We start from the raw sequence: 112,907 nt of genomic DNA, 5'->3' as shown, positions 1-112,907 counted from the left end.
GAGATCGATGCCCTTCAGCACCTCCAGATTGGCGTAGCGCTTGGACAGGGAGCGAATGCTTAGGGCTGCCATGACGATCCGATCATTTCACGGCCCCGGCGGTGAGGCCGCGCACGAAATACTTGCCGCCGATCAGATAGATCAGCAGGGTTGGCAGCGCGGCGATCATCACCGCCGCGCTTTGCACGCCATGCTGCGGGATGTCGGCGACCGCGGCGGATAGCGCGATCAGCGCGGCGGTGACCGGCTGCTGCTGACCGGTCGTGAATGTCACGCCGTAGAGAAACTCGTTCCAGATATGCGTGAACTGCCAGATCACGGTGACGACCAGAATAGGCGGCGAGAGCGGCAGGATGATGCGCCAGAAAATACGAAAGAACCCTGCGCCATCGATGCGCGCAGCTCTTATCAGATCCTGCGGGATGGCAGTGTAGTAGTTTCGGCAGAACAAGACGGTAAAGGAGAGCCCCTGGATCGTGTGGATCACGACCAGGCCCGTGAGCGTGTTCATCAGGCCGATATCGCGCAACACGATGGTCCAGGGAAGCAAGCGCATCTGCTGGGGAAGGAAGAGGCCAAGGGTCACGATGCCGTAGATCCAGCTATCGCCGCGAAAACGCCAGAGCGACACGGCGTAACCGGCGACAGCACCGAGTAGGGTCGAGAAAATCGTCGCGGGCATCGTGACCAGCGCGGAGTTCAGCATGTACGGCCGGATGCCGGCGCAGGTCTCGGCGACGCAGAAACCGCTCCAGGCCGCGGCGTAGTTACTCCATGCCCATTGCTTCGGCCAGCCGATCATCGAGGCCTGTGCGATCTCCTCGTTGGTACGGAGCGAATTCAGCACGACAACAGCCAATGGCGCGAGCCAGGCTGCAGCGATCAGCGAGACGACGAGATAGATCAGAATCCGGCTTGGCGCGAAGGTTCGCTCACGCATGGATCGCCCGCCGCCGCTGGACGTAACGCCACGCTGCATAGGGCAGCAAAACCGCGAGAAGAATGAGCAACATGAGCACCGCCGCCGCCGCTCCCCGTCCGAGCAGGCTGCGCTGGAACATCAAATCATAGACGACGAGGGCCGGCAGCTGGGTGGCGATTCCGGGTCCGCCGTTCGTGAGTGCGCGGACGAGGTCGAAAGTCGAAATCGCGAACTGCAGCTGGATGACGATGACGGTGATGGTGATCGGCCAAAGGGTCGGCAGGATGACCCGCCGGTACATTCGGATCGGTCCGGCGCCGTCGATCTGCGCGGCCTTGATCAGGTCGGCGTCGACGGAGCGGAGGCCGGCGAGGAACAGCGCCATGGCAAAACCGGAGGACTGCCAGATCGCAGCGATGACAATGGTCCAAATGGCCATGTCGCGGTCGATCAGCCAGTCGAACCGGAAGGTAGTCCAACCGAGGTCGCGGACCAGCTTCTGGATCCCGAGGCCAGGATTGAGCAGCCAACTCCAGACCGTGCCGGTGACCACGAATGACACCGCTAAGGGATAGAGGAAGATGGACCGCAGCAGGTTCTCGCCGCGAATGCGCTGATCGAGCAGGATCGCAAGGATGAGGCCAGTCGCCAGACTCAGCAACACGAAGGCGCAGCCAAACAGCAGCAGATTGTCCAAGGCAATCTGCCAGTTCCGCGATGCTGCAACCGCAGAATAGTTGCGCAAACCGACCCAGCCCGCGACCGGGACCAGAGTGGACGGCGTGAACGATATCCAGATCGTCCACAGCGTAAACGCAATGAGGTGCGCGGCGGACAACAGCAGCGGCACCCAGATCGTCAGATATTCGGGCAGCCGGCGTACCCAGTCAGGGGCCGCCGGCCGGCCCGGTGTTGTCGAGACGGCGATCGTCAACGTGAGCTCTCGACGGCGTCGGCGAGGCGTACGGCCGCTTGCTCCGGCTTGATCGTCTTGTTCTTCACGTACTCCGTGATCACGTCGATGATCGCTGCGGTCATGCCGTTTTCCTGCGCCATGTTGTGCGCAAGGCTGAGGACGGCCTGATTGCTGGCGATCGCGTCTTTAAGAGCTGCTGCGGTCCGCCGTTGACCGTCCGACCAGCCCTCGCCGGAGAGATCGACGTCGGTGCGCACCGGGATCGATCCCGTGATCTGCGAATACATGGTCTGGATCGCCGGATCCATGACGAGCTGGGCCATCAGCGTCTGGCCGGCTTGCAAATCGGGCTCCTTGCGCTGCCAGAATATGAAGGCATCGGCATTCAACAGGAAGACCGGCTTGCTATTGTCGCTCGGGCCCGGAGCGATGATGAAGTCCTCGAACTTGAAGCCGGCGTTACGCAAGACGCCCTGCGCCCACCCGCCCATGATCATCATGCCCATGTCGCCGTCGACAAAGCGCTTCAGGTTGGTCGAAAAATGCTGGGCGCCGACGTTGGGGTCCATCCAGTCGGCAATCTTGCGCACCTGTACGAAGGCCGCCTTTATCTCGGGGCCTTCCAGGGCCTTCTTGTCGAGGTTCATGATGGCTGCGCGGTATGCGGTGGGACTGATGCCTGCCAAAGCGGCCTCGAATTTTTGGCCGTCGTCCGCGCGGGTGCCACCGTTGGCGATGGGATAGGGGACGCCGCCTGCTTTCATCTTCTCGGCGAGGTCGTTGAACTCAGCCCATGTGACGGGGATCTTGTCGGCCTTGGCCTTGTCCATCGCGCGCTTGGAGAGAAACAGCATGTTGGTGCTGTAGATCTGCAACGGCAGTGCAATCCACTTGCCCTCCGGCTTGTGCAATTTTGCAAGGTCCGGCGCGACAACCTTTTCGTATCCGGCGGCAGCGACGACGGCGTCGAGATCGACCGTTGGGGCAATCTTGGACCAGGCCGCGATCTCGGGACCTTTGAGCTGCGAGCAGGCCGGTGGATCGCCGGCCATGATCTGGGCACGCAGCTTGTTCATCATCTCGGTGGTGAAGCCGGGGACGGGGGAGTGCTGCCAAACCCCGCCTTTCTCCTCGAATTTCTTGCCGAGCGCCGTGATGGCGGCACCATCGCTGCCGGCGGACCATTGCGAGATCGCAGTCAGACGCGGCTTGATCGCGCCTTGCGCGCGGGCAAATGCCGGCAGCGCGAGCGCGGCCGCAGATCCGGCGAGCAGTTGGCGCCTTGTTGTCGTGATCGGCATGGCAAGTTCCTCCCGGTGTGAACTCTTTCGCGCGAGCGCCGCGCGGCATCAGGTATGTCAGGCGGCCTCGCTCGATGCGGCCGGCATGCCGCCGCGGCAAGCGAGGCAGAAAGCCGCAAAAGCCAGCGCCGCCCGCGGATCGTTGCCATTCGACGGCGGTACGAAAGCGAGCGACACTTGCGCGTGCTTGCGGCCGCCCAACAGGCAGGCGTCGATCCCCTCGACGAGCGCGTTGCGATCGTCCTCGGCGAGAAGCGATGGCCAGCCGCTGATCGCGACGCCCTTGCAGGGCTTCACGTTCAGCGTATTGCCGATCGCAAGGCCCAGCCGGAATAGCCGCCGGCGCAATTCCTGCCGCACGCGCGACGAGAGCGACATTGCGGTGACCCATTCGCTGCCGAGTTCAAGCAACTCGGCTTCGGCGACGCCAAGAAGCTCGGCCAGGGCGGGAAGCGACGTATAGGCCTCGACGCAACCATGATGACCGCAGCGGCAAATTGGACCGTCGGCTTCGAACACCATGTGGCCGAGCTCGACCGGCTGGAGGGCATCGTCTTCGACCGGGTCATCCATCCAGGTGCCCGCGACGCCCTGGCCGACGAAGACGAAGAGATGCGCGCCGCTGAACGGATAGTTCTCCGTGCGGCAGCGATGAAAGATGGCGTGCGCGACGACCGAATTGGTGAACTCGACCGGCACGCCGGCAAAGTTCTCGCCGAACATCTCACTGATACGCCCGATGTCGCAGGGAATGATCGGATTCCCTGACGCGCCCAGCCGGCCGAGACCCGGAATGGAGACGCCGATCTGCGCGAGGGGGATGCGTCGGCGCCGCGTCCAGTCGTGCAGCAATGTCATTGCCTCGCGAAACGCCCGGCCGACGGTCGCTGCGGTCGGCGTCTTCGGCAGCGGCACATGCCCGGTATGGTGCAGTTCGCCCGACATGCCCCCGACGCCGACGCTGAGCCGCTGGGTGGTCAGCTCGAAGGCCGCGAGCGCCACCTCGCCATCGAGCGACACGAGGCCCGTCGGGCCACCGACGTAAGGGGCAGGGCGCCGCACTTCCTCGATCAGGCCTTCGGCCTTCAGGTCGAACAGGATGCGCGACAGGCTCGCTTCCGACAGGCGCACGGCCTTGGCCAGCGGCGGGCGAAACGACCCGCCTGACTGAAGCAGATGAGTCAAAATGGCAGCACGCGTCTGCCGCCGACTTCTCGGCTGCTCCGGCATTTCCATCCCTGTCGTCATTCTTACTTAGAGTAAGAATGCGCGCGGACCATTTCGGCTGTCAAGCGATCGCCGACGCATTGCGCCGACTTGTTGTTGTGCGCGGCAGCAAGATTGTATCAGCGCAAAACAAAAACGGCGCCATCTTGTGATGGCGCCGCTTCGAAAGCCGTTATGGCTCGACCTTACTTCCGGTCGTTGATCGCGACGTAGTCGCGCTTGGTGACGCCGGTATAGAGCTGGCGCGGACGGCCGATCTTCTGCTGCGGATCCTCGATCATCTCGCTCCACTGGCTGATCCAGCCGACGGTGCGGGCGACCGCGAACAGCACGGTGAACATCGAGACCGGGAAGCCCATCGCCTTCAGCGTGATGCCCGAATAGAAGTCGACGTTCGGGTAGAGCTTGCGGTCGATGAAGTACTGGTCGCTGAGCGCGATCTTCTCGAGCTCGAGCGCCACCTTCAGCATCGGATCGTCGCCATGGCCGGTCTCCTTGAGCACGGCGTGACACATCTTCTGCATGATCTTGGCGCGCGGATCATAGTTCTTGTAGACGCGGTGACCGAAGCCCATCAGGCGGACTTCAGAGTTCTTGTCCTTCACCTTGGCGATGAATTCGGGGATCTTGTCGACCGAGCCGATCTCGGCGAGCATTGCGAGCGCTGCTTCGTTGGCGCCGCCATGCGCCGGGCCCCACAGGCAGGCGATGCCGGCGGCGATGCAGGCGAACGGGTTGGCGCCGGAGGAGCCGGCGATACGCACCGTCGAGGTCGAGGCATTCTGCTCGTGGTCGGCGTGTAGGATGAAGATCTTGTCCAGCGCGTCAGCCAGCACCGGGTTGATCTTGTAGTCCTCGCACGGCACGGCGAAGCACATATGCAGGAAGTTCTCGGCGAACTTCAGCGAGTTCTTCGGATACACGAAGGGCTGGCCGACCGTGTACTTGTAGGCCATCGCAGCCAGCGTCGGGATCTTGGCGATCATGCGCATGGAGGCGATCATGCGCTGCTTCGGATCGTTGATGTCGGTCGAGTCGTGATAGAACGCGGCGAGCGCGCCGACAGCCGCCACCATGATCGCCATCGGATGGGCGTCGCGGCGGAAGCCCTGGAAGAAGCGGGCCATCTGCTCGTGCACCATCGTGTGATGGATCACGCGGTCGTCGAAATCCTTCTTCTGCGCGGCGGTCGGAAGCTCGCCGAACAGCAGGAGATAGCAGGTCTCCAGGAAGTCGCCGTTCTCGGCGAGCTGCTCGATCGGATAGCCGCGGTATTCCAGCACGCCCGCGTCACCGTCGATATAGGTGATCTTGGACTGGCAGCTCGCGGTCGAGGTGAAGCCCGGGTCGTAGGTGAACAGGCCGGACTGGCCGTAGAGCTTGCCGATATCGATGACGTCGGGCCCGACGCTGCCGCTGTGGATCGGAAGATCGAAATTCTTGTTTCCGACCGTCAGTGTGGCGGTCTTATTGCTTGGTTTTGCGTCCATCAGAGGTCCCCGATGTATGGTGAAACGGGCCGGACCCGGAGGCCCCGATGAGATATCGCGGGGCAGGCCGGATGTTCCAGAAGGTACGGCTGAGATGGGTATATTATTGCTGTGTGCGCTGCAAGATGGCCCCGCGCATGGTCGACTTACGTCGTAGCCTGGTCCTTGGCCCCGGTTCTTAGCGCGTTCCTCGGCCTATTCCGTGGCCTGATCTTTAAGCCGGCCCAGGCTTTCCTGGCGTCCCAGGACGTCCAAAACCTCGAATATGCCGGGCGACGTCGTCCGTCCGGTCAGCGCCGCCCGCAGCGGCTGGGCGACCGCGCCGAGCTTGAGACTATTTTCCTCGGCAAAGGCGCGCAGCGCGGCTTCCGCATTGGCCGCGCTCCACATCTCGACTTTCTCGAGCGCGGAATGAAGCTGGCCGATCAGCTTGCGGTTCTCGGGCGTCAGCAGCGCTGCCGCCTTCGGATCGAGCTCCAGCGGCCGGTCGGCGAAGATGAAATAGGCGCCGTCGATCAGCTCGATCAGCGTTTTGGCGCGCTCCTTCAGGGCCGGCATGGCCTTCAGCAGCTGCGCGCGCGTGGTGTCGTTTAACTTCGCCTTAAGCTCGTCGCGGCTGGGCACGACGTGGTCCAGCACGTCCTCGAACATCTTCACGAGTGATTGATCGTCGGCATTGCGGATGTAGTGGCCGTTGAGGTTTTCCAGCTTGGCGAAATCGAAGCGCGCTGCTGCGCGGCCGACGCTGGCGAGGTCAAAGGCTGCGATCATCTCCTCGGTCGAGAAGATTTCCTGGTCGCCATGGCTCCAACCGAGCCGGACGAGATAGTTGCGGAGCGCGGCCGGGAGGTATCCCATGGCGCGGTAGGCATCGACGCCAAGCGCGCCGTGCCGCTTGGAGAGTTTTGAGCCGTCCGGGCCGTGGATCAGGGGGATGTGGGACATGCTCGGCAGCGTCCAGCCCATAGCGTCGTAGATCTGCTTTTGGCGGGCCGCGTTGATCAAATGGTCGTCGCCGCGGATGACATGGGTGACGCCCATGTCGTGGTCGTCGACCACCACCGCGAGCATGTAGGTCGGGTTGCCATCGCCGCGCAGCAGGACGAGGTCGTCGAGATTCTCGTTCTGCCAGACCACGCGGCCCTGGACCTGATCCTCGATCACGGTCTCGCCGGTCTGGGGCGCGCGGAGCCGGATGGTGGGCTTCACGTCGGTTGGGGCCGTCGCCGGATCGCGGTCGCGCCACAGGCCGTCATAGAGGCGGGTGCGGCCTTCCGCGCGCGCCTTCTCGCGCATCGCGGTGAGCTCCTCGGCGGTGGCGTAGCAGCGATAGGCCTTGCCCTCGGCGAGCAGCAGCTCGGCGACCTCGCGGTGGCGGGCGGCGCGGCTGAACTGATAGATGACGTCGCCGTCCCAGCCGAGCTCCAGCCATTTCAGGCCGTCGAGGATGGCGCCGATCGCCGCCTCCGTGGAGCGCTCCCGGTCGGTGTCCTCGATCCGGAGCAGCATCTTGCCGCCGTGCTTCTTCGCATAGAGCCAGTTGAACAGCGCCGTGCGCGCGCCCCCGATATGGAGGAAGCCGGTCGGCGAGGGAGCGAAGCGGGTGACGACGGGAGAGGTCATTCTTGGCAAGGCCTATGCATTGGAGGCGGTGGTATATAACAGGACCGGTGCATAACTAAAGCCCGGCAGCGGGCCGCCAAGGGTTGCTTGAGACCTTGCTTAAGCCCTTGGCTCAGCCAAGGGAATTTGGCAGAAGGGCCGCTGATTTCCCTACAGGATTTTCGTAATGACAGAACCGGTGGCGACTGAGGTTGGGCGCGATTTCATTCGTGACATCATCCAGGCCGACCTCGATCAGGCCAAATACAAGGAGATCGTGACCCGGTTCCCGCCGGAGCCGAACGGCTACCTGCATATCGGCCACGCCAAGTCGATCGCGCTCAATTTCGGCATCGCCCAGGAGTTTCCGGGCCGGTGCCATCTGCGCTTCGACGACACCAACCCGGTCAAGGAAGAGCAGGAATACATCGATTCCATCCAGGCAGACGTGCGCTGGCTCGGCTTCGACTGGGGCAAGAACCTGTTCTTCGCGTCCGACTATTTCGACCGCCTCTACGAATGGGCGGAGCAGCTGATCCGCGACGGGCTCGCCTATGTCGACGACCAGAGCCAGGAGGAGATCCGCGCTTCGCGCGGCACGCTGACCGAGCCCGGCAAGAACTCGCCGTTCCGCGATCGCACCGTGGATGAAAACCTCGACCTGTTCCGTCGCATGAAGGCGGGCGAATTCCCGAACGGCGCGCGCGTGCTGCGGGCCAAGATCGACATGGGTGCGGGCAACATCAATCTGCGCGACCCCGTGCTGTATCGCATCCTGCATGCGCACCATCCGCGCACCGGGACCAAGTGGAGCATCTATCCGAGCTACGACTATGCCCACGGCCAGTCGGACGCCATCGAAGGCATCACGCACTCGATCTGCACGCTGGAGTTCGAGGATCACCGGCCGCTCTATGACTGGTTCATCGAGAAGCTGCCGGTGCCGTCGAAGCCGCACCAGTACGAATTCGCGCGGCTGAACCTGACCTACACGCTGCTCTCCAAGCGCGTGCTGACCCAGCTCGTGCGCGAGGGCCATGTCGCGGGCTGGGACGATCCGCGCATGCCGACCATGGCGGGGATGCGCCGCCGCGGCGTGCCGCCGGCCGCCCTTCGCGAATTCGTCAAGCGCATCGGCGTGGCGAAGGCCAACAGCGTTGTCGACGTCGGCATGCTCGAGTTCTGCATCCGTGAGGAGCTGAACCGCACGTCGCAGCGGCGGATGGCGGTGCTGAAGCCGCTCAAGGTCGTGATCGAGAACTATCCGGAAGGGCAGACCGAGGAGCTCGAGGCGATCAACCATCCGGACGATCCCTCTGCCGGCACCCGGAAGATCACGTTCGGCCGTGAGCTCTATATCGAGCAGGACGACTTCATGGAGAACCCGCCGAAAAAGTTCTTCCGTCTGTCGCCCGGCAACGAGGTGCGGCTGCGCTACGCCTATTTCGTCAAGTGCACCGGTGTGATCAAGAACCAGGCAGGCGAAGTGGTGGAGCTGCGCTGCACCTACGATCCCGCGACCAAGGGCGGCAACGCGCCCGATGGCCGCAAGGTCAAGGCCACCATGCACTGGCTGTCGGCGGCAACGTCTGTGCCCGCGGAAATCCGCGTCTACAACCAGCTGTTTGCCAATCCGAGCCCGGACGCCTCGAACTTCGCCGCCGACCTCAATCCGCAGTCGCTCGAGATTCTCGCTGATGCCCGCGTCGAGGCATCGGTTGCGGAAAGCAGCTCGACCGAGGTAATGCAGTTCGAGCGTCAGGGCTATTTCGTGCGCGACAAGGACTCGACGTCCGGCAGACCGGTATTTTCCAGGACCATCGGCCTGCGCGACACGTTCGCGAAGGAAGTTGCCAAAGGCTGAGGCACCACAATGAGCGACGAAGCCGACGCGATCGTTTCCGCCATCATCGCGAAATGGTGCGCCGGCTTCGCCACGCTCGATGCGGCCGCGCTGTCGTCGCTTTATGGGAAGAATACGTTCTTCTTCGGCTCGAACCCGAAGCTCTACCGGGGCAGGGACGGCGTTGCCGACTACTTCAACGGCTTGCCGCGCTGGCGCAAGCCAGCTGCGGTCTTTTCCGAGGTGAACGCAGCGCAGGTCGCTCCTGACCTCATCAACATGGCCGCAACCATCTCGTTCGATCTCGCCGGCGAGCGCCCCGATCTCGTGGTCAAGATGAGCTGGGTCATCATGCGCGAGGACGGCGACTGGAAGATCGTCAATCATCATGCTTCGTCGCAGGCGCCGCTGATCTGACCAGCGGGCACACGACTTCGTCATTCTCGTGAGAGAACGAACGTGCACCTCGCGCGTTGGGGTGGGCCCAACAAGGAACCCACCATGCAGAACATCGCAGAGCATATGGAAGTCATCGGCGCCGACGGCGTCCACATCGGCACCGTCGACAAGGTCGAAGGCAATCGCATCAAGCTGACCAAGAAGGACAGCGGCGAGGGCAGCCACAAGGGGCATCATCACTTCATCGACAAGGGCCTCGTCGCCGATATCGAGGGCAACAAGGTCCGGCTGTCGGCCAAGGCCGATGTCGCCGTGACGATGGAAGAGGAAAAGTAGCGGCCGCGCCCTTTCGTTCCTGATCCGTACCGCTATCCGCCCGCCTGCACGTTCCGGTAGCTTCTGACTTCGTTGCGTATCATCGAGTGCAGGGAATGGCGGAGCCGGGCCGGCCGGTACGGTCGCAGGGGATCGCGGGGACGTGGCCCGCGGGCCGCGCCGCGTCCGCGGGCGGCCTCGCGCCTGCAGGCCTCGACCTCTGGACATCGCTGGTCGAGACCCTCCGCGCGTGGCTACGCGCCGAGGCTGGCGCCGGGCGGCTGTTGCCGTGGGTGCCCGTAGCGTTTGGCTGCGGCATCGCGCTTTATTTCTCCGCCGATCATGAGCCGGTGCTGTGGGTCGTTGCCGCGAGCGCCATCGCGCTCCTGCTCGGCGCGGCTCTGTTGCGGCGGAGCCGGCTGTTCGCCCCGGCCATCATGATCGCGGCGGTCGCGGCCGGCTTTGCCGTCGCGACCTGGAAGACGGCGCGCATCGCCCACCCGGTGCTGGCAAAGTCGCTCTATTCGGTGTCGTTGTCGGGCTTCGTTGAGGCCCGCGACATCCGCGAGCGTACCGATCGTTTCGTGCTGCGCGTCACCGCGATGGAGGCGCAACGCAGCGACGTCAGGCTCGAGCGCGTGCGCCTGTCGGTCCGCAAAGGCACCGCGCCGGAGGTCGGTAGCTTCGTTCAGCTGAAGGCACGGCTGATGCCGCCGCTCGCGCCGGTGCGGCCCGGCAGCTACGACTTTTCGCGTGACATGTTCTTCCAGGGCATCGGCGCCTCCGGCTTCGCGATGGGCGCAATCACGGTGGCGCCGCCGCCTGAGACCGCCGGCTTGCGGTTGCGTTACGCGGCCTTCATGCAACGCCTGCGCGATGCGATCGATGCCCGCATCCGGGCGACGCTCGACGGCGACAACCGGGCGATCGCGACCGCGCTGCTTACCGGGCGGCGCGATGCGATTACCACGCCCGTCAATGATGCGATGTTCATCTCCGGTCTCGGCCACGTGCTCTCGATTTCCGGTTATCACATGGCCGTCGTTGCCGGTGTCGTGTTCTTCGCGGTGCGCGCGCTGCTCGCTCTGATCCCAGGACTTGCGGCCGGCTTCGCCATCAAGAAATGGTCGGCGGCCGCCGCGCTGGTCGCTGCTGCGTTCTACCTGCTGCTGTCAGGCGCGGAGGTCGCAACGCAAAGATCGTTCTTCATGACGGCGGTGGTGCTGATCGCGGTGATGGTCGATCGCCGCGCCATCACCTTTCGCACGCTTGCTGTCGCCGCGCTGATCGTGCTGGCGGTCGCGCCGGAAGCACTGGTGCATCCGAGTTTTCAGATGTCGTTTGCGGCAACGCTCGGGCTCGTCGCCTTGGTGCAGATCGGCATGCCCAATTTGTTTGCTTCGCCGGACCATTCGGCGACCGCGCGCATTGCAATGTGGGGTGGCCGCGAGATCGCGATGCTGTTCATGGCCTCGCTGATTGCGGGACTTGCGACCACGCCCTACGCCGCGTTCCATTTCCACCGTGTCACGCCGTTCGGCGTGCTTGCCAATCTCGGCGCGATGCCGGTGGTCTCGGCGCTGGTGATGCCGGCGGGATTGTTGGGACTGCTTGCTGCGCCGTTCGGGCTGGACAGCGTGTTCTGGTGGCTGATGGGGATCGGCATCGACTGGATGGTCGCGGTCTCGCGCTGGGTCGCGGCATTGCCGGGCGCCGTCGGCCGCATCTCGGCGTTCGGGATCGCGCCGCTGATCGCGGCGAGCCTGGGAATCATCCTGCTGGGCTTGTTGCGCACGCCGCTACGCTGGTCCGGCGCCCTGGTGCTGCTGGCAGCGATCCTCTGGGGACTGTCGGCGCGGCAGCCCGACATCCTGATTGCCGGGGATGGCGCGAGCGTTGCGGTGCGGGGCAGGGACGGATATCTGCACCTGATCAGGACGAGCAAGGACAGCTTTCTGCTCAAGGAATGGCTCGCTGCCGACGCCGATCCGCGCGATGCGGGCCGAGCCTCTCTGGCCGATGGCGTGTCCTGTGACGAATCCGGCTGCGTGACGCCACTGGCCGACGGGAGGTTGGTCGCGCTGGCACTGCGCGTCGACGCTCTCGCGGACGATTGCAGTCGGGCCGCGCTGGTGGTGACGACACGCCCCGCGCCACCCGATTGCGCGGCGATGGTGGTCGATCGGCAACGGCTCGCCAGCCAGAGTGCGCTGGCGCTGACGCAACGTGGTGACGGCTTTGTGGTTCACGCGGTGAGGGCGAGAGGCACGAGCCGCCCCTGGTTGCCGGCCGGCGCCGGTGAGGGTGATTTCGACGGCAGCCTTGCGCCGAAGGCGATCGCGCCCCGCATCAAGGACGCAACGCCGGCGGAGACCGACTTGCAGGCCGACGATTGATCGGATCGGTTACAAATACCAGGCCAGTACGGCGTCGAGCCTGGAATTGCCGATGACCGGCAGGGCCACCATTCGGCTCAGTCCGGATGTGCAGGCTTCGAGACCGGCGACCGAGCCGTCATGCACCAGATCGTCGTTGAGCGCGGGCATGCCGGTGGCCCAGGCCCCGCCGATGCTGCCTTCGCCTCTGGCAATGGATTTATCCGCATAGAGCGCTGCAAGGTCGGTCTGCGCGCTGCAATCGCCGGCGCGGAACACCAGTGCCGAGCGGGTCTCGTTCGGGATCCAGATCTCGAAGCGTCGCGCAATCGGCGTGGCCTGCGCGGAGAGGAATGTCAGAACCCAGGTCTGGTCCGCGCCCGTCCGATAGGGCACGCCGACGCCGAAATTGATCCCGACCTTGGCCGCGTCCTCCCAGCGCAGAAAACTCCTGGCGTCGTGCAGGTCCTTTATGATCAGCGGCAGGCCCGCCTTCCAGGTGCGGCCAGGCAGGCCAAAGCCGCGAGGAAATTTGGTGTGGCGGGAGTTGAATTCAAACATGTCGGCGGTGCCGTAATAGCCGTCGACAAGCCCCATCTCGTGGGAGGCATCAGGGTCGTTGTGCCAGAGCTCGATCGCCCCGACATGCGCTTCGTCCTCGCCGCAGAACAGCACCATGACGGCTTGCAGGAATTCACCCGCAAACACCGGCACCGCGACGCCGCAGGTGAGGCCGGCCGCGAGCGCCTGATCGGTCCGTTTGAAATATGAGTTGGCGAATTTGGTGAGGATCACGGGGTGGCCCGCGGCCCAGGCCTTGCCCGGAAGTCCCTCGTCATATCCGAAGTGCAGCTCTTCGCTGACGGCCTTGAACGCGGACAGCCCTTCGCCATAGAGACCGCCACCAAACTCCAGCCGCGTGCGCGTCCGATCGGGCACCCAGAGTTCAACGACGCGAAGGAAGGTTTTCATCGAGCGTGTCCGCCGTCTCAAGCCCTGACAGCATCGGTCATTTGGCTGCGAAGCGGACGTTCAAAATTCAGGCAGGGCGGCTCAAACTTCGTGCGGCGGAGAGGTGCGGGCTTGGTCCATCCGATTGGATTTCGCGGACGCGAGCCATACCATCTCGCCGGCCACGGCCGGCGATGGCAATTCAATCCTAACCCCCCGACCTCGTAGCCGGGGGAGGCTGTGTCAGCCGATCGGCAGGTGCCTGACGGTCGGCTGCCGGTCGGCGATAATCTGCGCCTTGTGCTCTCGCTCGGCGACCGACTGAGTTACCGGCAGCTGCAACACGGTCGCGCGCTGACCTTCGACGAGCTGCGTCACCAGCACGTATTTGCCGTCCGGGAATTCGATCGCGTCATGATGGCGGTCGGGAACGTGCGGGTCGATCTTGCCGAACTTGCCCACGCGGGAATTGATGGTGCGCGTCCAGATCCAGCGATTGTCGTAGCGAACGTCGTCGGCGAAGGCGAGCTCCGTTCCCGGCAGCAGGCAGACGGCAACAGACGGATCGGCTGCCGAGGCGAAGCCGCGCGTCGAGGTGCCGCGGAAGCTTGTCGTGACGATCGTCTCGCCGACTTCGGCGGGGCGCGACGCGACGGCATGCAGGCTGTAGTCACACATCGGGTGCTCCTCATGCTGGGATAGCAACCCGCGTCTCTTAATCGAGGCGCAGGCCTCTATCAGAGTTGAAGCATGAACGCTCTGCTTGGTTGTGGGCAAATCTGCGGCTGCTTTCCGCGAGCCGCGATCACATTATCTTTCCCGAATTCAATAGGAACAAAGCGAGTTGCGATGCATTCGGGAGGCGCGTGCGGGAATATCGCCGGCTTGACTGCAACGGTCGAGCTTGGTCGCCGGCCGCTGTTTCCTCGAACACTTGCGCCGCGAACCAGTGCCGCTTCGTGGGCGTCGCGAGGAGCCAGCGCCGAAGGAGGGGCCGGATAGTCTGTGCAGAACCAGAAAGACTACCCAGCCGGAGCGGACGATGATCCGTTCCAATTTCTGACCGGCGATGCCGATCGGAAGCGCGCGAGGCGCCAAGCACCTCCGGCATGAAGTACTCCCGGTATCAAGGACGCCCGGTATCAGTACTTCCGGTAAAGCCCGATCAGCTTGCCCTGAATCTTCACCCGGTTGGGCGGCAGGATGCGGACCTCATAAGCCGCGTTGGCGGGCTCGAGCGCGATCGAGGCGCCGCGGCGGCGGAAGCGCTTCAGCGTCGCTTCCTCGTCGTCGATCAGCGCCACCACGATGTCGCCGGTATCGGCGCTCTCGTTGCGCTGAATCAGCGCCATGTCGCCGTCAAGGATGCCGGCCTCGACCATGGAATCACCGCGCACTTCGAGCGCGTAATGCTCGCCCGAGCCGAGCATGTCAGGCGGTACGCTGATAGTATGGCTGCGGGTCTGCAACGCCTCGATCGGCGTGCCGGCCGCGATGCGGCCCATCACCGGTACCGCGACGGGACGTTCGCCGTCGTCCGCGGGCAGGCTGGAGCTCGCACGCACCTTGCCGAGATTGCCCTCGATGACGCTCGGCGTGAAGCCGCGGCGGCTGCCGGCGGCTGCCTGGAGCTCCGGCAGCTTGATGACTTCAATCGCACGGGCGCGGTTGGGCAGGCGTCGGATGAAGCCACGCTCCTCGAGCGCCGTGATCAGGCGATGGATGCCCGACTTCGAGCGCAGATCGAGCGCATCCTTCATCTCGTCGAAGGAGGGCGGCACGCCGCTTTCCTTCAGACGTTCACTGATGAACCGCAGAAGCTCGTATTGTTTGCGCGTTAACATCTCGACCAAAGTCCCCCGGTTGATGTCGTCCGATTCCGAGACGCAGAGTTCGGCAATAAGCCGCTACATACTCGAAACAAATCATGAACGGACACTATATGTTCGATACATGTTCCGCAACTGCTTAATTTACCGTGAACAGAGCAAAGTTCGCGGAACGCGCATTGCCGGACGCTCAGACGGGGAGCCGCAACACTTCGCAAGCCGTGCCGGCTTCGGCCTTCGGCGCGAACGGTGCGCGCACGAGAAGTACCTGTGCTGCAGCGAGATTCGCAAGCAGCGAAGAGTCCTGATGGTTGACGGGAAGAACGACGCGCGTGCCATCGTCACGCTCCTCCAGATGCGCGCGCAGATAGTCCTCGCGCTGGTCGTTGGCGCCGACGTCGCGGCCGAGCACGGCGCGTTCACTGCGATGGTGAATCACCGAACGGCCCGACAGGGCGCGAATCAGCGGCACCATGAACAGGAACGCGCACACGTAGGACGACACGGGATTGCCCGGCAGGCCGATCACCTCCATTGCGCCGAGCCGCCCGTGCATCATCGGCTTGCCTGGCCGCATCGCGATCTTCCAGAACGCCATCGCAATGCCTTCGTCCCGCAGCGCCTGCTGGACCAGATCGTGGTCGCCAACCGATGCGCCGCCGGTCGTGATCAGGATGTCGGCGCCGCTCTCGCGGGCGCGGCGGATGCCGGCGGTGGTGGCGTCCAGCGTGTCGGCGGCAATCCCGAGGTCGATGGTCTCGGCGCCCTCGCTGCGGGCGAGCGCGTGCAGGGCGTAGCCGTTGGAGTAGACGATCTGGCCGTGGCCGGGCGTGGTGCCCGGCATCACCAGCTCGTCGCCGGTGGCGAGAATCGCGACTTTCGGACGTCTGAAAACGCCAAGGTGCGGATGGTTCATCCCGGCGGCGAGCGCGAGGTCGCGCTCGGTGAGACGATTTCCCTTGCGCAGGAGCACGTCGCCCTCGCGGAAATCGACGCCTGCGGGGCGGATGTGCCGACCGGCGATCGCGGCTTCCTTGATCGTGATGCGCTTGCCGGCAGCGACCGTGTCCTCCTGGATCACGACGGCGTCCGCGCCACCGGGAACGACGCCGCCGGTGAAGATCCGCACGGCCTCGCCGGCGCCGACCGTCCCCGCGAACGGTCGGCCTGCCGCGACTTCGCCGATGACGGTGAGCTCCGAATCGATCGTCGCGGCATCAGCCGCGCGCACCGCGTAGCCGTCCATCGCCGACATCGCCTGCGGCGGCTGCGTGCGCCGCGCCGCGACGTCACGCGCGAGCACGCGATGGTAGGCCTCGTCGAGGGAGATCATTTCTTCCGGCAGCGGCTCTGCACCCGCCAGCACCGCGGCAAGCGCGTCAGAAACCGGCATCAAGGCCACGGCGAAAACTCCTGCTCGGCACGTTCGGGCGAATGTTCCGCAAATCTTCTAGCCGAGCGCGGGCGCAGAGGCAAAAACGGCTGAGCGCGCGCAGTCATCCCGCCGCTTCACATTGTTCCGAAGGCAGGATCGCGCGCGTCGTGGCATGATCCGAAGAACCCGACAGATCGGCAGGAGAGTGGTCATGGAAGGGCGAGAACGACGAGCGCCCCGGGCCTGGATCGATCAGCTCCCTGGCTGCCCGGGAGTTACGTCGGGCGCCTTGGGTCCCTGATCCTTGTCGGGCAGCGGATCGGCCTGGGATTTCAGGTCGGCCGCCTTGCTCACGAGCTTGGCGGAAAGCTCCGAATCTGAAGTTGTCCTCGCGAATTCAAGAAGAAGAGAGGCCTGCTTGGTGAGGTAGGTCTTGCCCAGCACGATGATGCATCCGTCCGTAGAAGTCCCAACGGACTCTAAGAGTCCGGAAGGTGGTATTCCGTTCCGGGAACTCTGTATAAAAATGCACAAAGTGATTGGGTTCCTCAGTTTTTTCCAAAATTGTTCCCGTTGGGCCGTGGCGCCAAGGGTTTCGCGACGACGCCTCGTCGTCAGATGCCCAATGCCTTCAATGCGTTCCCGACGTCACGCGGCGAGGTCACATGCACCGCCGTCAAGCCGCGCGCCCGCGCTCCCTCGATGTTTTCGGCAAGATCGTCGAAGAACACGATGCGCCCGGCGGGCACGCCGATCGCCGCAACGACGTGGTCGAAGGCATCCGCATCCGGTTTGCGCAAGCCGATGCTGGACGACAAATACAGCTCGCGGAAATGGCCGAGGACGCCGGCATATTCCCTCGAGAAATGGTCCACGTGCGGCCGATTGGTGTTGGAGAAAGCGTAGAGCGGCATCTGCTTCGCTGCGCGCGGCAGCAGCTCGGCGATGTCAGGCATTTCGCCGGCGAAGATCGCGTTCCAGCCTTCCAGGAACTGCGCGTCCGAAATGCCGATTCCGAGCGAGGCTCGCAATGAGGCGAAATAATCCTCATCGCTGATCTTCCCCATCTCGTGCAGCCGATAAGCTTCGCTGTCCCGCACATAGCGCGCGACGATGGCTTCAGGCTTGCAGCCGGCATGTCCCGCCCAACAGGCGATCGCCTTGGAGAAATCGATATCGAGCACCACGCGGCCGAGATCGAACAGAAGCGCATCCGCGCTGTCGGGAGAGAGCGATGTCACCTGCGTCCTTTCACTCAGTATCGATACGGCTCGTGGTCGAACAGCGGAAACGCGCTGAACACACTCGGCGCGTTGGTTGCGGTCGCCTGGTGCAGGCAGGATTTGTTGACCTCGGCGAACGAGGTCGCACCCAAGAGGCCGAGGCAGCGCAGCACTTCGTCCTCGAGCAGCTCCAGCATGCGGGCCACGCCGGCTTCGCCGGCCGCCGCCAGCGCCCAGCATTGCAGCCGGCCGATGCCGACGAGGTCGGCGCCCGCCGCGATCGCCTTGACGATGTCGGTGCCGCGACACATGCCGCCATCGACCATGATCTTGGCGCGGCCGTTCACGGCGTCAACGATCTCGGGCAGCACGTGCATGGCGCCGCGACCGTGATCGAGCTGACGGCCGCCATGGTTGGAGACGTAGATCCATTCGACGCCGTGATCGATCGCGATCAGCGCATCCTCTGGCGTCGCGATGCCCTTGAGGATCAGCGGGATCTTGAACTTGTCCTTGATCATCTTCACCGTCCGCCACTCCAGACCCTTCTGGTAATCGCCGCCGGTGGCGCGCAGGCGGCTCTCGCGAACGTAGCGCTTGGCGATGTCACGTTCGCGACGGCTGTAATGAGCGGTATCGACGGTCAGGCAGAAGGCGGCATAGGCGTGCTTCTCAGCCCGGCTGACGACGTCGGTGACGAAGGCGTCGTCGCCGCGCACGTAGAGCTGGTAGAGGCGCAACGCGTCCGGCGCAGCTTCGGCGGTCTTTTCTAGACCGGGCTCGGACACCGAACTGAGCATGTGCGCCGCACCGAAAGTGCCGCAGGCGCGTGCCACGCTCGCCGCACCATCCGGGTCGAAGATCTCGAGCGCGCCGACGGGGGCGAGCACCACGGGCAGGCGCATCTTGCGGCCGAACTGTTCGACCGAACCTGTGACCTTGCGGACATCGCGCAGCACGCGCGGGCGGAAGGCGATCTCGTCCAGCGCCATGCGGTTGCGACGCATCGTGGTCTCGGTCTCGGCCGCGCCGACGATATAATCCCAGGCATTCTGGTTGAGGTTGGAACGCGCTTTCCGGATGAATTCATGCAGATTCTGGAACGGCTCGGTGCTGGCGCCGAGCTCGACATTCCTGTCCGGTTGGATGCGGGGTGCTTCGTTCATTGTTATCCTCCCGAGAATTTGAAGCCTTCCCTCATCGCCTAACCCGTCTATGGCGCCAAAACCATCCTAAAATGGCATGGCTGCGAGGCGTGGGCCGGCCGGCCGACCCCCGCTGCGCACGAACCGGGTCCTGCAACGTTGCCGAAAGTTTAGTTCCGGACGAAGGATTTTTACGCTGTACCCGCCAGCGTGGCATCCCGGCCTTGAAGAAACCAGAATGGTATTGTGAGAAGCAGGCTGGATCGCCATTTGCATGGCGGCTCTCCAGCCCCACCGAACCGCGAAGCAAAAAGGCCAGCCTATCCATGCGGAAAACCCTGCTGTTTCCACTGGGCGCGCTCACCGGAGCGTGTCTGACCCTTCTGGTAGCCAGTCCGCACGGCGGCGTGTGGGCGGCACGGGCGGCAGCGAGCGCGGATGACGCCTATTCCAAGCTCAATTTGTTCGGCGAAGTGTTCGAGCGGGTGAAGGCGAGCTACGTCGAGAAGCCTGACAATGCCAAGCTGATCGAAGGTGCGATCACCGGCATGGTGACCTCGCTCGATCCGCACTCGCGCTACATGAACGACAAGGCCTGGACCGAGATGCAGGAGACCACCTCCGGCGAGTTCGGCGGGCTCGGCATCGAGGTCACGATGGAGGACGGCCTGGTCAAGGTCGTCTCGCCGATCGACGACACGCCGGCCTCCAAGGCAGGCATCATGTCGGGCGACCTGATCAGCAAGATCGACGGCGATGCCGTGCAGGGCATGACGCTCGAGCAGGCCGTCAACAAGATGAAGGGGCCGGTCGAGACCCAGACCAAGCTCACGATCGTGCGCAAGGGGGCCGACGCCCCGCTCGACGTCGCGATCAAGCGCGAGATCATCCATGTGCGCCCCGTGCGCTTCCACGTCGAGAACGGCGATATCGGCTATATCCGCGTCACCTCGTTCAACGAGCAGACCACCGATGGCCTGAAGAAGGCGATCGCATCGATCTCCAAGGACGTTCCGCCGGAGAAGCTGGTCGGCTACGTTATGGACCTGCGCAACAATCCGGGCGGATTGCTCGACCAGGCCGTGTCGGTGTCGAGCGCGTTCCTGCAGCGTGGCGAGGTCGTCTCGACCCGCGGCCGCAATCCGGAAGAGACCCAGCGCTTCACCGCGCATGGTGGCGACCTCACCAAGGGCAAGCCGCTGGTGGTTCTCGTCAATGGCGGCTCGGCCTCGGCCTCGGAGATTGTGGCCGGCGCGCTGCATGACCACAAGCGCGCCACGCTGATCGGCACGCGCTCGTTCGGCAAGGGCTCGGTGCAGACCATCATTCCGCTCGGCACCGGCAACGGCGCGCTGGCGCTGACCACGGCGCGCTACTACACGCCCTCGGGCCGCTCGATCCAGGCCCAGGGCATCGCGCCCGACATCGAAATCCTCCAGGACGTGCCGCCCGAGCTGAAGGGCCGGATGGACACCATGGCGGAGTCCCAGATGCGCGGCCATCTCCAGGCGGCCGATGGCACCGAGCAGACCGGATCGCAGTCCTATGTTCCGCCGGAAGCCAAAGACGACAAGGCGCTGCATACGGCCTACGACTTCCTGCACGGCCAGACCGCGAATGCGGTCGCCGCCAAGCCGGCGCCGAAGGCTGCGGTGCCGAACTAGCCTTGCGACTTCCAGGCATCGCCCGGGAGCGGATGACCGCTCCCGGGCGAATTCGTTTGGGGACGCGGTCTCACCTCGGGTTCGTGGCCGCAAAGGTGGCCTCGTAGCAGCCATCGCGCTCGGCCCAGCGCCGGGCGCGAAGTCGCAGCGATGCGACTTCAAGGTTCAGTTTGACCGAGCGCTCGGTCTTAACTGTGTCTCGGTCTTAACTGTGTCATGGCGACGCCGGAGATCGCGAGCAGCCCGCCGATCATCAACTTTGAAGTCATGTGTTCGCCAAGGAACATCACGCTCGACATCAAGGCGAACACCGGAAGCAGCAAACCGAAGGGCGCGACGCGGCCCATGGAGCAACGCCCGATCAGCCAGAACCACAGGCCAAACCCGACAATTCCCCCGATAAAAATCGTATAGGCGAGTGCCAGCCAACCACGTCCATCTGCCGTGACGAGGCTCGCGAGTTGTCCATGTTCAAGGAGCAGCGACATCAACATGACCTGCGGCACCGTGAGCAGCGAGGACCATCCCATCAACATCAGGGGGTCAAAAGGGCCGTAGCGTTTCGTCAGGACATTGGACACCGCGAATGCGAAGGCTGCCCCGACCACGAGCAGCAGTGGAAGCGCGTTTGCGGACGGGCCGGGCTCCGCCGCCAACACGACCACGCCGACGAATGCAAGCACCACCCCAGCGGAAGTGGTGAGAGACGGCCTCTCCGCGAGCAGCGGCCACGCCAGCAGGACGGTGAAGGGCGTGGCGAGTTGATAGACGACGGCCGACATGGTTCCCGAGCCGAGCCCAAGGCCGACATAGAAGAGGCCGAAGTTCAGCCCACCGAGGAAGATCGAAATAGCTGCGATGGGGCCGAACTGCTGACGCGCGGGCTTTTTTACGAACGGAACGAGCAGCAGCGCGATGGCCAAAAAGCGTAGCGCGAGGAAGAAGAGGGGCGGAAACTCCGTCACCCCCACTTTGATGGCGACGAACTGGTAACCCCAGAGCAAGGGGACGGCCACCGCACAGACGATCTGGATGGCAGACATGGCATTCTTCCTTTCAAGACCGTTTGGTCTATATATTGGCGCGCCAACGGCGGATGCGGCCGAAACCTGATGAAACGGGTTGTCTACCTGATGAAGCGGTCGAGGAGAGCGTCAACGGTGGCTTGCGACGTGATCCGCGCCGGTGCCGTTTTGCCGACGACGCGCAGCCCCTCGACGAAACAGACGAGAATTTTCGCGGCAGTTGAAGGCTCGACAGCATCGGCCAGCTTGCCCGCCGCCTTCGCTCGGGACAGCGCATCAGCCACCCTGGCTTCCATGGCTTTGAAAAAGCTCCCGATGCGGCGATCAACTTCAGCGTCACGGCCAGCCAGCTCCATGGCCGTGGCCACCAGCAGGCATCCGCGCCGGCCATTGGCGCCGCTCGTTCGGTCGACGTAACCGGCAAGATAGGCCCGCAAGCCGTCGATCGGCTCTCGGCGGGGGTCGAGTTCGACATCCATCCGTGTCAGGGCATCGGCGACGTAGCGATCAAGCGCACGCAAGAACAGCGAGTGCTTGTCTCCGAAAGCGGCATAAAGGCTGCCACGCGAGAGCTTCGTCGCCCGGAGAAGGTCGGGTAGCGCCGTGGCGTGATAACCGTGCGACCAGAACACGCCCATCGCCTGCTCGACCGCAGCTTCCGCGTCGAAACTTCGGGGACGGCCACGGGGTAATTGCACAGGGGTTTGGCGGCGCATTGCCGATATATAGACCGAATGGTCTTTAATTCCTAGGGGGCCCGCCACCGCCGTTTGGCCGTCCGCCGACGTTTCTGCTTGGCCTCCCGAACCGACAATTGCGCCTGTGTGAGACCAGGCTCTAGCCCGCCTCGCGGCGGCGGCCTTCGTCGGCGCCGCGCTGGGCGAGACGGCTGCGATGAGCTGCGAACAGCTCCAGCACCTTTTCGGCCGGCTTCGCCGCACTGAATAGATAGCCCTGCATCTCGGAGCAGCCGAGTGCGCGCAGCAGACGCTGCTGCTCCTCGGTCTCGACACCCTCGGCCGTAGTGGTCATGCGGCGGGCGGCCGCGAGATTGACGACCGCCTGCACGATGCTGGCGGAGCCGTCGGGGCCGGCGATGTCGTTGACGAAGCAGCGGTCGATCTTGATCTTGTCGAACGGGAAGCGGTGCAGATAGCTCAGCGAGGAGTAGCCGGTGCCGAAATCGTCGAGCGCGATGCGGACGCCGATGGCGCGGAGTTGATGCAGGATCGCAAGCGCCGTGTCGTCGTCGCGGATCAGCACCGCCTCGGTGATTTCGAGCTCGAGCCGGCTCGCCGGCAAATTGGAGGCGGCAAGCGCCGCCATGATCTTCAGCGCCAGCGTGCCGCTCTTGAATTGCACCGGCGAGACGTTGACGGCGAGGCGGATGTCGTCGGGCCAGTTCGCCGCGTCCCGGCAGGCGGTCGCCAGCACCCATTCGCCGATCTCGTTGATCAGGCCGGTGTCCTCGGCGATCGGGATGAACTCGGCCGGCGAGACCATGCCGCGCTCGGGATGGCGCCAGCGCACCAGCGCTTCGCAGCCGGTGATGCGGTCGTCCTTCAGGCTGAGGCAGGGCTGGTAATAAACTTCGAGGCCGCCTTCGCGCCCGCCTTGGGCGATGGCGTGGCGCAGGTCGATCTCGAGCTGCCGCCGCTCGTGGATCTTGGCGTCCATCTCCGGCTCGAAAAAGCGGTAGGTGCGGCGCCCTGCGGCTTTGGCGGCGTACATCGCCATATCCGCGTTCTTCAGGATCTGGTCCAGCGCCGTTCCATGTTGCGGCGCCAGCGCGATGCCGATGCTGGCGTCGGTGGCAAGATGATGTCCCATGCAGTCGAACGGCGCGCGGATGGCTTCAAACACCCGCGCGACGAGTTCATTGACCTGATCCAGCGACGTCACCGCGCTCTGGACGATGGCAAATTCGTCGCCGCCGAGGCGCGCCACGAAGTCCGCCGGACCCGCACAACGGTGGAGGCTCTGCGCGACCGACTTCAGGAGCTCGTCGCCGACGAGATGCCCGAGCGCGTCGTTGACGCCCTTGAACTCGTCGATGTCGATGTAGTGCACCGCGAGTTGTTCGCCCCCGGCGACCAGATTGAGCTCCTGACGCAGATGCTCGTGGAACAGGGTACGGTTGGGCAGGTCGGTCAGCGCGTCGTAATGAGCGAGATGGCTGATGCGCTCCTCGATACGCCGGCGCTCCGTGATGTCCTCATGCGTCGCGACCCAGCCGCCGTCCGTGAGCGGTTCGTTGACGATCTGGATCGAGCGACCGTCGGAGGTCTCGACCACCATGGAATTGCGCACATGGATGTCGCGCAGGACCCGGGCGACATATTGGTCCACATCGCCGGTGAACGAGCCGGTGGCTCTGCGGTGCGCGATGATATCGTGAAAGCTGCAGCCGGGTCTCACGACTTCGGCCGACAGCCCGTACATCTCGATGTAGCGCTGATTGCAGACCACGAGCTGCTGCGAGGCGTCGAACAGCAGCAGGCCCTGGGTCATGTTGTTGACGGCGCGGTCGAGACGCTGCTTTTCCAGCGTCAGCCGTTCCCGCGAAAGACGATGCTGCTCCAGGAGCTTGCGAACGATCGCGATCAACACGCCCGCGATGGCGAGCGCCGAAGAGGCCGCGACCGAGATCAGGATGCCGATCTGCTCGCGCCAGTCCGTCAGGGCCGTCGCGCGCGTCGTGGTGGCCATCATCAGGATCGGGAAGTGAGGCAGGGCGTGTGAGGAAATCAGCCGATCCTCGCCGTCGACGGGGCTCATGAAGCGGCCGGTAAAATGGTCGAGCCCGAAAACCCTTTGATGCGCGAACGGACCGTTCTTGAAATTCCGTCCCATCAATTCACTGGAATGGGGATAACGGGCGAGCATCGTGCCGTCCCGGTGCAGCATCGAGATCGTCGTGCCTTCGCCGAGCACGGCTGACTCGAAGAATTTTTCGAAATTTGCCGGTTCGATGCCGCGTCCGACCGCACCCATGAATTCGCCGTTCGGTCCGACGATCTTGCGCACGATCAGGATGGTCCAGGCGCCGGAGATGCGACTGTAAAGTGGTTCGATCAGGACGTCGGGAGCGTCGGGATCGTACCGGAAGGTCTGGAAATAGGCGCGATCGGCAACGTTCACGTTCGGAGCCGGCCATGCCGTCGACGAATTGATCAGATTGCCTTCGGCATCGATGATATTGACGCCGCCTATGTAGGGCAGTGCCTCGATCTTCGAACGCAGCATCCGGTGGAGGTCCTGGCCGGAGAGGCGTTTGCGATAGTCCGCCGCACTGGTGATGCCGCTCGCGCGGACGTAGTCGACGAAATCTTTCTGGATGACCGCGAAATCCTGCAATTGCTGGTCGAAATGATGGGCCAGCATCAGCACGGTGTTTTCCAGCTCGCGGCCGGAGCTGCGCAGCGCACGTTCGCGGAAATTCTGTGCCATCAGCGTCGCGCCGACGGCGATCGCAGCGATCAGCAGCGTGCCGCCCACCACCAGCCAGCGGATCGGTCCGCTGCGCACGAAGGCCTGGTCAAAAAGGCGACTGCCGAATCCCGTCATCATGATCGATCGTTGTCGTGCACACGTCAGGGTCAATTCTTGGCCCCGGAAACATCCGTCGGTTTACGGGAACGGAGTGGAGGCGAAGTTAGCAAGCTGGGTTAATGCGCCGTGAACGGACGCTCACAAAAGCAATCAATATGCGGGCGAATACGGCCTGATCGCCGCCGGCATCGCGCTCGCGATCATCGCCGTGGTGAACGGCCTGGGCAGCAAGCTCAATTCAAAATTCGGGTCGATCAGCGCGTCGTTGAAGTAGCAGCGGCAATCAGACGCGGTAATGGCCGGACTTGCCGCCGAGCTTCTCGACCAGGTGGATGCCTTCGATGCGCACGCCGCGTTCCACGGCCTTGATCATGTCGTAGATGGTGAGACAGGCGACCGAGACGGCAGTGAGCGCTTCCATCTCGACGCCGGTCGGGCCCGTGACCTTCACGCTGGCGCGGACGAGGCAGCCCGGCAGCTTCGCGTCGGGCTCGATCTCGACCGTCACCTTCGACAGCGCGAGCGGATGGCAGAGCGGGATCAGCTCCGCGGTCCGCTTGGCGGCCATGATGCCGGCGATGCGGGCGGTGCCGAGCACGTCGCCCTTCTTGGCGTTGCCGGACACGATCAGGTCAAGCGTCGCCCTGGTCATGACGACGCGTCCTTCCGCGACCGCGAGCCGCTCGCTCGCGGGTTTGTCCGACACGTCAACCATCCGCGCCTCGCCGGAGGCGCCGATGTGGGTGAGGGCAGGGCCGGTCTTGGTCGGTTTGGCCTTTGCGGGCTTGCGCGCCATCAGTTCGTGCCTGTGGCGCGCGCGGTCTCGCGCGCCAGCAGCGTACGGGTCGCAGCGGTTACGTCGGCTTGCCGCATCAGGCTCTCGCCGACCAGGAAGGTCGACATGCCGACGCGCTCGAGCCGGGCGAGATCGGCGGGCGTGAAGATGCCGCTCTCGCCGACCATCAGCCGATCGCGGGGGATCAGCGGCGCCAATGTTTCGCTGGTCGCAAGTGTGGTTTCGAAGGTGCGCAGATTGCGATTGTTGACGCCGATCATCGGCGAACGCAGCTTCAGTGCGCGATCAAGCTCGGCGCGGTCGTGGATCTCGATCAGCACGTCCATGCCATGGGTGATGGCGGCGTCCTCGAGCTCTTTTGCCGTGGCATCATCGAGCGCGGCCATGATGATCAGGATGCAGTCGGCGCCGTGCGCGCGGGCCTCCGCCACCTGATAAGTGTCGAACATGAAATCCTTGCGCAGCACCGGCAGTGACGTTGCCGCGCGTGCCGCCACCATGAAGTCGAGATGGCCCTGGAACGAGGGCGTGTCCGTCAGCACCGACAGGCAGGCAGCGCCGCCGGCTTCATAGGCCCTCGCGAGCAGCGGCGGATCGAAATCGGCGCGGATCAGGCCCTTTGACGGCGAGGCCTTCTTGACCTCCGCGATCAGCGCGTAGTCGCCATTGGTGTGCTTGGCCTTGATGGCGCGCAGGAAGCCGCGGGGTGCTGCTTGCGCCTTGGCCTTCGCTTCCACAGCCGACAGCGGCTGCGCGCGTTTAGCCGCCGCGATTTCCTCGCGCTTGTAGGCTTCGATCTTGGTCAAGATGTCCGACATGTCAGGCTCAGCCGTTCGAGACCGCGATCAAATGTTTCAGCCGCGCGCTCGCCGCGCCGCTGTCGATTGATTTTGCGCCGATCACGACGCCTTCCTTGAGGTCCTTGGCTCGCCCCGCCACGACCAATGCGGCAGCGGCGTTGATCAGCGCGACGTCACGGTAGGGGCTCGGCTTGCCGTCGAGCACGCTCTGCAAGGCGATAGCGTTGGCGTCGGCCTCGCCGCCTTTGAGTGCACCGGCCTCGCAGCGCGGCAGGCCCGCGTCCTCCGGCGTCACCTCGAAATTCCGGATCTCGCCGTTGTGGAGCGCGGAGACGAAGGTCGGGCCGGTGAGGGTGATTTCGTCGAGGCCATCGGAACCGTGCACGACCCAGGCGGATTCAGAGCCGAGGTTCTTGAGCACTTGCGCCAGCGGCTGCACCCATTGCCGGGAGAACACGCCGACCATCTGCCGCTTCACGCCCGCCGGATTGGACAAGGGGCCGAGCAGGTTGAAGATCGTGCGTGTCGCAAGCTCCACCCGGGTCGGGCCGACGTTCTTCATGGCGGGATGATGGGCGGGGGCGAACATGAAGCCGATGCCGCATTCGCGTATGCAGCGGCCGACCTGCTCCGGCCTCAGATCGATCTTCACCCCGAGCGAAGCCAGCACGTCGGCGGCGCCGGAGCGCGACGACAGTGCGCGGTTGCCGTGCTTGGCCACCGGCAGACCGGCGCCCGAAACGATGAAGGAGGCGCAGGTCGAGACATTGACCGAGCCGGAGCCGTCGCCGCCGGTGCCGACAATGTCGACGGCGTCCGCGGGCGCATCGACCGTGAGCATCTTGGAGCGCATTGCCGCGACCGCGCCGGTGATCTCGTCCACGGTCTCGCCGCGCACCCGCAGCGCCATTAGGAGGCCGCCCATTTGCGAGGGCGTGGCCTCGCCGGACATCACGGCGTCGAAGGCGGAAGCCGCTTCGTCACGCGACAGGCTGGCGCCGGTCGCCACTTTTCCAATGATCGATTTCAGGTCGTCCATCGCGTGCTTTCAACTCACTGGTTCGCGCCGGTCACCTGCGCGAAGGCGGCCTGATTAATGGTGGTCCCGATGTCGGTTTCGAGCTTGTTGACGTAGGAAGCGACCTGCTCCTCGGTCTGCGCGCGGTCGAGACTGTCCTTCAGCTTTTTGACCGCCTCGGAAGCGGCATCGACCGTGGGATCGACGATCTCGGTAACGCGGAACACGATCACCTCGGTGCCGCCGGTCACTGCCGTCTGCCCGACGCCGTCCTTGGCGACACGGAAGGCGGCCGACACGACGGCTGCGGGCACGCTGGCGGGCGAGTCGTCGCGCTTGAAGCCGGTGGCGGTCTCGACCTTGGCGCCGATCGCGGCTGCTTCGTCGGCGAGCTTGCCGCCAGATTCGAGCTTCTGCACCACCTCGGTCGCCTTGGCCTTCAGCTTGGTCGCGATCTGGTCCTGGCGCCAGCGCGCCTCGACCTGGTCGCGGACCTCGTCGAGGTTGCGGTCGCGCGAGGGCGTGATGGCAAGCACGTCGTACCAGACATAGCCGCCCTTGAAAGAGATCGAGTCGTTGTCGACGCCCACATCGGTGTTGAAGGCCTGCGACACCACGTCGAGGCCCTGCGGAATGCCGGAGACCGGCTGGCCGCTCGGGGCGCGGCCGGAACGGTCGACGGCGTCGATGGTCACGGCGGTGAGGCCGAGCTTCTGCGCCGCATCGATCACGCTGGCACCGCCGCCGCGCTCGTCTTCCATTTTGTCGCGGAGATCGGCGACCTTGACGCGCGCACGCTCGGTGGCGATCTCGCGCTTGATGTCGGCGGCAACGCTCGCGTAGTTCGCCTCAGTGCCCGGCTCGATCTTGTCGACCTTGACGATCGACGTGCCGAGACGGCCCTGGATCGGCTGGCTGATTTCACCGGCGGGAAGCGCGAAGACGGCGTCTCCAACTGCTGGATCGAGCGAGGATTTGGTCACGAGCCCGAGATCGACGTCGGACGCGCTCAGTCCGCGCTCTTTGCCGAGGTCCTCGAACGAGGTCCCGCTGGTGAGCCGCTCGCGTGCGGTCTGCGCCTCGGCGGCATTGGGAAATACGATCTGCTGGATCTGGCGCTTCTCCGGCGTGCCGAGCCGATCCTTGCGCTGGTCGAACGCCTTCTTGGCATCCTCGTCCGACACCTCGCTCCACTTGCCGATCTCCTCCGGCGAGACCACGACAAATGCGATCTTGCGATATTCGGGCGCGCGGAACTGGACCTTGTGATCCTCGAAATAGGCGGCGAGCGCCTCCGGCGATGGCGCGTCGATGGTGCCTGCCTGGGCTGCGTCGAGCCTGACGAATTCAATGGCACGCTGCTCGTTCTGGAAGCGCGTCAGCACGTCGAGCATCGCCTTCGGCGGCTCGAGGCCGGCACCGATCGTGCCGGTGATCTGCCGACGCAGCGAGACCTTGCGCTGCTCCGAGACGTAGCGCTGCTCGGTATAGCCGAAGTTGCGGATCACGGACTGGAAGCGGTTCGGATCGAAGTTGCCGCCGACGCCCTTGAAGTTCGGGTCGTTCATGATGAGCTGGCGGATCTGGTCGTCGGACTGGCCGAGCCCGAGCCGGCGCGCCTCCTCGTCGAGGGCGGCTTCCGCGATCGTCTGCTGCAGCACCTGACGGTCGAGACCGAAGGCGCGCGCTTGCTCAGGTGACAGCGGCCGGCCGAACTGGCGACTGATCTGCTGGAGGCGGTCGGTATAAATCTGACGGAACTCGTTCAACGAAATCTCGGTGCCGCCGATCTTGGCCACGGTGGATTGCCCGAAGCCCTTGAAGATGTCGGCAATGCCCCAAACGCCGAAGCTGATGATCAGCACGCCCATCACAACGGCCATAATGGTCTTGCCGAGCCAGTTTGATGAGGCCTTGCGCATTCCTCGAAGCATTTGGTCCAACTTGTTTGGCAGGAGGGGAACGGGAGCGCGTCTTAATGCAGATTCCGCAAAAGCGCGTCACCAAATTGATCAATCATCATAAAGTGGTGGCTTTCCCCCCGCAACCTCGGGTCTAGCGGGCTTTCGGTCCCTGCGGTTAAAAGCCCCTGGTCTCTGGAACTGCCACGGGACCTCTGCTAGCGCATGCGCAAACCAAATTTTGCTGGAATTTGACATGACCGATGCCATCCACCCCCTGATCGCCGGCAACTGGAAAATGAACGGCCTGAAGGCCTCGACTGCCGAATTCGACGCCATGCTCAATGGTGCGGCAGAGGTGGCCGGCAAAGCCGATTTGCTGGTTTGCCCGCCAGCGACCTTGATCGCAGCCTTTGCCGAGAAGGCGCGCGGCAAGACGGTCGCGGTGGGGGCCCAGGATTGCCACCCCAAGGCCTCCGGCGCCCATACTGGCGATATCGCCGCCGAAATGCTGGCGGATTCGGGTGCGACCGCGATCATCGTCGGCCATTCCGAGCGCCGCGCCGACCATGGCGAGGGCGATGCTCTGATCCGGCAGAAGGCCGAGGCCGCCTGGCGCGCCAGGGTGACGGCGATCGTCTGCATCGGCGAGACGCAAGCGCAGCGCGATGCGGGCCAGACCCTGGATATTCTGCGCGGCCAGCTCAACGGCTCGCTGCCGGATGGCTCGACCGCCGCCAATCTGGTCGTGGCCTATGAGCCGGTCTGGGCGATCGGCACCGGCTTGACCCCGACGTCTGGGGATGTCGAGCAGATTCATGGCTTTATCCGGGAATTCCTGACCTCCAGGTTCAAGGCCGACGGGGCCGGGATGCGCATCCTCTATGGCGGCTCGGTCAAGCCCTCGAACGCGGCCGAGCTGATGGCCGTGAAGAACGTCAATGGCGCGCTGGTCGGCGGGGCCAGCCTGAAGGCGGCCGATTTCCTTGCGATTGCGCAGGGCTGTCCCTAGCTAACTTCAAACCTTAGGACCCGGCCGATCGGGGGTGGCAATGACCCGTCTGATCGTGTAACACCGCGCAACTTCAGGAAAACCCCGCGAAGCACGATTGGCCGCCGTCTCGGCGCTGTCGGCTTGTGACGGAAGGACACTATGCAGACCGTTGTCATCGTCATTCACCTCATGATCGTTACCGTCATGATCGGCGCCGTCCTGCTCCAGAAGTCGGAAGGCGGCGGCCTGGGCATGGGAGGTGGCGCAGGTTTCATGTCGAGCCGCGGCACCGCGAACCTTCTGACGCGGACCACCGCGATCCTGGCCGTCGGCTTCTTCCTCACCAGCCTGTTCCTGTCTTGGTATGCCGGCTACGACCGCAAGCCGTCGTCAATCATCGGCGCACCGGCGTCGCAGACCCAGCCGGCCGGTGGCGGACCGATCGCGCCACCGACCTCGGGCGGCATCCTGGATTCGCTGAAGAAGGCCGACGAGCAGCAGCAGGCTCCGGCACCGAGCGGCCCGCAGGTACCTCGTTCGCAATAAAGCAGGGGGGCCATGCAGGGCGGCTTCTACCGTCCTGCATCAACAATCCCCATCAAGGCTCTGTCACCACTCTTAGTTCTGGCTCACCCACAGCCCCGCAAAATGTTTGGGGCGGAATACGAATCGCTTTGGCGAATCGAATTCGAGGGATTAGAGGTTAAGCCCCATGGCGCGGTACATATTCATCACCGGCGGCGTGGTTTCTTCGCTCGGCAAGGGTCTGGCTTCAGCGGCACTTGGTGCCCTGTTGCAAGCCCGGGGCTACAAGGTCCGCCTCCGTAAGCTCGATCCCTATCTCAACCTCGATCCCGGAACGATGTCGCCGTATCAGCACGGCGAAGTGTTCGTGACCGATGACGGCGCGGAGACCGACCTCGATCTCGGTCACTATGAGCGCTTCACCGGGCGGCCTGCGACCAAGGCCGACAATATCACGACCGGGCGCATCTACCAGGACATCATCTCCAAGGAGCGGCGCGGCGATTATCTCGGCGCCACCATCCAGGTGGTTCCGCATGTCACCAATGCCATCAAGGACTTCGTCCTCGACGGCAACGACGATTACGACTTCGTGCTGGTCGAGATCGGCGGCACCGTCGGCGACATCGAGGGCCTGCCGTTCTTCGAGGCGATCCGCCAGCTCAAGAACGAATTGCCGCGCGATCACGCCATCTACATTCATCTGACGCTGCTGCCGTACATCCCGAGCGCCGGTGAGCTGAAGACAAAGCCGACGCAGCACTCCGTCAAGGAGCTGCGCTCGATCGGCATCCAGCCGGACATCCTGCTCTGCCGTACCGATCGCGAAATCCCCAAGGAGGAACGGCGCAAGCTCGGACTATTCTGTAACGTGCGCGAGAGCGCCGTCATCGAGGCGCGCGACGCCGACAGCATCTACGCTGTCCCTCAGGCTTACCATGCCGCAGGCCTCGACGACGAAGTGCTTGCCGCCTTCGGCATCGGCTCGCGGATTCCGCCGGAGCTGCGGAGCTGGCAGCAGATCAACGAGCGCATCCGCAATCCCGAGGGCAACGTCACCATCGCCATCGTCGGTAAGTATACCGGCATGAAGGATGCGTATAAGTCGCTGATCGAGGCGCTCTCGCATGGCGGCATCGCCAACAAGGTGAAGGTCAATCTCGACTGGATCGAAAGCGAGATCTTCGAGAAGGAAGATCCCGCGCCGTTCCTCGAACACGTCAACGGCATTCTGGTGCCCGGCGGCTTCGGCCAGCGCGGCGCCGAAGGCAAGATCCGCGCGGCGCAGTTCGCGCGCGAGCGCGACGTGCCGTATTTCGGCATCTGCTTCGGCATGCAGATGGCGGTGATCGAGGCCGCTCGGAATCTCGTCGGGATCGAGGAGGCCAACTCCACCGAGTTTGGCCCGACCAAGGAGCCCCTGGTCGGCCTGATGACGGAATGGCTGCGCGGCAACGAGCTCGAGAAGCGCACCAACGCCGGCGATCTCGGCGGCACGATGCGCTTGGGTGCCTATCCCGCGGCGCTCAATCGCGGCAGCCGCGTCTCGGAGGTCTATGGCGGCGCGACCGAGATTTCAGAGCGCCACCGCCATCGCTACGAGGTCAACACCGCCTACAAGGATCGCCTCGAGCAGCACGGGCTGAAATTCTCCGGCCTGTCGCCCGACGGCGTGCTGCCGGAGATCGTCGAGTACGAGGATCACCCCTGGTTCATCGGCGTCCAGTTCCATCCCGAACTGAAGTCGCGGCCCTTCGAGCCGCATCCCCTGTTTGCGTCGTTCATACGCGCGGCGATGGTGCAGAGCCGACTAGTGTAATCGGCTCAGGGCGTGGCGGTGCAGTCACGTGCGACATGCATCGGCTCCGGCGCGGCCGGCATTGACGTATCGGGCGCAAGCGATCCCGTAACCAGCTTCATCTGCGGCCGTCGCGTCAGCTTGTAGACGGCGGCCGGCGGCACGTTCAGCAGGGCACGATCCACCAGCTTTGCGCGCAAGCCCAGCCGGTCGAGCACGGGCCGCGCGACCGGGCAACTCATGCCGTAGGTGAACTGGTAGAAGGCGCCGCCGGGGCGGACGTGACTGAACGCGCCACCGACGATTGAGACGACCTTGCGCGTCGACATGTTGAGCAGCGGCAGGCCGCTCACGACCGCGCCGACGGGCGCGCCGTCATAGAGGCGTTCCGCTGCCAGCCGCCCCGCATCCATCCACAAGACGCGCGCGTTGGGGAAACGCATCTGTAGCAGCTTCATGAAGTCGGAGCCGTATTCGACCAGCGTGAGGTCCTGCTGGCGCACGCCGCGTTTGAGCAGCTTGTAGGTGAACGCGCCGGTGCCGGGGCCGAGCTCGAGAACAGGGCCGGTCGATGCCGTGATCTCGCGGGTAATGAGATCGGCCAGCGCCGCGCCTGACGGCGCGATCGCGCCGACGCGGCGCGGGGCTGACATCCATGACAGGAAGAACGAGAGGAAATCGTTGGGCATGCGCACTCCGGCATCTTGGTTGCGCCTCGCAGGTCAGAGGCGAGGCGGCCGAACAATCGCTTGAGTGCATTGCGACAGCATTGCGTGCCGCATGCCGATTGCGTCAATTCTCCCGGACGGGCGGCAGTGACATCCTGAAGCACGCGCCGCCGATCGCTGCGTCCGCGACCGAGATGTGGCCGCCATGCAGGAGCACGATCTCGCGTACCATGTTGAGGCCGAGGCCGGCACCGCGATCGAGCGGTGTCAGCCGATAGAACGGCTCGAATATCTGTTCGCGCTGATCGGCCGGAATGCCGGCGCCTTCGTCCGTGACCTCGATGCTCGCGGGCCTGCTGACACGAATGCCGATGGTGCCGCGGCGAGGGCCGTGCTGGATCGCGTTCTGCACGAGGTTGGTCAGCGCGCGCTCCAGCGCCGCCGCATCGCCGATCGTTTCGACCGGCGTAGCGGGGGCGTCGAGCGCCAGCTCGTAGCCGGCGGCAATGGCCAGCGGCGCAAGATCTGCGGCCACGCTTTGCGCGATTGCGACGAGGTCGACGCGCGTGAAGGGATGGCCGCAGCGGTCCAGCCGTTGAATGTCCAGCAATTGCTCGGCAAGTGTCGCCAGCCGCGCGGAATCCTCCAGCAGCCGGGTCTTGTCCGGCCCCGCCGGAAGCGACTCCAGCCGCGTGTTCAGGATTGCGATCGGCGTGCGCAACTCGTGTGCGGCATCGGCGACGAAGCGCTTGTGGCGGGCATAGCCCTGGTCTAGCCGCGCCAGCGCGTCGTTGACCGCGGTCACGAGCGGCACGACCTCCAGCGGAATCCGGTCCAGCGACAGTCGCGCGCCGCGTTGATGGATGTCGATGCGCCGCGCCTGGTCCGCCGTCGCATCGAGCGCCTCGAAGGCGCGCCGCACGATCATCGGCGTCGCGATGAATGTCGCCGTTCCCATGAGGAGCAGGCCGGGCAGGGCGATGCCGAGCAATGCAAGCGACGTCATGAACAACGCCTTGGGGCCGGTGAGCCTGCCTTGCGTCGCCGTGATGATCTGTACATTGCCGGCGTCGGTGTCGACCCGCTTCAGCCGCGCCGAGGGCTTGCGCGGATCGTCCTCGAACAGCTGCCAGCCGAGCCGGGCCTGGCTGATCTGGTCGAGGCCGCTGCCGATGGCGGCGAATTCGGCCGGCACGGCGCCTTCGCTGAGCGAATGTCCCTGCCTGTCGCGGATCAGAAACCAGAGATCGGGGGTCTCGCTGCGCAATTGTTTCAGTTCGGTCGTCGACCGCAGGACCAGGTCGCCTTGCGCGTCGCGTGCGAGCGCGCGCTGGACGATTTCGATCACGCGATCTTCGTCGCGCCCGGCGATCGCGAACCCCGACACGCTCAACGCCCCGACGATGAGGGCAACGAGCGCCGTGAGCAGCACCGCCTGGAGCGACAGCAGGCGCCAGCTCAGCCGCGAGCGCAGGCAATAGGGATCGTGGTGCTTGCTCATGGCAGCTTCTTCAAGAGATAGCCGACGCCGCGGATGCCGTGGATCTCCACGCGCGCATCGGCTTCCGACAGTTTGCGGCGCAGGCGCGACACGTGCGTATCGAGCGCGTTCGACTGGATCTCGTCGTCGAAACTGTAGACGGCTTCTTCCAGCGCGGAGCGCAGCACGGTTCGGCCCATGCGACGGACCAGGGCTTCCAGCACAAGGAGCTCGCGGCGCGGCAGCTCGAGGGGAGCCCCGTCGATGCTTGCCTCGCGATGGCCGAAATCGAAGGCGAGGCGGCCGGCGTGAATGATGTCGGGATGCAGCCCGGCGGGCCGGCGCAGCACGGCGCGCAACCGCGCCAGCAATTCCTCCACCGCGAACGGTTTCGCCAGATAATCATCCGCTCCGCAGTCGAGCCCGGCGACCCGGTCGGCAAGTTCGCCGCGCGCCGTCAACACGATGATCGGTACGCCGTCGGCGCGCGCCCTGAGTTTCGGGATCAGGGCGAGACCGTCGCCATCGGGAAGCTGGCGATCGAGCAGGACGGCGGCGTGAACGTCGGCGGAAATGGCCTCTTCCGCCTCGGCGAGCGTGGGGGCGTGGTCCACGACCATGTCGTAGCGCTTCAGCGCCGACGCCAGCGCGTCGGCCATTTCGGCCTCGTCCTCGACGAGCAAAATCCGCATGATCCGCACCTCAACCTCAATCGTGCCAATCTAGCGGCCGTATCATTGCGGCAGCATTGCGGGAACCGGCTCTCGATGAAGCAGCTTTGAGCGGACCCTAGCCATGCGCGGAACGCCACCGGGGGCGGCCGAGCGGGCCTCAAGACACCGTCAGGGCCAGCCGTTATAACCCCCGGACCTGATCAGGGAGGAACAAGAATGATCTACGAAATGCGCATCTATCGCTGCGTGCCCGGCCGCCTGCCGGCACTGCTCAAGCGGTTCGAGACCGTCACGCTGAAGGTGTGGGAAAAGCACGGCATCAAGCAGGCCGGCTTTTTCACGACGCTGATCGGTGAATCCAACCAGGAGCTGACCTATTTCCTGGCCTGGGAGTCGCTCGCCGAGCGCGAGAAGAAGTGGGCCGCCTTCATGACCGATCCGGACTGGATGAAAGGGCGCGCCGAGAGCGAGGCGGACGGCCAGATCGTCGGCAACATCGTCAGCCAGATCCTGGCGCCGACCGCCTTCTCGGCGGTGAAGTAGGGGCGGCTGGCGCGAGGGCGTCGCGGGGAGCCTGGGCGCAACCCTGATATTCTGGGAGCCCAGGCCGAATGGGGTTGATCCGCCCTTCATCGCGGCTATGGTCGCGCCGCAACGAGGGATTTGCCTTGAGCTCTTCGACGTCAGCGGCGCCGGTCGTCACCATTGGCAAGGTCAAATTCGGCAATGATCTGCCGATCTCGATCATTGCGGGGCCGTGTCAGCTCGAAAGCCGCCAGCATGCGCTGGAGGTGGCCTCCGCGCTGAAGGAGATCGCCGCGCGGCTGCAGATCGGCCTCGTCTACAAGACCTCGTTCGACAAGGCCAATCGCACCAGCGCGTCGGCTGCGCGTGGTCTCGGGCTTGCCCAGTCGCTGCCGATCTTCGCCGAAATCCGATCATCCCTGGGCCTGCCGGTCCTGACCGATGTGCATGACGCCGCGCAATGCGCCGAGGTGGCGCAGGCGGTGGACATCCTGCAAATCCCGGCGTTCCTGTGCCGGCAGACCGATCTGCTGCTGGCCGCCGCCGCGACCGGCAAGGTCGTCAACGTCAAGAAGGGCCAGTTTCTCGCGCCCTGGGACATGGCCAACGTCGTGTCCAAGATCACGAGCGCGAACAATCCCAACGTGCTCGTCACCGAGCGCGGCGCCTCCTTCGGCTACAACACGCTGGTCTCCGACATGCGCGCCTTGCCGATCCTGGCGCGGACCACCGGCGCCCCCGTGATCTTCGACGCGACTCATTCGGTGCAACAGCCGGGCGGGAAGGGGACGTCGTCCGGAGGCGAGCGCGAATTCGTGCCGGTGCTCGCACGCGCAGCCGTTGCCGTCGGTGTTGCCGGTGTCTTCATCGAGACCCATCCCGACCCTGACAGCGCGCCGTCCGACGGACCGAACATGGTGCCGCTGCGCGAGTTCGAGGCGCTGATCCGAAAGCTGATGGCGTTCGACGCGCTCGCCAAAGATTCGACCAAAGCCGATCCGCGCTGATGCAGCAAGGCGCAGCGCGGCCGCACGATCACGGCCTGCCGGCCGCGCTTTACGTCATCTCCGGGGCAAGCTTTGCCGCGGCGCTCTCCGCGCGCGCGCTCGATCCGGTGCTGCCGCACGTCGCCGAGGACTTTGGCGTCAGCATCGCGACCGCTGCCGGCTTTGCCGCGGTGTTCGCCTTCACCTTCTCGATCATCCAGCCGATCGTCGGCGCCGCCGCCGATCTGTTCGGCAAGACGCGGCTGATGATCGGCTGCCTCGCGCTGCTCGGCCTTGCCAACATCCTGGGGGCGCTCTCGAGCTCGTTCTCAGTTCTGTTCGCGACGCGTATCCTCGCCGGCATCGGCTCCGGCGGCGTGTTTCCGGTGGCGCTCAGCCTGACCAGCGATCTCGTCGGTCCAGAGAAACGCCAAGTGGCGATCAGCCGCACGCTCGCCGGCGCGATGACGGGCAATCTCCTCGGTGCCTCGGCCTCCGGCCTGATCGGCGATTTCCTCGGCTGGCGCGGCGTGCTGGCGGTGCTCGGTGTGCTCGTGATCGTTGCATCGATCGCGGTCGCCGCCGGATTTCGCGGCGCCAAGGTCAAGCATCCGCCGAAGACGAGCCTGTCGGCGTTGAAAGCCGGCTATCGCACCATCTTCACCAACCCGAACGCCTATGTCTGCTATTCGGCGGTGTTCATCGAAGGCTGCTGCGTGCTCGGCCTGTTTCCCTACCTCGCTTCGTTCCTGTTCGAGATCGGCCAGACCTCGCTCTCGATCGCGGGTATCGTCATCGCGGGCTTTGCGGTCGGCGGCTTGTTCTACACCTTGACAGTGTCGCGTCTGCTGCCGTGGCTGGGCATGAAGGGAATGATGATCGCGGGCATGACGCTGGTGGCCTCGCAGCTCGTTGTCGTCGCCTTCGGCCCACGCTGGGAAGTGCAGGCGCTCAATCTCATCGTGATGGGATGGGGCTTCTACATCGCCCATGGCTGCCTCCAGATGTTTGCCAGCGAGCTTTCGGTCGAGGCGCGTGCCACCGCGCTGTCGCTGCATTCGTTCTTCTTCTTCATGGGGCAGACGGTGGGGCCGCTCGCCTACGGCCTTGGCCTCCAGCATGGCGGCAAGATGCCGACCCTGTTCGCGAGCGCAGCGATCATGGTCGTGCTCGGCTTCGTCTGTGCGCGGCTGTTGAAGCAGCGGGCGCCGGGAGATGCGCGCTGAGACCGGGCTCATCCCTCCGTTGTTAAGAGGGCGTTGTCGCGTCACCATGACACCGTTGGTCGCCGTATACATGGCACGCGGATTGCTTCGAATTTGGGCAAACTGAGGTGAGAGACCGTGGACGCCCAGCCCGACCGTTTGCCCAGCACAGCAAGGGCGCCCCGATCAACAGGGTATCCCACCAGGCCACCGCTTCGGCGTTTCCTGACTGATTGCCACGAGCAGTTCAGGGCTGATCATTCCGGCGAGCTCGCGGACTACATCCCCGAGCTGAAGCGCGCCAACCCCGATCATTTCGGCATCGCGCTCGTGACGATCGATGGCCATGTCTACGAGGTCGGCGACAGCGCGGTGCCGTTCACGATCCAGTCGGTCTCGAAGGCCTTCGTGTTCGCGCTGGCGCTTGAGACGGTCGGTGAGGAGCGCGTCGCGGCCACCATTGGCGTCGAGCCCAGCGGCGAGGCCTTCAATTCGATCCGTCTCACCAACGACAACCGCCCGTTCAACCCGATGGTCAATGCCGGCGCGATCGCCTGCTCGGGCCTGATCTTTGAGGTGGACGGGAAGGGCGCGTTCGAGCGCGTTCGCGCAAAACTCAGCCAGTTCGCCGGGCGCGAACTTGGCGTCGACGAGGCCGTGCACGCCTCGGAGACCGCGACTGGCAACCGCAACCGCGCCATCGCCTGGCTATTGCGCAATTACGCGGTGCTGCCTGACGACGTCGATGCGGTGCTCGACGTGTATTTCCGGCAATGTGCCATTCTGGTGACTGCGCGCGACCTCGCGGTGATGGCGGCAACGCTCGCCAATCGCGGCATCAATCCGGTGACGGGCGCGCAGGTGATCACGCCGCACATCGTCGCCCGCACGCTATCGGTGATGACGAGCTCGGGCATGTACGATTATGCCGGCGAGTGGACCTATCGCGTCGGCATCCCCGCCAAGAGCGGCGTTGGCGGCGGCATCGTCGCGGCGCTGCCCTCGCAATTGGGGCTCGGCACGTTCTCCCCGCTGCTCGACAACCACTTCAACAGCGTGCGTGGCCTGAAGGTCTGCGAGGCGCTGTCGGCGCGGTTCGACCTGCACATGCTCAACCGCAACGCCGATGTCCGCAGCAGCGTCATGGCTGATTACGACCTCTACGGTATTTCCTCGCGGCGCAGCCGCCCGCCGCACGAGCAGCAGATCCTCGACGAGCGCCACAGCGACATCCGCGTGCTCGAGCTCGTCGGCGCGATGAACTTTGGCACCATCGACTACGTCTCGCGACGGCTTACCAGCGAGCCGCCGAACGCGCCGCTCCTGATCATCGATTTTCGCCGCGTCCCCGACATCACCTCGGCCGGTGCGGAGCTGCTCGGCGAAACGCTCACCGCACTCGCCAATGCCGGAATCACCACGATCCTGTCGGGCTTCGAGGAGACGTCTACGGTCTGGGCCGCGATCTCGGCCCGCACCGAGGAGCCGCGCCGGCTGCGCCGCTTCGCGCTGCTCGACGACGCCATCGAATGGGCAGAGGATCAGGTGATCTATCGCTTCGGCGGCTTCACCGACGTGAAGGAGAGCGCGCATCTCGGCGAGCAGGCCTTGCTTGCCGAGCTCGAGACCGGCGAGATTGCCGCGATCGTCAAACTGTCGACCACGCGGCACTACGCCGCCGGCCAGCGCATCATCGCCGCCGGCGAGCCCGCCAATTCGCTGTTCTTCCTCCAGAGCGGCATGGTCAGCGTAAAACTGCGGAGCGGCGTGCGGCTTGCTTCCCTCGGCCCCGGCATGGCGTTCGGCGAGATGGCGATTCTGGAGGGAAGCCGCAGTGCCGATGTCCTCGCCGACACGCCCGTTACCTGCCTCGAATTGCCGCTCGACAGCTTTGCCGATTATCGCCGGCTGCATCCGGAAACGTCGCTCAAGATCATGCGCAACCTCGCCGCGGTCCTGGCGCGGCGGCTGGTGCTGGCGAATGCGAGGGTGGATCTGCTGAGCGCGTATTAACCCCGTCCGCGATAAGGCGCGACGCCTTGCTCAGGGACCCACAGGCCCTTCGGCGCGCGGCCCGTTTGCCAGAACACGTCGATCGGGATGCCGCCGCGCGGATACCAGTAACCGCCGATGCGCAAGAACTTCGGCTTGATCTCGCTGGCGATGCGCTTGCCGATCATCACGGTGCAGTCCTCGTGGAAGGCGCCGTGATTGCGGAAGCTCGCGATGTAGAGCTTGAGCGATTTCGACTCCAGCAACCATTGGCCGGGCGCGTAGTCGATCATCAGATGTGCGAAATCCGGCTGTCCCGTGACCGGACAGAGCGACGTGAACTCGGGCACGGTGAAACGAACCAGATAATCGGTGCCTCCTTGCGGATTGGGCACGCGGTCGAGTTTCGCCTTCTCGGGCGTATCTGGCCATTCGACGGCGCGGCCGAGTTGCAAAGCAGGGGAGTTGTTCGATTTGCTGGGTTTTTTCGACATCAGGCCGCCTCCGTAGCGGCCCTCTTAGCCAATCGCGACGCGGCCGTCACCCGGCCTTTTCCACTTCGACGCATTGCGGTAGAAGCACCGCCAACTGCCCCCTTTGGTCCCCGAAAAGAGGCTCTCATGACCGCCATCATCGACATCATCGGACGCGAAATCCTGGATAGCCGTGGCAATCCCACCGTCGAGGTCGACGTCGTGCTGGAAGATGGTGCGCTTGGCCGTGCTGCTGTGCCGTCCGGCGCCTCGACCGGTGCCCATGAGGCGGTGGAACTGCGCGACGGCGACAAGGCCCGCTATCTCGGCAAGGGCGTCACCAAGGCGGTCGGCGCCGTCAACGGCGAGATCTTCGAGGCGCTGAGCGGCCTCGATGTCGAGCAGCAGGCCCAGCTCGACCAGATCATGATCGACCTCGACGGCACGCCGAACAAGAGCCGGCTGGGCGCCAACGCCATCCTCGGCGTCTCGCTCGCCTGCGCCAAGGCGGCCGCAAACTCGCTCGACATGCCGCTCTATCGTTACGTCGGCGGCACCTCGGCGCGTCTCTTGCCGGTGCCGATGATGAACATCATCAATGGCGGCATGCACGCCGACAACCCGATCGACTTCCAGGAGTTCATGATCCTCCCCGTGGGCGCGTCCTCCTTTGCCGAGGGCCTGCGCTACGGCGCCGAGGTCTTCCACACCCTGAAGTCGGAATTGAAGAAGGCCGGCCACAACACCAATGTCGGCGACGAGGGCGGCTTCGCCCCGAACCTGCCGTCGGCCGACGCCGCGCTCGAATTCGTCATGAACGCGATCGGCAAGGCCGGCTACAAGGCGGGCTCCGACATCGTCATTGGCCTCGACTGCGCCTCGACCGAGTTCTTCAAGGACGGCAAATACGTCTATGAAGGCGAGGGCAAGACCCGTTCGATCTCCGAGCAGGCCACGTACCTTGCTGACCTCGTCGCGCGCTATCCGATCGTGACCATCGAGGACGGCATGTCGGAAGACGACATGGACGGCTGGAAGGAGTTGACCGACCTCGTCGGCAAGAAGTGCCAGCTGGTCGGCGACGATCTCTTCGTCACGAACGTCAAGCGCCTCGCCGAAGGCATCAAGGCCGGACGGGCCAACTCGATCCTGATCAAGGTCAACCAGATCGGCACCCTGACCGAGACGCTCGCCGCCGTCGAGATGGCGCACAAGGCCGGCTACACCTCGGTGATGTCGCACCGCTCCGGCGAAACCGAGGATTCCACCATCGCCGACCTCGCGGTCGCCACCAATTGCGGACAGATCAAGACCGGCTCCCTTGCGCGGTCCGATCGCACCGCCAAATACAACCAGCTCCTGCGCATCGAACAGCAGCTCGGCAAGCAGGCGCTCTACGGCGGCAAGGCGGCACTGAAGGCGCTGGCATAAGCCAGGGTCTCGATAGAAACAGGGGAGGATCGACATGAGCGACGGCAAGAACGGCCTGCAACTGCGTTCGCTGATCAAAAAGAGCGGTGAGCTCGAGATCTCGCTGCTCGACGTGCCGACCCCCGAACCCGCTGCGGACGAGGTCGTCGTCCGCGTCGAGGCAGCGCCGATCAATCCGTCCGACCTCGGGCTCCTGATCGGCGCGGCCGATATGAGCACGGCAAAGGCTTCCGGCGACAAGAGCGCTCCCGTCATCACCGCGAAGGTGCCGGAAGGCGCGATGCGGGCGATGGCAGGCCGGCTCGACGAGTCCATGCCGGTCGGTAACGAAGGCGCGGGCGTCGTGATCAGGACCGGCTCGTCGGATGCCGCGAAGGCATTGATGGGCAAGACCGTCGCGATGATCGGCGGTGCGATGTATACGCAGTATCGCACGTTGAAAGTACGCGAGTGCCTGCCGCTGCCGGAAGGCACCACGCCGGCCGAAGGCGCCTCCTGCTTCGTCAATCCGCTGACCGCGCTCGGCATGACCGAGACCATGCGGCGCGAGGGTCACAAGGCGCTGGTGCACACTGCGGCCGCATCCAATCTCGGCCAGATGCTGAACAAGATCTGCATCAAGGATGGCATCCCGCTGGTCAACATCGTGCGCAGCAAGGAGCAGGCCGACATCCTGCACAAGATCGGCGCCAAATATGTCGTCGATTCCACCGCGCCGAGCTTCCTCGGCGATCTCACCAACGCGCTGGTCGAGACCGGCGCCACCATCGCCTTCGACGCCATCGGCGGCGGCAAGCTCGCCGGCGACATCCTCAACTGCATGGAAGTCGCGATCAACAAGACCGCGAAGGAATACAGCCGCTACGGCTCCAACGTGCACAAGCAGGTCTACGTCTATGGCGCGCTCGATGTCCGCCCGATCGAGCTGCCGCGCGGCTTCGGCATGGCCTGGGGCGTCGGCGGCTGGCTGCTGTTTCCGTTCCTGATGAAGATCGGGCAGGCGGACGGGGCCAGGCTGCGCCAGCGCGTCGTCGACGAACTTAAGACCACGTTTGCCAGCCACTACACCAAGGTGGTGTCGCTTTCGGAGGCGCTCGATCCCGCCAACATCGCGATCTACGCCAAACGCGCCACTGGCGAAAAATTCCTCATCAACCCAAATAAATAATCGGCACGTGCGACGGCACGTCACCCAAAGAAGGTCTTGCCTTCTGAGCGAAGCGGGAGATTATTCCGCCGCCATTGAAAGCGGAAAAACCGCAAGGCGCGCTCAGAAGGGGACTTCTCCATGACCGATCTCAATCGCCGCCATTTGTTCGCAGGCGCCGCCGCTCTCGGTGCGGCCGCGATGACCAAGCTTGGATCGACCACCGCCAATGCCGCGGTGCCGCAAGCCGGCACGCAGGCGCCTGGCTTCTACCGCTACAAGGTCGGCAGCTACGAGTGCACCTCGATCAACGACGGCGCGCGGACCTTCCCGATGCCGGACAAGTTCGTCGTCAACGCGCCGAAGGAGGAAGCGCTCGCCGCGGGCGAGGCGGCCTACATGCCGAAAGGCATGGTCACGGTGCCGTTCAATCCGCAGCTCATCAACACCGGCTCCAAGCTGGTGCTGATCGATACCGGCAACGGTGTCGCCAATCTCGAGCCCAGCAAGGGCGCGGTCGGCCGCACGCTGCAGAACCTCCAGGCCGCCGGCGTCGACCCCAAGAGCATCGACGTCGTACTGCTCTCGCATCTGCATCCCGACCACACCAACGGCATTCGTCTCGCCGACGGTGCGCTTGCCTTCCCCAATGCGGAGATCATGGTGCCGGGCAAGGATTGGGAGTTCTGGACCAGCGAGGACAACGCCGCCAAGGCCGAGTCCAGCCCGATGATGAAGAACTACTTCGCCAACGTGAAGAAGACCTTTGCCGGCCTCGAATCCAAGGTGACGAAGTACGAGTGGGGCAAGGAGGTCGCGCCGGGCATCACGTCGATCGCGACGCCCGGCCACACCCCCGGGCACACCTCGTTCGCCGTCGCCTCCGGCGATGCCAAGGTGCTGATCCAGTCCGACGTCACCAACATCCCGGAGTTCTTCCTGCGCAATCCGGACTGGCATGTGGTGTTCGACACCGATGCTGCGCTGGCGCAGGAGACCCGCCACAAATTCTACGACATGGCGGCGGCCGAGAAGGCGACCGTGATCGGCTTCCACTTCACCTTCCCCTCGGTCGGCCATGTCGAGAAGGACGGCGCCAAATATCGCCTGATCCCGTCGGCGTGGAATCCGACGATCTGAGCCGATTTGCAGATTTGTCCCGAGGATCAGGCCGCCACTTGGCGGCCTGATTATTTGGGCAACCGTTCAGAAACGCAGCGTTTCCAAATCCGATCGGTCCATGCACTTGCATCCATCGGCCGGGATCGCTTAAGTGCCGACCCGGCACTCCCGCTGAAGATTTCGAGGACACTCCATGGCCTACAATATCGTCACGATCGCCGGCAGCCTGCGCAAGGACAGCTTCTCGCTGAAGATCGCCCATGCGCTCGCCAAGCTCGCGCCGGCTTCGCTCAAGCTCGAGGTCATCACGCCGGCCGGCATCTCGTTCTTCAACCAGGACCTCGAGGGCGCGCCGCCGGCCGACTGGCTGTCTTTCCGCGAAAAGATTCAGAAGTCGGACGGCGTTATTTTCGTCACGCCGGAATACAATCGCGCGATCCCGGGCGTGCTGAAGAACGCTATCGACGTCGCCTCGCGGCCCTATGGCAAGAGCTCGTTCAACGGCAAGCCCGTCGGCATCATCGCGAACTCGCCGGGCCCGCTCGGCGGCGTCAGCGCCGCCAAGACGCTGCAGAACATCTTGCCGGGCATTTCCGGTCCGATCCTGCAGCAGCCGGAGGCTTATCTGAACGGGGTGGGCGACGCCTTCGATGCCGACGGCAACCTGACCAAGGAATCCCTGAAGCCCGTGCTCCAGGCCTATATCGACGCGTTTGCGGTGCACGTGGCGAAGCATCACGGCTGAGGCGCGATTCCCAGGACTTCGTCATGGCCGGGCTTGTCCCGGCCATCCACGTGCTCGCTAAGTTGACGAAGAACGTGGATGCCCGGCACAAGGCCGGGCATGACGGCTAAGTCAGGCACGGGAACGCGATGCGGGCGGGGGCAATTAGCACGTCCTTAACCAACCTGTCCCATCTTCCCAAGATGGTCTCCCGCGCGCGCCTGAAATCGATCCTGACCGGTCTTGCCCTCTATGCGATGGCGGCCGCCATCGTCGGCTATTTCGGCGTCAACGCCTATACCGGCAAATACGGCCTCAACGCCCGTCAGGAGCTCGACCAGGAGATCGTGGCGCTGACTAGCGAGCTGGCCCAGCTCAAGCGCGAGCGCGCCAGGAGCGAGCAGCGCGTCTCGCTGCTGCGCTCCGCGAAGATCGACCCCGACATGCTGGACGAGCGGGCGCGCTTCCAGCTCGACTACGTCAATCCGCGCGATCTCGTCCGGACGATCCCGGCGAACTAACAACTCTTCCTAAAGTTGAAGGCCTGGAACCGGGCTGCCGCCTTGACGGCAGCGCCGCAAACGGCTCATGGCTGCCAGCACCATGGCCAGGGTTGACGCAGATCAACCGGGCCGTGCCGGCACGCTCTAGATTGCCACCCGGAGGAAACAGTGATGAATGGGCAATCCCCCCGGCATCACGCGGCCCGTGTCGAGGCCGCCATTACGTCAGGCCAGGCGGCACGCTCGTCGCTCGTGGCCTCGTGGCGCCGTTCGTCCCGATTGCATCGTCTCGATCCCGCCGGCCGTAGCTTGCCGAACCGGCTGAGCGAAGCCGAGCTGCACCGCGCGCGGGAGCGCGTCGCGCCGCTGCTCGCCGCTGCGCGAGGTGCGATGGACCGGCTCTACCAGGCGGTCGGCGCCAGCGGCTGCTGCGTGCTGCTTGCGGACGGCGAGGGCGTGCCGGTCGATCGCCGCGGCACCCCGGCGGACGATGCGACATTTCAGTCCTGGGGCCTCTGGACCGGCGCGCTCTGGAGCGAGGAGCATGAGGGCACCAACGGCATCGGCACCTGCCTCGTCGAGCAGCGGCCGCTGACGATCGACCGTGACCAGCATTTCTTCACCCGCAACACGCTTCTGAGCTGCACCGCCGTTCCGATCTACGACCATGAGGCTGCGTTCGCGGGCGTGCTCGACGTCTCCTCCTGCCGCGCCGACCGCACCGACGTGTTTTCCGGTCTGATCGCGCTCGCGGCCGGTGAGGCGGCCAAGCGTATCGAGGCCGATCTGTTTCGCAGGACCTTCGCCCATGCCCGCATCGTGCTGACGCAAGCTGCGGACGGCCAGTGCGGCGGCCTCGTTGCGGTCGATGCGGACGATCTCGTGATCGGCGCCACCCGGTCCGCCCGAGCGGGACTCGGGATTGCGCCCGGCCGGGCGTTGCAGCCGATGCCTGCAGCCGATCTCCTCGGCGGCGACACCGCGCGCGACCATCTTGCCGGCGGTCAGCGCGCAGTGTTGCAGCGGGCGCTCTTGCGCGCGGGCGGCAATGTCTCGGCGGCCGCCAAGGCCCTCGGCGTCAGCCGCGCCACGCTGCACAGGAAGCTCAAGCGGTTCGAGCTGAACGCGCATTGAGCTGCTGGTAGATCCTCATCGTGAGGAGACCGCGAAGCGGTCGTCTCGAATCACAATAGGTCCTGCTGTCACCGCCAGCCGTCCTTCGAGACGCGCGCAAGAGCGCGCTCCTCAGGATGAGGTCAGTATGGGCCGCGGCATCATTACGGGCGGCGGCACGACGTGCAGCCTCGTCACCTGTCGCAGAACTGCGACAGGTCGGCTCCGTCATCGCTCCTATCAGGGCTGACAGAAGACGCCTCCCGCGACATCGTCGGTGCAAGTCGCGACCACGCGACGAATTGCGCAAACAGCAAACATCGGGAGTGATCAATGAACAAGGTAGAATTCCTCAGCGTCACCAAAATTCCCTTCGCCGAACGCTACGACAATTTCATCGGCGGCAAATTCGTCGCGCCGATTTCCGGCAGATATTTCGACAATGCCTCGCCGGTGACCGGCCAGATCGTCTGCAAGATTGCGCGCTCCGACGCGCAGGACGTCGAGGCAGCGCTCGACGCAGCGCATGCCGCGAAGGCCGCCTGGGGCCGCACCAGCGTCGCCGAGCGCGCCGCGATGCTGAACCGGATCGCCGACCGCATGGAAGACAATCTCGAGCGTCTCGCCATCGCCGAGACCTGGGACAACGGCAAGCCGATCCGCGAGACCCGCGCAGCGGACATCCCGCTAGCCATCGACCACTTCCGCTATTTCGCCGGCGCCATCCGCGCCCAGGAAGGCTCGATCGGCGAGATCGATCACGACACCGTCGCCTACCATTTCCACGAACCGCTCGGCGTGGTGGGCCAGATCATCCCCTGGAACTTCCCGCTGCTGATGGCTTGCTGGAAGCTCGCGCCCGCGCTCGCCGCCGGCAATTGCGTCGTGCTCAAGCCGGCCGAGCAGACCCCGGCCTCGATCATGGTCTGGGCCGAGATCATCGGCGACATCCTGCCGCCCGGCGTCCTCAACATCGTCAACGGCTTTGGACTTGAAGCCGGCAAGCCGCTCGCGTCCAGCCCGCGCATCGCCAAGATCGCCTTCACCGGCGAGACCACGACGGGCCGGCTGATCATGCAATATGCCAGCCAGAACCTCATTCCCGTCACGCTCGAGCTCGGCGGCAAGTCGCCCAACATCTTCTTCAGCGACGTCACCGCCGAAGACGACGACTTCTTCGACAAGGCGATCGAGGGTTTCGTCATGTTCGCGCTGAACCAGGGCGAGGTCTGCACCTGTCCGAGCCGGGCGCTGGTCCATGCCGACATCTATGACCGCTTCATGGAGCGGGCGCTGAAGCGCGTCGCCGCGATCAAGCAGGGCGACCCGCGCGCGGCCGACACCATGATCGGCGCGCAGGCTTCCGGCGAGCAGCTCGCAAAAATCCTCTCTTACATCGACATCGGCAAGCAGGAGGGGGCAAAGGTGCTGGCCGGCGGCGGACGCGCCGAGCTCGGTGGCGATCTCGCTGGCGGCTTCTACGTCCAGCCGACCGTGTTCGAGGGCCACAACAAGATGCGCGTCTTCCAGGAGGAGATCTTCGGCCCCGTCGTTTCTGTCACGACCTTCAAGAACGACGAGGAGGCGCTCGAGATCGCCAACGACACGCCCTACGGCCTGGGGGCCGGCGTCTGGAGCCGCGACGCCAACCGCTGCTATCGCTTCGGCCGGGCAATCCAGGCCGGCCGGGTCTGGACCAACTGCTACCATGCCTATCCCGCGCATGCGGCCTTCGGCGGCTATAAGCAGTCGGGCGTCGGGCGCGAGACCCACAAGATGATGCTCGATCACTACCAGCAGACCAAGAACCTGCTGGTCAGCTACAGCCCCAAGAAGCTCGGCTTCTTCTGATCGGACGGAAGTGGGCGGCGCCGCTTCGGCGTCGCCCACTCTAAATGGCGGGACTTTATCGGCTCGACGCTTCTTGATGAGGTCACGAATCTGCGCGTGCGGCGACCGTGTCGATTTGTTGCCCGATCCGCGTCAAAGATTTTGCAATATTACGATCACGTTGCAGTGCGGCATAATGAAAGTCGTGCCATGCCGCCGCGGTGCTTTCCAAGGGCGTTTGACTTGGGTTAGAGAGGGCTGAAGTTTTCTCTGACCCGGAATTCCCATGGCCGCACCCAAGAAAGCCGCCGCAAGCACTGCACAGGACAAGACCGACGGCGGTTCGCCCCCGGAATTCACCAGAGAGCAGGAGCTCAAGGCGCTCCGCGACATGCTCCTGATCCGGCGGTTCGAGGAAAAGGCCGGCCAGCTCTACGGCATGGGCGCGATCGGCGGCTTCTGCCACCTTTATATCGGCCAGGAGGCTGTGGTGGTCGGGATGCAGATGGCCCTGAAGCCGGGCGACCAGGTCATCACCGGCTATCGCGATCACGGCCATATGCTCGCCACCGGCATGGAGGCCAACGGCGTCATGGCCGAGCTCACCGGCCGTCGCGGCGGCTATTCCAAGGGCAAGGGCGGCTCCATGCATATGTTCAGCAAGGAGAAGCACTTTTACGGCGGCCACGGCATCGTCGGCGCCCAGGTCTCGCTCGGCACCGGGCTCGCTTTCGCCAACCACTATCGCGACAACGACAATGTCAGCGTCACCTATTTCGGCGACGGCGCGGCCAACCAAGGCCAGGTCTATGAGAGCTTCAACATGGCGGAGCTCTGGAAGCTGCCGGTGATCTACGTCATCGAGAACAACCGCTACGCCATGGGCACTTCGGTCTCGCGCGCTTCGGCGCAGCAGGATTTCTCCAAGCGCGGCGCCTCCTTCAACATTCCCGGCCAGCAGGTCGACGGCATGGACGTCCGCGCCGTCAAGGCTGCCGGCGACGAGGCTGCGGCCTGGTGCCGCGCCGGCAAGGGCCCCTTCATCCTGGAGATGCAGACCTACCGTTATCGCGGACACTCGATGTCGGATCCCGCAAAGTACAGAACGCGCGAGGAGGTCGAAAAAGTCCGCCACGACCAGGATCCGATCGAGCAGGTACGCAACCGCCTGTTGGCTGCCAAGGTCAGCGAGCAGGATCTGAAGGCGATCGACGCCGAGGTGCGCGACATCGTCAACGCGTCCGCCGATTTCGCCCAGCATGATCCCGAGCCGGATGCCGCCGAGCTCTGGACCGATATTTACCGCTGAACGCGCGCAAGCTTTCTCTTGGAGTCGATATGCCAATTCAAGTGCTGATGCCCGCGTTGTCGCCCACGATGGAGAAGGGCAACCTCTCCAAATGGCTGAAAAAAGAGGGTGAGACGATCAAGTCCGGCGACGTCATCGCCGAGATCGAGACCGACAAGGCGACCATGGAGGTCGAGGCGACCGATGAAGGTACGCTCGGCAAGATCCTGATCCCCGAGGGCACCGCCGACGTTGCCGTGAACACGCCGATCGCGACGATTCTGGCCGATGGCGAGAGTGCCGCCGATCTCGCCAAGGCGCCGGCGCCTGCCCAGCAGCAGAAGGCCGCCGAGTCCGCAGCCCCTGCCGCTGCAAAAGCCGAAGCGCCAGCTCCCAAAGCTGCGCCGGCGCCGCAGGCCGTCGCAGAACCGGACCCGGAAGTACCCGCCGGCACCGAGATGGTGACGCAGACCATCCGCGAAGCCTTGCGCGATGCCATGGCCGAAGAGATGCGCCGCGACGCCGACGTCTTCGTGATGGGCGAAGAGGTCGCCGAATACCAAGGCGCCTACAAGGTGACGCAAGGGCTGCTTCAGGAATTCGGCGCCAAGCGCGTCATCGACACGCCGATCACCGAGCACGGCTTTGCCGGCATTGGGGTCGGCGCCGCGATGAGCGGGTTGAAGCCGATCGTCGAGTTCATGACCTTCAACTTCGCCATGCAGGCGATCGACCAGATCATCAACTCCGCGGCCAAGACGCTCTACATGTCCGGCGGCCAGATGGGCTGCTCGATCGTGTTCCGCGGGCCCAACGGCGCCGCTTCCCGCGTGGCCGCTCAGCACAGCCAGGATTATTCGTCCTGGTATTCGAACGTCCCGGGCCTCAAGGTCGTCGCGCCGTTCTCGGCCGCTGATTACAAGGGCCTGCTCAAGGCGGCGATCCGCGATCCCAATCCGGTGATCTTCCTCGAGAACGAGATGCTCTACGGTCACACCGGCGAGGTGCCGAAGCTCGATGACTTCGTGATTCCGATCGGCAAGGCGCGCATCGTGCGTTCCGGCAGCCATGTCACGATCATCTCGTGGTCGAACGGCATGAGCTACGCGCTGAAAGCCGCCGACGAACTCGCCAAGGACGGCATCGAGGCCGAAGTGATCGACCTGCGCACGCTGCGTCCGATGGACACCGAGACGATCATCAACTCGGTCAAGAAGACGGGACGTGCCGTCACGGTGGAAGAGGGCTGGGCCCAGAGCGGCGTCGGTGCCGAGATCGCCGCGCGGATCATGGAGCATGCCTTCGACTATCTGGATGCGCCGGTAACCCGCGTCTCCGGCAAGGACGTGCCGATGCCCTATGCCGCGAACCTGGAAAAGCTCGCGCTCCCCTCGGCGGCAGAGGTGGTCGAGGCCGCCAAAGCCGTCTGCTACAGGTAGACCATGGCGGGCCCGAAGGAGCAGCCATTGCCACCCGACGTCCTCGTCCGCGATGATGCGGTCGAGATCCTGCGCGTGTTCGTGCTGGACGGCGGGCTGTCGATGGCATTCCAGCGGGCCTTCGACGAGCCCGACATGTGGGGCCTGCTGCTCGTCGATCTCGCCCGTCACGCCGCGCGCGCCTATGCGCGCGAGAGCGAATACACCGAAGAGGACGCGCTGAACCGGATCATCGAGATGTTCCAGGCCGAGATCGAGCGTCCTACCGACACCGGCACCACGACGCCGCGCGGGAAGGGGCACTGACCGTGGCGATCGAGTCCCATCATTTCGATTTCATGCTGGAGGCGATCCGCGAGGCGGAAGCCTCAATCGCGCAAGGCGGCCTGCCGATCGGCGCCGTGCTGACCCGCGACAACAAGGTGATCGCCCGCGGCCACAACAATCGCGTGCAGGAGAACAACCCGATCCTGCACGGCGAGATGAGTTGCCTGCGCGAGGCGGGTGCGATTTCGTTCCACGATACCGTCATGTACACCACGCTGTCGCCATGCGCGATGTGTGCCGGTGCGCTCGCGCTGTTCAAGGTCAAGCTCGTGGTGATCGGAGAGTCCGTCACCTTCGAGGGCTCCAAGGACATTCTCGACAAGTTCGCCATCCCGTGGATCGACCTTGCCGACGATCGCTCCATCACCATGATGAAAAATTGGCGTTCTATTCCTGCCAATGAGCGCCTGTGGCAGGGCGACATCGGCAACTAACCTGGTCTGTCCGTCTTCGGTCCGGAGACGGATTTTTGCAAAGTTCTTCTTGAGGTCAGCATGCCCATCAACATCCTGATGCCCGCTCTTTCGCCGACGATGGAGAAGGGCAACCTCGCCAAGTGGCTGAAGAAGGAAGGCGACAAGGTCAAATCCGGCGATGTCATCGCCGAGATCGAGACCGACAAGGCCACCATGGAGGTCGAGGCCATCGATGAGGGCACGATCGCCAAGATCCTCGTGCCCGAGGGCACGCAGGACGTCCCGGTCAATGACGTGATCGCGGTGCTGGCCGGCGAGGGCGAGGACGTGAAGGCGGCAGGTGCCGCCAAGCCCAGTGCTTCGGCCGCACCTCCGAAAGCCGCTGAAGCTGCCGCCGCGGCTCCTGCGCCCAAGGCCGCGCCGGCGCCCGCCGCAGCACCTGCACCGCAGGCCGCAGCACCGGCCGTGCAGAGCAACGGACATGGCGGCCGCGTGTTCTCCTCGCCGCTGGCGCGCCGTCTCGCCAAGGAATCCGGCCTCGACGTGTCGATGGTGACTGGCACCGGCCCGCATGGCCGCGTGGTGGCCCGCGACGTCGAGCAGGCCAAGTCCGGCAAGGGCCTGAAGGCTCCCGCGGCGACGCCGTCAGGCGCGCCCTCGACCGCGCCGACCATGTCGGACAAGCAGATCCTGTCGCTGTTCGAGCCGGGCTCTTACGAGGTCGTCCCGCATGACGGCATGCGCCGCACGATTGCGCAGCGTCTGACCGCGTCGATCCAGAACGTCCCGCACTTCTACCTCACCATCGACTGCGACATCGGCAAGCTGCTTACCGCGCGCGAGGAGATCAATGCGGCTGCTCCCAAGGACAAGGAGAAGAAGCCGCTCTACAAGATCTCGGTCAACGACTTCGTCATCAAGGCGATGGCGGTGGCGCTGCAGAAGATCCCGAATTGCAATGTGAGCTGGACCGAATCCGGCATGGTCAAGCACCACCATTCCGACGTCGGCGTTGCGGTGGCGATGCCCGGCGGCCTGATCACGCCGATCATCCGCAAGGCCGAGACCAAGACGCTGTCGACCATCTCCAACGAGATGAAGGATTTTGCGGCGCGCGCCCGCTCGCGCAAGCTGAAGCCGGAAGAATACCAGGGCGGCACGACGGCCGTCTCCAACCTCGGCATGTTCGGCATCAGCCACTTTACCGCCGTGATCAATCCGCCGCACGCGACCATCCTCGCGGTCGGCACCAGCGATGAGCGGCCGGTCGTCCGCGGCGGCAAGATCGAGATCGCGAACATGATGAGCGTGACCCTGTCCTGCGATCACCGTGCCATCGACGGCGCGCTCGGCGCGGAGCTGATCGGCGCCTTCAAGCAGCTGATCGAAAACCCCGTCATGATGATGGTGTAGCCCGGGGAGGCGCGGGGTGAATGCGAACGCGTTGGCCCTGGATCTCCTTGTTGCTCTCGGCTGTGGTTGCACTCAATCCGGTCGGGCTCGATATTCTGCATTCCGCGTTCTTTGCCGGCGAGCAGCTGGCACGGAGCATCGGCCAGGCGGTCATTATGATCGCGCTGGCTACCATGGCCGGCGCGATCCTGCTCGAATGGCTGGTCAGGGTTTTGATTTCCAGGCGCCGCGCCCGCGGCACCTCTTGAGTTGAACGGGAGCTGCCATGGCCGATACATCCTTCGACATCATCATCATCGGCTCCGGTCCCGGCGGCTATGTCACCGCGATCCGGGCCGCCCAGCTCGGCTTCAAAGTCGCGATCGTCGAGAAATCCTATCTCGGCGGCATCTGCCTGAACTGGGGCTGCATCCCGACCAAGGCGCTGCTGCGCTCGGCCGAGATCTACCACTACATGCAGCACGCCAAGGATTACGGCCTGTCGGCGGACAACGTCTCGTTCGATCCGAAGGCGGTGGTGCAACGCTCGCGCGGCGTCTCGAAGCGGCTGAACGACGGCGTCGGCTTCCTGATGAAGAAGAACAAGGTCAGCGTGATCTGGGGCGCGGCCTCGATCGACGCGCCCGGCAAAGTCACCGTGAAGAAGTCCGACGTCCAGGGCCCAAAGGGCACGCTGGGCGAGGGGACGTATCAGGCCAAACACATCATCGTCGCGACCGGCGCGCGGCCGCGCGTGCTGCCGGGCCTCGAGCCGGACAAGAAGCTGATCTGGACTTATTTCGAAGCGATGGTGCCGGAGCGGATGCCGAAATCGCTGCTGGTCGTCGGCTCCGGCGCGATCGGTATCGAGTTCGCGTCTTTCTTCCACACCATGGGTTCTGACGTCACCGTGGTCGAAGTGCTGCCGCAGATCCTGCCGGTTGAGGACGCCGAGATCGCAGGCCTGGCCCGCAAGCGTTTTGAGAAGCAGGGCATCAAGATCCTGTCCTCGACCAAGGTGACCAAGCTCGAGAAGAAGGCCGATAGCGTCGTCGCCACCATCGACGACGGCAAGGGCAAGCCTGTGACGACCGAGTTCGAGCGTGTGATCTCGGCGGTCGGCGTCGTCGGCAACATCGAGAATCTCGGTCTCGAAAAGCTCGGCGTCAAAACCGATCGCGGCGTCATCGTGATCGACGGCTACGGCAAGACCAACATCCCCGGCATCTACGCCATCGGCGACGTCGCGGGGCCGCCGATGTTGGCTCACAAGGCCGAGCATGAAGGCGTGATCTGCGTCGAGGCGATCAAGGGCCTGCATCCGCACGCCATGGACAAGAACCTGATTCCGGGCTGCACCTATTGCCAGCCGCAAGTGGCCTCCGTCGGCCTGACCGAAGCCAAGGCCAAGGAGAACGGCCGCGAGATCCGCGTCGGCCGCTTCCCCTTCGTCGGCAACGGCAAGGCGATCGCGCTCGGCGAGGACCAGGGCCTGGTCAAGGTGATCTTCGACAAGAAGACCGGTCAGCTGCTCGGCGCCCACATGGTCGGCGCGGAGGTCACCGAGTTGATCCAGGGCTACGTCGTCGCCATGAACTTGGAGACGACGGAAGAGGAGCTGATGCACACGGTATTCCCACATCCGACGCTGTCGGAGATGATGAAGGAAGCCGTGCTGGATGCGTATGGACGGGTGCTGAATATTTGATCGCCGCCGTCATTGCGAGCGAAGCGAAGCAATCCAGAGTCTTTCCGCAGCGGCAGTCTGGATTGCTTCGCTACGCTCGCAATGACGAGCAGTAGGGCCTGCAAAAGAAGAAGGAAATCACCCCATGCACGACAACGACAACCTCACCATCGAGCGGCCGAGCTTCGTCACCCATCTCGAATGCGCGATGGAGGGCGACCATTATCCCGCCGACCAGGTCCACAACCTCTCCAAGGCCGGCAAGCCGCTGCTGGTGCGCTACGACCTTGCGGGTGTGAAGAAGGCGCTGACCAAGGATGCGCTTAGCCAGCGCCCGGCCGACATGTGGCGCTACCGCGAGCTTTTGCCGGTGCGCAAATGCAAGGACATCGTCTCGCTCGGCGAGGTCACGACGCCGCTGATCCGGCTGCCCAAGCTCGGCAAGAAGCTCGGCGGCGGCGAGATCATCGTCAAGGACGAGGGGCGCCTTCCGACCGGCTCGTTCAAGGCGCGCGGTCTCGTCATGGCGGTGTCGATGGGCAAGGCGCTCGGCATCAAGCACATGGCGATGCCCACCAACGGCAATGCCGGCGCGGCGCTCGCGGCCTATGCCACCTCCTGCGGCATCAAGACCACGATCTTCTGTCCGGCCGATACGCCCGAGGTGAACGTCAGCGAGATCGAGCTTCAGGGCGCGACCGTCTACCGCGTCAACGGCTATATCGACGATTGCGGCAAGATCGTCGGCGAGGGCAAGGCGAAAGTCGGCTGGTTCGACACCTCGACCTTGAAGGAGCCGTACCGGATCGAAGGCAAGAAGACGATGGGGCTCGAACTGGCCGAGCAGCTTGGCTGGGACGTGCCCGACGTGATCTTCTATCCGACCGGCGGCGGCACCGGCCTGATCGGCATGTGGAAGGCCTTCGACGAGCTGGAGAAGATCGGCTTCATTGGCTCGAAGCGCCCGCGCATGGTTGCGGTGCAGGCCTCCGGCTGCGCGCCCATGGTGCGTGCGTACGAAGCCGGCACCGAGCATGCCACGCGCTGGGAGGACGCTCACACCATCGCGTCCGGCATTCGCGTGCCGCAGGCGATCGGTGACTTTCTCATTTTGCGCGCGGTACGCGAGAGCAAGGGCTTTGCCATCGCGGTCGACGACGACAAGATCTCTGCCGCGCTGAACGAGGTCGCGCGCGAGGAGGGGCTGTTGCTCTGCCCCGAAGGTGCAGCCACCTACGCCGCCTACAAGGACAGCCTCGCCGACGGTCGCGTCTCGAAGGGTGACCGCGTGATGCTGTTCAATTGCGCCACCGGCCTGAAATACCCGCTGCCGCCGGTCAACCGGACGCTCGATCGCCACAAGCCGATCGACTATTCGCAGTTCTAGCGCGGCATTTCGTCCCTTCACGAGCGATCCCTCTTCCCGTACGCGGGAAGAGACAAAAACAACAATGACATCGTTGGGAGAAGACAATGAAGGCCGCCTGGGCTGCGCTGATTGCTATTCTCGCTGTTGCAGGCGCCGCGTGCGCCGACGACTATCCCTCACGTCCCATCACCATCATCGTTCCCTTCGCCGCGGGCGGTCCGTCGGATGCGATGGCGCGTGTGCTCGCCGAGCGGATGCGCACGGCGCTCGGCCAGCCGCTGGTGATCGAGAACGTCACTGGCGCGGGCGGCTCGATCGGCGTCGGCCGCGCCGTGCATTCGGCCCCCGACGGCTACACGATCTCGTTCGGCCATCTCGGCACCCACGTTGCCAACGGCGCCGTCTACAAGCTCAATTACGACCTGGTCGCGGACCTGGAGCCGGTGGTGCTGCTGCCGAGCAATCCGATGATCGTCGTCAGCAAGAACGCGGTGCCCGCGACCTCGCTGAAGGAGCTGCTGGACTGGTTGAAGTCGCGGCCGTCGCCGCCGACCGCCGGCACCGCAGGCGCGGGCTCGGGCAGCCACATCGCCGGGGTCTATTTCGAGAGCGTCAGCGGCATCAAGCTGCAATACGTGCCGTATCGCGGCACCGCGCCCGCCCTGAACGATCTGATCGCCGGCCAGATCGACGTCATCGTCGACCAGACCTCGAACTCCATCAATCAGGTCCGCGCCGGCACCATCCGCGCCTATGCCGTCACCGATGACAAGCGCCTCGCCTCGGCGCCCGACGTCCCGACGGCGGAGGAGGCGGGGCTGAAGGGTTTCAACATGACGCTGTGGTCCGGGATGTGGGTGCCCAAGGGTACGCCGAAGCAGATCGTTGCGAAGCTCAATGCCGCAGCCGTGGAAGCGCTGAACGATCCCGGCGTGAAGAAGCAGCTCGAAAACCAGGGGCTGGAGATGACGCCACAGGATCAGCTCACGCCCGAAGCCCTCGGCGCGCGCCAGAAGGCGGAGATCGCGAAGTGGTGGCCGATGATCAAGGCGGCGAACATCAAAGTGGATTGAGGCGTTCTGGTAGGGTGGATTAGCCCAGCGCTGCGCGAAGCGCAGTCGCTCGGCGTAATCCACCTCTTCTTGTGCGGCGAAAGAACTGGTGGATTACGCCTCGCTAATCCACCCTACGAAGCCGCGGCTACTCCGTCCCCGTAAACCCCACCGGCGTCGCCACGGCCGCCGCATCCTTCGTCACCACGCGCTGATCGCTCTTGCCGGCGATCATGCCGCTGCCTTCGAACCGGGCGCGGTAGACCAGCACGTTCTCGATCACGCGCTGGACGTAGTTGCGCGTCTCCGACAGCGGGATGCGCTCGACCCAGTCGACCGGATCGACCTTGGGATCCCTGGGGTCGCCGCGCGCCTGCACCCATTCGCGCACGCGGCCCCGGCCCGCATTGTAGCCGGCGAAGGTCATGATCTGATTGCCGCGGTATTCCGACATCAGCGCGCTGAGCTCGGCCGCGCCCATCTGCGTGTTGTAGACGGGATCGGAGACCATCTTGTCCCAGTCGTAGGTCAGGCCGAAGCGCTTTGCGGTGTCGCGGCCCGCTTCCGGCGTCACCTGCATCAGCCCGACTGCGTTGGCGGCCGATTTGTCGCGCTGGTCGAACGAGCTTTCGGTGCGGGCCACCGAATAGATCACGCTGGGTTCAATCGCGGGCGCGACCTGCTTATGTTCAGGGATGCCGATGGTCGGGAAGGCGTAATGGTCGAGCGCGAGCCCGCGCGCCAGCGCCGACTTGCCGACCTCCAGCATCACGCGCGCATCGTTGCGCCGGCCGGCGAGCTCGCCGAGCGCTTCGAGTGCCGCCACGTTGGTACTCTCCTTGGCGAAATCCTCGGCGTAGTAAAACACCATGTCGCGCTCGCCGACGCCGTAGAGCATGTCGGCGGCGCGCACGCGCTCGTCCGCGGGCGGCGTGTCAACTGCTGCGAGCACGGGCGAGGGCGCGCGCAGCTCGATGCGGTCGAGGCCGAGCCTGGCGCGGGCGAGCTGGCCGTAATAGGCGGTCGGATAGCGCGCCGCCGCCTGATAGCTCAGGCGCGCATCGGCCGTTGCGTTCATGGCTTCGGCCGCGCGGCCGCGCCAATAATGCGCGCGCGACAGCGCGATCGGGTTGGCCGAGCCTTCGTCGATCGCGGCGAAGTGCGTCATCGCCGCCTTGGGATCGTCGAGATAGCGCAGCGCGATCCAGCCGCACATGAAGTGATAGTCGACGCGATAGACCTCCATCGCGGGCACGGCCGCCGAGCGCACGACGTCGTAGGCGGTTTTGAACTTGCCCTGGTCGAGCAGTTTTCGCGCGAGCAGGCGGCGCTCGCGCCACCAGGCGTCGGTGTCTTGCGCCGCCATCGTATCGGGCGCGGCGGCCAGGATCACCTCGGCCGCGTCGTCGATGCGGTCATTCTGGAGATGCCATTGCGCGCGGCACAGCACATAGCCGAGGTCGCGCCGCGCCTCGGCCGAGACGTCATCGAGGTAATCCTTGGCCTTGCTGGCCTTGCCGGTGACGGCGGCGCAGGCCTTGACGATCGCGAGCGCATCCTCGCCGAGCCGCTTGGCTGCGCGCCGCGCACCTGCGTAGTCCTTGGCGCCGAGGCGCTTGTCCATGCGGGCACGATGATCCTCAGTGGTCAGGAGATCGCGGAACGCTTCGTAGGAATCTTCCTCGCTGCGTTCGGACAATTCGTCGGTGCGCCAGGCCTCGCGCACCAGACGCGCGGCCCTGTCGCCTTCCCCCTCGGTCATCAGCACGCGGGCGAGTGCGAACTTGCCCTTGGCGCTGGTCGGCCGGTCCATCGTGAATTTGTGCACGGTCGCCGCGTCGGCCTTCTCCTGCCACAGCCGCGCCTCGGCACGGCGGCGGAGCAGCGCGCTGCTCGGCCAGTCCGGATTGGCGGCGAGGAAGGCGGCGTAGCGCTTGAAATTCGCCGTGCTTTCGGAATGCCGCAGCATGAACCAGTCGGCGAGTTTCTGCCCCGCCGGGTCGGCAATGCGGTCGCGCGCCGCGCTCGCGTCCTCGGTCTTGCCCTTCCGCGCGAGATCGATGGCATCCTTCAACGCGGCGAGATCGCCGGTCAGCGGCGGGGCTGCCGGCTTGTCTGAAGGGGTGTCGTCCTGCTTCTTCGACTTGCGCTTGGCCTCGGCATGCTTGCCGTGCCGCGCCTTGCCGGCGGAGGCATGGCGCTGCTTGCCGGCTTTCGCCTCATGCGTCTTCTTCGGCGCGGACGATTTGTGATTGCTCTTCGCTGCCAGCTCGGTAGGGATGAAGGCCAAAGCGGCCACGGCAACGACACATGCGAGCGAGCGTAGGCACTGGTTCATTCCGTGGTCCCCCTGCGAAACCAGTACAAACCAAAGTCCGCGACGAGATGCGGCTCGAGAATCAAAACGACGTCAAAAATGGTGACGCGACGTCGTTTCGCATCCTCAAGCTGTTCCAACAATGCGGCGAAATACGGATGGGGCGGGGGAACCTGTGCAACGGCGGATAGAGGAGGCTCTTAACCTCTGTTAACCATTCGCGCTCGCGCGGTGGTTGCGGGCGGCTCCTTGGCGCGACAGCGGCCTGATTGTGCGTGTTCCCTGGTGCAAATACGGTGTATTGGGTTCCATAGCCGTTCCTGCAGCCCATTTGCCTCACACCCATGCCGCTTTTCAACCAGTCGATCCGGCGCAAAATCGTCGGCATCGCCCTCGGATTGATCGTCCTGATGCTGGTCACCTCGATCCTGTCGATGGTGATGTCGAGCCAGGTCGGCGTCCTGCTTGACGAACTGACCAACCGCTACATTCCGGCCTATAGCCATCTCGCGCGCGCCAATATCCGCTCGCTGGAGCGGGCGCTGGCGCTGCGGCGAATGGTCATGACGAGGATGGGATCGGCGTCGGACGAGGAGGCCTACGCGGCGCGGCTTCGCGACTTCGAGGCATTGGACCGCAAGTTCGAGGAGGAGGCCGAGACCGCGCGCAAGCTCATCAACGCCATCATCGACGACCCCAGGACCTCTTCCGACAACGCCGCACTGGCACGGCTCGACGTTCGTATCGAGAGCGCTGTCACCGAGCTGCGGCGCAATCTGGACGAGGGCAATACGAAACTGCTCAAGCAGATCGAGGCCAAGGACATGGCCGAGGCCCGCGGCACGCTGGAACAGCTCGACTTGCTGCGCGATGCGTTCAACCGGAAGGTCGACGCGATCCGCGGCGACATGCTGACGCAGGTCTTCTTCTCGACGTCGCAGGTGATAAGTCGGCAATACCAGGCGATTATCGTGTCGGGAGTCGTGACCTTGCTGGCAGCGGTCCTCGGATTTGCCTTTGCGCTTCTGGTGTCCAGCGGCATTACGCGCCCGGTGCGGCTGCTGCTCGCCGGCACGCGCGAGGTCGAGGCCGGCCGCTTCGACAAGACCATCACCGTCTCCACCCAGGACGAGATCGGCGAGCTGGCCGCAGCCTTCAACCGCATGACCGAGCAGCTCAGGCACAATGAGCGCGTCCGCGAGACGTTCGGTCGCTACATCGATCCCAAGGTGGTGCAAGGCCTGATCGACCGGCCCGAGGTCGCCATCGACGGCCAGCGCCGGGTGATGACCATCATGTTCTGCGACATGAGCGGCTTCACCGCGATGAGCGAGGGCATGACCCCGCGCGGCCTGGTCAGGGTGATGAACCATTATTTCACGATGATGTCCGGTCCGATCAGGAGCAACCGCGGCATCATCGACAAATATATCGGCGACGCCATCATGGCCTATTGGGGCCCGCCCTTCATCGAGGAGGACGAGCCGGCGCTGCTCGCAGGCCTTGCCGCCATCGACATGGCCGATCAGGTGCCCGCGCTGCAGAAGCAATTGCCGGATCTCCTCGGCATCCGCGCCATGCCGGAGCTTTGCGATCTGCGCATCGGCATCGCCACCGGCGAGGTCCTGACCGGGAGCATCGGCTCCGAGCTGATGATGAGCTTCACCGTGATGGGCGATGCGGTGAATCTCGCCTCGCGGCTGGAGGCCGTCAACAAGACCTATGGCACCCGTATCCTGATCTCGCAGGCGACAGCGGACGCGATCGGCTCGCAGCTCGAATTGCGCGAAGTCGATCGTCTTGCGGTCGCCGGCCAGAGCGCGGCGCAAACGATCTTCGAGGTGATGGGCCGGTCAGGCGCGCTCACGGCCGCGCATGAGAGCCTGCGTTCGCACTACGCCGGAGGCCTCGCCGCCTATCGCGCCGGCCGCTTCGACGAGGCCCGTGTCGCCTTCAACGTGGCACTCGAAGCCGTCCCCGGCGACGGTCCCTCGCGCGCAATGCTCGCCCGCATTGCGCAATTCGAGGCCAATCCGCCGGGCGAGGGCTGGGACGGCGCATGGCGGTTGGAGCAGAAATAGCCGGCCGCGCGGAAAAATTGATTCTACTCGATAACGATGTTCGCCGTGACCTATTTCGCGGGCTTAGGTTTGGTGTCCTTGAGGCGTTTGACGGGGACACGCCGATGACAGAACTTGAGAACAGGCTCGAACGCTTCGAGACGCTCACCGCCGAATGCGAGTTGATCGCCAGGCTCGCCACGGACAGCACCAAGCGCGAGTTTTATCTGAAGCTTTCGGAGCAGTACCGCCAATTGGCTGTGGACATGCGGCAGGCCATCGCAAGCAAAGCTGCGGCCTGACGCCGACAATCCGTTCTTAACACTTGGCGCGCATCCTCAGTGCAGATGCGGGGACGCCTGCGGCGATTTTCCGCTGTGGAAGTGCCGGGCTCGTTGCGGTGCAGCGCGCCTCGCGAGATTGTTTTGTCGTGCCTCACAGGGCGATCCCATGCGCCTCCTTGCGGTCATCATGTTTGGACTCATGACGGCAGCCTGCAATCAGGAGCAGGACATCACCGGCTCGACCCCGGTCTGCGCGATGCGGAACTACACCTCCTTCAATCCCCGCGACATGGCCCAGTGCGTTGCCGCCTGCAAGGCGTGCGACCACGGCAACACGGTCACCTGCAGCACGTCATGCACGCTCAAGGGCGCCCACTGAGCCGCTCAATCTCCTGGTTTGGGGTCGCTACGGTGTCTTGATCCGCCTCGGCGGTGTCTTGGCACCGGAACGATTCACATGGATTAATCATTGAAGGGATGGCAGGACGCGGAGTCCTTGAAATGGGTATGCTCGATCCCGGTCGGTTCCTGGTGTCATGCTCGCATTGCGCGGCCTGGCCGATGGCGGCCAATGTGAAACGTTCGAGCTGGTCGGCTTCGCCAAACGAGGTCCGCTTCGTGTGCCCGCGCTGCCGCCGCGAGGAGACTGCGATCATCTCCGCCTCCGGCGAGTTGACGCCGATCCGGCGCGTCGACGTCCCGCCGCGCGACGTCACCGCGGCTTGGGCTCAAGCCCAGCGCGCAAGAGGACGAGCGTAGCCCGCCCGTTTGAGGAACAAGAGGGTGAGGCGCTGAGGTCAAGTCGCTGAGGTCCAGTCATGGCGATGACCGACCCAGCCCCGCAAGGTGACCGCCGTCCGGACCGTCACGACATACCCGAACGGCGGGGCGGCCTGATGTGACTTTCACGAAGCCGTCGCGGTTGCCCGTCGGGCAAAACACCTGACCATTTCTCGAGACCCCTGTGTCAATGCATACCTACCGAAATTCGGTTTTGACGTATGTGTCGGTCATCCCGGCTCATCCTTGAGGGGCGATCTCGTTGTCGTCTTGATTGCGAGCCGGGCTTGCGGTGGACGCGGCAGCGGCACGAGAGGTGCGGGCAGGGCGGGTAGTCCCTGTGAGCCCGCAACCGCGTGCGGACGAGCGGCGCTGCTAGGCTTCGTCTCGTCTGTAAGTTTTCGGCTTCGTCGACACGGCCGGGAAAACTGCGGCGAAATGGCGGGCCGTGCGTACGGCAAAACCGTGTGGTCCTGGCCGTCGTTGCTACGGTCAAGCTGTCGCGGAGGTGTGTGCGAGCCCAACCGGGCAGACAGCATCATCCAAATTCGCGAGGCGAGGGAGGCCAGAAGGAAAGTTCGGCTCCCGGGAGAGCACGGCATAAGCCGTCCGACCATCGCGCAGGGAAGGCCGAGTGATTGGCTACACCTGTATGCTGCTGTGCGGTTCTTTGCGCTACATCCTCGCGCAGCGGACCGCGGGTGCCAGCCGGCACCCGGCCTTCCCTGCGCCCTCTTGGCTTAGAGGGTGAAGTGACCAGGCAAAGCTCGGGCGAAACGCGCTGCGAGAACGAGAGCTCATGTCCGCTGTTGGAAAGATCAGTCGCATCATTCCCGGAATATGTCGAACGGCGCTCGCGCTACGCGGCCATCTCACGCGGCCCTGCGGCGGGCCTTCGCCTTTGTCTTTGCTTCTAGCTTTGCCTTCAGCTTTGCTTTGGGCTTCTCCGGCGCCGCCGATGCCGGGGTGCGTCGAGCACCAGGGCCGGGGTGGGTATGAACCTCCTTGGCCAAAAGCGGCTCGCCGCATTCGGAGCAAATCATGACCGGATCGAAGTCCTTGCCGCATTTGCGGTGTTGATGCAGCAAAGGGCGCCCGCGTACGTCGACCATATGAGTGTCGCCCCAGTGCACGATCGCCATCATGATCGGATAGAGATCGAGCCCCTTCTGGGTGAGGATGTATTCGTGCCGCTTCGGCGAGTCCTGATAGGGGATACGACGCAACACGCCCTGCCGGACCAGCTTCTTCAGCCGTTCGGCGAGGAGGTGGCGTGTGATTCCGAGCGAAGACTGAAATCCCTCGAAACGGCGTGTGCGCAGGAAGCATTCACGCAGGATCAGGAGGGTCCAGCGGTCGCCGATCACGCCGATGGTTCGGGCCATCGAACACGGCTCGTCCTCCAGCTCACCCCATTTCATTCCATATCTCCACTCCGCCCGCGGCTTCCGTGCGGATATCGTCCAGGAAGTCTTTGGTTCAGATACCATTCTAAATCGGTACTGACTGCGAGGCAATGTCTTGCGAAGGCCTAGTTCAGCAGAAAATATGCCAGAATTGACAGTTCGTTTTTAGAACTATAAGATAATCTGCGGTCTGAATTATGATCCGACGACCGGATCCAGACCTGACCGGGAGAAGTCCCATGCAAAAGAGAAACGCGACCGTGGCCGTGATCGGCGCCGGTGATTTTATCGGCAGCGAGATTGCAAAGAAGTTCGCCTCCGAGGGCTTTACGGTGTTCGCGGGACGCCGCGACGGCGCCAAGCTCGAACCGCTCGTCAAGGAGATCGAGCAGGCCGGCGGCGAAATTCATGCGCGCGCGCTCGATGCGCGCAAGGAAGACCAGATCATCTCGTTTCTCGGCGATGCCGACAAGCATGCCCCGCTTGAGGTTTGCATCTTCAACGTCGGCGCCAACGTCAACTTTCCGATTCTCGACACGACCGAACGGGTGTTCCGCAAGGTCTGGGAAATGGCGTGCTATTCCGGCTTCCTCGCCGGCCGCGAGGCCGCGCGCCTGATGCTGCCCCGCGGCCAGGGCAACATCTTCTTCACCGGTGCGACGGCGAGCCTGCGCGGCGGAAGCGGCTATGCGGCCTTCGCCAGCGCCAAGTTCGGCCTGCGGGCGGTCGCGCAAGCCGCGGCGCGCGAATTGGGCCCGAAGAACATTCACGTGGCGCATCTGATCATCGATTCCGGCGTCGACACGGAATGGGTCCGGCAACGGCGGATCGAGGCGCTCGGTCCGAACGCGCTGGATGATCCCGACCTCCTGATGCCGCCGTCGTCGGTCGCCGAATCCTACTGGATGCTCTATCAGCAACCCAAAAGTGCCTGGACCTTCGAGCTGGAGATTCGTCCCTTCGGCGAGAAATGGTAGCGAAGCCGGTTCACGATGGCCCGTGCAAAGGTTCAGGATGAATTGCCGAAGCGGTGTTCCGGAAGTCCCTGTGCGATGCCATCGATGGCCAGAACATGACCCGCTTGGGGTTCGCGGCCCAATTGCTCACGATCCAGAAACTTTCTCGCCGTCGTCACGAACAGCGTCTTCAGGTCGGCTCCGCCGAAGCAGACGCAAGTCGGATTGGTCGCCGGCACCGGAATGACGGTGTCGATCCGGCCATCCGGCCGATAGCGCACCACCCGGCCGCCGGAGAAGAATGCGGTCCACAGTCCGCCCGCGACGTCGATGCACGCACCGTCGGGCCTCTCGCCGGAGGCGCTGTAATCCGCGAACAGCCGTCTGTTGCAGATCACGCCGTCATCGACATCGAAGTCGAACTGCCAGGTGCGGTATCGCCTCGTATCGGTGAAATAGAGCGTACGATTGTCGGGCGAGAACGCGATGCCGTTCGTCACGATGACGTCGCCGAACATGCGCGCCGTCCGGCCGTCCGAATCCACGCGATACAGCGCCCCGTTCGGCCGATGCAGCTGGTTGTCCATGGTGCCGATCCATAGCCGGCCCCGCGCGTCGACACGCCCGTCGTTCAGGCGGTTGTCGGGGCCGCTTTCGACCTCGCAGAGCTGAGCTGGAGGACCGTCATCGGACGCGCGGCGATAAAGTCCCAGATCCTGCGCGAGCAGGTGGGAGCCGTCCGCCGTCAGAGCCTGGCTGCCGAGGAAGTTGCATGCGTACGGAACAACCTGATGAGCGCCTGTCGCCAGATCGAACGATTGATGTAGCCGCCGGTCGACGTCGACCCACCACAGTCTGCGGGAGCGGTCGCACCACAACGGCGTCTCGCCGAGGATGTCGCCCGCGGCGACCGCGGTCTCGACCCGATGCGCGGGAATCATGTCAGGAGTCATCCCGAAATCCGATTGCAACGACGAGCGCTGTCTCCGAATGACGTCAGGCCGCGGACGATCAATCCTCGTTCCAGGAGGCGAGGGCGTGCGCGACGCATCCGTTGATGTGCTCGGTGAGCACGGCTTTGGCGCTCTTGATGTCGCGCTTGAGCGCGTAGTCCAGCAGCGCCTTGTGCTGGTTGATTGTCTCCGCGCCGCGGTAGCGCAGCGCATAGCGGAAATATTTGTCGAACACGACCGCGTGGGTCTGCATCAGCTCGCGCGAACCGCAGCTCGAGATCAGCGCCTGGTGGAATTCGCCGTCGTAGCGTTTGCGCAGCTCGGGATCGTCACCCTCCTTGAGCACGGTGCGTTCCGTCGCCGCCAGCTTGTGATGCGCCGACACCACGCGGCCCTCCCACTCGACGTCGCCGGCACGAAACGACTCTGCCATCGCATGATGCTCCAGCAGGATGCGCAGACCGGCGAGCTCACGCAAGTTCTGGATGGAGATCGGCGCCACCTCGAAGCCGCGCTGGCCCTCGGCAACCACGAATCCCTCGGACGTCAGACGATTGAGGATCTCACGCAGCGTACTGACGCTGAGGCCGTAATCTTCCTTCATGGCATCGAGCTTGAGGCGTCCGGATGGCGTGAGCACTCCGAAAATGATGTCGGCCCGGATGCGCTGATAGCCGCTGTCGCCCGCCGACAAGGGCCGTTCCTCGAGTGACGTCATGCCTTCTGATCCCGCCTGTCCCGATTGGTCGCCGCTCCGGAGGCGGCCGAACCATCAACGTTGCCAGCACTATAGCAGACTTCGAATGTCTGACGCATGGTAAATCATCCTATGAAATTGATATCGTCATTTGACATGGAAATACATGTGTGATGTCTAAATAGACCGAGGGTACGAAAAATGATGGCTTAAGCCGCCGTTCGCGCCCGTTCGAACAGGGAGGAAACGATGAGCTTGCTGGTACGGGCGCTGTCTGCGACGGCGATTTGCGTGGCGCTGACGGTCGGCGCATCCGCTGAGGACATTCAGGAGCGCACGATCAGGTGGGGACACCTGAACAACACCGATCACCCCGTCAGCGCGGGGGTGCAGAAATTTGCCGAGATCCTGCTGGCGAAGAGCGGGGGCAAGATGAAGGTCCGCGAGTTCGCGGCCTCGCAGCTCGGCAACGAGTTGCAGCAGCAATCCGCACTGCGTGGCGGCACGCAGGAAATGCTGTCGGCCTCGACGACGTCGCTCGCAACCGTCGTGCCGGAGTTCGGCCTCATCGACTTCCCATTCATCGTGAAGACCATCGAGCAGGCCGACGCGCTCGGCACCGGCAAATTCGGCACGTCAATGCTCGATACGTTGCCGCCGAAGGGGCTGATCGGTCTGGGCTATTGGGGCCTCGGCTTCCGCAACGTCACCAACAGCACGCGGCCGATCACCAAGGTCGAGGATTTCAACGGCCTCAAGCTTCGCGTGATTCCGAATCCGGTCTACCTTGAGACCTTCGGATCCTTCAAGGCCAATCCCGTTCCGATGGCCTTCGGCGAACTCTACTCGGCGCTGGAGACCCGCACCGTCGACGGCGAGGAGAACCCCTTCACGGTCATTCTCTCCAACAAGTTCTACGAAGTGCAGAAATACGTCTCCGCCACCAATCACACCTTCACCCTGAACATCATCCTGGTGAGCAAGGCGTTCTGGGACAAGCTGTCGCCGACCGAGCAGCGCCTGATGCGCGAGGCATATGAGGAAAGCCGAGGCTATCAGAAGGAGCAGACGCGCCTTCAGACCGAAAAGGCCCTGTCGGAACTGCAGGCGAAGGGCATGCAATACAACACCGTCGCGCCGGAAGAGCTCGATCGCATGCGCAAGACGGCGCAGCCGGTGGTCGACAAGATTGCCGCCAATCTCAAGCCGGAGGCGGTCAAGCTGTTCAACGACGAGCTCGATCGCATCCGCAAGGACGTGAAATAGTCGACCTCGTCAGCATGCATAAGTAGGAGCCGACCGGTCGGCCGGCTCTTGAACTGACCTTGCCTGGACGGCCCGCATGGCACGAATTCTCGACCTCTATTGCACCCTGCTGAAGGGCATCATTGCCGCATTTCTCGCGGTGATGGTGGTGCTGGTGTTCGGCAACGTGGTGCTGCGCTACGGCTTCAACTCGGGAATTGCGATTTCCGAGGAGCTGTCGCGCTGGCTCCTGGTCTGGCTGACCTTCCTCGGTGCGATCGTGGCAATGCGCGAACACGCCCATCTCGGCGTCGATAGCCTTGTGCGGATGCTGCCGGCTTACGGCAAACGCATCTGCTTCATCGTCAGCTACGTCCTGATGCTGTTCGCCGACTGGCTTCTGCTCTCGGGAAGCTGGCGGCAGACGATCATCAATATCGACGACCGCGCGCCGGCGACCGGCCTGTCGCTCGGCATCTTCTATGGCGTCGGCGTGATCTTCGGCGTTTCGGCCGGAGTGATCCTTCTCTACGACCTGTTCCGTGTCATCTCCGGACAGGCCAGCGAAGCCGACATGGTGGCCGTCAGGGAATCGGAGGAGCACTGATGCTGTCTCCCCGTATCGTGCCGCGCGGCGCTCCAATCCTGAAAATCACCGGGATCACGCCATGACGATTGCCGTCTTCACGTTCTCGCTGCTCGGCGCCATGGCACTGGGCATGCCGATCGCCTTTGCTCTGATCGTCTGCGGCGTGGCGCTGATGAGCACGATCGACATGTTCGACGCCCAGATCGTGGCGCAGAACGTCATCAACGGCGCGGACAGCTTTCCGCTGATGGCCATTCCCTTCTTCATGCTCGCCGGCGAGGTCATGAACAAGGGCGGACTGGCCAAGCGAATCGTCAACGTTGCGCTCGTCGCAGTCGGACATTTTCGCGGCGGACTCGGTTACGTCACGATCCTCGCATCCTGCATCCTTGCGTCGCTCTCGGGCTCCGCAGCAGCCGATGCCGCGGCGCTGGCCGCCCTGCTGGTGCCGATGATGGTGGCGGCGGGCCACAAGAAATCCTATGCGGCGGGTCTGGTGGCGGCCGGCGGCATCATCGCGCCCGTGATTCCGCCCAGCATCGGATTCGTCATCTTCGGTGTCGCGGCGGGCGTGTCGATCTCCAAACTGTTTCTGGCCGGGATCGTCCCCGGGATGTTGCTCGGGGCAGGGCTCTGCCTGGCCTGGTGGTGGGTGGTGCGCCGGGAGAACCTGACGCCCCCGCCACGAGCATCGCTCGCGGAAATGGTGAAAGCGGTGGTCGACGGCTTCTGGGCGTTGATGCTGCCGGTCATCATCATCGTCGGCCTGCGCTTTGGCATCTTCACGCCGACGGAAGCCGCAGTGGTCGTCGCCGTCTATTCGCTGTTCGTCGCGACCTGCATCTATCGGGAATTGAAGCCGTCGCAGCTTTACGAGGTGTTCGTCTCCTCGGCGCTGACGACGAGCATCGTGATGTTTCTCGTGGCAGCGGCGCTGGTGTCGTCCTGGCTGATCACCGTGTCCGAGATTTCGACACAGATCGTCACCCTGCTGAAGCCGTTCATGGGCAACAACACGCTCCTGATGCTTGCGATCATGGTCGTGGTGGTGATCGTGGGGACGGCCCTCGACATGACGCCGACCATCCTCATCCTCACGCCGATCCTGATGCCGATCGTCAAGGCGGCGGGCATCGATCCCGTCTACTTTGGCGTCCTCTTCATCATCAATAATGCGATCGGCCTGATCACGCCACCGGTCGGTATCGTGCTCAATGTGGTTTGCGGTGTCTCCAGGATCAGCATGGAGGACATCATCAAGGGCGTCTGGCCCTTCTTGATTGCGCAACTGATCGTCCTGTTCGCGATGGTGCTATTCCCGGGACTGGTGACGATCCCGGCCAAGTGGTTCAGCGGCTAGAGGCGTCGGCAACAAAAGAAGGACAAGCGAAAATGGCCGCAAGGATCGTGATCCTCAACGGACCCAATCTCAATTTCCTCGGCATCCGCGAGCCCCACATCTACGGCTCGACGACGCTCGATGAGATCGAGGCGAGCTGCAAGGCGCTGGCCGATCAGCTCGGGATTTCGATGTCGTTCCATCAAACGAACATCGAGGGCGAACTCGTCAGCCTGATCCAGTCCGCCCATGGCAACGCGGACGCCATCATCATGAATCCCGCGGCCTATTCATTCACCTCGATCGCGCTGATCGATGCGCTGAAGATTTTCGAAGGCGTGAAGATCGAGGTGCACATCTCGAACATCCACGCGCGGGACGAGCTGCACCGCCACTCGATCACGTCGAGTGCCTGCACGGCGGTCATTTGCGGTCTCGGTCCATATGGCTATCTCGCCGCGATGCTCGCGGCCGTCCAACGGCTGGGGCAATTGCCTGAGACCATCGCACCGGCTCTGCGCGGGCTTCCGGCCAGCGGCAAGGCGTAGGCATGGAGGGCGGAATGCGCGGCACGGGATTTCTCGCCATCTGGAGCGACGTCGAGGCTCACGACCTGACCGACTACCGGCACTGGCTGACGCGTGAGCACACGACCGAGCGCGTGACGACGAAGGGCTTCCTGGCATCGCGTGTCTTCCGCGCGGCAAGGGACGACATCGACCGCTTCTTCATTCTGTACGAGCTGGAGACGCCGGAGGTCCTCGACGGCGAGGCTTATCTGGCGCGCCTCAACGCACCGACGCCGTGGTCCCAGCGCATCATGCCGAAGCTCGGCAATTTCATGCGGGGCGGCGGCGTCATGATCGCGCGGGGAGGGCGGGGCGAGGGTGCATCGATCGTGGCGCTGCGGATCGAGACGTTGCCGAAAGATCCCCAAGGTTTGGCCCGGGCGCTCGTTGCGTGCGACGGGGTTGCCGCGGTGCAGATCGGCGCGACCGACGAGGCGCGGACATCAGTGCGGACGACCGAGAAGGGCATGCGGAAGAACGAGGGCTTCTTCGCGGGGCTTTTGCTGATCGAGGCGCTCGACGTCGCTTCGCTGCAGGCCGCCTTGCATCGGGCGAGCGAGCTTGCGCCCGACGTCATGGCCGGGGCGAGCGAACCGGAAGTTTATCAAAGCACGTTTGCGCTCGACGCCCGTATCGCGGATTTCGGTTGATGACAACGTTCTCGCTCGCCGCGTTGACCGTGCTCGAGCTTGCGCCGCCGGAGATGATCGAATTGGCGGCGCAGTGCGGCTACGAAAAAGTCGGGCTCAGACTGTTGCCCGCCACGCCTGGCGGTGTTGCCTATCGCCTGATGGACGATGCGCCGCTCCTGCGGGAGACGCTCCGGCGGTTGGAGTTGACGGGGGTGACTGTCGCCGATCTCGAGGTCGTTGCGTTCAGACCGGAAACCGAGATGGCCTCGTTCACGCCCTTCTTCGAGGTGGGCGCGCGCCTCGGCGCCAAACACATCCTCGTCGCGGCCTACGATCCGGATCTGGCGCGGTTTTCGGATCGCTACCAGCAATTTTGTGAAGCGGCAGCAAGCTACGGCCTGACCTCCGATCTCGAATTCATGCCATGGACCAGCGTTCCGGACCTGAAGACCGCAATGCGGATCGTCGGTGACGTCGATCGTCCCGGTGCCGGCATTCTGGTCGATGCACTGCATTTCGATCGGTCGCAAAGTTCGCTTGCGGACCTCCGCGCTGTCCCGGCGCACCGCTTTCACTACTGGCAACTTTGCGACGGCCCGGCCGAGCGCCCGGCGACCATCGAGCAGCTCATCCATGCCGCTCGCGAGGAGCGGATGTTTCCGGGCGAGGGCGGAATAGACTTGATGGGGCTTGCAAGCGCGATGCCGCATGACCTGACCATCAGCATCGAGGTTCCGACCGTTCAACTAGCAAGAGCGTCGACGCCGCGTCGCGAGCACGCCGGGCGTTGCTGGCGGGCAGAGCCGTCGTGGAGCGGGCGCGCAGCCAGAGGTGAGAATTCGGGACGGAAGGGTAGTTCGGGATGCCGCAGGCCGATCGCTCCTGGGACGTCGAGACCGATCTCCTGGTCGTCGGGGCGGGTGCCGCCGGCATGACGACATCGCTGGTGGCTGCCCTCGAGGGGCTCGACGTGATCCTTTGCGAGAAGTCGGACACAGTCGGCGGTACGACTGCGACCTCCGCCGGCACCATCTGGATTCCGGGCAATCGGCAGGGACCGCTTGCAGGAAGACCAGACTCGACCGAGGCGGCGCGTGTCTATCTTGAAGCATTGCTAGGCGAACACGCCGCGGACGCGCGTGTGGATGCGTTCCTCCAGACGGGTCCTCTCATGCTTGACTATCTCGAGCAGAGGACGAGCGTACGGTTTGCGGCGCCGCCGGTACATCCCGACTACAAGAATCTTCCTGGGGCAGCGATCGGTGGTCGTGCTCTCGGCGCCGTTCCGTTCGACGGCCGCAAGCTTGGCAAGGACTTCGAGCGCATCAGGGCCCCGCGGCGAGAGTTCATGGTCCTCGGCGGCATGATGGTCGGAAAGGCGGACATCCCGGCGTTGCTGGCGCCAATCCGCAACTGGACGAACTTCAGGCATGTCGTTGGTCTTCTCGGTCGGCATTTGCGCGATCGACTTCGCCACAACCGCGGAACGCGTCTGATCATGGGCAACGCTCTCGTCGCGAGGTTGTTTGACAGCCTCCGTCGTTCCGGCGTGGATCTGCGATATGAGACCGAGCTCGTTGAGCTCATCCGGAGCGGCGACGCAGTCGTCGGGGCCGTTTTGTCATCGTCCTCGAGAGCATTGGCAATACGTGCCCGCAGAGGCGTGGTGCTGGCAACGGGAGGCATCGGCTGGAGCCGCGAACTTCGCGAAAGGTTTTTCCCCGAGGCCGCGCACCGATTTTCACTCGCGCCATCGTGCAATACCGGGGACGGCCTGCTCGCGGCCGAACGTGTCGACGCGGTGATCGAGCGCAGTTTCGATAGCCCCGCCTTGTGGATGCCGAGCTCGGTCATGACGCAGGCGGACGGCTACGTCTCGGTATTTCCGCACATTATGCTGGATCGTGCCAAGCCAGGACTGCTTGCGGTGAACAAATCGGGCCGCCGTTTCGTGAATGAAGCCGACTCCTATCACGACTTCGTGGAAGCGATGTTGCGATCGGACTCGCCTTCCGTATTAGCTACGCCGGCTTTCCTGATTTGCGATCGCGCCTTTATCGGCGACTATGGCATTGGTCTCGTTCATCCCGGGACGAGGGATTTGGATAAATTTCTGAAGGCTAAATATTTGCTGCCAGGCGAAACGATTGAAGCACTGGCCGAAAACATCGGCGTCGATGGCGGCGAGCTTGCTCAAACTATTGAGCGATACAATCGCTATGCCGAGAGCGGGGTGGACGAAGAGTTCGGCCGCGGTTCAAGCGAGTTGAACCGGTTCAATGGTGATCCCCGGAACGTGCCAAACCCGTGCCTGCGCCGGATCGGTCCCGGGCCATACTATGCCGTCGCAGTATGGCCGACGGATCTCGCCAGCAGTGCCGGCTTGTGCACGGATTCAACCGCCCGGGTCCTGTCTAGCCGTGGGACGGCCATACCCGGACTCTACGCCGTCGGTACCGATTCATCCTCGATCTTTCGAGGCACTTATCCGGGCCCGGGCACGATGATCGGGCCTGCGATGGTATTTGGATGGTGCGCGGCGATGCATGCCGCGGGCGCTTCAGCTCAGGAAAAAGATAACTGAAAGCCGGTTCGTCCGCCGCTCCGAACTAGGAACTCTTGCGCACCATCGAGGCTTGACTCGGCGGGCCAGCGTCGCCGCCGATTTGCTGGCCTGCACGGCCCCGCCTCCAAGCCCCCATACCCCCCAGGGTGGGGCCGTGTCTCTTCGCAGGAGATGCAATGCCGGAGCCGACCGATCACGACATCAGAGAACGCGCGCACCGATTGTGGGAACAGGCGGGCAAGCCGGAAGGCCGCGAGGAAGAGTTCTGGCACGCGGCCGAGCAGGAGTTGCGCAACGAGGACAAGTCGAACCCCATGCGGACGCCGGATACGCTGTGACCCACAAGAGATGCCCATTCTGCTGTGGTCTGGGATGGGTCTGCGAAAACCATCCGCTCCGCGCCTGGAGTGAGGAACTGGGCGGCTGCCGCTGCGGTGCAGGCATGCCCTGCACCTGCAACACGACGGAAGACCCCGAAACAAGGGCGGTGATCGTCGAAGCGGACACGACGTGGCATTGAAGGACCTGGCATTGAAGGCGGAACAGAGCCTTCCAGCAGGAATTGAGGTTGTGAGCAGCACGGGCTGCGACGCAGGCCCGTGGCTACGGCGGGGTTTGCGGTGGACGAGCGGCAAAAGATAGAGCACCAGATCGAACTCGCAACGCGAGCGGCTGCGCTCGTCAAAGACGAAACCACCGTCCAACGATTCAGGAACTTTGCCGAGGAGCTGAAGCAGAAGCTGCTTCGCATGATGGGGCGCGGCAAGGTGCGAGCGCGCGCTTACGAACTCTGGGAGCAGGCCGGTCGCCCGGCCGATCGGGATGTGGAGTTCTGGGTCGAAGCGGAACGGCAGATCGAACAAGAACGCGAACAGCGGAAGCTCTCGGATCCCTCAGACAAACGATAGAAAGCGAAGCGATAGGACGAAACGATACACAAAGAAAAAACCGCCGAGTTCTTCACCCTGGCGGCTTCAAAAGTCCGTAGCTGTTGGTCGCCTCTCCAGCCTCGTGCGTACCGCCGTTACCTTGTTTGCGGCCATGCAAGATCATTCTAGGCCAACGCGCTCGATTCTGCTGTGACCTGAAGCACACATTGGAAGGACGACGTGTGGCAACCGACCGCGGGTGCCAGCTGGCACCCGGCCTGCCTACGCGCCGGCCGCGACACCCAGGCGGCCGATGCCTGGAAGCTTCAGCGCGGGGCGGCGGATGTCGAGGCCGAGCACCGCGCCGAGGAAATTGATCTCGAGGCCTTCGACCCAGCCGATGGTCATGCCGAGATAGCCCGACAGCGAGGCGTAGAGCCCGGTGCCGGACGCCGTGATGCCGGCCCAGCGTCCGCTGTAGGGAAAGTCCTTGCCGATGGCGGTCGGCGGCAGCACCGCGCGCAGCTCGGGAACGGCGTCCAGCGCCGCCTGCACGAAGGTGTTGGAATTCGGTCCCGGCCAGGCACTGTAGTCGCCATAGGCGCGGAACTTGTAATTTTCGACGACGGCACGGATCTTGGGAATCAGCGCTTCGGCCCGCGCGCCGTCGACCGCGACGACCGTTTCCGGGAGGGCGCCGAACCAGCGGCCGTCGGGGGCAAAGCCGTTGCTACGAACAGGGTCGCCCCAGGCCGTGTAGTCGTATCGGCTGTAGGTGGCGGCGCCCTTCTCCTTCACAACGATCCAGGTGTGAACGGCAAAAATACTCCGCCAGCGCACGGTGCGCGCGGCGAACACGCGGATCAGCGCCTCGGGATTGGCGGATGCGGGCGGCAGCAGGCCGGCGCTGGAGCGATCCGCCGTCTGCCAATTGCCGCGGCCGTCGCCGCGCAGATAATAGCGGCCGGCCGACACGCCGATCGGCAGGAAGATCAGCAGCAGGAACAGAATCAAGGATTTCCTCAAGGGCAAACGCGGTCAGGCGGGACGATGCCACCAATATAGTTCGCAAGGCACGCCGCGCCAGCGCTCTCCTGCTCTTGCATTCGAGTGGTGCGGCCATATGTTGCGTCCATGAGGAAGTTGTCGCTCGTCGAGGACCAGGCCATCCAGGCGCGAATCGCGTACATCGCGGGCGCCGAGATTTTCGATCGCCTCTTCGCCGGCATCCGGTTCGACGAAATCGACGGCAATCTGCTGTTTGCCATTGCCAGCGACGAGGACAGCGCAGCCGAGATCGAGGACGAGTTCTCGCACCAGCTCGCTGTGGTCGCAACGCACATCCTCGCGCAGAGCGTGGACGTGGTCGTGGTGCTGCCGAAGGTCCTGCAATAGCCGCCTGCCCGTTCAGGCCGCTTGCCTTTACCCCCTGTCTCTGCTTTTCAACGCAATTGCAAAATTGTAATGACGTCATTGGGCGCTCAGGCCCGAGGCGCGTTATCGACGGAGCTCGACGGGAGGGCTCGTCGTCGCTCGCCTCTGTTTGCGAAACAAAGTTGGATACACATTGGCGCCCACCAGGAAAGCCCGGGCCACGACCGGCGCGATAAAGACAAAAAGCAAGAGCTCGAAAAGCAAAGGCTCGATAAGCAAGAGCGCGAAAAGCAAGAGTTCGAAGAGCACGGGATCGACAAGCAAGCGCCCGGACAAGAGCGCCCCGCGTTCCGCGGTCGCCTCCTCATCGCCGCTCGGCATGCTGGCGCTGCATCTGCTCGATCAGTGGGAGAAGTCCGGCCGCGACGGCCTCGTCTTCCTCTGCGACGACGAGAGCAGGGCAGAGCGGCTGGGCGGCGTGATCCACGCCCTCGATCGCTCGGTCGACGTGCTGGTGTTTCCGCGGCTGAATACGCTGCCCTTCGACGGCCTCGAGCCATCCCGCGAGATCGCGGGCCGGCGCAGCTCGGTGCTGCGGCGTCTCGCCAAGGCAAAGAAGCCCGTCTTCCTGGTGTCGACCGCGGAAGCCATCATGGAACGGCTGCCGCTGCCGGCGAGCTGGTCGCGGTCGAGCCTTACACTGAAGGTGGGCGCGCCCTATTCCGGGCCCGAGCTGGAGACGCGGTTGGAAGCTCTCGGTTACGATCTCGACGAAGAGGCGGAATATCCGGGCGGCGTCCTGTTCCACGGCAAGACGTTCGAAGTGTTTCCCGCCGGCGCGCTCGCTCCCTTCCGGATCGAGCATTCCGGAGACACGATCCGCAAGATCGTCGCGGTCGATCCGATCGAGCACGAGGTCGTCTACGAGACCGCCGAATTGATCATCGATCCCATGTCCGAGCGGATCGCGCTGGGAGCTACGCGCGGACAGCGGGCGACGCTGCCTGATTATTGCAGCCGCGCGCGGTGGATCGCGGATGCCGGGGTATCGACCCACGCCGAGAGCTGGCTGGGCACGATCGAGGACGCCGCCGGCCGCAGGGATGCAGAGCGCGAGTATCTGGGGCAGGCGGACTGGAAACAGCTGAAGAAGCGCATCAGCGTGCTGCCGCGCAAGGCCGCCTTCATCTCGACGCCGGAGTTCTCGAAGCTGGCCTCGCCGCGCAAGGCGCTTCGCGCCTTTGTCGCCGACATGCAGCGCGGCGGATCGCGGCTGCTGTTCGTCGCCGCCGTCGAGGATGACCTTCGCGCGATGGAGCGCATGAGCGGCATCAAGGCGGAGCGCCTGGCTGATTGGAGCGAGGTGACGAAGGCGCGAAGCCGCGAAGGCGCGCTGCTGGCCGATTTCGACGCGGGGTTCATTGGCGCCGGCCGCAAGCCGCTTGTCGTCGTGACCGCGTCCGACGTGCTCGGCAGCCGGGCCCATCATCCCCAGCCGATGGCGCGCGCCTGGAACCCAGCGTTCGATCATCCCGACGTGCCCGAAAAGGGCGCCGCCATTGTCCATCTGCAACGCGGGCTCGCCGTGCTCGACGGCTTGCAAACCCTGGACATGGGCAAGGGATCGCGACGCGAGATGATCAGGCTCAAATTCGCGGGCGACAATGCCGTGCTCGTACCGCCGTCCGATCTCGCGGTGATCTGGCCTTATGCCGGCGAGCCCGGCAAGCTGACGCTGGACAAGGCGGACGGCAGCAGCTGGTGGGCGCGGCGCACCGAGGCGGAAGCGGAAATCCAGGTCGCCGCCAAGGCGCTCGCCAAACACATCAGCCAGCGCCTCCGCCGTCGCGCACCCAAACTGGTGCCGCCGGGGCCAGCTTACGAAAAATTCGTCGCACGGTTCCCCTATTTCACGACAGTGGACCAGGGCCAGGCGATTCAAGACGTCCTCGACGATCTTGCGGCGGGCCATCCCATGGACAGGGTGATCTGCGGTGACGTCGGCTTCGGCAAGACCGAGGTCGCGCTGCGGGCGGCGGCGGCCGTGGCGCTGTCGGGCAAGCAGGTGGCGGTCGCGGCGCCGACGACCGTGCTGGCGCGGCAGCATGTCGAAACCTTCCGCAAACGGTTCGGCCCCCTCGGGATCGAGGTGGGAAGCCTGTCGCGGGCCAGTTCAGGCCCGGAGACGCGAGAGACCAAGGAGGGGCTGCGGCGCGGCACGCTGAAAGTCGTGGTCGGCACGCAGGCGCTTGCGGCAAAGGACGTGAAGTTCGCCGACCTTGGCCTCGTCATCATCGACGAAGAGCAGCATTTCGGGGCGGCGGAGAAGGCGAAGCTCTCAGGCCTCGCCAAGGGCGCCCATTCGTTGTGGATGAGCGCCACGCCGATCCCGCGCACGCTCGCGGCGGGACTTGCCGGCTTCAGGGATCTCAGCGTGATCGCCTCGCCGCCGGTTCATCGCCTTCCCATCGTGACCAGGATCGCGCCGCTGTCGGACGCCGCCATCGCCGCTGCGCTGCTCCGCGAGCGCAGGCGGCACGGTCAGAGCTTCCTGATCTGCCCGCGCATCCAGGATCTGGAGCCGATGCTGGCGCGGGTGCAATCGGTGGCACCGGAGCTGCGCATCGTCTGTCTTCACGGCAGACTGCCCGTGGACGAGATCGACGACCGCATGATGAGTTTCGTCGATGGCGAGGCGGACGTGCTGCTGGCGACCAATATCGTGGAAAGCGGTCTCGATATTCCACGCGCGAACACCATCGTGGTGTGCTGGCCCGAAAAGTTCGGGCTTGCACAGCTGCATCAGCTCAGGGGACGGGTGGGACGCGGCGGCACGCGCGCGTTTGCTCATCTGCTGACGGAATCGACCTCGGAGCAGTCCGAGAAACGTCTGGCGGTGCTGGAGGAGTTCAGCAAGCCGGGTGCCGGCTTTGCGATCAGCGAGCGCGACCTCGACCTCAGGGGCGCCGGCGATCTGTTTTCGGAACAGCAGTCCGGCCACGTCCAGGTGTTCGGACCCGTGCTCTACAGTCATCTGCTGAAGCGCGCGTCCGAGCGAGGCAGCGATACCGGCGCCGATCTGTGGGTGCCCGATCTCAATATGCCGTTGGCCGACATGCTGCCCGAAGGCTACGTGCAATCGGAAGCGGTCCGGCTCGAGATCTATGGCCGCGCTGCCAGGTGCCGAAGCGACGACGATCTGGAAGACCTGGAGGAGGAGATCTCGCGTCGTTTCGGCAGGCTGCCGCCGGAGGCCCGCGACTTCTTCGCATCCGCCAGGCTCCGGATCGATTGCAAACGGCGCGGCATCGTCAGGCTCGATGTCGGGCCCGAGGCCGTCGCCGCGACGTTCCTGCCAGGGCGGCTGCGGAAATTCAGGGGAAAGTCCGAGGCGCGAGCGCTGCAGCGCGACGGCGACCGCGTTGTTCACGCCGGCCGCCGCGACGCGGATCCGTTCAGCCGGGTCGAGGAGTTTCTCGACCTGCTGGACGGCTAGGGATCATTCGGTCTGCTCGACCGCCGCGGGCATTTTCGCCACCGACATCAGCGAGCGAGCCACCTGGTTGAGAAGCTGATCGGCGTTCTCCTCCTCGGCGAGCGATTTCGACAGCAGGGCGACAATGGCACTGTGGCGAAGCTGCTGGGCTAGGTTGCGCGCCGTGGTGTAGCCGGCGATCTCGTAATGCTCGACACGCTGTGCTGCGCCGATCAGGGCGAGGTCGGCCGCCGCGTCCTCCTTGTCCTCGCCCTCGGCCATGATCTCCTGGCCTTCCTCAACGAGGCCCATCATGCCCTTGCAGGGCTTGGCGCGGGCAGATTTGCCGAGCATTTCGAAGCATTCGTTGATGCGCTCGACCTGCGCTTCGGTCTCCGCGAGGTGCTGCTCGAACAGCTCGCGCAACTGGTCGAAGCGGGCGGCCTCCGCCATCTTGGGCAGCGCCTTGGTCAATTGCTTCTCGGCATGCAGGATATCGCGCAGCTCGTTGATGAGCAGATCGCCGAGACCCGCTTCGTCCGCCGGGGGCGAGCTCTCGGTGACGATGGCCGAGGCCGGGCCCGGTTCGCCCGCCTGGATCGCCGGCGACTCCGTGAAGACCCAGTCGCCGCCCTCGTTCCAGGGGCCGCGCGTGTCGATCTCGCCATGATCGCCGGCGCCGGTGGAATCGTTGAAGAACTGGTCGACGAGGCCGGGCGTCGGCGCGATGCGGCCGATGCTGAACGCCGGCTTGCCCATGCTCTCGAGCGCCAGTGCGAATGCCTTCATGTGCGTAATCTCGCGGGTCATCAGGAACTGCAGCGCGTCCTTGCTGCCAGCATCGTCGCAGAAATTGATCAACCGCTCGTAGACGATCTTGGCCCGCGCCTCTGCGGCGATGTTGCTGCGCAGATCGACGTCGAGCTCGCCGGTGATCTTCAGATAGTCGGCGGTCCAGGCATTGCCCTGGGAGTTGAAGAGATTGACCCCGCCGCCGCCCGCGATGGCGATGAGGGGATCGGCTTCGGCTGCCTGGCGGTCGAACTTCGACGGCTTGAGATGCATCCGCGCCAGCGTGCCGACCACTTCCAGATGGCTGAGCTCTTCGGTGCCGATGTCCATCAGGAGGTCCTTGCGATCGGGATCCTCGCAGTTCAACCCCTGGATCGAGTACTGCATCGCGGCGGCGAGCTCGCCATTGGCGCCGCCGAACTGCTCCAGCAGCATGTTGCCAAAGCGCGGATCCGGCTCGTCGACGCGAACGGTGAACATCAGCTTCTTGACGTGGTGATACATGGTGGACTCTCGGGTGCAGGAGGGAGTGGAAAGAAGGTGAGTCCCGAACGGGCGGCTTCAGCGTTCGTTCCTCGCGAAACGACCTGCGCCGATAATGTCAGGCGCAGGTCGTTCGAACTCGATGGGTAGGATTGCGGGGGACCGTTCAGCGTTGATCCGGACGCTTGGCAGGCGGCCCGCTCTTGTTGCCCGGTGCGCCCTGAATATGCGCCGGATCCTGCGATTGTACGGCGGTGTTGCCAGTGGAGCTCGTCGAGCTCGATCCGACGGTCTCACCGGGCTTGGCGGCCGGACCGTTTTTGTTGCCGGGCTGTCCGGCAATCCCGGCACCCGAATTCTGCGCGCTCGGCGCGGACGAAACGTCAGGCTTGCTGGCCTGCGCCCATGCTGCTCCGGGCAGCGCGAGAGCGGCGAGGATAACGGCACCTGTGAACTTCATCTCGGTGTTCTCCGACTGATGCCCCATCTACTCGAACGCCGGTGACCTGCGTGCGTTCCCTGTCGTCATCAACTCGAAAAGTCTTCTCGCGTTATCATGGCGAACTATCCGGGCAGTGGCGCCTCCACGACGTCCAGCAGCGCGCCGAGGCCCTGTCGCAGACGGCGGGTGGCGATGCTCTCGGTCGCGAGACCGAACACCACGAGGGATCGCCCGGTCATCGCATAAACATGCCCGAACTCGAACGCGGGCATCTGCCCCTCCGGTTGATTGGTGTCGATCAACCCGATCCAGCTGCGTCCCTCGGCGACGGCGGGCAAGGTGAAATTGACGACGTCGTGATGAGCATTGTAGATCAGCAGCATGGTTGCATCAGAACCGCGGCGCTTGATCCCGGTCTCCTGGGCGCGGCCGTCGAGCAGCAAAGCGAAACATTTGGCGTTTCCGTCCTGCCACTGCTCCGTCGTCATTTCCTCGCCGGACGGCGCGAGCCACGTCACGTCCTTGACGTCCAGCTCTTCGTTGTGGGAGCCGACCAGGAAGCGGCTGCGGTAGAGAATGGGAAAGGCCTTACGCGTCGCGATCAGCTTGCGGGTGAATTCGCGAAGGCTGCGGCCGTTCGCGGTGATTCCCATCCAGTCGAGCCATGTGGTCTCGTTGTCCTGGGCGTACGCGTTGTTGTTGCCGTGCTGGGTGTGTCCGAATTCGTCGCCGGCAAGCAGCATGGGCGTGCCGTGAGACAACAGCATGGTCGCCAGCAGATTGCGCTTCTGGCGCTCGCGCAGCGCAATGATCTCCGGATCGTCCGTCGGTCCCTCGGTGCCGCAATTCCAGGAGTGATTGTTGCTGTGGCCGTCGCGATTGTCCTCGCCATTGGCCTCGTTGTGCTTGTCGTTGTACGAAACGAGATCATTGAGATTGAAACCGTCATGGGCGGTGACGAAGTTGACGCTGGCCCATGGCCGGCGGCCGCGCTTGTTGAAGAGATCGCCGGAGCCAGACACGCGCTTGGCGAAGTCCGCGATCGACCCCTCGTCGCCCTTCCAGAAAGCGCGCACGGTGTCTCTGAACTTGTCATTCCACTCCGCCCATCCCGGCGGAAACTGACCGACCTGATAGCCACCCGGACCGATGTCCCAGGGCTCGGCGATCAGCTTGACGCTGGAAAGCACGGGGTCCTGCCGGCAGGCATCGAGGAACCCGCCGCCCTCGTCAAAACCGTAAGGCTCTCGTGCCAGGATGGTGGCGAGGTCAAAACGGAAGCCGTCGACCCGCATCTCGGTTGCCCAGTAGCGCAGGGAATCCGCGACCAGTTGCAGCACACGCGGATGCGACAGGTTCACCGTATTACCGGTACCGGTATCGTTGATGTAATAGCGCTGCTGGTCCGGCAGCAGGCGGTAATAACTGGCGTTGTCGATGCCCTTGAACGACAGGGTCGGGCCGAGCTCGTTTCCTTCCGCGGTGTGATTGTAGACGACATCGAGAATGACCTCGATGCCATGGGCGTGGAACTGGTTGACCATGGTCTTGAATTCGTTCGCGAACGGCGTCTTGAGGTAACGCGGCTCCGGCGCGAAGAAGGCGAGAGAGTTGTAGCCCCAGTAATTGCGCAGGCCTTTCTCGACCAGGTAGCTGTCGTCGACGAAGGCGTGGATCGGCAGCAATTCTGCACTGGTGATGCCGAGCGATCGCAGATAGGCCGGAACTTCCGAATGCGCGAGACCGGAGAACGTGCCGCGGTCTGCGTCGGGCACCAGCGGATGTAGCTGGGTAAAGCCCTTGACGTGCATCTCGTAGACGATCGTCCGCTCCCACGGCACTTCCGGCTTGCGCGCGGCGCCCCAGGTGAAGGCCGGGTCGATGACGCGGCATTTCTGCATCAAGGGCGCGCTGTCGCGTTCGTCGTAGGAGAGATCCTTGTCGGCATGGTCGAGCTGGTAGCCGAACAGCTCCGGTCCCCAGCGCAACCGGCCGACCAGCTGCTTGGCGTAGGGATCGAGCACGAGCTTGTTGGGATTGAAACGGTGTCCCGCGTCGGGTTCGTAGGGGCCATGGACGCGGTAGCCGTAGACGGTGCCGGGACGGGCCGCGGGCAAATAGCCGTGCCAGACTTCGTCGGTGTATTCCGGGAGCTCGATCCGCTCCAGTTCGGTTTCGCCGTCGTCGTCGAACAGGCAGAGTTCGACCTTGGTGGCATGGGCCGAAAACAGCGCGAAATTGACGCCGAGCCCGTCCCAGGTGGCGCCGAGCGGAAACGGCTTGCCCTCGCTGATGCGGGAGCGGCGCAGGCTCGAGGCCGCCCGCGTCAGGGCGTCATCCGAATGTACTGTTTGATCCATCGTTGCCCCAGAACAGCCCTTCAAGAATTTGGTGCAATTGCCGTCACTTCCGCGTCGCCGGCTCGCCAACCGCCGCAGAGGCGATGACTGCGACAGGAGGCACATCGTCCGGCTTTGGCAGCGTGGTTGCCCTTTGCAGCGCCGCCTCCTTGCTGATGGCCGCAATCGAGTTGCCGGTCCGCTCGACGATGCTGGTCAGCTCCGCGTCGGACAATCCGAGACGCTTTCTGACAAGGCGCACCTGAGTACGGTCGGCAAGGTCGAGCTTGTTACGGATTGGTTGTGGCTTCGGGCGGCGCATGGCGAAAACTCCTGTGTAGAGTTGCAACCGTCCCCCAAGTGATTCCGTTCCCTGCTTGCCTTGCAGTCGCCCGTCTAGATCGAAGATTTGTAGATCGCCGCGTAGGACTTGGCCGACTGGGTCCAACTGAAGGCCTGTGCCATGGCCGCGCGGCGCATGTGATCGAGGCGGTCCTTCATGCCGAAGGTGGAAAAGGCCCGGCAAAGGCTTCCAAGGAAGCCGGGGGCCGACGCCCGGTCGAACAGGAAGCCCGTCTCGCCGTCCACGATCGTCTCGGCGAGACCGCCGGTGCGATGGCCGATCGGCAGCGAGCCGAAGCGCTGGGCGTACATCTGGCTCAGCCCGCAGGGTTCGAAGCGCGACGGCATCAGGGTAAAGTCGCTGCCGGCGAAGATCTTTCGTGCCTCGGCGTCGTCGAAGCCGATCTTCACGGCGATCGAGCGCGGCGCGCGCACCTGCGCCTGCAGCAGCGCCTCCTCGAACCGCGTTTCGCCCTTGCCTGTCACGACAATCTGGCCGCCCGCATCGACGATCGCTTGCGCACTCTCGATCACGAGGTCGACGCCCTTCTGGTGCACCAGGCGCGCCACGAGCGCGAACAGGGGGCCTCTCGAGACCGCCAGCCCGAACTGTTCCCTGACATCGTCGGCGTTCAATGACCGTTCGGCCCAGTCACCGGCGCCGAACGGCTGGAACAGTGAGGAGCATGTGCGCGGATCCCAGCTCTCGTCGATTCCATTTAGAATGCCGGAAAGCTGGTTGCGATCGGCCCGTTGCCGCAACAGCCCTTCGAGACCGCAGCCGAACTCGGCCGTGGTGATCTCGCGGGCATAGGTCTGGCTGACGGTCGTCAGGTGGGAAGCGTAGACCAGGCCGGCCTTGATGAAGGACAGGCGATTGTAGAATTCCACGCCGTCGATGTTGAAGCTGGCCTCGGGAATCCCCAGCGGCGCGAGCGAGCTGCGGTCGAAGACGCCTTGATAGGCCAGATTGTGGATCGTGAACACAGTTGGAATGTGCGCGTAGTGCCATTCCAGATAGCCGGGGATCAATGCACATTGCCAGTCATTGGCATGGACGAGATCGGCGGCCCAATCCTTGTCGACCAATCCTCTCGCAACCTGCGCAGCGGCATAAGAGAAGGTCGCGAACCGGACATTGTTGTCGCCCCAATCAGCTCCGCGGCCATCGGCATAGGGCGTACCGTCTCGTTCGTAGAGCGCCGGGCATCGGACGACGTAATAGGTCATGCCGTCGGCGGTATGCCCGAGATCGATGGCAAAGGCCGGAAGGGCCGCGAAAGGTTGGCATCGTCCGACGGTCGTAAGGTCTTGTAATCCACGCAGGACAGCCGGGTAGCCGGGGATGATGACGCGAACGTCGGCAAAGTCGCGCAAGGCGCGCGGGAGAGCCGCCGAGACGGCGGCAAGTCCACCCACTTGAATGAAGTCTGATACTTCGGGCGTCGCGAAAAGGATCCGCATGCGTCACGCCGCCCGGCCCGAGGGACACCACTGGCCTCTGCCAACCATCTCTGGAATTCCAATTGCGCTTCCCCAACGGAGCGCAATTCCTGAATTCCGCGCCGCAACAAACGTTCCTAACTTTCGCCACCGAACAGACTTTTTTCGTCCTCGGTTCAAAAGTGCACACAGAGCGTGTGGACGGGGTGCGGCGCTCGCCTGAGGAACGAATGCCTGCATCTCGGCTTCTCACGTCCTGAGCATGCTTAAGCGATCGTAAAATCGAGCCTCGCGAAGCGTGACGTAACTTCCAGCCATGCACGCAAAGGCGGCCAGGTTTGAGTCACAGATTGGGAATGGCCGGGCAACCGCGACACCACGGTCCTCGATGCCTCGATCACGGGGTCTGCTTCAATCTGTGGGCGCCGACGGCGCAATCGGTCGAATTGCTCGAGGCCGGCCGGCCGCCACTCCGGATGATGCGCGACCACGATGGCTGGTACCAGTCGTTGAGCCCCACCGCGCGTGTCGGCACGCGCTATCAGTTCAGGATCAACGAAGATCTGGTCGTTCCCGACCCCGCCGCGTTCTTCCAGCCCGACGACGTCGGGGCGCCGAGCGAGGTGATCGACACCACGGTGTTCCGGGACTCGGTGCTCTATCCCGGCCGCCCCTGGGCGGAGGCCGTGATCTACGAACTGCATGTCGGCACCTTCAGTGAGGAGGGCAGCTATGCCGGCGTCGAGAAGAAGCTGCCCTATCTGCGCGATCTCGGCATCACCGCGATCGAGCTGATGCCGCTCAATGATGTCCCCGGCCGGCACAATTGGGGCTATGACGGCGTGCTGCTGAATGCGCCGAATGCACGCTACGGCAGGCCGGAGGACCTCAAACGGCTGTTACGCGCGGCGCATGCCCTCGACATCATGGTCTACCTCGATGTGGTCTATAACCATTTCGGGCCGCAGCTGAACTATCTGCACCTCTATGCGGAAAGCTTCTTCACCACGCGCCATAGCACCGGCTGGGGCCCTGCGGTCAACCTCGAGGGACACGACGGCGCGTTCGTGCGCGAGTTCCTGATCGAGAACGCGCTGATGTGGCTGCGCGACTACGGGTTCGACGGCTTGCGGCTCGACGCCGTTCACGCGCTGAAGGACGATTCCGAACGCCATTTCCTGATCGAGCTTGCCGAGACGGTTCGCAGTCAGCTGCCGGGCCGGCGCGTGCATCTGATGCTGGAGAACGAGGCCAATCAGGCTCGCCTGCTCGACCGTGCGCAAGGGCGACCCCGGTTCTATGACGCGCAGTGGGGCGATGATTTTCACAACGCGCTCCACGTGCTGTTGACGGGCGAAGACGAAGGCTATTATCGCGCCTTCGCAGACAGGCCGCTTGAACATCTCGCGCGAGCGCTCACTGAGGGCTTTGCCTACCAGGGCGAAGTCTTTCCGCTGCATGACGAACCGCGCGGCGAGCCGAGCGCGCATCTGCCGCCTGAGGCGACCATCTTCTTCGCCCAGAACCACGACCAGATCGGCAACCGCGCGTTCGGGGAGCGGCTGTCTGCGCTGGTCGGTCCGGAGAAACTGGATCAGGCGATGGCACTGGTTCTCTTGAACCCGCATATTCCCATGTTGTTCATGGGTGAGGAAGCCGCGGCCGAGATGCCATTCCTGTTCTTCGCAGACTGGTCCGGCGAAGCCGCCGAGCTGACGCGGGAAGGGCGGCGCAAGGAGTTTGCGCATTTCAAGGCATTCTCGACGCCCGACATGCGCGCCAGAATTCCGGATCCGTGCGATGAAAAAACCTTCGAGGCATCGAAGCTCGACTGGAACGGCATCGACCGCTCTCCCGCCAGCGCCAGGTTTCGCGGTCTGACGACCCAATTGCTGAAGATACGGCGCGAGAAGATCGTGCCGCTGATCAAACGGGGTTTCGTGTCGGCTCATTGCAAGTTGCTGGGGGAGGACCAGCGTAAGGGTGGCCTGGATGCTCGTTGGCGGACGGAGGAGGGGGACATCTTGCAGATCGTCGCCAATTTCGCCGACCGCGAACTGTCTATGCCGGCACTGGTTGCGGGCGAGAGCCTATGGCGATTGAGCGCGGCCGACGCGCCAGCCCTGTTGCCGAACGATATCATCGTAAGGCTTGGTCAAGAGGCGTGATGGAACGGCGAGGAACGCTTCCGTCAGCTTTCCGTTAGCGGAGCAAATCCCTGGAGCCGCTTCATGATAGAATATCCAAAGCCGCCTTATCCTCCGCAGCAGCAACCGATGCCTGGTTCGACCCGCGCGATGAATCCGCGACCGGATCATGGCGAAGAGAGTTACAAGGGCTCCGGCCGCTTGGTCGGAAAGAAGGCAATCATAACCGGAGGCGACAGCGGCATCGGCCGCGCGGTCGCGATCGCCTATGCCCGGGAAGGCGCCGACATCGTCATCGCCTATTTGAACGAGGACGAGGATGCCGCCGAGGTCAAGACGCTGGTGGAGCGCGAAGGACGCAAGGTCGTCCTGATCCCCGGCGACATCCGCAATCCCAATCATTGCCGCGCGATCATCGCCCGCACCGTCGAGGCGTTCGGCGCAATAGACATCCTCGTCAACAACGCAGCGCATCAGGACACGTTCAAGGAGATCGCCGATATCAGCGACGAGGAATGGCAGCGGACGTTCGAGACCAACATCCATGCCATGTTCTATCTCACCAAAGCTGCGGTCCCCCACATGCGCCCGGGAGCGGCGATCATCAACACCGCGTCGGTGAACTCCGACATGCCGAATCCGACCCTGCTGGCCTATGCCACGACCAAGGGCGCCATTCAGAACTTTACGGGTGGGCTCGCCCAGATGCTGGCGGCGAAGGGCATTCGGGTCAACGCGGTCGCTCCGGGGCCGATCTGGACGCCGCTGATTCCATCGACGATGCCGGAGGAGAAGGTCAAGAATTTCGGGAAGCAGGTGCCGATGCAACGGGCCGGCCAGCCGGCCGAGCTCGCGACCGCCTATGTCATGCTCGCCGATCCGCTCTCGAGCTACACATCAGGAGCGACCCTTGCGGTCACCGGTGGCAAGCCGTTCATCTGACCGAACGTGCGACGAGAAAGTGGCAGCCCTGCGAGCAGGGCCGCCACGCCAGTACGTCTCGATCAAGCGGCGCTGGACGCCTTGGCATTGACGCCCTTGCGAAGCGCCACCGTGTTCAGCTTGGTGTTGGCGGCCTTCTCTTCGTTCAGGTTCGTCGTGAGGAAGCGCACGATGTCGTCGTGCCCGAGCTCCTCTGCCCATGCGATCAGCGTGCCGTAGCGGCACATTTCATAATGCTCGACGGCTTGTGCGTTGGCCACGATCGCGGCGTCGAGCACGGCCTTGTCCTCGATCTCGCCCGCGGTCTCATCGGCCTCCTTGATGATGCCGTCGATGGCGGGACAGTGTGTCCCGCTGGGCTCCTTGCCGAGCTTCGCGAACACCTTGCCGAGCCTGTCGACCTGCTTGTTGGTCTCTTCCAGATGAGCTTTCAGTCCGGTGACGAGGTCCCTGTTTGTCGCCTTGTCGATCATCTTCGGTAGCGATTTCAGGATCTGCTGTTCCGCGTAATAGATGTCCTGCAGCCCGTGCAGCAGCAGGTCTTCCATCGATTTGATGTCCTTGGTGAAGAATCCCATAAAAGACGTCTCCTTTCACAATGATGGAACTGGAACGCGGCACAGCCGCAGCTGTTCCATTTCTGTGACCAGATCAGGAGAGCCGAATGAGCGATGGTGCGGATCATCTTGCGAGCCTGCTCGGACGGGCGGCGATGGACGTGTGGGGCGACATGCCGCGCGATATCCAGGAAGCGCTGTTCGAGACCGCCATGAAGGGGCGTCCTGCGGAGCGGGAAGAGCTCGCGCGGCTGCTGCACGAGCGGCATCCCCGTACGCTTCATCCGGCGCGGCCGCGCTGAGCCGCGGCAGGAACGATCCGGCAAGAAGCCGATTTGTAAAATGGGCGAGGCGCGGTGAACGGGATTCGACGAAGCCCGTGAGCCGTAGCTCCGCCCAGGATCATATCGGTGAGTCGAGCGGCGTGACTGAAACGATTATCGGAAAATGGTACGATCCGATCTCCCAGAGATGGATTGTGCCGCGCGAAGCGCCCCCGTTGGTGGGCTATCCGCAGTCCACCCCGGAGAAGGGGTTAGAGACCCGCGCATCGGGCGAGGCGCAGCGGATCTGGAACCTGCTGGTGGATTGCTGCGCGCGCGGGTGATTTCCGAGCGCAACATCATTGGCTTCGGCAATTCACAGAGTGATGACATAGACCGCGAAGGCAATGATGAGCGCCAGGCTTACGACGGCGGTGCTGATCAATATCTTACCCATGGCGCGTCCGTGCTGTCTCGCAGTGTCAATGAAACAGCCGTCCTTTTCGTTCCGAACCGTCAGCTGAAGGCTCTGACTGTTCAAAACGCGTCGGTACCAAATGGCTTGAGCTATATCATTTGATATAGATATGGCTGCGCCCGCTCTTATCATTGGCCATCCAGAAAGGCACCGCATGGTGCCATGACATGGAGACCGATCGTGCTCAGGCGGCGTCGCGTTCAGCAAACCACCACTCTTCAAGAGCGGCTTGCGGAGTTCACCAGGACCATCCGTGAAAAGGCCGAATCGTTGCCCGACGGCAAGGAGAGGGATGAGCTGATGAAACGGCTGAGAAGCGCCGACACGGCGTCAAACCTCGACCGTCAATTTGCCGGCAGGGATTGAGCTGGTCTGCCGACGCGGAGATCGCGCGTCCAGCCTCTCGGGCGTCAGCTGCGGTACCAGCTCGCCAGATTCCAGGTCGTGACGTCCCAGCCCGACATGTCGACCATGAGGTTGTTGACCCCTGCGTTGACGATGTTGCGGGAAAGAAGCGGCAGGAACACGTTGGCCTCGCAAAAAGTTTCGTCGACCTTGATCAGCAGCGCGGCGCGCTTGACCGGATCAAGCTCGTTCTGTGCAGCCTTGTAGGCCTTGTCAGCCTCGGGATCGGACCAGCGCGAGACGTTGCGGCCGAGCCATTTGTTATCCTTGTTGGAGATCTCCCAGGAGACGCACTGGTTCAGGAAGCGCTCCGGGTCGGGCTGCGGCTGCGTGGTGTTGTACATCTCCATGTCGGCATAGAACTTCGAGTAGGTGTCGGGGTTGCCGACGTCGGACGAGAAGAACACCGATGCCGTGACCGCCTTGATCTCGATCTCGATGCCGGCCTTCTGGCAGGCCTGCTTGATGATGGCCTGCGTCTTCTGACGCGGCGCATTGGTCGAGGTCTGAAAGACGAATTTGAGCTTCTTGCCGTCCTTCTCGCGGATGCCGTCCGCGCCCTTGGCCCAGCCGGCTTCATTGAGGAGCTTGTTGGCCTTGTCGACGTCGAACTCGTATTTCAGCTTCTGCGACTTGAACTGTTTGGGTGCGTTGACGAAGCTCGCGGTGGCGATGCCGCCGCGCCCGTAAATGAACTTCTGGATCGAGTCGCGGTCGATCAGCAGGTTCATCGCGCGGCGAACGGCGGGATCGGACAGTGTCGGGTGCTTGGTCTTGGGGCTGGAGCGCTCGCCATCCACCTCGGTCCACGGGTCAGTCGTGTTGAGGATGATGAACTCGACGTTGCCGGAAGGCGTGACGTCGAGCTTGCCCTTGCCGCTGGCCTCCATGCGCTTGAGGACCTCCTCCTCCACCTGCATGTTCCAGGCATAATCGTATTCACCGGTCTGCAGCACGGCGCGCGCCGCGGACACCGCATCGCCGCCGCCCTTGATCTCCAGCGTGTCGAAATGCGGCTGGTTCTTGACGTGATAGTCGGGATTGCGTTCGGCCCGGATCAAGTCACCGGGCTTGAACTCGACGAATTTGTAGGGACCGGTGCCGACCGGCTTCAGATTGCCGGGCGCTTCGCGCGACTTCGCGCCGACATAGTCGCCGAAATGATGCTTCGGCAGGATCGGACCGACCGAACCGACGAAGGGGTCGGCCCAGAACGGCGTCGGCGCCTTGAACAGTACCTTGACGGTATGGTCGTCGATCTTCTCGACCGTGATGTCCTTGTAGGACCCTGTGGTGTACGCCGCCGTGGCGAGATCCGAAGCGTATTGCCAGGTGAAAACGACGTCGTCGGCGGTGAAGGGCTTGCCGTCATGCCATCTCACGCCCTGTTTCAGTTTCCAGGTCACGCTCAGGCCGTCCGGCGAAAGGCCGCCGTTCTGCTTGGACGGAGCCTCGGCCGCGAGGCAGGGGACGAGGTTGCCCTCCTTGTCCCAGCCGGCGAGGGGCTCGAAGAAGACGCGCGAGGCGATCTGGTCCTTGGTGCCGAGCGCGAAATGCGGATTGAGCAGCGTCGGGGCCTGCCAGAGCAGGATCTTGAGCGGACCGCCGCCGCCCGCCTTGGTCGGTTTGTAGGGCAGCGTGGCATCCGCCATCGCCACGTCGTTCCAAACCAGGATCTGGCTCGCGACCGGCGCTGCGATCCCGATCGCAGCCATCGTCTGCATGAACGAGCGTCGCGATAGCTTGCCCTGCTTCACCTCAGCGATGGACTTGCGGATTTCGTTCTCGTTCATCGGATGATCCCCACTTCACGGACAAGTCGTCACCGGCCAAAGCCCATCATGTTTCATCATGGGCGAGGCGGCAATGCCGACAGGGTGAGAAAATCCTGCGGCGAAATGACGAATGGGCGGGGAGAGGTCTGAAGCCCGGATGGAGCCGAGCGCAACCAGGATAAGTCCACCCGCGGCAGGCTGCGCCCTGGATTGCGCTTCGCTCCAGCGGGCTGGGCCCAACGATCCGTGCTGTTTTGCCGTAATGCGCCTCATGCTTGCGCAGGTGCATTCGTTCCCCACATGCGGACGAACGGAGAAGCGTCGTCCGCGTCGGCCAGCCAATATGGATTTCCATTTCATTGATTTCGCCCCGCGGAGAAGCGAATACGGTTCCAATCATTGCCAAGCCATGGAGACCAAGATGTCGTTTCGCCTTCCCCTGATCCTTGCCACCGCGCTCGCCGCCTGGTCGGCCGCCGCTTCAGGCGAGACCATCAAGATCGGCGTGACGCCGGGGCCGCACGCCCAGATCTTCGAGGCCGTGAAGCCGATCGCCGCCAAGCAGGGTCTCGACATCCAGCTCATCGAATTCTCCGACTACGTCGTGCCGAACGCCGCGCTCGATGCCGGCGAGATCCAGGCCAATTCGTTCCAGAATCAGCCCTATCTGGACAACCAGAAGGCCGACCGCGGCTACAAGATCGAAGCCGTCGGCCTGACCGTGAATTTCCCGATCGGTGTCTATTCCAAGAAGCACAAGTCCTTCGCCGACATTCCCGAGGGCGGCAAGATCTCGATCCCGAACGATCCGACCAATGGCGGCCGCGTGCTGCTGCTGCTGCGCGACAAGGGCGCGATCAAGCTGAAGGACGGCACGGGCTTCAAGCCGACGGTGCTTGATATCATCGAGAATCCCAAGAAGCTGAAGTTCATCGAGGTCGACGCGGCGCAGGCGCCGCGCGCGCTCGACGATGTCGACGCCGCCGCGATCAACACTAATTATGCAACCCAGGCGGGCCTCGATCCCGTCAAGGATCCGATCCTGCGCGAGGACCCGAAGGGTCCCTACGTCAATCTCATCGCCGTTCGCACGGTCGACAAGGACAAGCCCTGGGTCAAGATCCTGGTGGACAGCTACCACACCGCGGAGGTCAAGGAGTTCGTCCTGACCAAGTTCAAGGGCGCGGTACTGCCGAGCTGGTAGGCAGTCTGCCCAGCCAAAGCTCAGCTCAGGCGATCCCGCGGGCAGGCTTGCGTACGAGCCCTGCGCAATGCCCGCTTGTCTGGAGCTGCGGCAACCGACATCATCGGGGCCCATCCTCGTTCGACAGGGATCGTATGAAACGCTTAGCAAACCTGAAACGCCTGGGGTTTTTCACGCGACTCCTCGACGAGGCCCCACCCGCCGACCGATATCGCTTCGCGGCCGAACAGATCGTGCGCGCTGAGAAGGCGGGCCTTGATTCCGCGTGGATCGCGCAGCACCATTTCCACGAGCGCGAGGGCGGCCTGCCGTCGCCCTTTACTTTCCTCGGTTACGTCGCAGCCCAAACCTCGCGCATCCGGCTCGGCACCGGCATCGTCACCTTGCCGCTGGAGAACGCGGTGAGGGTGGCGGAGGACGCCGCGGTGCTCGATCTGCTCTGCAATGGTCGCTTCGAGCTCGGTGTCGGCACCGGCGGCAATCCCTCGGCTTTTGCCGCCTTCGGCCTCGACAGCGCCCAGCGCAACGAGATCTTTGCGCGCAATCTGGAAATCGTCCGCACGGCGTTGACGGGCAAGCCGCTCGACGGTGGCGACACGCTCTATCCGCAGCGGCCGCAACTGGACAACCGGATCTGGCAGGCGACATTCTCTGTGGCGGGCGGCGCGCGTGCCGGCAAGGCGGGCGATGGCCTGTTGCTGTCGCGCACCCAGCCTCGACCCAAGGAGGCGCCGAAGGCAACGCTGGCCGAGATTCAGAATCCGGTGATCGATGCCTACCTCGAAGCGCTGCCGCCGGGACGCGAACCCCGCATCATGGCCTCGCGCACCATCTTCGTCGCCGACGACCGCGCCGAGGCGATGCGCCTTGCCGATATCGGGCTGCGGCGCGCGCTGCCGCAATTCCTCAAGGGCGGCCACGCCAAGCCGGGCGAGACGCTGGAGGAGATGATCGCGGCGTTCGACACCCATGTCGGCGCGGCCGACGACGTCATCGCCTCACTGCGCGCCGACGCCACGCTGGAGCGGGTGACCGATCTCGTCTTCCAGGCGCATTCGGTCGATGCCCCGCATCCCCATATCCTGCGCTCGATCGAGCTGGTCGCGGAGAAGGTCGCGCCGGCGCTGGGTTGGGCGCGGACGGCGCCCGACGTGGCGCTGGCGGGTTAGTGGGAATGAACGCAATCGCGTTGCACGAGGCTGCAAGAGGCTGAATGATGGCTACGAAGGATATCATCGACACGCTCGCCGGCATCGAACCGGGTTCGCCGCTCGACGCCATTCGCGCACGCCGCCTGCAGGCGCGCGACAACGCGCAGAAGAGCTATCTCTCGCTGTTCGAGCCGATCGACGCCGGCGATGTCTCGCTGGTGGAGCGCGCCGCGGTTGCGCTGTTCGTGATCGGTCTTCACCGCGAGCCCACGACGGCGGGCTTCTACCGGGCGAAGTTAGCTGCGACCGCCGATGGCGCGCGCCTGGTCGAAGCGGTCGATGTCGAAATCGCGCAGGGCGAGACCTCGGGCCCCTACGGTGCGTTTCCAGCCGGCCCGCTGTCGGTCGAAAACAAGGCCGGCCTGATCTATCGCGTCAGCGCGGAGCGCAAGGCCGATCTCGGGGAACGGCTCGTTGCGGCGTTCGAGCACGCGCATCTGCTGGTGTTCCGCCCGCGCGATGCGGCTGCAGCCGACATGAAGGCGTTGCTCGCCGCCGGTTGGTCGAACACCGGCATCGTCACGTTTTCTCAGCTCGTTGCGTTCCTGTCGTTCCAGGTGCGCGTCGTCACCGGACTGCGCGCGCTCGGTGCCTCGCTCGGGCGCACCGCGAACGCCGCGGCCGGCGCGTAAGGAGGCTGCATCATGAGCGCTGCAAACAATGTCAATCCGCCCGTCGTCTTCACCCAGGATGAACTGGGCTGGGTGTCGTGGATCGATCCGCTGCCCGAGACTGAGCTGACCGAGCGGCATTTCGCCGGCCTCGTCGATCGCTCCCGTTCCAAGTCCGAATATTTTCGACTGCTGGTGCGCGATCCCGAGGTGCTGGAAGCCCGCACCAAGACCGACAAGGACATCTTCTACAACGTTGCCGACGGCCTGCCGCGGGCCGAACGCGAACTCGCGGCGGCTGCGACCTCGCGCTATAACGGCTGCGTCTACTGCGCCTCCGTGCATGCGCGTTTCGCCAGCACTTATTCCAAGCGCCGCGACGATGTGCAGCGGCTGCTCGACGAGGGCGTTGGCGCCGATCTCGGCGAGCGCTGGAATGCGGTCGTCAAGGCCTCGGTGGCGCTGGCTGCGACGCCGATCGCGTTCGGCCCCGACAATGTCGATGAGCTGCGCCGCGCCGGTCTCGACGATGCGGAGATCGTCGACGTCATCAACGGCGCGTCGTTCTTCAACTGGGCGAACCGACTGATGCTGTCGCTCGGCGAGCCTTCGAAATAGCCAATCTCACCGGCATGGAAATTGCTGGTTGTTTCAACACCTGACAGGATGGAGCCGTCCATGAGCAACATCGATCGTCGTACCCTGGTCAAGGGCTCGCTTGCCGCCATGATGGCGGGAGCATCCTTCTCGCGTGCCGCGCTTGCGCAATCGTCCGAGCCGATTTTGCTGGGCGTCAGCGGTCCCCTGACCGGGCCGAACGCGCAATATGGCACGCAGTGGAAGCAGGGCTTTGATCTCGCGCTCGACGAGATCCAGGCAGCGGGCGGCATCAACGGCCGCAAGCTCGCCTACAGCTTCGAGGACAGCCAGAGCGACCCGCGCCAGTCGGTGGCGATTGCCCAGAAGTTCGTCTCCGATCCCAGGATCGTCATGGAGCTCGGCGATTTCTCCAGCCCCGCCTCGATGGCGGCCTCGCCGATCTATCAGCGCGGCGGGCTGGTGCAGTTCGGCTTCACCAATTCGCATCCCGACTTCACCAAGGGCGGCGACTTCATGTGGAGCACCTCGGTCAGCCAGGCCGACGAGCAGCCGCTGCTGGCGGCCTATGCCGTCAAGCGTCTCGGCCTGAAGAAGCTCGCCGTGCTGCACCTCAACACCGATTGGGGCCGCACCAGCCGCGACTATTTCGTCAAGGCCGCGAAAGAGCACGGCGCCGAAATCGCCGTCACCGAAGGCTACATCGCGGAGGAGCGCGACTTCCGCTCCACGCTGGTGCGGGTCCGCGACGCCAATCCGGACGGATTGATCCTGATCTCCTATTATTCCGACGGTGCTCTGATCGCGCGCCAGGCGCGTCAGGTCGGGCTGAAGCAGGTGATCTGCGCCGCGAGCTCGGTCTACTCGCCGAAATTCCTGGAGCTGGGCGGCGAGGCCGTCGAGGACGTCCATGTCGGCACGCGCTACTTCCCGGAAGACCCGCGCCCCGAGGTGCAGAAATTCATCGCGGGCTTCAAGAAGAAGTACAACGGGGTGGAGCCCGACGCGTTCAACGCCTACGCCTACGACGCGATGAATATGGCGGCCGCCGTCGTCAAGATTGGCGGCACCGACCGGCGCGCGATCCGCGACGCCTTTACGAAAGTGAAGGATGTCTCGAGCGTGATCTTCGGCAAGGCGACGTTCGACGTCGAGAGCCGCCGCGTCAAGGGCGCCATGAACGCCGAGCTCGTCGTGCGCAAGGGTCAGTTCGCGCTCTGGGACGGCAAGCCGACCTGAGGGGATTTTCTGCGTGTCTTCCTGGCTCGACTACACGATCAACGGGCTGATCGTCGGTAACGTCTACGCTCTCGTTGCGGTCGGGCTCGCGCTGATCTTCGGCGTCAGCCGGCTGATCAATTTTGCGCAAGGCTCGATCTACCTCGTCGGCGCCTATATCGGCTGGGTCGCGGTGGTGCAGCTGCATACGCCGCTGCCGCTCACCATCATCGTGGTCGCGGTGGCGGCGGCGCTGGTGGGCTTGATCATCGAACGGTTCGGGCTGCGTCCGCTGCAGAACTCGGTGCGCATCGCACCGCTGCTGGCGACCATCGGCATCAGCTTCGTGCTCGATCAGCTCGTGATGCTGACCTTCTCGCCCAATCCGCGCGCGCTGCCGAGCCAGTTGCCGGATATCCGCTTCCAGATCGGCGGCGGCACGATCGGACCGCTCGATCTCTTGATCGCTGGCGTCGGCATCACCAGCGCGCTGCTGCTGTTCGTGTTCCTGCGCTATAGCAAGCTTGGCTGGGCCATCCGCGCCACGGCCCAGGATCGCGACGCCGCGATGCAAATGGGCGTCGACGTCAATCGTGTCAATCAGGCCGTGTTCGGCATTGCGGCTGCGCTCGGCGGCGTCTCCGGCCTGCTGGTCGGCATGTACTACAACCAGATCGACACCGCGATGAGCCTGCAGGCAACGCTCAAGGGCGTCGTCGCCGAAGTCGTCGGTGGTGCCGGCAATGTGCCGGGTGCGGTGATCGGCAGCCTGCTGCTCGGACTGGTCGAGAGCTACGGTGTCGCCGTGTTCGGCACCAGCTACCGCAATCTGTTCGCATTCCTGCTGCTGGTCGTCGTGCTCGTGCTGCGGCCGAATGGCCTGTTCGCCAGCGCCCGGCAGGCGCCGCCCGAGCCGCTCACCGGCACCTTCATCGCGCCGAGCCGCCCGGTGCGCATTCCGCGCTGGGCTCTGCTGATCGCTGCCGCCGTCTTCGCGATCCTGCCGCTGTTGCCAGTGTCGTTTTACGTGCTCCAGACCCTGATCAACGCCTGGCTGCTCGGCATGCTCGCGCTGAGCCTCACCCTGGTTGCAGGCACGATCGGTCAGGTCTCGCTGGGACACGCCGCGCTGCTCGCGATCGGGGCCTACACCTCCGCGCTGCTGTCGCTCAATTTCGCCGTCCCGGTCGTCCTTGCCATCATCGGCGGCGGCCTGATGAGTGCTGCGCTGGGCACGGCGCTGATCTCGCCGTCGTTCCGGCTGCGCGGACACTATGTGTCGATCGCGACGCTCGCGATCGGCGAGATCGTCTCGCTGGTGATCCTGAACTGGGAGAGCGTCACTCGCGGGCCGATCGGCATCTCCGGCATTCCGCCGCTGGCGCTGTTCGGCTATGAGCTGGTCAGCCCGATTTCGATCTACTGGTTCAGCTTCATCGCGATGGTGGTGCTGGCGCTGCTGCAGGGACGCCTGCTCGGCTCCCATCTCGGCCGCAGCTTTCGCGCCATCCGCGACGACGACATCGCCTCGCGCGCCTATGGGCTTAGCCTGAATCGCTATAAATCGCTCGCCTTCATCTTCGGTGGCTTTGCCGCCGGCATTAGCGGCGGCATCGCCGCGCATCTCTATTCCTACATCAACCACGAGACCTTCAACACGCAGCAATCCATTTTGGCGCTGACCGTGGTGATCCTCGGCGGCCTCGGCAATGTCGTCGGGGCGATTCTCGGGGCGGTCGCGCTGGTCGGGCTGCCGGAAGTGTTCCGGATCGCGGCGGAGTATCGCATCCTGATCTACGGCATCGTGCTGCTGCTGCTGGTGCGGTTCAGACCGCAGGGCCTGTTGGGGACGATGTGATGAGCACGACCATGCTGTCCCTGCGCGGGCTGACGCGGCGTTTCGGCGGCCTCACCGCCGTCGATGCCATCGATCTCGATCTCGCCAGGGGCGAGCTGATCAGCATCATCGGCCCGAACGGGGCCGGCAAGACGACGTTGTTCAATCTCGTGACCGGGCTTGACCGGCCGGACGCCGGGACGGTTCGCTTCGAGGGACTGGACATCACGGGTCTCTCGCCGGAGCGGCTCGCCGCCGAAGGTGTCGCGCGCACGTTCCAGCTCGGCCGCGTGTTCGGCAATCTCAGCGTGATGGATAACGTGTTGATCGGTGCCCATACGCGGCTGCGTGCGGTCAAGCCGGCCGTGCCGGTGATCGGGCCATTGCTGGAATTGGGGTTGGCGTTGCTGCGCCCCGCCAGCGTCAGGGCCGAGGAGGAGCGCTTGCGCGAGGAGGTGAAGCTCATTCTTGCGCGCTTCGGCGAGCGGCTGCTGCCGCGCATCGACCAGCCGGCCTACAGCCTCTCCTACGCCAATCGTCGCCGCGTCGAGATCGCGCGGGCGCTCGCGCTGAAGCCGCGCCTGCTGCTGCTGGATGAGCCGACCGCCGGCATGAACCCGACCGAGACCACGGAGATGCAAGGGCTCGTCGCCGAGTTGAAGGCCGAAGGGCTGACGATCTTGCTGATCGAGCACAAGCTCGAAATGGTGATGCGCCTCTCCGACCGTGTTATCGTCATGGACGAGGGCAAGAAGATCGCGGAAGGCCCGGGCGAAGCGGTGCGCGGCGATCCCAAGGTGATCGAAGCCTATCTCGGCCACGGCCTGACGGCGAAGCAGGAGAGCGCGGCATGACGAACTCGCCTCCCGATGCGCTGCTCGCGCTCACCGACGTCAATACCTTCTACGGCCAGGCCCAGGTGCATTTCGACCTGTCGATATCAGTGCCGCGCGGCCACATCGTCTGCCTGCTCGGCGGCAATGCCAGCGGCAAGTCGACGACGATGAAGATCATTTTAGGTCTGGTGAAGCCGCGCTCGGGCGAGGTGACTTTCGACGGTGCCTCGCTGCTCGGATTGACAACGCCGCAGATCGTCCGCCGCGGCATCGCCTCGGTGCCGGAGGCGCGACGGCTGTTCGCCGACATGAGCGTGCGCGAGAACATCCTGATGGGGGCGTTCGTGCGCGACGACCGTGAGGCGATCGCGCAGGATCTCGACAAGATGCTCACGCTGTTCCCGAAGCTCGGCCAGCGGCTGTCGCAGCGCGCCGGCTCGCTCTCCGGCGGCGAGCAGCAGATGGTCGCGATGGCGCGCGCGCTGATGAGCCGTCCCAGGATGATCGTGATGGATGAGCCGACCATGGGCCTGTCGCCGCTTTATGTCGACCGCGTGCTGGAGCTGATCCGCACCATCAACCAGGAGGGCGTGTCGGTTTTCATGGTCGAGCAGAACGCCAGCCTCGCGCTCGAGATCGCGCACGAGGCCTATGTGCTGCAGACCGGCAAGATCGTTCTCTCCGGGTCCGCCCGCGCGCTGAAGGACGATCCCCGCATCCGCGATGCCTATCTCGGCGGGTCCGAGGCTGCATAGCGCCATCTCGGCCTGCATGGTTCGAGACGCCCGCTTGCGCGGGCTCCTCACCATGAGGTTCTGGCAATCGCTGCGAAACAAGACCTCATCCTGAGCAGCCCGCGCAGCGGGCGTCTCGAAGGATGGCGACCAGCACTGCTGCAGAACCCTGCCGCCCCCTCCGGGATTGCACTGGTCAGTATGACCATCTTATGAAAAGGTCATACCGTTGGCGCGATCGGCGTGCGGCGGACGGAATCAACGACGTGACGAGATTATCTTTGCGGGCGGTCGAGCCCGGAATGGTGCTGCTGTTCGGCGGGCTGATTGGGGCCAACATCGCGGCGTGGGTCTGGACGTTCGCGGCGTTTGGTGACCGGCCGACGGTGATGGCGACCGCGCTGCTCGCCTGGGTGTTCGGCCTGCGCCACGCCGTCGATGCCGACCACATCGCGGCCATCGACAATGTCGTGCGCAAGCAGATGCAGGCAGGTGGCGCGCCGCGCAGCGTCGGTCTCTTTTTCGCGCTCGGCCATTCCACGATCGTCGTGGTCGCGACCATGCTGCTCGCGCTCGGCGTCGTCAGCCTCGGTGGCGACAGCCTGCTCAAGGAGATCGGCGGCTTCATCGGCACGTCGGTGTCTGCGCTGTTCTTGCTGGTGATCGCGGCCATCAATCTCCTCATCTTCGCCGGCTTGTGGCGGACGTTTCGCGCCGCGCGGGAGCAGGGCATTCACGACGCCGAGGGCCTCGATGCCCTGCTTGCCAATCGCGGCCTCCTGGCGCGGCTGTTCGGCCCGATGTTCCGCCTGGTGACAAAACCCTGGCACATGTATCCGCTCGGCTTCCTGTTCGGGCTCGGCTTCGACACCGCAACCGAGATCGGCCTCCTCAGCATCTCCGCCAGCGAAGCCGCGCGCGGCGCTTCGTTTGCCGATGTTCTCGTTTTCCCCGCGCTGTTCGCATCTGGCATGGCGCTGGTCGATACCGCCGACTCCGCGCTGATGGTGAGCGCCTATCGCTGGGCCTTCGTCGATCCGCTGCGAAAGCTCTGGTACAACCTCACGATCACAGGGGCTTCGGTGGCGGTGGCGCTGTTGATCGGCGGCATCGAGGCGCTCGGGCTGATCGCGGACCGGCTCGGCCTGTCCGGCGGCGTGTGGGCCCTGGTTGACGCGCTCAACGATTCGCTCGCCAATGTCGGCTTCGCCGTGGTCGCGCTGTTCGTGATCGCCTGGCTCGTCTCGGTCGTGCTCTATCGGCGCATGTTTGCGCTCCACCGAGCGGCCACGCCAAAATTGCTGCAATGCGCCGATGCCACCGAGACGGTCTGAGTCCGACCGACGCTGCGGCGCGCTGACGGCATTTTCGGTCTTGGTGCTGCTCGCAGATGGCGGCGACGCCTTCGCGCAGAACGCAGGCACATCGCGCGAGCTGCCGCCGGTCCAGGTCAGCGGCGGCGAGACGAAACCTCACAAGAAACCGGCCGCAGCTCGACGGTCCAGCATGCCGGTCCAGTCCAACGACCGCATCGTTGCTGACCCGACAGCCATGCGAGCGTCCGATGCGCACAGCGCCGCCTCGGGCGCAAAAGGCCCGCCCGGCATGGCAAGCGAGATCACCGTCTCCGGCGAGGACATCAACGCGCGCCCTTTCACCCGGCCCGGTGAGGCGCTCGAAGCTGTGCCGGGGTTGATCGTGACCCAGCATTCCGGCGAAGGCAAAGCCAACCAGTATTTTCTACGCGGCTACAATCTCGATCACGGCACCGATCTCGCCATCGCCGTGGACGGCGTGCCCGTCAACATGCGCACACACGCGCATGGCCAGGGTTATGCGGACTTGAATTGGCTGATCCCGGAGACCATCGCCGCGATCGACGTACGCAAGGGGCCATATTTCGCCGACGAGGGCGATTTCGCTTCGGTCGGTAGCGTTCACATCGGCCTGATCGACCGCACCAAGGGGCTCGCGCAGGTGAGCGCCGGCAGCTTTGGTTATCGCCGCCTGCTCGGCATGGACTCAACGAAGGTTGGCGACGGCTCGCTGCTCGTCGCCGGCGAGATCGGCACCTATAATGGGCCGTGGGACAATCCCGACAATGTCCGCAAGCTCAACGGTCTCGTTCGCTACAGCCAGGGTACCGCGACGGATGGCGTATCCGTCACTGGCATGGCCTATGCGAACAAATGGAATTCGACTGATCAGGTGCCGCAGCGAGCGATCGCGCGTGGCCTGCTCGACCGGTTCGGCTCGGAGGATCCAAGCGACGGCGGCAACACCAATCGCTTCGCGCTCTCCGCCCGCATCGCGCAGAGTGACGATGTGGGGTCTTGGAAAGCCAACGCCTATGTGGTGAAGAGCCAACTCGACCTCTTCAACAACTTCACCTATTTCCTTGGCGATCCCGTGCTTGGCGACCAGTTCTACCAGCACGATGACCGCCTGATGGCCGGCGCCAACATCTCGCGCACGCTGGACGGCTCGTTTGCGGGGCTGCCGATGCAGACCACGATTGGCCTGCAATCGCGCCATGATTCGATCGATCTGGCGCTGACCAATAATTTTCGGCGCGGCTTCGTCTCCAACATCCGCAGCGACAAGGTCGGCGAGGGCAGCGTCGGTGCATTTGCCGAAAACACCGTGCGCTGGACCGATTGGCTCCGGACCACAATTAGCTTGCGGGGCGACTACTATGCCGCTGATGTCGCATCCCTGTTCAACCAAAATAATTCCGGTCGCGCCGATGCCGCGCTCGGCAGCCCGAAGTTCAGGATGGTGCTCGGTCCGTTCAACCAGACCGAATTCTTTCTCGGGGCCGGCTACGGCATGCATTCGAACGACGCGCGCGGCGCGACCACGACCGAAGACCCGAGCGATCCCGCGACAAGGCTGACGCCGTCGCCGCTGCTGGTGCGGACCAGAGGCGCGGAGATCGGCGTTCGCAGCAGGATCGTCCCCGGTCTCGACACCTCGCTCAGCCTCTTCATCCTCGATCAGGATTCCGAGATTCTATTTTCGGGCGATGCCGGCGACACCTCGGCGACCCGCGCCAGCCGTCGCTACGGCTTTGAGTGGACCAACCATTACCGCCCGCAACCATGGATCGAGATCGACGCCGATCTTGCGATGACCCATGCGCGCTTCCGTGGATATGACAGCGCTCAGGCCGAGGTCTACGCCTCGCTCACCGGCTATCCCGAGGCGCAGGCCGGCAACGCGCCCGGCAATTACATCCCGAACGCGCCGGCGATGGTGGCATCAGCTGGCATCACGCTCGGCGAGAAGACCGGCTGGTTCGGGGGCTTGCGCTGGCGCTATCTGGCGTCGAGCCCACTGACGGAAGACAATGCGTTCCGCTCGTCTGCGACCAGCATCTTCAACGGACGCCTCGGCTACCGCATCGACAATGGCTGGCGCCTTCAGCTCGACGTGCTCAATCTCCTCAACATGAAGGCGAACCAGGTCACCTACGCCTATGGGTCGCTGCTGAAAACCGACACGCTCTACGCCCTATGTACCTCAGGCACCGCGCCCGCCGCGGTCTGCCAGAACGGCGTGATGGACACCGTGCTGCACCCGGTCGAGCCGCTGACGTTCCGCGTGACTGTGGCGGGAGCGTTCTAGGCCGAAGCCGCGCTCGCGACCTGCTCCGCCGGCAGATCGTCGGCATTGGGATCGCCCGGCGCGGTGGCCCAGGCGAGCTCCACCAGCGTCACGAACCGGCGGCCGGCGCCGTCGAGCTGGCAGACGATCAGGCCCTGCTCCTCCATGTAGCCGAGCAGGCGCTGCGCCCGGCGCAGCGAATGCGAGCCGTAGGCGCGGGCGATCGCGGCGTCGCCGGGGCAGGGCCAGCCTTCTTTAGCCGCGCGCGCGATCATCATGAACACGCCCTGCATGTCCTCGGGAAGGATCGAGGCGCGCAGCGACACATCCTGCCAGGCGTCGTCCTCGGCATGCTCGGCGCCGAGCCCGGCGCGTGCGCGTGTCAGCATGCGGCGGAATTCGGTGAGGTCGGGCACCGCCGAGCCGAGGCCCTCGATGCGGCAGCGGACCACGAACTCCTGGTACAGCACGCCGACCGCGCGGAAGCCGGCATCGGGCGCGGCGAGCACGGCACGCAGGGTTCGATCCACGCGCTCGCGCCGCTCCGCGAGTTCCTCGGCACTGATCGGGACCTCGATCATGTCGGGGCCGATCTCCGGTGCCGCAGCCTTCGCGGCGCGGAGCTGCTCGAGCAGATCGGGCGCGGGCCGGCGCTGCGGCCGGCTGGCATCCGGCGGCGGCGCGGCCAGGATCACAGCGCGCATATTTTCGAGCGCGGCTTCGGGCATCGGCATCAGCCGCGGCGTGGAATTGCGCGGCTGGGTTTCGGTCGCGCCGATGTTCAAACGCAGGGGGCGTCGCGACAGTGCGGGGCCGAGCGCCATGAATTGTCCGCGTTCGAGATCGCGAAAGGATTCGGCCTGCCGCCGCTCCATGCCGAGCAGGTCGGCGGCGCGCGCCATGTCGATGTCGAGGAAGGTGCGGCCCATCAGGAAGTTGGACGCTTCCGCCGCGACGTTCTTGGCGAGCTTCGCCAGCCGCTGGGTCGCGATGATCCCGGCAAGCCCGCGCTTGCGGCCGCGGCACATCAGATTGGTCATCGCGCCGAGCGAAAGCTTTCGCGCTTCGTCAGAGACTTCGCCCGCGACCGCAGGCGCAAACAGCTGCGCCTCGTCGACCACCACCAGCATCGGATACCAGTGGTCGCGGTCCACGTCGAAGAGTCCGCCAAGGAAGGCCGCGGCGCGGCGCATCTGGTTCTCGGCGTCGAGCCCTTCGAGATTGAGCACGGTGGAGACGCGATGCAGCCGCGCGCGCTCGCCGGCGACCTGAAGGCCGCGCTCGGTGTGATCCTCGGCCTCGATCACGAGATGGCCGAAATGCTCCGCCAGGGAGACGAAATCACCTTCGGGATCGATGATGGCCTGCTGCACCCAGGGCGCGCTCTGCTCCAGCAACCGCCGCAGCAGATGTGATTTTCCGGAGCCCGAATTGCCCTGCACCAGGAGGCGGGTCGCCAGCAGTTCCTCGAGGTCCATGGCCGCCGCGGCGCCCGCCGTGGTCTGCCCCATCTCGATCGCAACCGTCATGCCCGACTCAAGTCCCATCATTCGCGGACAGGGGCTTATCAACCCGGCCGCGGCGCGTCGAGCGCCACGGCGGAAATCATGCGTTGTTGCCCACGGCGGAGTTCAGGCGTGATTCGATTGCCGTAGAAGTGCGGGCCGATAGGGGGCTTGTGGATCGTCGTCCTCGTTCTCGGGGATGGCGCAGGAGCCGAATTCCTGCCTGATCCGCTCGATTTCGGCGATGCGCTCGTGCAGCCGCTGCAGATGCTCCGGGGATTTCGCCCGCCAGAATCGGAAGGTGTCGGCGGTGAGCGGCAGGAACGCGGTGCCGAACAGCGTCGGCTCAGGAACGACGGTGCGCCCGAGCAGCAGGAACCGGTCAGCGCCGGAGACGACGAGCGTCGCGTAGCCGCGATTTCCGATTCGCTTGATCCCGTTCAGCGACCATTCGACGAGCTTGCTGAAATAGGGCTCCTCGCGCCAGCGGTCGGGGCAATGGTCATCGACCGTCACGTTCACGGCGTCCTGGCTGAAATGCACGATGATGCCCGACTTCGCGGGAAACCAATCGTCGTCGAGATGGCCTTGCAGCCAGGCGCAGACGAATGAACGGCACATCTGGGGACGGCGCTCGTAGATGGTGCAACCCGTGCCGGCCTGCCAATGCTTGCACAGCTGGTTCACCGGCTTGTCGACGGCGGCCACTTCGAGGATGTCGCAGCAGGCATTGCACGAGCTGCATTGCCGAGTGGGCGGCGGCGCAGTTCGACCGGCTGCCCTGAAACCCTGGCCATCGCGAACGACCAGCCGCTGCTTCTCGAGTGCATTCAATGCGCGCTCGATCTTGAGGCGGGACAAGCCGGTCGCGTCAATGACACCCTTTATCGTCGTTGCGCCGGCTTCCACGGCGCGAACGACCTGCAACGTCGTCTGATCCATCTTCGACTACTTGTTTTTCTGCCTTCCAACTGGCGATCGCGCGCCGATCAGGAAGTTGCGGAACTGCCTGCCGGCCTGTCGCGCGGCGGATAATTCGGTAACTCGCATGGCTAGAACTCGCATGGATGCGATGTTTGCGCAAATCGATGGCGCCCCGGGGACGGTCCGAACTGCGCCTGATCGCGATCGATGTGCCAATTCCGGGCAGGCAGCAAGGGGGGCCGTGCCGAATGTTGTTACAGCGCGCCCGATCCGCCCTGCACGATCTTCTCGTTGAGCTTGAGGTCCACGGTCTCGACCGTGCGGTCGATCTCGGCATTGGGCACGCCGAGCTGATGCGAGATCAGCTTCACCAGCAGATCGACGCGCTCGATGAAGGGGGCGCCGCTCGCCACCGCGCGCGCGGCCGATGACGGCTTCAGCAGGCTTTCGGCGGCCTTGGCGTATTTCGCGAACGGCACCTGGTCCTGCGGATCGGCGCCGAGACGGCGGGCGATTCCGTCGACGTGGTCGTAGATCGTCTGCGACCGATTGAGATCGCCGTGCACGGCGTCGCGGATCGACTGCGGCTCGTGCGGCGTGATGCAGCGATAGTTGCCGGTCAGCAGCATCGACCATTTCGCCAGCGGCACGAACAGGGAATCGAACACCTTCAGCTTCACCGGCACGTCGTGGCCATCGAGGGTCACCGCGTCGATGTCGGCTTCGAGCTCGCGCAGCACCTTGTTGTGCTTCTCCTCGGCGAACACGGAGGCCTTGAAATTCGTGGGCAGACCGACGTGAAGCACGTTCGCAGCCTCTTCCGGCGGACGGAACGCCTGCGGGTCGGGCGAGCACAGGGTCACCAGCCCGGGCTCGAAGCGCTCCCACACCTGCGCATTGGTGTAGGCTTCCTCGAGATCCATGTCCGCGAGCGAGGGGATCCGCTTCAGATAGGGCAGCGGCGGCATGTTCATGATCGACAGGCACGGCAGCTTCGCCGCGGCGATCCTGACCATGAGAACGCGCACCGTGTGGTTGGTGTATTGCGGCTCCTGCATCGCAAGGCCGATCATGTCGTAGCGCGACAAGTCCACATTGGCGGGTGTCACGGCGTCAAGCTTGCCGGGCAGGTCGCGCGAGAAGATGGCGCGGTGAACCGCCTCGTCACGCAACTTGATGCGCACCTCGGTACCCTCGCGGTTGATCAGCTCCGCGGTCTTGGCGCGGCAGACCAGGGTCACGTTGTGCCCCGCCATCAGCAGCTTCGTGCCCAGCAGGGAGCCGTAGGAAGCCCCGAGAATCAGGATGTTACGCGCCATGTCTCGTCCCTTTGACAATTTGTGCTGTTTTTGAGCCCCGGCCGTCATCCGCGGGCGAGTTTGGCGGCATGTAAGGCAAAGTGCGTGGGGATGGCAACTGGGATAATGGATACAAGGGTAGGGACGGCTCAGCAGGCGGTCCAGCGTGTTGCTTGCCGCCGAAAGCGAGAGGACGCCTCATCGGCGACGGGCTCTGCAGGTGCATGAGCTGCTCAAATAACTGGCTTACCGAAGTAAGGAATGTTGTAGGTCCCGATCGCCCGGGCTCACCCAGAACGCGATCATACCTGGTCACGTCGCGCGCGCCGGGTGCGGATGAGTGACGTCGAGGATTTTGTCGCGCGGGTTTTCCTGCGACGCCGACCGCCGAAAAGTCCCGTGGCGAAGGCCGTTGGCATCATAAACGGCAATCCGCCGCATCCCTCGATCGCCATCGTGATGGATGGCACGCCGGATCGGCGTCATGAGGAATTCATGATGGAAGCCGATACAGGCCCTGCGTTTTTCGCCATCGAACGCGATCCAATTTTTAGTCGTCCATCGCAACAAAAAACTGCAAACGCGGGACGGCAAAAAGTGGCAGAATGGTGCGGGGCCTAAACTGTGTATCAGCAACGGAGCTGAGACGTGACGATTGAGTTGGAGCCGGCGTGAGACTTGCTTTGCGACCAGTTCGTTCGGACTGTAGTCCGTCTGGTCCAGTGCCCCGCCCGCGAAGGGAAAACGGAACGATAAGCGGGACAGCAGACGCACATGTGATCACGCAAGCGTGATGTCGCATCGAGCAGACATGCAGGGCGTTGCGCTGACAGCGTTGCGCCTGGTCCAAGCAACCGCCGACGCGCCGTTCGGGGACTGACATGGAAGATGATCATTGGCCTCACTGCGCGTGCGACGGCGCCGGTCGAAGCCTGGAGTGCTTGCGGAAACGCGCGTCCGATTTTTTCGAAAGCTTGTCCGTCGCGGAGCTCGGGCGCGAGGCGCACAGGCATCGGTGGATTTCGGACTGGTTGCGGATCTCAGGCGAGTACCGGATCTTCGCCGAATCGGCGCGCGCAGCCGGTTCAGCTCAGATCGCGCGGGAAGCGTGGCTGTGCTCGCTGACGGCCCTCGAAGTCGCGAGGAGCCTGTCTTGGCCCGGAGATCCCGGGAGTACCGACCTCGTAGACAAGGTCGGACTCAGCCTGAGGGGCTTCGAGGAGGAGGCCGGTTCGGCGATCGAGCGCGTGGAGATCGACTGCTTTGATCAAGGCTCGCTTGCGGGCTACTTTCTGCCGGCGTTCCCCGACCGGTCTTTCGCACCAGCGGTTATCTGTGTCAGCGACGAGGACATCACCCTGGGCTCGATGATGAGCAGGCTGTTGCCGGTCTCAGGGCGACGGAACATGTCACTCCTGCTCGTTGATGCCGGCGATTCATCCGGTCGTAACCCCTTCAAGCCGGCGCATGTTCTTCAATGCTGGCTGGACTACCTGGAAGCTCGTCCGGACGTCGATTCGCAGCAGATCGCGGTCTACGGCGAGGGAGCGGCCGCCGGTCACGCATCCCGTCTTGCCCTCCTGGATCGCAGGATGGCTGCCGCCGTGTGCGACGGCGGCATTGCGACGTCGGTCATGCGCCGGGCATCGCTGCGCTGGATGATCGGCGTCGAGCAGGCGGTCGGTGACGAGACCTCGACGGGCTCGTTGCTGCCGTCGCGTCGGATACCTTGCCCGCTTCTGATGGTGGTCGGGAGCCGCTCAATGGTTTGGGAGGAGGATGCTCTCGAACTGCAAGCAGGCTATCGGCAGGCCGGAGCCGATTGCGCGACCGTCGTGCCGAACCGCATTCCACACCCTCTGGGCGAGGTCGAGAATTTCATCGCGGTGGACGATTTCATTTTCAAATGGCTCGACAGCAAACTTGGAATTGCCCGCCAGCTGGACTCTGTGACCTACCTCTAACGCGCCAAGAAATTGGGAAGGCGAGATTGGGAATGCGAGAAGAGATTGGGGATGAATCGAGGCGCGGGCTCCGCGCCTGACGACAGTGGGTCAGGACACGTCGATCGCCAGCAATCGAGCCGCCAATCGGGCATTCTTGGCAATCGTTGCGAGCGCGGCATTCAGATCGGCCAAGGTCTTCTCGTCGAGCTCGTTGAACATGGTCGAGTTCAAGGCGAGCTTTCTCTTCGACAGTTTTTCGATCTCCGTCGTTGCTTTCGCCGTCAGCGACATCAGGACGTAGCGCGCGTCGTCTGCAGCAGGCCGTCGCGACAGGAAGCCGCCCTTTTCGAGGCTCTTGGTCTGGTTGGTGACGAAGGCGGGGTGGACGCGCAGCTTGTTCGCGATGTCGATTCCGGCGACACCTCGCCCTTCGTCCAGTTCGGTGATGGCCATCAGGATCAGCCACTGCGGCTCGGTAATGCCCAGCAGTCCGGCCCAGCTGGTGTGGATGTCCTCCAGCTGGGAATGAATTTCGACGACGTTCCAGATGAAATCCGTAATCGCCCTGTCGAGTTTCTTCTCGATCATGTGGCTCCCTCCCGTTTATCCCTTGCCTATCTTTAGTGGGATATCTTGGAAGCGTCTCGAAAATCGCGCGCCGATCCAAAAGAGAGATACCGCGGGGAAGGAATCGTAGGCTCAATTATTACTTGCAAAGAACAATTAATTTTATTATCGACTATCCACTCTATTTCGCTGCTCTTGACCCACGCGATGGACAGCGATGCGAGACCTCCAAGAAGCCCTCGGGATGCCCCCCGAGGGCTTTACTTGTTTTTCTACGCGGTTTTTCCGGGGGATATCGCCGCTGTTGCTCTCAAGACACATCGCGGCTCGAACTGTCGATTCATCAAATCAATAAATTGAGGCAGTTGTTTTTATAAACTATATGTGAAGCCACGACGGAGGGGGGGCACCTCACTGTCGTTTCAGTCCGGACCTTCGTGCGGATCTGAATTGAGCGAAATTGAGAGGGTAAAGCGGCGCCCACCGAGGAGCCGAGCCCCCTGAACCGGCCTGGAGGTTTACTAATGAAGTTGACGAAGACACTCTTTCTCGGCTCGGCTGCCGGCCTGATGGCCGCCTCCGGGGCGTTCGCAGCCGATCTTCCCGTGAAGGCCAAGGCGGTCGAATACGTGAAGATCTGCTCGCTGTACGGCGCCGGCTTCTACTACATCCCGGGCACCGACACCTGCATCAAGCTCGGCGGCTACGTCCGCGCTGACGCGAACTTCAACACCAACTCGGACTTCAATCCGAACCAGGGCGGTACTGCCGGTGCTCGCAACCGCCTGATGAACTACTACACCTTCCGCGCTCGTGAAGACCTCAACATCGACACCCGCACCGCGACCGAGTACGGCGTGGTCCGCACCTTCTTCGACGGCGTCTTCACCTGGACGAGCGGCAATTATTCCGGCACCGGTTCGGCAACGGGTGGCACCCAGTACAGCGGTGCGCTCGGTCTCAACGCTGCGGGCACCGCCCTCGTCGGCTCGAATGGTAGCGGCAGCGTCAACGGCACCGACGGCAACACCTCCGGTGGCGCGCTTGGCGTATACTATGCCTTCATCCAGTTCGCCGGCTTCACCATGGGTAAGGCCGTGTCGCAGTTCGACGCGCCCTGGACCAACTATCCCGGCAACATCACCGACAACCTCGTCGGCGGCAGCGGCACGGTCACTGGTGTCAACCAGTTCACCTACACCGCCGACTTCGGTCAGGGCGTCACGGCCTCGTTCTCGGCTGAAGACGTCTCGGCCTACTATCAGGCCGGCAACGTCAACATGACCGGCGCGACCGCGGGCGGCATGATCGGCGGCTCGTACGGCACCAACGCCATCGGCGGCACCCGTTCGCCGAACCTCGTCGGTCAGGTCCGTGTCGATCAGGCCTGGGGTCTGTTCCAGGCGTCGGTGGCTGCACATGACAACCACGTTGGTTACTACGGTGCAACCGAGCCGACTGGCCACCCCGACGACAAATGGGGTTGGGCGGTTCAGCTCGCTCTGTCGATCAAGAACATCCCGACCGGCGCGGGTGACACGATCAACATCCAGGGCGTCTACACCGACGGTGCGACCCGCTACAACTTCCAGAACCTGTCGGGCAGCAGCTACGCACTGTACGGCAATTCGGGCATTGCTGGCTCTTACGGCAGCATCGGCTTCGCCAGCGCTCCCGATACGGTGTTCGTGACCGGCAGTTCGCAGGAAACCGTCAAGACCTGGGGCTTCCGCGGCGCTTACACCCACAACTGGGATCCGTACTGGAACTCCTCGCTGTACGGTGCCTACGCGCAGGCCCAGTTCGGCACGCTGGCCAAGACCACGCTCTGCGGTGCTGGTGGCGCCGGCGGTGTGTTCGGCGGCCTGGCGGGTGTGACGGGTTGCAACCCGGACTTCGCGATCGGCCAGCTGGGTGTCGTCACCCGGTGGACCCCGGTCAAGAACCTGACATTCTCGGCGGACGTGTCCTGGACCCATCTCGACCAGAAGTATTCTGGAACGGTTGGCCTCGTCCCGAACGTCGTGACCGCCAAGCCGGCTGCGGTTTACGAATTGAAGGACCAGGACTCGATCGCCATGATCTTCCGCGCTCAGCGCAACTGGTAAGATCTGTCGAACATATGAACGAACACCCGGCGGGAAACCGCCGGGTGTTTTTCGTTGGGCAAGGCAGATGATGTGAGGCGGCTAAGCCCCGTAGCCCGGATGGAGCGCAGCGCAATCCGGGGCCGCTCGCCCGGCATTCGGCACCGTCCCGGATTACGCTGCGCTCCATCCGGGCTACGGGACCGCGCCTGTGTCGCGCGTCTGTCAATCCATACGTGCAAAAATATTCCACTTTACCGAAATTCGGTTTTGGCGTATGTGTCGCCCATCCCGGCTCATCCTTGAGGGGCGATCTTGTGGTCGTCACGTTCGCGAGCCGGGCTTGCGGTGGACGCGGCAGCGTTCGGGTGCGAGGAG

At 64.2% G+C, this 112,907-nt stretch carries 106 protein-coding genes (1 of these 106 running past the window's edge); 64 read left to right on the top strand and 42 right to left on the bottom strand.

Annotation, left to right across the window (positions count from 1 at the left end):
• The 7 genes from AC0L20_RS14960 to gltX form a co-directional block, all read right to left on the bottom strand.
• Positions 1-72, bottom strand: partial view of an ABC transporter ATP-binding protein gene (locus AC0L20_RS14960; protein ID WP_473289236.1) — the beginning only. 1,038 nt of this gene lie to the left of the window's left edge; only the first 72 of its 1,110 coding nucleotides appear in the window; its start codon is at positions 70-72; the stop codon falls past the left edge of the window.
• 10 nt (positions 73-82) lie between these two features.
• On the bottom strand, positions 83-940 hold the full coding sequence (locus AC0L20_RS14955) for a carbohydrate ABC transporter permease (RefSeq protein WP_473289234.1): 858 nt from the start codon (positions 938-940) through the stop codon (positions 83-85).
• On the bottom strand, positions 933-1,856 hold the full coding sequence (locus tag AC0L20_RS14950; RefSeq protein ID WP_473289232.1) for a carbohydrate ABC transporter permease: 924 nt from the start codon (positions 1,854-1,856) through the stop codon (positions 933-935). Before AC0L20_RS14950 ends, AC0L20_RS14955 begins: the two co-directional genes overlap by 8 nt.
• The gene (locus AC0L20_RS14945; protein ID WP_473289229.1) at positions 1,853-3,139 is read right to left on the bottom strand and encodes an ABC transporter substrate-binding protein; all 1,287 of its coding nucleotides are present in this window, start codon (positions 3,137-3,139) and stop codon (positions 1,853-1,855) included. The genes AC0L20_RS14950 and AC0L20_RS14945 overlap by 4 nt, the downstream gene beginning before the upstream one ends.
• Before the next feature lie 57 nt (positions 3,140-3,196).
• On the bottom strand, positions 3,197-4,375 hold the full coding sequence (locus AC0L20_RS14940; protein ID WP_473289528.1) for an ROK family transcriptional regulator: 1,179 nt from the start codon (positions 4,373-4,375) through the stop codon (positions 3,197-3,199).
• A 176-nt stretch (positions 4,376-4,551) separates the two neighbouring features.
• Positions 4,552-5,856: a citrate synthase gene (gene gltA / locus AC0L20_RS14935; RefSeq protein ID WP_473289225.1), complete on the bottom strand. Its 1,305-nt coding sequence runs from the start codon at positions 5,854-5,856 to the stop codon at positions 4,552-4,554.
• Between the two features lie 195 nt (positions 5,857-6,051).
• Positions 6,052-7,479 (bottom strand): glutamate--tRNA ligase, encoded by a 1,428-nt coding sequence (gene gltX, locus AC0L20_RS14930; protein ID WP_473289222.1) that lies wholly within the window; start codon positions 7,477-7,479, stop codon positions 6,052-6,054.
• A 166-nt stretch (positions 7,480-7,645) separates the two neighbouring features.
• Here gltX and AC0L20_RS14925 point away from each other — a divergent pair, with 166 nt between their 5' ends.
• The 4 genes from AC0L20_RS14925 to AC0L20_RS14910 all read left to right on the top strand — a co-directional run bounded on the left by AC0L20_RS14925 (position 7,646) and on the right by AC0L20_RS14910 (position 12,411).
• Positions 7,646-9,322 carry a glutamine--tRNA ligase/YqeY domain fusion protein gene (locus AC0L20_RS14925; RefSeq protein WP_473289220.1) on the top strand — a complete coding sequence of 559 codons (1,677 nt, stop codon included), beginning with the start codon at positions 7,646-7,648 and terminating at the stop codon, positions 9,320-9,322.
• Positions 9,323-9,331: 9 nt separating this feature from the next.
• On the top strand, positions 9,332-9,718 hold the full coding sequence (locus AC0L20_RS14920) for a nuclear transport factor 2 family protein (protein WP_473289218.1): 387 nt from the start codon (positions 9,332-9,334) through the stop codon (positions 9,716-9,718).
• A gap of 84 nt (positions 9,719-9,802) precedes the next feature.
• On the top strand, positions 9,803-10,036 hold the full coding sequence (locus tag AC0L20_RS14915; RefSeq protein WP_007610829.1) for a DUF2171 domain-containing protein: 234 nt from the start codon (positions 9,803-9,805) through the stop codon (positions 10,034-10,036).
• 95 nt (positions 10,037-10,131) lie between these two features.
• Complete coding sequence (locus AC0L20_RS14910) at positions 10,132-12,411, top strand: ComEC/Rec2 family competence protein (RefSeq protein ID WP_473289216.1); 2,280 nt, start codon at positions 10,132-10,134, stop codon at positions 12,409-12,411.
• Between the two features lie 9 nt (positions 12,412-12,420).
• Here AC0L20_RS14910 and AC0L20_RS14905 read toward each other — a convergent pair whose 3' ends face one another.
• The 7 genes from AC0L20_RS14905 to AC0L20_RS14875 all read right to left on the bottom strand — a co-directional run bounded on the left by AC0L20_RS14905 (position 12,421) and on the right by AC0L20_RS14875 (position 18,934).
• On the bottom strand, positions 12,421-13,362 hold the full coding sequence (locus tag AC0L20_RS14905) for a GAF domain-containing protein (protein WP_473289214.1): 942 nt from the start codon (positions 13,360-13,362) through the stop codon (positions 12,421-12,423).
• A 222-nt stretch (positions 13,363-13,584) separates the two neighbouring features.
• Positions 13,585-14,019: a hypothetical protein gene (locus AC0L20_RS14900; protein WP_456764157.1), complete on the bottom strand. Its 435-nt coding sequence runs from the start codon at positions 14,017-14,019 to the stop codon at positions 13,585-13,587.
• A 464-nt stretch (positions 14,020-14,483) separates the two neighbouring features.
• Positions 14,484-15,185 carry a transcriptional repressor LexA gene (lexA, locus tag AC0L20_RS14895; protein ID WP_027567131.1) on the bottom strand — a complete coding sequence of 234 codons (702 nt, stop codon included), beginning with the start codon at positions 15,183-15,185 and terminating at the stop codon, positions 14,484-14,486.
• A 175-nt stretch (positions 15,186-15,360) separates the two neighbouring features.
• A complete protein-coding gene (locus AC0L20_RS14890; protein WP_473289211.1) occupies positions 15,361-16,572 on the bottom strand; it encodes a molybdopterin molybdotransferase MoeA in 1,212 nt (403 codons plus the stop codon).
• Positions 16,573-16,797: 225 nt separating this feature from the next.
• Positions 16,798-16,989, bottom strand: coding sequence for a hypothetical protein (locus tag AC0L20_RS14885; protein ID WP_456764159.1), 192 nt, complete (start codon positions 16,987-16,989; stop codon positions 16,798-16,800).
• A gap of 170 nt (positions 16,990-17,159) precedes the next feature.
• Positions 17,160-17,786, bottom strand: a complete 627-nt coding sequence (locus tag AC0L20_RS14880) for an HAD family hydrolase (RefSeq protein ID WP_473289208.1) — start codon at positions 17,784-17,786, stop codon at positions 17,160-17,162.
• A gap of 14 nt (positions 17,787-17,800) precedes the next feature.
• On the bottom strand, positions 17,801-18,934 hold the full coding sequence (locus AC0L20_RS14875; protein ID WP_473289205.1) for an alpha-hydroxy acid oxidase: 1,134 nt from the start codon (positions 18,932-18,934) through the stop codon (positions 17,801-17,803).
• Between the two features lie 305 nt (positions 18,935-19,239).
• On the opposite strand from AC0L20_RS14875, the gene AC0L20_RS14870 reads away from it, so the two are divergent.
• On the top strand, positions 19,240-20,577 hold the full coding sequence (locus tag AC0L20_RS14870; protein WP_473289202.1) for a S41 family peptidase: 1,338 nt from the start codon (positions 19,240-19,242) through the stop codon (positions 20,575-20,577).
• Between the two features lie 188 nt (positions 20,578-20,765).
• Here the strand turns inward: AC0L20_RS14870 and AC0L20_RS14865 are convergent, their stop codons facing one another.
• The 3 genes from AC0L20_RS14865 to AC0L20_RS14855 form a co-directional block, all read right to left on the bottom strand.
• On the bottom strand, positions 20,766-21,620 hold the full coding sequence (locus AC0L20_RS14865) for a DMT family transporter (RefSeq protein ID WP_473289200.1): 855 nt from the start codon (positions 21,618-21,620) through the stop codon (positions 20,766-20,768).
• A gap of 83 nt (positions 21,621-21,703) precedes the next feature.
• Positions 21,704-22,318: a TetR/AcrR family transcriptional regulator gene (locus AC0L20_RS14860; protein ID WP_473289198.1), complete on the bottom strand. Its 615-nt coding sequence runs from the start codon at positions 22,316-22,318 to the stop codon at positions 21,704-21,706.
• 121 nt (positions 22,319-22,439) lie between these two features.
• Positions 22,440-25,172: a bifunctional diguanylate cyclase/phosphodiesterase gene (locus tag AC0L20_RS14855; protein WP_473289196.1), complete on the bottom strand. Its 2,733-nt coding sequence runs from the start codon at positions 25,170-25,172 to the stop codon at positions 22,440-22,442.
• A gap of 154 nt (positions 25,173-25,326) precedes the next feature.
• Between AC0L20_RS14855 and AC0L20_RS14850 the strand changes: the two genes are divergently transcribed.
• Positions 25,327-25,428 (top strand): Flp family type IVb pilin, encoded by a 102-nt coding sequence (locus AC0L20_RS14850; protein ID WP_456769624.1) that lies wholly within the window; start codon positions 25,327-25,329, stop codon positions 25,426-25,428.
• A 9-nt stretch (positions 25,429-25,437) separates the two neighbouring features.
• Here AC0L20_RS14850 and moaC read toward each other — a convergent pair whose 3' ends face one another.
• From moaC to AC0L20_RS14830, 4 genes are read right to left on the bottom strand one after another with little or no spacing between them, the layout of a single operon-like run.
• Positions 25,438-25,950 (bottom strand): cyclic pyranopterin monophosphate synthase MoaC, encoded by a 513-nt coding sequence (moaC, locus tag AC0L20_RS14845; protein WP_473289193.1) that lies wholly within the window; start codon positions 25,948-25,950, stop codon positions 25,438-25,440.
• Positions 25,950-26,768 (bottom strand): indole-3-glycerol phosphate synthase TrpC, encoded by an 819-nt coding sequence (gene trpC, locus AC0L20_RS14840; RefSeq protein ID WP_473289190.1) that lies wholly within the window; start codon positions 26,766-26,768, stop codon positions 25,950-25,952. Before trpC ends, moaC begins: the two co-directional genes overlap by 1 nt.
• Before the next feature lie 7 nt (positions 26,769-26,775).
• Positions 26,776-27,789: an anthranilate phosphoribosyltransferase gene (trpD, locus tag AC0L20_RS14835; RefSeq protein ID WP_473289188.1), complete on the bottom strand. Its 1,014-nt coding sequence runs from the start codon at positions 27,787-27,789 to the stop codon at positions 26,776-26,778.
• Between the two features lie 14 nt (positions 27,790-27,803).
• A complete protein-coding gene (locus AC0L20_RS14830) occupies positions 27,804-29,702 on the bottom strand; it encodes a SurA N-terminal domain-containing protein (RefSeq protein ID WP_473289186.1) in 1,899 nt (632 codons plus the stop codon).
• 223 nt (positions 29,703-29,925) lie between these two features.
• Here AC0L20_RS14830 and tpiA point away from each other — a divergent pair, with 223 nt between their 5' ends.
• The 3 genes from tpiA to AC0L20_RS14815 all read left to right on the top strand — a co-directional run bounded on the left by tpiA (position 29,926) and on the right by AC0L20_RS14815 (position 33,007).
• Positions 29,926-30,681, top strand: a complete 756-nt coding sequence (gene tpiA / locus AC0L20_RS14825; RefSeq protein WP_473289184.1) for a triose-phosphate isomerase — start codon at positions 29,926-29,928, stop codon at positions 30,679-30,681.
• Between the two features lie 141 nt (positions 30,682-30,822).
• Entirely contained in the window at positions 30,823-31,209 is a 387-nt protein-coding gene (secG, locus tag AC0L20_RS14820) for a preprotein translocase subunit SecG (RefSeq protein WP_007590603.1), read from the top strand.
• Positions 31,210-31,375: 166 nt separating this feature from the next.
• Positions 31,376-33,007: a CTP synthase gene (locus AC0L20_RS14815; protein WP_007590604.1), complete on the top strand. Its 1,632-nt coding sequence runs from the start codon at positions 31,376-31,378 to the stop codon at positions 33,005-33,007.
• Positions 33,008-33,012: 5 nt separating this feature from the next.
• On the opposite strand, the gene AC0L20_RS14810 is transcribed toward AC0L20_RS14815, so the two are convergent.
• The 3 genes from AC0L20_RS14810 to AC0L20_RS14800 all read right to left on the bottom strand — a co-directional run bounded on the left by AC0L20_RS14810 (position 33,013) and on the right by AC0L20_RS14800 (position 35,826).
• Positions 33,013-33,675 carry a class I SAM-dependent methyltransferase gene (locus tag AC0L20_RS14810; RefSeq protein WP_473289182.1) on the bottom strand — a complete coding sequence of 221 codons (663 nt, stop codon included), beginning with the start codon at positions 33,673-33,675 and terminating at the stop codon, positions 33,013-33,015.
• Positions 33,676-33,778: 103 nt separating this feature from the next.
• Entirely contained in the window at positions 33,779-35,155 is a 1,377-nt protein-coding gene (locus AC0L20_RS14805) for a sensor histidine kinase (RefSeq protein ID WP_473289180.1), read from the bottom strand.
• Positions 35,152-35,826 (bottom strand): response regulator transcription factor, encoded by a 675-nt coding sequence (locus tag AC0L20_RS14800; RefSeq protein ID WP_473289178.1) that lies wholly within the window; start codon positions 35,824-35,826, stop codon positions 35,152-35,154. Before AC0L20_RS14800 ends, AC0L20_RS14805 begins: the two co-directional genes overlap by 4 nt.
• A gap of 198 nt (positions 35,827-36,024) precedes the next feature.
• Here AC0L20_RS14800 and AC0L20_RS14795 point away from each other — a divergent pair, with 198 nt between their 5' ends.
• The 4 genes from AC0L20_RS14795 to glsA all read left to right on the top strand — a co-directional run bounded on the left by AC0L20_RS14795 (position 36,025) and on the right by glsA (position 40,537).
• Positions 36,025-36,351 carry an NIPSNAP family protein gene (locus AC0L20_RS14795; RefSeq protein ID WP_007610789.1) on the top strand — a complete coding sequence of 109 codons (327 nt, stop codon included), beginning with the start codon at positions 36,025-36,027 and terminating at the stop codon, positions 36,349-36,351.
• Between the two features lie 125 nt (positions 36,352-36,476).
• Positions 36,477-37,340, top strand: coding sequence for a 3-deoxy-8-phosphooctulonate synthase (kdsA, locus tag AC0L20_RS14790; protein WP_473289176.1), 864 nt, complete (start codon positions 36,477-36,479; stop codon positions 37,338-37,340).
• Complete coding sequence (locus tag AC0L20_RS14785; RefSeq protein ID WP_473289174.1) at positions 37,340-38,545, top strand: MFS transporter; 1,206 nt, start codon at positions 37,340-37,342, stop codon at positions 38,543-38,545. Before kdsA ends, AC0L20_RS14785 begins: the two co-directional genes overlap by 1 nt.
• Before the next feature lie 117 nt (positions 38,546-38,662).
• Positions 38,663-40,537: a glutaminase A gene (glsA, locus tag AC0L20_RS14780; RefSeq protein ID WP_473289172.1), complete on the top strand. Its 1,875-nt coding sequence runs from the start codon at positions 38,663-38,665 to the stop codon at positions 40,535-40,537.
• Here the strand turns inward: glsA and queF are convergent.
• A complete protein-coding gene (gene queF, locus AC0L20_RS14775; protein WP_027518152.1) occupies positions 40,534-41,010 on the bottom strand; it encodes a preQ(1) synthase in 477 nt (158 codons plus the stop codon). The two genes, glsA and queF, sit on opposite strands and share 4 nt — an antisense overlap.
• Positions 41,011-41,136: 126 nt before the next feature.
• Between queF and eno the strand changes: the two genes are divergently transcribed.
• The 16 genes from eno (at position 41,137) to AC0L20_RS14695 (ending at position 57,850) form a co-directional block, all read left to right on the top strand.
• Entirely contained in the window at positions 41,137-42,420 is a 1,284-nt protein-coding gene (gene eno, locus AC0L20_RS14770) for a phosphopyruvate hydratase (protein ID WP_473289168.1), read from the top strand.
• A gap of 34 nt (positions 42,421-42,454) precedes the next feature.
• A complete protein-coding gene (locus tag AC0L20_RS14765; RefSeq protein WP_473289165.1) occupies positions 42,455-43,588 on the top strand; it encodes a zinc-binding dehydrogenase in 1,134 nt (377 codons plus the stop codon).
• Positions 43,589-43,708: 120 nt separating this feature from the next.
• The gene (locus AC0L20_RS14760; protein WP_473289163.1) at positions 43,709-44,707 is read left to right on the top strand and encodes an MBL fold metallo-hydrolase; all 999 of its coding nucleotides are present in this window, start codon (positions 43,709-43,711) and stop codon (positions 44,705-44,707) included.
• Positions 44,708-44,882: 175 nt separating this feature from the next.
• The gene (locus AC0L20_RS14755) at positions 44,883-45,434 is read left to right on the top strand and encodes an NADPH-dependent FMN reductase (protein ID WP_473289161.1); all 552 of its coding nucleotides are present in this window, start codon (positions 44,883-44,885) and stop codon (positions 45,432-45,434) included.
• Positions 45,435-45,616: 182 nt separating this feature from the next.
• The gene (locus tag AC0L20_RS14750) at positions 45,617-45,934 is read left to right on the top strand and encodes an FtsB family cell division protein (RefSeq protein WP_007590617.1); all 318 of its coding nucleotides are present in this window, start codon (positions 45,617-45,619) and stop codon (positions 45,932-45,934) included.
• Between the two features lie 153 nt (positions 45,935-46,087).
• Positions 46,088-47,050: a helix-turn-helix domain-containing protein gene (locus tag AC0L20_RS14745; RefSeq protein ID WP_473289159.1), complete on the top strand. Its 963-nt coding sequence runs from the start codon at positions 46,088-46,090 to the stop codon at positions 47,048-47,050.
• A 312-nt stretch (positions 47,051-47,362) separates the two neighbouring features.
• Positions 47,363-48,880 (top strand): aldehyde dehydrogenase, encoded by a 1,518-nt coding sequence (gene adh, locus AC0L20_RS14740; protein WP_473289157.1) that lies wholly within the window; start codon positions 47,363-47,365, stop codon positions 48,878-48,880.
• A 265-nt stretch (positions 48,881-49,145) separates the two neighbouring features.
• Positions 49,146-50,168: a pyruvate dehydrogenase (acetyl-transferring) E1 component subunit alpha gene (pdhA, locus tag AC0L20_RS14735; protein WP_007590620.1), complete on the top strand. Its 1,023-nt coding sequence runs from the start codon at positions 49,146-49,148 to the stop codon at positions 50,166-50,168.
• 29 nt (positions 50,169-50,197) lie between these two features.
• A complete protein-coding gene (locus tag AC0L20_RS14730) occupies positions 50,198-51,586 on the top strand; it encodes a pyruvate dehydrogenase complex E1 component subunit beta (protein WP_247289664.1) in 1,389 nt (462 codons plus the stop codon).
• Positions 51,587-51,589: 3 nt separating this feature from the next.
• Positions 51,590-51,892, top strand: a complete 303-nt coding sequence (locus AC0L20_RS14725; RefSeq protein WP_007590623.1) for a DUF5076 domain-containing protein — start codon at positions 51,590-51,592, stop codon at positions 51,890-51,892.
• A gap of 2 nt (positions 51,893-51,894) precedes the next feature.
• Positions 51,895-52,347, top strand: a complete 453-nt coding sequence (locus AC0L20_RS14720; RefSeq protein WP_473289154.1) for a nucleoside deaminase — start codon at positions 51,895-51,897, stop codon at positions 52,345-52,347.
• Positions 52,348-52,407: 60 nt separating this feature from the next.
• Positions 52,408-53,742, top strand: coding sequence for a pyruvate dehydrogenase complex dihydrolipoamide acetyltransferase (locus AC0L20_RS14715; protein WP_473289152.1), 1,335 nt, complete (start codon positions 52,408-52,410; stop codon positions 53,740-53,742).
• A gap of 20 nt (positions 53,743-53,762) precedes the next feature.
• Positions 53,763-53,990, top strand: coding sequence for a hypothetical protein (locus AC0L20_RS14710; protein ID WP_473289150.1), 228 nt, complete (start codon positions 53,763-53,765; stop codon positions 53,988-53,990).
• A 17-nt stretch (positions 53,991-54,007) separates the two neighbouring features.
• Positions 54,008-55,429, top strand: a complete 1,422-nt coding sequence (lpdA, locus tag AC0L20_RS14705) for a dihydrolipoyl dehydrogenase (RefSeq protein WP_473289148.1) — start codon at positions 54,008-54,010, stop codon at positions 55,427-55,429.
• A 124-nt stretch (positions 55,430-55,553) separates the two neighbouring features.
• Positions 55,554-56,795, top strand: a complete 1,242-nt coding sequence (locus AC0L20_RS14700) for a threonine synthase (RefSeq protein WP_473289146.1) — start codon at positions 55,554-55,556, stop codon at positions 56,793-56,795.
• An 86-nt stretch (positions 56,796-56,881) separates the two neighbouring features.
• Positions 56,882-57,850, top strand: coding sequence for a tripartite tricarboxylate transporter substrate binding protein BugD (locus AC0L20_RS14695; protein ID WP_473289144.1), 969 nt, complete (start codon positions 56,882-56,884; stop codon positions 57,848-57,850).
• Between the two features lie 127 nt (positions 57,851-57,977).
• On the opposite strand, the gene AC0L20_RS14690 is transcribed toward AC0L20_RS14695, so the two are convergent.
• Positions 57,978-60,167: a lytic transglycosylase domain-containing protein gene (locus AC0L20_RS14690; RefSeq protein ID WP_473289142.1), complete on the bottom strand. Its 2,190-nt coding sequence runs from the start codon at positions 60,165-60,167 to the stop codon at positions 57,978-57,980.
• 323 nt (positions 60,168-60,490) lie between these two features.
• Between AC0L20_RS14690 and AC0L20_RS14685 the strand changes: the two genes are divergently transcribed.
• From AC0L20_RS14685 to AC0L20_RS14670, 4 genes are all read left to right on the top strand, one after another.
• Entirely contained in the window at positions 60,491-62,227 is a 1,737-nt protein-coding gene (locus AC0L20_RS14685; RefSeq protein ID WP_473289140.1) for an adenylate/guanylate cyclase domain-containing protein, read from the top strand.
• Positions 62,206-62,508: a hypothetical protein gene (locus AC0L20_RS14680; RefSeq protein WP_456769882.1), complete on the top strand. Its 303-nt coding sequence runs from the start codon at positions 62,206-62,208 to the stop codon at positions 62,506-62,508. Before AC0L20_RS14685 ends, AC0L20_RS14680 begins: the two co-directional genes overlap by 22 nt.
• Positions 62,509-62,656: 148 nt before the next feature.
• A complete protein-coding gene (locus AC0L20_RS14675; RefSeq protein ID WP_027567097.1) occupies positions 62,657-62,869 on the top strand; it encodes a hypothetical protein in 213 nt (70 codons plus the stop codon).
• A gap of 122 nt (positions 62,870-62,991) precedes the next feature.
• Complete coding sequence (locus AC0L20_RS14670) at positions 62,992-63,249, top strand: hypothetical protein (protein ID WP_007590640.1); 258 nt, start codon at positions 62,992-62,994, stop codon at positions 63,247-63,249.
• Between the two features lie 893 nt (positions 63,250-64,142).
• Here AC0L20_RS14670 and AC0L20_RS14665 read toward each other — a convergent pair.
• Complete coding sequence (locus tag AC0L20_RS14665) at positions 64,143-64,691, bottom strand: winged helix-turn-helix transcriptional regulator (RefSeq protein ID WP_473289137.1); 549 nt, start codon at positions 64,689-64,691, stop codon at positions 64,143-64,145.
• A gap of 224 nt (positions 64,692-64,915) precedes the next feature.
• Between AC0L20_RS14665 and AC0L20_RS14660 the strand changes: the two genes are divergently transcribed.
• Positions 64,916-65,653 carry an SDR family oxidoreductase gene (locus AC0L20_RS14660; RefSeq protein ID WP_473289135.1) on the top strand — a complete coding sequence of 246 codons (738 nt, stop codon included), beginning with the start codon at positions 64,916-64,918 and terminating at the stop codon, positions 65,651-65,653.
• 32 nt (positions 65,654-65,685) lie between these two features.
• On the opposite strand, the gene AC0L20_RS14655 is transcribed toward AC0L20_RS14660, so the two are convergent.
• Positions 65,686-66,585 carry an SMP-30/gluconolactonase/LRE family protein gene (locus AC0L20_RS14655; protein ID WP_473289133.1) on the bottom strand — a complete coding sequence of 300 codons (900 nt, stop codon included), beginning with the start codon at positions 66,583-66,585 and terminating at the stop codon, positions 65,686-65,688.
• Between the two features lie 58 nt (positions 66,586-66,643).
• Positions 66,644-67,303 carry a GntR family transcriptional regulator gene (locus AC0L20_RS14650; RefSeq protein ID WP_027570441.1) on the bottom strand — a complete coding sequence of 220 codons (660 nt, stop codon included), beginning with the start codon at positions 67,301-67,303 and terminating at the stop codon, positions 66,644-66,646.
• Positions 67,304-67,531: 228 nt separating this feature from the next.
• Between AC0L20_RS14650 and AC0L20_RS14645 the strand changes: the two genes are divergently transcribed.
• The 9 genes from AC0L20_RS14645 to AC0L20_RS14605 all read left to right on the top strand — a co-directional run bounded on the left by AC0L20_RS14645 (position 67,532) and on the right by AC0L20_RS14605 (position 75,130).
• Complete coding sequence (locus AC0L20_RS14645; protein WP_473289130.1) at positions 67,532-68,548, top strand: TRAP transporter substrate-binding protein; 1,017 nt, start codon at positions 67,532-67,534, stop codon at positions 68,546-68,548.
• A 76-nt stretch (positions 68,549-68,624) separates the two neighbouring features.
• Entirely contained in the window at positions 68,625-69,134 is a 510-nt protein-coding gene (locus AC0L20_RS14640; protein WP_473289128.1) for a TRAP transporter small permease, read from the top strand.
• A 61-nt stretch (positions 69,135-69,195) separates the two neighbouring features.
• Positions 69,196-70,476: a TRAP transporter large permease gene (locus AC0L20_RS14635; RefSeq protein WP_473289125.1), complete on the top strand. Its 1,281-nt coding sequence runs from the start codon at positions 69,196-69,198 to the stop codon at positions 70,474-70,476.
• A 32-nt stretch (positions 70,477-70,508) separates the two neighbouring features.
• On the top strand, positions 70,509-71,003 hold the full coding sequence (locus AC0L20_RS14630) for a type II 3-dehydroquinate dehydratase (RefSeq protein ID WP_473289123.1): 495 nt from the start codon (positions 70,509-70,511) through the stop codon (positions 71,001-71,003).
• Between the two features lie 14 nt (positions 71,004-71,017).
• Positions 71,018-71,674 carry a hypothetical protein gene (locus tag AC0L20_RS14625; RefSeq protein ID WP_473289121.1) on the top strand — a complete coding sequence of 219 codons (657 nt, stop codon included), beginning with the start codon at positions 71,018-71,020 and terminating at the stop codon, positions 71,672-71,674.
• Complete coding sequence (locus tag AC0L20_RS14620; protein ID WP_473289118.1) at positions 71,674-72,591, top strand: sugar phosphate isomerase/epimerase family protein; 918 nt, start codon at positions 71,674-71,676, stop codon at positions 72,589-72,591. The genes AC0L20_RS14625 and AC0L20_RS14620 overlap by 1 nt, the downstream gene beginning before the upstream one ends.
• Positions 72,519-74,240, top strand: a complete 1,722-nt coding sequence (locus AC0L20_RS14615; RefSeq protein ID WP_473289116.1) for an FAD-dependent oxidoreductase — start codon at positions 72,519-72,521, stop codon at positions 74,238-74,240. The genes AC0L20_RS14620 and AC0L20_RS14615 overlap by 73 nt, the downstream gene beginning before the upstream one ends.
• A 158-nt stretch (positions 74,241-74,398) precedes the next feature.
• Positions 74,399-74,560 carry a DUF2934 domain-containing protein gene (locus AC0L20_RS14610; protein WP_007595988.1) on the top strand — a complete coding sequence of 54 codons (162 nt, stop codon included), beginning with the start codon at positions 74,399-74,401 and terminating at the stop codon, positions 74,558-74,560.
• Between the two features lie 282 nt (positions 74,561-74,842).
• Positions 74,843-75,130: a DUF2934 domain-containing protein gene (locus AC0L20_RS14605; protein ID WP_456768181.1), complete on the top strand. Its 288-nt coding sequence runs from the start codon at positions 74,843-74,845 to the stop codon at positions 75,128-75,130.
• Between the two features lie 243 nt (positions 75,131-75,373).
• On the opposite strand, the gene AC0L20_RS14600 is transcribed toward AC0L20_RS14605, so the two are convergent.
• Positions 75,374-76,105, bottom strand: coding sequence for a DUF3750 domain-containing protein (locus AC0L20_RS14600; protein ID WP_473289113.1), 732 nt, complete (start codon positions 76,103-76,105; stop codon positions 75,374-75,376).
• A 120-nt stretch (positions 76,106-76,225) separates the two neighbouring features.
• On the opposite strand from AC0L20_RS14600, the gene AC0L20_RS14595 reads away from it, so the two are divergent.
• Positions 76,226-76,486 (top strand): hypothetical protein, encoded by a 261-nt coding sequence (locus AC0L20_RS14595; protein ID WP_473289111.1) that lies wholly within the window; start codon positions 76,226-76,228, stop codon positions 76,484-76,486.
• Positions 76,487-76,588: 102 nt separating this feature from the next.
• Here the strand turns inward: AC0L20_RS14595 and AC0L20_RS14590 are convergent, their stop codons facing one another.
• Positions 76,589-76,846, bottom strand: a complete 258-nt coding sequence (locus tag AC0L20_RS14590) for a hypothetical protein (RefSeq protein ID WP_473289109.1) — start codon at positions 76,844-76,846, stop codon at positions 76,589-76,591.
• Between AC0L20_RS14590 and AC0L20_RS14585 the strand changes: the two genes are divergently transcribed.
• Entirely contained in the window at positions 76,845-79,961 is a 3,117-nt protein-coding gene (locus AC0L20_RS14585; RefSeq protein WP_473289107.1) for a DEAD/DEAH box helicase, read from the top strand. The genes AC0L20_RS14590 and AC0L20_RS14585 overlap by 2 nt on opposite strands.
• Positions 79,962-79,964: 3 nt before the next feature.
• Here AC0L20_RS14585 and AC0L20_RS14580 read toward each other — a convergent pair whose 3' ends face one another.
• The 5 genes from AC0L20_RS14580 to glgA all read right to left on the bottom strand — a co-directional run bounded on the left by AC0L20_RS14580 (position 79,965) and on the right by glgA (position 85,802).
• Positions 79,965-81,236, bottom strand: coding sequence for a DUF892 family protein (locus AC0L20_RS14580; protein WP_018453925.1), 1,272 nt, complete (start codon positions 81,234-81,236; stop codon positions 79,965-79,967).
• Between the two features lie 145 nt (positions 81,237-81,381).
• On the bottom strand, positions 81,382-81,675 hold the full coding sequence (locus AC0L20_RS14575) for a hypothetical protein (RefSeq protein ID WP_473289105.1): 294 nt from the start codon (positions 81,673-81,675) through the stop codon (positions 81,382-81,384).
• Between the two features lie 104 nt (positions 81,676-81,779).
• Positions 81,780-84,017: a glycogen debranching protein GlgX gene (glgX, locus tag AC0L20_RS14570; protein ID WP_473289103.1), complete on the bottom strand. Its 2,238-nt coding sequence runs from the start codon at positions 84,015-84,017 to the stop codon at positions 81,780-81,782.
• Positions 84,018-84,060: 43 nt separating this feature from the next.
• Positions 84,061-84,318, bottom strand: coding sequence for a hypothetical protein (locus AC0L20_RS14565; protein WP_473289101.1), 258 nt, complete (start codon positions 84,316-84,318; stop codon positions 84,061-84,063).
• 74 nt (positions 84,319-84,392) lie between these two features.
• Complete coding sequence (gene glgA, locus AC0L20_RS14560; RefSeq protein ID WP_247287719.1) at positions 84,393-85,802, bottom strand: glycogen synthase GlgA; 1,410 nt, start codon at positions 85,800-85,802, stop codon at positions 84,393-84,395.
• Between the two features lie 335 nt (positions 85,803-86,137).
• Here glgA and treZ point away from each other — a divergent pair, with 335 nt between their 5' ends.
• On the top strand, positions 86,138-87,949 hold the full coding sequence (gene treZ / locus AC0L20_RS14555; protein WP_473289097.1) for a malto-oligosyltrehalose trehalohydrolase: 1,812 nt from the start codon (positions 86,138-86,140) through the stop codon (positions 87,947-87,949).
• Between the two features lie 63 nt (positions 87,950-88,012).
• Positions 88,013-88,870 (top strand): SDR family oxidoreductase, encoded by an 858-nt coding sequence (locus AC0L20_RS14550; RefSeq protein ID WP_473289095.1) that lies wholly within the window; start codon positions 88,013-88,015, stop codon positions 88,868-88,870.
• Positions 88,871-88,932: 62 nt separating this feature from the next.
• Here the strand turns inward: AC0L20_RS14550 and AC0L20_RS14545 are convergent, their stop codons facing one another.
• Positions 88,933-89,448, bottom strand: coding sequence for a YciE/YciF ferroxidase family protein (locus tag AC0L20_RS14545; protein ID WP_027519885.1), 516 nt, complete (start codon positions 89,446-89,448; stop codon positions 88,933-88,935).
• Between the two features lie 86 nt (positions 89,449-89,534).
• On the opposite strand from AC0L20_RS14545, the gene AC0L20_RS14540 reads away from it, so the two are divergent.
• The 4 genes from AC0L20_RS14540 (at position 89,535) to AC0L20_RS14525 (ending at position 90,534) form a co-directional block, all read left to right on the top strand.
• Complete coding sequence (locus AC0L20_RS14540) at positions 89,535-89,729, top strand: hypothetical protein (protein WP_473289091.1); 195 nt, start codon at positions 89,535-89,537, stop codon at positions 89,727-89,729.
• Positions 89,730-89,806: 77 nt separating this feature from the next.
• The gene (locus AC0L20_RS14535; RefSeq protein ID WP_473289088.1) at positions 89,807-90,034 is read left to right on the top strand and encodes a hypothetical protein; all 228 of its coding nucleotides are present in this window, start codon (positions 89,807-89,809) and stop codon (positions 90,032-90,034) included.
• Positions 90,016-90,270 (top strand): hypothetical protein, encoded by a 255-nt coding sequence (locus tag AC0L20_RS14530; protein ID WP_473289086.1) that lies wholly within the window; start codon positions 90,016-90,018, stop codon positions 90,268-90,270. Before AC0L20_RS14535 ends, AC0L20_RS14530 begins: the two co-directional genes overlap by 19 nt.
• A gap of 78 nt (positions 90,271-90,348) precedes the next feature.
• Positions 90,349-90,534 (top strand): hypothetical protein, encoded by a 186-nt coding sequence (locus tag AC0L20_RS14525; RefSeq protein ID WP_473289083.1) that lies wholly within the window; start codon positions 90,349-90,351, stop codon positions 90,532-90,534.
• A gap of 44 nt (positions 90,535-90,578) precedes the next feature.
• Here the strand turns inward: AC0L20_RS14525 and AC0L20_RS14520 are convergent, their stop codons facing one another.
• Positions 90,579-92,366 carry a peptide ABC transporter substrate-binding protein gene (locus AC0L20_RS14520; RefSeq protein WP_473289081.1) on the bottom strand — a complete coding sequence of 596 codons (1,788 nt, stop codon included), beginning with the start codon at positions 92,364-92,366 and terminating at the stop codon, positions 90,579-90,581.
• Positions 92,367-92,757: 391 nt separating this feature from the next.
• Here AC0L20_RS14520 and AC0L20_RS14515 point away from each other — a divergent pair, with 391 nt between their 5' ends.
• From AC0L20_RS14515 to AC0L20_RS14470, 10 genes are all read left to right on the top strand, one after another.
• A complete protein-coding gene (locus AC0L20_RS14515; protein ID WP_456768194.1) occupies positions 92,758-93,552 on the top strand; it encodes a MetQ/NlpA family ABC transporter substrate-binding protein in 795 nt (264 codons plus the stop codon).
• 134 nt (positions 93,553-93,686) lie between these two features.
• Positions 93,687-94,721 (top strand): putative FMN-dependent luciferase-like monooxygenase, encoded by a 1,035-nt coding sequence (locus AC0L20_RS14510; RefSeq protein ID WP_473289078.1) that lies wholly within the window; start codon positions 93,687-93,689, stop codon positions 94,719-94,721.
• A gap of 47 nt (positions 94,722-94,768) precedes the next feature.
• Positions 94,769-95,395 (top strand): CMD domain protein, encoded by a 627-nt coding sequence (locus AC0L20_RS14505; protein WP_473289525.1) that lies wholly within the window; start codon positions 94,769-94,771, stop codon positions 95,393-95,395.
• Between the two features lie 12 nt (positions 95,396-95,407).
• Positions 95,408-95,992 carry an alkylhydroperoxidase domain protein gene (locus AC0L20_RS14500; protein WP_473289077.1) on the top strand — a complete coding sequence of 195 codons (585 nt, stop codon included), beginning with the start codon at positions 95,408-95,410 and terminating at the stop codon, positions 95,990-95,992.
• Between the two features lie 60 nt (positions 95,993-96,052).
• A complete protein-coding gene (locus AC0L20_RS14495; RefSeq protein ID WP_473289076.1) occupies positions 96,053-97,210 on the top strand; it encodes an ABC transporter substrate-binding protein in 1,158 nt (385 codons plus the stop codon).
• A gap of 13 nt (positions 97,211-97,223) precedes the next feature.
• Positions 97,224-99,047 carry an ABC transporter permease gene (locus tag AC0L20_RS14490; RefSeq protein WP_473289075.1) on the top strand — a complete coding sequence of 608 codons (1,824 nt, stop codon included), beginning with the start codon at positions 97,224-97,226 and terminating at the stop codon, positions 99,045-99,047.
• Positions 99,047-99,880: an ABC transporter ATP-binding protein gene (locus AC0L20_RS14485; RefSeq protein WP_473289074.1), complete on the top strand. Its 834-nt coding sequence runs from the start codon at positions 99,047-99,049 to the stop codon at positions 99,878-99,880. The genes AC0L20_RS14490 and AC0L20_RS14485 overlap by 1 nt, the downstream gene beginning before the upstream one ends.
• A complete protein-coding gene (locus tag AC0L20_RS14480; RefSeq protein WP_456768200.1) occupies positions 99,877-100,617 on the top strand; it encodes an ABC transporter ATP-binding protein in 741 nt (246 codons plus the stop codon). The genes AC0L20_RS14485 and AC0L20_RS14480 overlap by 4 nt, the downstream gene beginning before the upstream one ends.
• A 281-nt stretch (positions 100,618-100,898) precedes the next feature.
• Positions 100,899-101,930, top strand: a complete 1,032-nt coding sequence (locus AC0L20_RS14475) for a HoxN/HupN/NixA family nickel/cobalt transporter (protein ID WP_473289522.1) — start codon at positions 100,899-100,901, stop codon at positions 101,928-101,930.
• Positions 101,911-104,223 carry a TonB-dependent receptor gene (locus AC0L20_RS14470; protein WP_473289073.1) on the top strand — a complete coding sequence of 771 codons (2,313 nt, stop codon included), beginning with the start codon at positions 101,911-101,913 and terminating at the stop codon, positions 104,221-104,223. Before AC0L20_RS14475 ends, AC0L20_RS14470 begins: the two co-directional genes overlap by 20 nt.
• Here the strand turns inward: AC0L20_RS14470 and AC0L20_RS14465 are convergent.
• The 3 genes from AC0L20_RS14465 to AC0L20_RS14455 all read right to left on the bottom strand — a co-directional run bounded on the left by AC0L20_RS14465 (position 104,220) and on the right by AC0L20_RS14455 (position 107,950).
• A complete protein-coding gene (locus AC0L20_RS14465) occupies positions 104,220-105,731 on the bottom strand; it encodes a helicase HerA domain-containing protein (protein WP_473289072.1) in 1,512 nt (503 codons plus the stop codon). The two genes, AC0L20_RS14470 and AC0L20_RS14465, sit on opposite strands and share 4 nt — an antisense overlap.
• Positions 105,732-105,833: 102 nt before the next feature.
• A complete protein-coding gene (locus AC0L20_RS14460; protein ID WP_473289071.1) occupies positions 105,834-106,649 on the bottom strand; it encodes a YkgJ family cysteine cluster protein in 816 nt (271 codons plus the stop codon).
• A gap of 236 nt (positions 106,650-106,885) precedes the next feature.
• Entirely contained in the window at positions 106,886-107,950 is a 1,065-nt protein-coding gene (locus AC0L20_RS14455; protein ID WP_473289070.1) for a ketopantoate reductase family protein, read from the bottom strand.
• A 315-nt stretch (positions 107,951-108,265) separates the two neighbouring features.
• On the opposite strand from AC0L20_RS14455, the gene AC0L20_RS14450 reads away from it, so the two are divergent.
• Positions 108,266-108,550, top strand: a complete 285-nt coding sequence (locus AC0L20_RS14450; RefSeq protein WP_473289069.1) for a hypothetical protein — start codon at positions 108,266-108,268, stop codon at positions 108,548-108,550.
• Between the two features lie 260 nt (positions 108,551-108,810).
• Complete coding sequence (locus AC0L20_RS14445; RefSeq protein ID WP_473289068.1) at positions 108,811-109,893, top strand: alpha/beta hydrolase family protein; 1,083 nt, start codon at positions 108,811-108,813, stop codon at positions 109,891-109,893.
• Between the two features lie 90 nt (positions 109,894-109,983).
• Here the strand turns inward: AC0L20_RS14445 and AC0L20_RS14440 are convergent, their stop codons facing one another.
• Positions 109,984-110,463, bottom strand: a complete 480-nt coding sequence (locus AC0L20_RS14440; protein ID WP_456768206.1) for a MarR family winged helix-turn-helix transcriptional regulator — start codon at positions 110,461-110,463, stop codon at positions 109,984-109,986.
• Positions 110,464-110,966: 503 nt separating this feature from the next.
• On the opposite strand from AC0L20_RS14440, the gene AC0L20_RS14435 reads away from it, so the two are divergent.
• Positions 110,967-112,550, top strand: a complete 1,584-nt coding sequence (locus AC0L20_RS14435) for a porin (RefSeq protein WP_473289067.1) — start codon at positions 110,967-110,969, stop codon at positions 112,548-112,550.
• The last annotated feature ends 357 nt before the right edge of the window (positions 112,551-112,907 follow it).

The sequence above is a fragment of the Bradyrhizobium sp. Kon58 genome (genome assembly GCF_055807455.1).
This window is presented reverse-complemented; position numbering and strand designations above follow the sequence as displayed.

What these genes read in the sequence shown, in the direction of transcription:
- AC0L20_RS14955 (WP_473289234.1), bottom strand. Translation starts at nt 940, where the DNA reads ATGCGTGAGCGAACCTTCGCGCCAAGCCGGATTCTGATCTATCTCGTC.
- AC0L20_RS14945 (WP_473289229.1), bottom strand. Translation starts at nt 3,139, where the DNA reads ATGCCGATCACGACAACAAGGCGCCAACTGCTCGCCGGATCTGCGGCC.
- AC0L20_RS14940 (WP_473289528.1), bottom strand. Translation starts at nt 4,375, where the DNA reads ATGGAAATGCCGGAGCAGCCGAGAAGTCGGCGGCAGACGCGTGCTGCC.
- gltA (WP_473289225.1), bottom strand. Translation starts at nt 5,856, where the DNA reads ATGGACGCAAAACCAAGCAATAAGACCGCCACACTGACGGTCGGAAAC.
- gltX (WP_473289222.1), bottom strand. Translation starts at nt 7,479, where the DNA reads ATGACCTCTCCCGTCGTCACCCGCTTCGCTCCCTCGCCGACCGGCTTC.
- AC0L20_RS14925 (WP_473289220.1), top strand. Translation starts at nt 7,646, where the DNA reads ATGACAGAACCGGTGGCGACTGAGGTTGGGCGCGATTTCATTCGTGAC.
- AC0L20_RS14920 (WP_473289218.1), top strand. Translation starts at nt 9,332, where the DNA reads ATGAGCGACGAAGCCGACGCGATCGTTTCCGCCATCATCGCGAAATGG.
- AC0L20_RS14915 (WP_007610829.1), top strand. Translation starts at nt 9,803, where the DNA reads ATGCAGAACATCGCAGAGCATATGGAAGTCATCGGCGCCGACGGCGTC.
- AC0L20_RS14910 (WP_473289216.1), top strand. Translation starts at nt 10,132, where the DNA reads ATGGCGGAGCCGGGCCGGCCGGTACGGTCGCAGGGGATCGCGGGGACG.
- AC0L20_RS14905 (WP_473289214.1), bottom strand. Translation starts at nt 13,362, where the DNA reads ATGAAAACCTTCCTTCGCGTCGTTGAACTCTGGGTGCCCGATCGGACG.
- AC0L20_RS14900 (WP_456764157.1), bottom strand. Translation starts at nt 14,019, where the DNA reads ATGTGTGACTACAGCCTGCATGCCGTCGCGTCGCGCCCCGCCGAAGTC.
- lexA (WP_027567131.1), bottom strand. Translation starts at nt 15,185, where the DNA reads ATGTTAACGCGCAAACAATACGAGCTTCTGCGGTTCATCAGTGAACGT.
- AC0L20_RS14875 (WP_473289205.1), bottom strand. Translation starts at nt 18,934, where the DNA reads ATGAACGAAGCACCCCGCATCCAACCGGACAGGAATGTCGAGCTCGGC.
- AC0L20_RS14870 (WP_473289202.1), top strand. Translation starts at nt 19,240, where the DNA reads ATGCGGAAAACCCTGCTGTTTCCACTGGGCGCGCTCACCGGAGCGTGT.
- AC0L20_RS14865 (WP_473289200.1), bottom strand. Translation starts at nt 21,620, where the DNA reads ATGTCTGCCATCCAGATCGTCTGTGCGGTGGCCGTCCCCTTGCTCTGG.
- AC0L20_RS14860 (WP_473289198.1), bottom strand. Translation starts at nt 22,318, where the DNA reads ATGCGCCGCCAAACCCCTGTGCAATTACCCCGTGGCCGTCCCCGAAGT.
- AC0L20_RS14855 (WP_473289196.1), bottom strand. Translation starts at nt 25,172, where the DNA reads ATGATGACGGGATTCGGCAGTCGCCTTTTTGACCAGGCCTTCGTGCGC.
- moaC (WP_473289193.1), bottom strand. Translation starts at nt 25,950, where the DNA reads ATGGCGCGCAAGCCCGCAAAGGCCAAACCGACCAAGACCGGCCCTGCC.
- trpC (WP_473289190.1), bottom strand. Translation starts at nt 26,768, where the DNA reads ATGTCGGACATCTTGACCAAGATCGAAGCCTACAAGCGCGAGGAAATC.
- trpD (WP_473289188.1), bottom strand. Translation starts at nt 27,789, where the DNA reads ATGGACGACCTGAAATCGATCATTGGAAAAGTGGCGACCGGCGCCAGC.
- AC0L20_RS14830 (WP_473289186.1), bottom strand. Translation starts at nt 29,702, where the DNA reads ATGCTTCGAGGAATGCGCAAGGCCTCATCAAACTGGCTCGGCAAGACC.
- tpiA (WP_473289184.1), top strand. Translation starts at nt 29,926, where the DNA reads ATGACCGATGCCATCCACCCCCTGATCGCCGGCAACTGGAAAATGAAC.
- secG (WP_007590603.1), top strand. Translation starts at nt 30,823, where the DNA reads ATGCAGACCGTTGTCATCGTCATTCACCTCATGATCGTTACCGTCATG.
- AC0L20_RS14815 (WP_007590604.1), top strand. Translation starts at nt 31,376, where the DNA reads ATGGCGCGGTACATATTCATCACCGGCGGCGTGGTTTCTTCGCTCGGC.
- AC0L20_RS14810 (WP_473289182.1), bottom strand. Translation starts at nt 33,675, where the DNA reads ATGCCCAACGATTTCCTCTCGTTCTTCCTGTCATGGATGTCAGCCCCG.
- AC0L20_RS14805 (WP_473289180.1), bottom strand. Translation starts at nt 35,155, where the DNA reads ATGAGCAAGCACCACGATCCCTATTGCCTGCGCTCGCGGCTGAGCTGG.
- AC0L20_RS14800 (WP_473289178.1), bottom strand. Translation starts at nt 35,826, where the DNA reads ATGCGGATTTTGCTCGTCGAGGACGAGGCCGAAATGGCCGACGCGCTG.
- AC0L20_RS14795 (WP_007610789.1), top strand. Translation starts at nt 36,025, where the DNA reads ATGATCTACGAAATGCGCATCTATCGCTGCGTGCCCGGCCGCCTGCCG.
- AC0L20_RS14785 (WP_473289174.1), top strand. Translation starts at nt 37,340, where the DNA reads ATGCAGCAAGGCGCAGCGCGGCCGCACGATCACGGCCTGCCGGCCGCG.
- queF (WP_027518152.1), bottom strand. Translation starts at nt 41,010, where the DNA reads ATGTCGAAAAAACCCAGCAAATCGAACAACTCCCCTGCTTTGCAACTC.
- eno (WP_473289168.1), top strand. Translation starts at nt 41,137, where the DNA reads ATGACCGCCATCATCGACATCATCGGACGCGAAATCCTGGATAGCCGT.
- AC0L20_RS14765 (WP_473289165.1), top strand. Translation starts at nt 42,455, where the DNA reads ATGAGCGACGGCAAGAACGGCCTGCAACTGCGTTCGCTGATCAAAAAG.
- AC0L20_RS14760 (WP_473289163.1), top strand. Translation starts at nt 43,709, where the DNA reads ATGACCGATCTCAATCGCCGCCATTTGTTCGCAGGCGCCGCCGCTCTC.
- AC0L20_RS14755 (WP_473289161.1), top strand. Translation starts at nt 44,883, where the DNA reads ATGGCCTACAATATCGTCACGATCGCCGGCAGCCTGCGCAAGGACAGC.
- AC0L20_RS14750 (WP_007590617.1), top strand. Translation starts at nt 45,617, where the DNA reads ATGGTCTCCCGCGCGCGCCTGAAATCGATCCTGACCGGTCTTGCCCTC.
- AC0L20_RS14745 (WP_473289159.1), top strand. Translation starts at nt 46,088, where the DNA reads ATGAATGGGCAATCCCCCCGGCATCACGCGGCCCGTGTCGAGGCCGCC.
- adh (WP_473289157.1), top strand. Translation starts at nt 47,363, where the DNA reads ATGAACAAGGTAGAATTCCTCAGCGTCACCAAAATTCCCTTCGCCGAA.
- pdhA (WP_007590620.1), top strand. Translation starts at nt 49,146, where the DNA reads ATGGCCGCACCCAAGAAAGCCGCCGCAAGCACTGCACAGGACAAGACC.
- AC0L20_RS14730 (WP_247289664.1), top strand. Translation starts at nt 50,198, where the DNA reads ATGCCAATTCAAGTGCTGATGCCCGCGTTGTCGCCCACGATGGAGAAG.
- AC0L20_RS14725 (WP_007590623.1), top strand. Translation starts at nt 51,590, where the DNA reads ATGGCGGGCCCGAAGGAGCAGCCATTGCCACCCGACGTCCTCGTCCGC.
- AC0L20_RS14715 (WP_473289152.1), top strand. Translation starts at nt 52,408, where the DNA reads ATGCCCATCAACATCCTGATGCCCGCTCTTTCGCCGACGATGGAGAAG.
- AC0L20_RS14710 (WP_473289150.1), top strand. Translation starts at nt 53,763, where the DNA reads ATGCGAACGCGTTGGCCCTGGATCTCCTTGTTGCTCTCGGCTGTGGTT.
- lpdA (WP_473289148.1), top strand. Translation starts at nt 54,008, where the DNA reads ATGGCCGATACATCCTTCGACATCATCATCATCGGCTCCGGTCCCGGC.
- AC0L20_RS14700 (WP_473289146.1), top strand. Translation starts at nt 55,554, where the DNA reads ATGCACGACAACGACAACCTCACCATCGAGCGGCCGAGCTTCGTCACC.
- AC0L20_RS14695 (WP_473289144.1), top strand. Translation starts at nt 56,882, where the DNA reads ATGAAGGCCGCCTGGGCTGCGCTGATTGCTATTCTCGCTGTTGCAGGC.
- AC0L20_RS14690 (WP_473289142.1), bottom strand. Translation starts at nt 60,167, where the DNA reads ATGAACCAGTGCCTACGCTCGCTCGCATGTGTCGTTGCCGTGGCCGCT.
- AC0L20_RS14685 (WP_473289140.1), top strand. Translation starts at nt 60,491, where the DNA reads ATGCCGCTTTTCAACCAGTCGATCCGGCGCAAAATCGTCGGCATCGCC.
- AC0L20_RS14680 (WP_456769882.1), top strand. Translation starts at nt 62,206, where the DNA reads ATGGCGGTTGGAGCAGAAATAGCCGGCCGCGCGGAAAAATTGATTCTA.
- AC0L20_RS14675 (WP_027567097.1), top strand. Translation starts at nt 62,657, where the DNA reads ATGCGCCTCCTTGCGGTCATCATGTTTGGACTCATGACGGCAGCCTGC.
- AC0L20_RS14670 (WP_007590640.1), top strand. Translation starts at nt 62,992, where the DNA reads ATGGGTATGCTCGATCCCGGTCGGTTCCTGGTGTCATGCTCGCATTGC.
- AC0L20_RS14665 (WP_473289137.1), bottom strand. Translation starts at nt 64,691, where the DNA reads ATGAAATGGGGTGAGCTGGAGGACGAGCCGTGTTCGATGGCCCGAACC.
- AC0L20_RS14660 (WP_473289135.1), top strand. Translation starts at nt 64,916, where the DNA reads ATGCAAAAGAGAAACGCGACCGTGGCCGTGATCGGCGCCGGTGATTTT.
- AC0L20_RS14655 (WP_473289133.1), bottom strand. Translation starts at nt 66,585, where the DNA reads ATGACTCCTGACATGATTCCCGCGCATCGGGTCGAGACCGCGGTCGCC.
- AC0L20_RS14650 (WP_027570441.1), bottom strand. Translation starts at nt 67,303, where the DNA reads ATGACGTCACTCGAGGAACGGCCCTTGTCGGCGGGCGACAGCGGCTAT.
- AC0L20_RS14645 (WP_473289130.1), top strand. Translation starts at nt 67,532, where the DNA reads ATGAGCTTGCTGGTACGGGCGCTGTCTGCGACGGCGATTTGCGTGGCG.
- AC0L20_RS14640 (WP_473289128.1), top strand. Translation starts at nt 68,625, where the DNA reads ATGGCACGAATTCTCGACCTCTATTGCACCCTGCTGAAGGGCATCATT.
- AC0L20_RS14635 (WP_473289125.1), top strand. Translation starts at nt 69,196, where the DNA reads ATGACGATTGCCGTCTTCACGTTCTCGCTGCTCGGCGCCATGGCACTG.
- AC0L20_RS14630 (WP_473289123.1), top strand. Translation starts at nt 70,509, where the DNA reads ATGGCCGCAAGGATCGTGATCCTCAACGGACCCAATCTCAATTTCCTC.
- AC0L20_RS14625 (WP_473289121.1), top strand. Translation starts at nt 71,018, where the DNA reads ATGCGCGGCACGGGATTTCTCGCCATCTGGAGCGACGTCGAGGCTCAC.
- AC0L20_RS14620 (WP_473289118.1), top strand. Translation starts at nt 71,674, where the DNA reads ATGACAACGTTCTCGCTCGCCGCGTTGACCGTGCTCGAGCTTGCGCCG.
- AC0L20_RS14615 (WP_473289116.1), top strand. Translation starts at nt 72,519, where the DNA reads ATGCCGCAGGCCGATCGCTCCTGGGACGTCGAGACCGATCTCCTGGTC.
- AC0L20_RS14610 (WP_007595988.1), top strand. Translation starts at nt 74,399, where the DNA reads ATGCCGGAGCCGACCGATCACGACATCAGAGAACGCGCGCACCGATTG.
- AC0L20_RS14595 (WP_473289111.1), top strand. Translation starts at nt 76,226, where the DNA reads ATGAGGAAGTTGTCGCTCGTCGAGGACCAGGCCATCCAGGCGCGAATC.
- AC0L20_RS14585 (WP_473289107.1), top strand. Translation starts at nt 76,845, where the DNA reads ATGCTGGCGCTGCATCTGCTCGATCAGTGGGAGAAGTCCGGCCGCGAC.
- AC0L20_RS14590 (WP_473289109.1), bottom strand. Translation starts at nt 76,846, where the DNA reads ATGCCGAGCGGCGATGAGGAGGCGACCGCGGAACGCGGGGCGCTCTTG.
- AC0L20_RS14580 (WP_018453925.1), bottom strand. Translation starts at nt 81,236, where the DNA reads ATGTATCACCACGTCAAGAAGCTGATGTTCACCGTTCGCGTCGACGAG.
- AC0L20_RS14575 (WP_473289105.1), bottom strand. Translation starts at nt 81,675, where the DNA reads ATGAAGTTCACAGGTGCCGTTATCCTCGCCGCTCTCGCGCTGCCCGGA.
- glgX (WP_473289103.1), bottom strand. Translation starts at nt 84,017, where the DNA reads ATGGATCAAACAGTACATTCGGATGACGCCCTGACGCGGGCGGCCTCG.
- AC0L20_RS14565 (WP_473289101.1), bottom strand. Translation starts at nt 84,318, where the DNA reads ATGCGCCGCCCGAAGCCACAACCAATCCGTAACAAGCTCGACCTTGCC.
- glgA (WP_247287719.1), bottom strand. Translation starts at nt 85,802, where the DNA reads ATGCGGATCCTTTTCGCGACGCCCGAAGTATCAGACTTCATTCAAGTG.
- treZ (WP_473289097.1), top strand. Translation starts at nt 86,138, where the DNA reads ATGGCCGGGCAACCGCGACACCACGGTCCTCGATGCCTCGATCACGGG.
- AC0L20_RS14550 (WP_473289095.1), top strand. Translation starts at nt 88,013, where the DNA reads ATGATAGAATATCCAAAGCCGCCTTATCCTCCGCAGCAGCAACCGATG.
- AC0L20_RS14545 (WP_027519885.1), bottom strand. Translation starts at nt 89,448, where the DNA reads ATGGGATTCTTCACCAAGGACATCAAATCGATGGAAGACCTGCTGCTG.
- AC0L20_RS14540 (WP_473289091.1), top strand. Translation starts at nt 89,535, where the DNA reads ATGAGCGATGGTGCGGATCATCTTGCGAGCCTGCTCGGACGGGCGGCG.
- AC0L20_RS14520 (WP_473289081.1), bottom strand. Translation starts at nt 92,366, where the DNA reads ATGAACGAGAACGAAATCCGCAAGTCCATCGCTGAGGTGAAGCAGGGC.
- AC0L20_RS14515 (WP_456768194.1), top strand. Translation starts at nt 92,758, where the DNA reads ATGGAGACCAAGATGTCGTTTCGCCTTCCCCTGATCCTTGCCACCGCG.
- AC0L20_RS14510 (WP_473289078.1), top strand. Translation starts at nt 93,687, where the DNA reads ATGAAACGCTTAGCAAACCTGAAACGCCTGGGGTTTTTCACGCGACTC.
- AC0L20_RS14505 (WP_473289525.1), top strand. Translation starts at nt 94,769, where the DNA reads ATGGCTACGAAGGATATCATCGACACGCTCGCCGGCATCGAACCGGGT.
- AC0L20_RS14500 (WP_473289077.1), top strand. Translation starts at nt 95,408, where the DNA reads ATGAGCGCTGCAAACAATGTCAATCCGCCCGTCGTCTTCACCCAGGAT.
- AC0L20_RS14495 (WP_473289076.1), top strand. Translation starts at nt 96,053, where the DNA reads ATGAGCAACATCGATCGTCGTACCCTGGTCAAGGGCTCGCTTGCCGCC.
- AC0L20_RS14485 (WP_473289074.1), top strand. Translation starts at nt 99,047, where the DNA reads ATGAGCACGACCATGCTGTCCCTGCGCGGGCTGACGCGGCGTTTCGGC.
- AC0L20_RS14480 (WP_456768200.1), top strand. Translation starts at nt 99,877, where the DNA reads ATGACGAACTCGCCTCCCGATGCGCTGCTCGCGCTCACCGACGTCAAT.
- AC0L20_RS14475 (WP_473289522.1), top strand. Translation starts at nt 100,899, where the DNA reads ATGGTGCTGCTGTTCGGCGGGCTGATTGGGGCCAACATCGCGGCGTGG.
- AC0L20_RS14470 (WP_473289073.1), top strand. Translation starts at nt 101,911, where the DNA reads ATGCCACCGAGACGGTCTGAGTCCGACCGACGCTGCGGCGCGCTGACG.
- AC0L20_RS14465 (WP_473289072.1), bottom strand. Translation starts at nt 105,731, where the DNA reads ATGACGGTTGCGATCGAGATGGGGCAGACCACGGCGGGCGCCGCGGCG.
- AC0L20_RS14460 (WP_473289071.1), bottom strand. Translation starts at nt 106,649, where the DNA reads ATGGATCAGACGACGTTGCAGGTCGTTCGCGCCGTGGAAGCCGGCGCA.
- AC0L20_RS14455 (WP_473289070.1), bottom strand. Translation starts at nt 107,950, where the DNA reads ATGGCGCGTAACATCCTGATTCTCGGGGCTTCCTACGGCTCCCTGCTG.
- AC0L20_RS14450 (WP_473289069.1), top strand. Translation starts at nt 108,266, where the DNA reads ATGAGTGACGTCGAGGATTTTGTCGCGCGGGTTTTCCTGCGACGCCGA.
- AC0L20_RS14445 (WP_473289068.1), top strand. Translation starts at nt 108,811, where the DNA reads ATGGAAGATGATCATTGGCCTCACTGCGCGTGCGACGGCGCCGGTCGA.
- AC0L20_RS14440 (WP_456768206.1), bottom strand. Translation starts at nt 110,463, where the DNA reads ATGATCGAGAAGAAACTCGACAGGGCGATTACGGATTTCATCTGGAAC.
- AC0L20_RS14435 (WP_473289067.1), top strand. Translation starts at nt 110,967, where the DNA reads ATGAAGTTGACGAAGACACTCTTTCTCGGCTCGGCTGCCGGCCTGATG.